Here is a 114,257-nt window from a genome sequence, read left to right as displayed (position 1 = left end):
ACCGGCGCGGCGAGAACGACACAAGAAGCTCGGAGACAACATGTACCTGACTCAAGGCCTGCATCGCTGCCTGCAACAGCGCCCGGCGGACATCGCGATCCGCTACGGCGAGCGCACGCGCACTTTCGCGGAACTGGGCGCACGCGTGGCGCGCCTCGCCGGCGCGCTCCAGTCGCTCGGCATGGGCGACGGCGACCGCGTGAGCATGCTCGCGCTCAATTCCGACCGCTACCTCGAATACATGCTCGGCGTGTGGTGGGGCGGCGGCGTGCTCAATCCGGTGAATATCCGCTGGAGCGTGCCCGAAATCGTCTATTCGCTCGACGATTGCGACACGCGCATTCTCCTTGTGGACGACCACTTCCTGCCGCTCGCCCAGGACATCGCCGCGAAGGCGGCCCACCGCCCGACGCTCGTCTACACGGGTGAGCGCGAAGCGCCGCAAGGCATGCTCGCCTACGAGGCGCTGATCGCCGAAGCCCAGCCCGTGGCCGACGCGTTTCGTGGCGGCAACGACCTCGCGTCCATCATGTATACGGGCGGCACGACCGGCCGTTCCAAGGGCGTGATGCAGTCGCACCTGAATCTGTGGTCTTCGGCCATCTCGCGCATGGCCGAATTCCGCAGCTACGAGCACGCCATCTCGCTGCACGCCGCGCCGCTCTTTCACACGGCGGCCATGGCGCGCGCGGTTGGGCACTTCGTCGCCGGCGACACGCACGTCGTGCTCCCCACCTTCGAGCCGCGCGCCGTGCTGGAGGCGATCGAGCGCGACCGCGTGGACGAGATCCTGCTCGTGCCGACCATGCTGCAAGCCGTGCTGGAGCACCCCGACTTCAAGCAGCGCGATCTCTCGTCGCTGCGGCGCATCTATTACGGCGCTTCGCCGATCGCGGCAGGCGTGCTCGACACCGCGCTCGCGGCGCTGCCCGGCATCGAATTCTTCCATGCGTACGGTCTGACCGAGGCCGCGCCCGTGGTGTCGGTCAATCCGCCCGCGAATCACGGCCCCGAAGGGCGCGCGAGCGGCCTCTACCGCTCGGCCGGGCGCGCGGGCTTCGGCGTGAGCGTGAAGGTGGTGGACGCCGACGGCGTGGAAGTGCCGCGCAATACGGTGGGCGAAATCGCCGTGCGTGGCGCGAACGTCATGCTCGGCTACTGGAACAAGCCTGAGGAGACGCGCCAGGCGCTGCGCGACGGCTGGCTCCACACGGGCGACGGCGCCTATATGGACGAGAACGGCTATCTCTTCATCGTCGATCGCATGAAGGACATGATCGTGACGGGCGGCGAGAACGTGTATTCGGCCGAAGTCGAGAACGTGCTCTCGCGCCACCCCGCGGTCGCGCAATGCGCCGTGATCGGCATACCCGATGCGCGCTGGGGCGAGGCCGTGCACGCCGTGGTCGTGGCGCGCGCCGGCGCCCGCGTGGACGAAGCCGCGTTGCGCGAGCATTGCCGCCAGTTCATTGCGGGCTACAAGTGCCCGAAAACCATCGAGTTTCGCGAGGCGCTGCCGCTCTCGGCCGCCGGCAAGATTCTCAAGCGCGACCTGCGCGCGCCGTACTGGCAGAACCAGACCCGTCAGGTGAGCTGATCCGCCCGGATCCGCACCGCATCGTTCCATTGCAATCACATTTAGTAAGGTATCCAGAATGACTAACAAGGTAGTGGTAGCCGGCGTCGGCATGATTCCGTTCACGAAGCCCGGCGCGAGCGACGATTACGCGACCATGGGCGCCAACGCCGCGAAGGCGGCGCTCGCCGATGCGCGCATTGACTACGCGCTCGTCGAGCAGGCCTACGTGGGCTATGTGTTCGGCGATTCGACCTCGGGCCAGGCCGCGATTTATGGCGTGGGCCTCACGGGCATTCCCGTCGTGAACGTGAACAACAACTGCGCGACGGGTTCAACCGCGCTGTTCCTTGCGCGTCAGGCCGTGGAAAGCGGGGCCGTGGAATGTGCCATCGCGCTGGGCTTCGAGCAGATGGTGCCGGGCGCGCTCAAGGGCGCGTACACGGACCGCCCCACGCCGATGGAGCGCTTCGTCAAGACCATGCTGGAAGTGCAGGGCTTCGACGAAACCGCGCCGCGCGCGGCGCAGTTCTTCGGCGGCGGCGGGCGCGCCTACATGAAGGAATACGACATCAAGCCGGAGACTTTCGGCCGTATTTCGGTGAAGGCGCGCCAGCATGCCGCGCGCAACCCGTTCGCCGTGTTCCGCAACACCGTGACGCTGGAAGAGGTGATGGCGTCGCCCGCCGTGTTCGATCCGCTCACGCGCTTGCAGTGCTGCCCGCCCACCTGCGGCGCGGCGGCGGCCATTGTGTGCTCGGAGGCGTTCGCGAAGAAGCACGGCCTCGACACGCGTGTGGTGATCAAGGCGCAGGCCATGACCACGGACCGCAACAGCACGTTCGACGAAGGCGACATGCGCAAGGTGGTGGGCTACGACATGACGCGCGCGGCCGCGCAACAGGTGTATGAAAAAGCGGGCGTGGGCCCCGAAGATATTCAGGTCGTCGAACTGCACGACTGCTTCACCGCGAACGAGCTCATCACCTATGAAGGCCTGGGCCTGACGCCCGAAGGCACGGCGGAGAAGTTCATTCTCGACGGCGACAACACCTATGGCGGGCGCGTCGTCACGAACCCCTCGGGCGGTCTGCTTTCGAAGGGGCATCCGCTGGGCGCGACGGGACTCGCGCAATGCACGGAACTCGTGTGGCAACTGCGCGGCCAGGCGCAGGACCGCCAGGTCGCGGGCGCGCGCTTCGGCCTTCAGCATAACCTCGGGCTCGGCGGCGCGTGCGTGGTCACGCTCTACGAGCGCCAATAACCGGGAGGCCCGACGATGATCGACAAAAGCCATATCGGCACGCTGATCTCGCGTCACACGGCCCTCGTCGAGGCGGGCCGCCTGCGCTTCTTCGCGAAGGCGACCGGCCAGACCGACAGCCGTTATATCGACGACGAAGCGGCGCGCGCGGCGGGCTATCCCGCGCTGCCCGTGCCGCCCACGTTCCTGTTCTGCCTCGAAATGGAGTCGCCCAATCCGCGCGCGACGGTCGAGCGCCTGAACATCGACATCGGCCGCGTGCTGCACGGCGAGCAGAACTTTCGCTATCACCGCATGGCGTACGCGGGCGAACGCCTGGCCTTCGAAACGCGCATTGCGGACATCTACGACAAGAAGGGCGGCGCGCTGGAGTTCGTCGTGCGCGAAACGCGCGTGACGAACGCGGAAAACGACGCGCCCGTTGCCGACCTGCGCAGCGTGATCGTCGTGCGCAACGGCTAAATGCCATGCATCACGAAACCACGCACGCAACAGAAGCAGGAGTCATCATGCAATCGATTCGTTTCGACGATCTGGCCGTAGGCAGCGCGTTGCCGCCGTTCGCCGCCGCGCCGCTCACGCGCCTCACGCTCGCGCTCTACGCGGGCGCCTCGGGCGACCACAACCCGATTCACGTCGATCTCGACTTCGCGCGCCGCGCGGGCATGCCCGACGTGTTCGCGCACGGCATGCTGTCCATGGCGTATCTCGGGCGGCTGCTCACGAACTGGGTGCCGCAGCAGGCTATCCGCGAGTTCTCGGTGCGCTTTGCCGCGATCACCCAGGTGGGCGACGCCATCACCTGTAGCGGCGTCGTTACCGAGCGCGACGAAGCCGCGCGCACCGTCAAGGTCGCGCTCACCACGCGCGACGCACAAGGCGAAATCAAGCTGTCGGGCGAAGCGCTGGTCGCGCTCGACGCCTGACGTAACCCCTATCCATGAACAAGGAGTAGACAAAACATGAGCAAACTGACTGGCAAGGTCGCTATCGTATCGGGTTCGGGCCGCGGCATTGGCCGCGAGATCGCGTTGAAGCTCGCGAGCGAGGGCGCGGCGATCGTGGTCAACGATCTGGACGCGGAACCCGCGCAAAGCGTGGTGGCCGAGATCGTCGCGGCGGGCGGCAAGGCGGTGGCCTGCGCGGGCAGCGTGACCGACGCCGATTTCGGCACGCGCTTCGTGGGCACGGCGCTCGAAGCGTTCGGGCGTCTGGACATCATCGTGAACAACGCGGGCTACACCTGGGACAACGTGATCCAGAAGATGAGCGACGACCAATGGAACGCCATCATGGACGTTCACGTGAGCGCGCCGTTCCGCATTCTGCGCGCAGCCGCCGACTACTTCCGCGAGAGCGCGAAGGCCGAGGCCGACGCGGGCCAGGAAGTGTTCCGCAAGGTCGTGAACATCTCGTCCGTTTCGGGCGTGATGGGCAACGCGGGCCAGGCGAACTACTCGGCCGCGAAGGCCGCGATCAACGGGCTTACCAAGGCGCTCGCGAAGGAGTGGGGCCGCTACAAGGTCAACGTCAATAGCGTGGCGTTCGGCCTCATCAAGACACGCCTGACCGAAGCCGTGGCGGGCGAGGGCAACAGTTCGACCATCGACATCGCGGGCCAGGAGATCAAGGTGGGCGTGAACGCGCAACTCATGAAGAACATCGAAGCGATGATTCCCGTGGGCCGTGGCGGCACGCCGGAAGAAGCCGCAGGCGCGGTGTATCTCATGTGCATTCCCGAATCGAACTACGTGTCGGGGCAGGTGCTGGTGGTCGGCGGCGGCCGTCCGTAATTTGCGCCCGCGCGCGCAGGCTTGACGAAGGAAACGAACATGGCTGAAAACCGCAGTCCGTGGATCACGGACGATCTCGTGCTGTTCCAGGATTCGATCCGCAAATTCATCGAGCGCGAACTCGCGCCCCATGAGGAACGCTGGTGGAAGCAGCAGCATGTGGACCGCGAGGTGTGGCGCAAGGCCGGCGAGTTCGGCATGCTCTGCGCGAGCATTCCCGAGGAGTACGGCGGCGGGGGCGGCACCTTCGCGCACGAAGCGATCATCGCGCTCGAACAGTCGCGCGCGATGGTGTCGAGCCTCGGCACGAACGTGCATAGCGGCATCGTCGCGCATTACATCCTGCGCTACGGCACCGAGGAGCAAAAGCGCAAGTGGCTGCCGAAGATGGCGAGCGGCGCAAGCGTGGCCGCCATCGCGATGTCCGAGCCGGGCGCGGGCTCGGACCTCAAGAGCATCAAGACGCGCGCGGTGCGCGACGGCGACCACTACGTCATCAACGGTTCGAAGACGTTCATCTCGAACGGGCTGCTCGCGGACCTGATTTGCGTGGTCGTCAAGACCGACCCGGCGCAGGGCGCGAGGGGCGTCTCGATCGTGGTGGTCGAAACCGACGATCTGCCCGGCTTCCGGCGCGGTCGCGTGCTCGAAAAGATGGGCCAGAAGGGCCAGGACACCGCGGAACTGTTCTTCGACGACGTGCGCGTGCCGTGCGCCAACCTGCTCGGCACGGAAGAGGGCAAGGGCTTCTACCAGTTGATGCAGCAGTTGCCGCAGGAGCGCATGATCATCGCGCTCGGCGCACTGAGCGCAATGGAAAAAGCGCTCGAAGTGACCACGGCATATGTGCGCGAGCGCAAGGTGTTCGGCGCGAGCCTGCTCGACATGCAGAACACGCGTTTCAAGCTGGCCGAATGCAAGACCCATGCGACCATCGCGCGCACGTTCATCGACGATTGCATGGCGAAGGTGCTGCGCGGGGAACTCGATGCGGAAACCGCGGCGATGGCGAAATGGTGGTGCACGCAACGAAGCTGCGAAATCATCGACGAATGTCTGCAACTGCATGGCGGCTACGGCTACATGATGGAGTACCCCATTGCGCGGCTTTACGTGAACGCTCGCGTGAGCAAGATTTTTGGCGGCTCCAACGAGATCATGAAGGAACTGATCGCCCGCACGCTGTAACGCAGCGCAGTCACGTCGTACCGAAAGGAGCACCAGATGGATTTGCGTTATACCGCAGCGGAACAGGCGTTCCGCGAAGAAGTTCGCGCTTTCATGCGGGAGAATCTGCCCGCCGATATCCGCGAGAAAGTGCTCGGGCACCAGCGCGTGGAGAAAGACGACTACGTGCGCTGGCATCGCATCCTCAACGCGCGCGGCTGGGGCGCGCCAACGTGGCCCAAGGCGCACGGCGGCACGGGCTGGAATGCGCTGGAGCGGCTGATCTTCGAGATCGAGACGCTCAGCGCGGGCGCGCCGCGCCTCCTGCCGTTCGGCCTCACGATGATCGGGCCGGTGCTCATGAAATACGCGAGCCCGTCCATGCAGGAGCGCTTCCTGCCGCGCATTCCGGATGTCGACGACTTCTGGTGCCAGGGCTACTCGGAGCCGGGCTCGGGATCGGATCTCGCCTCGCTGAAAACGCGCGCCGTGCGCAAGGGCGACAAGTACATCGTGAACGGGCAGAAAACCTGGACCACGATGGCGCATTTCGCCGACTGGATTTTCTGCCTCGTTAGAACGGACTCCGAAGCGAAGCCGCAGGAAGGCATTTCGATGCTGCTGATCGACATGAAGTCGCCGGGCGTCACGGTCCGGCCGATCGTCACGCTCGACGGCGGCCACGACGTGAACGAGACCTGGTTCGAAGACGTCGAGGTGCCCGTGGAGAATCTCGTGGGCGAGGAGAACCGCGGCTGGACCTATGCGAAGTATCTGCTGGGCCACGAGCGCACGAGCATTGCGGGCATTGGCCACTGCTATCGCGAACTGCGCCAGTTGAAGCACTACGCCGCGCAGGGCGCCGATGGCAAGGGCGGCCGCATGCTCGACGACGCGCGCATGCGCGACAAGATCGCGCGCCTGGAAATGGACCTCATGGCGCTGGAAATGCTATTGCTGCGCGTGGCGACGGCCGGCGGCGGGCGCGGGCCCGGCCCGGAAGCTTCGATCGTCAAGATTCGCGGCTCGGAACTGCAACAGGACATCGCCATGCTCCAGCAGGAAGTGGCCGGGCCGCACGGCTGGCCTTACGCGCCGCAATGGCTCGAGGCGGGCGCCCATGCGCCCGTTAGCGGGCCGCAATGGGCTCCGCCGGCGGCGTCCACCTACTTCGACATGCGCAAGACCTCGATTTACGGCGGCGCGACCGAGGTGCAAAAGAACATCATCGCGAAGATGATCATCGGCTTTTAGGACACGCATATGGACTTCACGTATAGCGAAGAGCAGCAAATGCTCGCAGACAGCCTGCGCCGCTTCGTCGAGAGCGAATATCCGTTCGCGCAGCGGCGCCGCCGGGCCCGCGAAGGCGCGAGCTTCGATCGCACGATCTGGTCGCAGCTTGCCGAAATGGGCGTGCTCGGCTTGACCACACCCGCGCAATATGGCGGCTTTGGCGAAGGCGCGGCGAGCCGGCTCGTGGTGCAGCGCGAACTGGGCCGCGCCCTCGTGCAGGAGCCGGTGGTCCCGTGCAGCGTGATGGCAACGGCGATACTCGCCGCCCATGGCAGCGCGGCGCAGCAGGACCGCGTGCTTGGCGCGATGGCAACGGGCGCGCAGATCGTCGTGCCCGCGTATGCCGAGGCCGCGTCGCGCTACCGCCTCGACGCAGTCGCCACGCGGGCCGCGCCGGTGGGGCGCGGCTACGTGCTCGACGGCGCGAAGGCGCTGGTGTGGCATGGCGAAATCGCTGACGCCTTTATCGTCAGCGCGCGCGTGGGCGACCCTGCCACGGGCGAAATCGCGCTGTTCCTCGTGCCGCGCGAAAGCCGTGGTGTGAGCGTGACGGGCTATCCGACCATGGACGGCCAGCGTGCGGCCGACGTGAAACTCGACGCCGTTGCGCTTGGCGCCGATGCGTTGATCGGCGCGCCGGGAGAGGGCGTGGCCGCGCTCGCGCATGGTGTGGACCACGGCATCGCCGCGCTGTGCGCCGAAGCGGCCGGTGCGATGGAGCGGCTCATCGAGATCACGGCCGAGTATCTGCGCACGCGCCGCCAGTTCGGCCAGCCGCTGGCCGCTTTCCAGGCGCTCCAGCACCGTATGGCGGACATGGTCGTGCAAAAGGAGCTTGCGCTCTCCATGGCCTACGTGGCCGCGCAGGCGCTGGACGAGCCCGATGCGCGCAAGCGCCGCCGCATGCTCGCGGCCGCGAAGGTCACGGTGGCAAAGGCCGGGCGCTTCGTCGGCCAGCAGGCGGTGCAACTGCACGGCGGCATGGGCATGACCGACGAGCTGGAAGTGGGCGACTATTTCAAGCGTCTCACGATGTTCGATCCGCTGCTCGGCGACAGCGACCATCACACGGCGAGCTACGCCGAGGCGATGGAAGACTGAAACACGCACGCCGCCCCGCCATGCGCGGGGCGGTTCTCCATCCGGACCGGACTTCCAAAGAATGATCAGGACTACCATTGAAAATGGCGTCGCTACGCTGACGCTCGACAATCCCGGCCGCAAGAACGCCCTGAGCGCCAGCGCGCTCGGCGAGCTTGCCGACGCCGTCGAATCGCTGAACCGCGACGCCACGGTGCGCGCGCTCGTGCTTTGCGGCGCGGGCGGCGACTTCTGTGCGGGCGGCGATGTAAGTGCGATGCAAGGTGGCGCGCAAGTGGACACGGCTTCGGTGCGCCGCCGCATGATCGAAAGCCAGCGCCCATGCGCGGCGCTCGCGGCCTTCGACAAGCCCGTGATCGCCGCAGTGGATGGCGTTGCCTACGGTGCGGGCTTCAGCCTCGCGTTGATGGCCGATTTCATCGTCGCGAGCGATCGGGCGTGCTTTTGCCTTGCCTTCGCGCGCATGGGCCTGTTGCCCGACCTCGGGGCGCTGCATACGCTGCCGCGTATGATCGGCGCGCAGCGCACGCGCGAACTCGTTTATTCGGCGCGCGAATTGCCCGCGCGCGAAGCGCAAGCGCTCGGCCTCGTGCTCGACGTGCTGCCCGCCGAGGCGCTGGGCGCCCGCGCACAGGAACTCGCGCTTGCCATGAGCACGCAATCGCCCGAAGCGTTCGCCATGACCAAGCGTCTGCTCGCGCAGACGTTCGAGCGCGACTTCGGCGCGCTGCTCGACGCCGAAGCGGGCGCACAGGCCATTGCGTTGACGTCGCCCTATCTGCGCGAGGCTGCGGCGCGTTTTGCCCGCAAGGAGCCGCCTGCATTCCGTTGGCCGCGCAACGACATCAAGGCTTGAGCCCCCGCCCGAAAGGAGGAGGCCGCGGGCAAACCCTTGCTCCGTTCGAAGGACCGCAAGGCGCATGCGTAGTTCCTGCGTTAGGACCACGACAGCGATTTGTGTCCGCCCTAAGGTAACACCATTGCAGGTCAATTAGATAAGGCGCGGGCCAGGCCCGCGCCATAACGGAGACACGACATGACGAATGCGATTGCGGCGCACGCCGCCACGCAGCCTTGCGCGCCCGCGCGCTTCACGCTCGAAGCCGTTTCGCCCGCGATCGGGGCGGAAGTGGCCGGCATCGATCTGCGCGAGACGCTCGACGAAGCGACCATCGCCGCGCTGCGCGCGGCGCTCGTGCAGCACAAGGTGCTGTTCTTCCGCGACCAGGACATCACGCCCGCCCAGCACGTGGCGCTGGCGCGCCGCTTCGGCGAACTCGAAGTGCACCCGGTGTTCCCGCATCACGCCGACCATCCCGAACTCGTGCTGCTGGGCGGCACGCAGGCTTCGAAGGCGCGCGAGAACATCTATCACTCGGACGTGTCCTGGCGCGAGATTCCCTCGATGGCGTCGATGCTGCGCTGCATGGAATGCCCGCGCAGCGGCGGCGACACGATCTGGGTGAACATGGCGAAGGCCTATGCGGAACTGCCCCAGGCGGTGAAGGATCAGCTTGCCGATCTCGAAGCGGTGCACGACATCATGCCGTCGTTCGGCTCGCGCATGTCGGCCGAAGAACGCGCGGCGAACCGCGCGAAGTTTCCCGCCGTTACGCACCCCGTCGTGCGCACGCACCCTGAAAGCGGCGAAAAGATCCTCTACGTGAACGAGGGCTTCACGACCCATCTCGCGAATTATCTGAGCAAGGGCACGTTCCGCGTGGGCTTCGACTACCGCTACGGCGAATTCGAACTGCTCCAGTACCTGTTCCGCCAGGCCGCCGTGCCGGAGTATCAGGTGCGCCTGCGCTGGGAGCCGAACACCATCGCGTTCTGGGACAACCGCTCGACCCAGCACTACGCCATTCAGGACTACTTCCCGGCCGTGCGGCGCATGATGCGCGCGACGATCATCGGCGACAAGCCGTTCTGACGCCCCGCGCGTTCCATTCGAAAGGAAACCTTTGCCGTGCACAAACTCGACACGTACTACATTGGCGGCCAGTGGGTCGCGCCCGCGCCAGGCGGGCAACTTCATGAGATGGTGTGCCCCGTTACCGAGACCGTGACGGGCACCGTGCACCTGGGCACGCAGGCCGACGTCGAGCGTGCCGTCGCCGCCGCGCGCGCGGCCTGGCCGGCGTGGTCGGCCACGAGCGTGGCGAGCCGCGTGGCGCTGCTCACACGGATCATCGAGTGCTATACCGCTCGCTACGAGGAACTGGCGGGCGCGGTGAGCACCGAAATCGGCGCGCCGGTCAAGCTGAGCCATGAATTGCAGGTGCGCGTGGGTCTCGCCCAGTTGCAAAGCGCGCGCGCCGCGCTCGAATCGTTCGAATTCGCCGAGCGGCGCGGCACGACCGAGATCGTGCGCGAAGCGGTGGGTGTGGTCGCGCTCATCACGCCGTGGAACTGGCCGCTCAACCAGATCGCGGCGAAAGTCGCGCCCGCGCTTGCGGCGGGCTGCACGATCGTGCTCAAGCCATCGGAAATCGCGCCGCTCGACGCACGCCTTTTCACTGAAATCCTGCACGAAGCCGGTGTGCCGCCGGGCGTGTTCAATCTGGTGTACGGCGACGGCGCGACCGTGGGCGCGGCGCTTTCCAGTCACCCGGACGTGGACATGGTGTCGATCACCGGTTCCACGCGCGCGGGCGCGCAGATCGCCACGAACGCGGCGGGCACGGTCAAGCGCGTGGCGCAGGAACTGGGCGGCAAGTCGCCCAACCTCGTGTTCGACGACGCCGATCTGCCCACGGCCGTGAAAGCGAGTGTGCTGGCCTGCATGCTCAATTCGGGGCAAACGTGCATCGCGCCCACGCGCCTGCTCGTGCAGCGCAAGCACTACGAAACTGCCGTGGAAGTTGCGTCTGCAACGGCCAATGCGCTGAAGGTGGGCGATCCCGCCGCGCCGGACACGATTCTCGGCCCCATTTCCAATCGTGCGCAGTACGAAAAGGTGCAGCACATGATCGCCGTCGGCGTGGAAGAGGGCGCGCGCCTCGTGGCCGGTGGACCGGGCCGCCCGGCGCATCTGTCGCGTGGCTTCTTCGCGCGGCCGACCGTGTTCGCCGACGTGCGCAATGACATGGCGATCGCGCGCGAGGAGATTTTCGGGCCGGTGCTCGCGATCCTGCCGTTCGACACGGAAGAGGAAGCCATCGCCATCGCCAACGACACCCCGTATGGCCTCGCCGCCTATGTCTGGTCGGGCGATGCGGCGCGTGCGCGCCGCGTGGCCGCACGGCTGCGCGCGGGCAGCGTGCAGATCAACGGCGCGAAGATGGATCTCGCCGCGCCGTTCGGCGGCATGAAGGCATCCGGCAACGGTCGCGAGCACGGTGCGTACGGGCTTGCGGAATTCCTCGAATACAAGCAGATCACCGGTTGCGCGCAATGAATCGAACGGCAGAGAAGGGGAACGCAACGCGCGTGGCGGAGCTGGAATTCGACTACGTGGTGATCGGCGCGGGCTCGGCGGGTTGCGCGATCGCCGCGCGCCTCGCGGACGCTTCGAACGCGAGCGTCGCGCTCGTCGAGGCGGGGCCGAGCGATCATCACTATTCGGTGTGGGCGCCGCTCGGCATTGCGGCCACGGTGCCGCGCGCGGGTCCGCGCAACTATGCGCTGCATACGGAGCCGCAGGCGGGGCTGCTCGGCCGCCGCTCGTATCAGCCGCGCGGGCGCGGGCTCGGCGGCAGTTCGTCGATCAACGGCATGGTTTATATACGCGGTCATCGCGTGGATTTCGATGCGTGGGCCAACGCGGGTTGCACGGGCTGGGCGTACGAAGACGTCCTCCCGTATTTCCGGCGCAGCGAAGCGAACGAGCGTTGCGCAGACGGTCACGAGAGCGCGTATCACGGCGCGGGCGGGCCACTGCATGTGAGCGAGTTGCGCTCGCCCAATCCGTTTTCGCGGCACTTCATCGACGCCGCCTTGCAGGCCGGGCTGAAGCCGAACCCCGACTTCAACGGCGCGGAGCAGGAGGGCGTCGGGCTCTACCAGGTCACGCAGCGCAACGGTGAGCGCTGGAACACAGCGCGCGCGTATCTGCATGGCGGCCATCGCGCCGACATCGCGCACAACGGCGGCCGCGAGCGGCTCGCGGTGCTGACCGAGGCACAGGCGCAACGCATCGTGTTCGAAGGCGCGCGCGCGGTAGCGGTCGAGATCGTGCGCGGCGGGCAGACGCAACGCGTGCGCGCACGCCGTGAAATCGTGCTGAGCGCGGGCGCGTTTCACTCGCCGCAATTGCTCATGGCCTCGGGCATCGGACCGGCCGCGCATCTGCGCGAATTCGGCATCGATGTCGTGCACGACGCGCCGCAGGTCGGCCAGAATCTGCAAGACCACCTGGACATCATCGTCAACAAGCAGGTCGCCTCGACGGAGTTGTTTGGCCGCTCGGTGCCGGGCCTGCTGCGCCTCGCGCGCGAGATTCACCGCTACCGGCGCACCCGCACGGGCATGGTCACCTCGAACCTGGCCGAGGCGGGTGCGTTCGTGCGCAGCGCGCCGGGACTCGCCGCCCCCGACCTGCAACTGCATTTCGTGCCCGCGATGCTCGGCAACCGCGGCGAAGGCAAGCCGCCGCGCGGGCACGGCTACTCGTGCCACGCCTGCGTGCTGCGGCCTCACAGCCGCGGCGAAGTGCGCTTGCGCTCGCCGCATATGCACGACGCGCCCGCGATCGACCCGCGCTTTCTCGCCGACGAGCGCGACCTGGACGGCATGGTCGCGGGCGTCAAGCTGGTGCGGCGCATCTTCGCGCAGGAGGCGCTGGCTCGCCACGGCGGCCGCGAGCTTTTCACCGCCGGGATCGCTAACGGCGCGGCGGGCGACGACGCAAGCGACGAGGCCGTCCGCACCTTCGTACGCCGCAACGCGGACACGGTCTATCACCCGGTGGGCACCTGCCGCATGGGCGCCGATGCGCAGTCCGTGGTCGATCCGCAACTGCGCGTGCGCGGCGTGACAGGGCTGCGCGTGGTCGACGCCTCGATCATGCCGACGCTCGTGGGCGGCAACACCAATGCCGCCGCGATCATGATCGCGGAGAAAGCGGCGGACCTGATGCGCCAAACCGCCTGACGCGCGACGCGCAATCACAAGCCGATAGCTTTCAATTCTATTCGGATAACGAATTAAATTGAAAGGTTAGTTAAAACCCAGGGGCACGACTCATGCTTCAGATCGAACAACCCGTAGCCGCCCAGCGTGCCGTCCGTGCGCGCAGCGGCTGGGCCACGGTGGCCGTGCTGTTTCTCTTCATGGCGCTCAATTTCGCGGACAAAGCCGTGATCGGCCTCGTCGCGGTGCCGATGATGCGCGAGATGGGGTTGAGCGCCTCCCAGCTCGGCATGGTCGGCAGCGCGTTCTTCCTGCTGTTCGCGGTGTCGGCCATCGGCGTGGGGGCGATCGCGGACCGGCTCGATCCCACGTGGCTCCTTGCCGGGCTCGCGCTCGTGTGGGTCGCCGCGCAGGTGCCGATGATCTGGCCGGCGAGCTTCGCGACGCTGCTGGCGTGCCGCATCCTGCTCGGCGCAGGCGAAGGCCCCGCGCTGCCGCTCGCGATGCACGTGACCTACGAGGCCTTCGACGACCGGCAACGCAGCTTGCCCACGCTGATCGTGCAGCTAGGCGCGACGGCGGGCCTCGTGCTGGCCGGGCCCGCGCTCACGTTCGTCGAGCAGCGTTGGCACTGGCGCGCGACTTTCCTCGCGCTTGGCGTGGCCGGCGTGGCGTGGGTGGCGCTCTGGCTCGCGTTGCGTCTCGCGGGCGGCGGCCGCGCGCAAGCGCAGGCCTCCGGCGGCGCGCGGCCGGCCGCCCCGACATGGCGCGTGCTGCGCGCGCACTTCGCCCGCCCCATGGTCCTTTGCGTGCTGCTCCAGTCGTTCGTCGGTTATGCGGTCGTGGCTTGCGGCATTACGTGGATGCCCGTGTATTTCCGTCTCGGGCTGGGCATGCCGGCCGCGCGCGCGGGCTGGCTGTTCGGCCTCCAGGTCCTGTTGCAGGTGCCCGTCGGCTTCGCGCTCGCCTCGCTCTCGCATGCGCTTCTCAAGCGCAACGTCTCCACGCGTCTCGCGCGGGGCGTGCTCGTGAGCGCGTGCTGCGTGGCCGGCGGCGTGCTGTTGTGCGCCTCGCTCGCGGCGTGGCCGCCGCTCGTCAAGGTGGCGCTGGTCGGCGTGGCTTGCGCGTTCGCCACGCAGGTGTTCGCGTTCGGCCCGCAACTCGTGGCCGAGGTCGTGCCGGGCGCGAGCCGCGCCGCGATGCTGTCGTGCGTGCATGCGCTCGCCACCACGGCCGGCGTGTTCGCCCCGGCGCTGATGGGCCGTTTCGTCGATGCGATGCCGGGCGCGCGCGGCTTCGAATCCGGCTTCGGCATCACGGGCGCACTGCTCGCGGTGGCGGGCCTTGCGGGTTTCGTGTGGCTACGGCCCGCAAAGGAGGGGCAGGGGACGCGCTGACGCTTGCGCTTCCGATTGACATAACAGGTTTTTCTGGCAATTCGCAGTGCGCAGTGCAATCCATACCGCCATCGAGCGGAGACTGAAAACAGAAGAGGAGACAATGCATGCGTTTGAAGCTGATCAGCCGGAGCGTGATGGGCGCGATGTTCGCGATGGCCGCGGGTAGCGCCTGCGCCCAGACGAGCGTCACGCTCTATGGCGTGGCCGACACGTTCTTCCAGTACCTCAACAACGGCGGCAGCGCGTCCGTCTCGCAGCGCAGCGGCGGCTCGACGGGCTCGATGTTCGGCCTCAAGGGCTCCGAGGATCTGGGCGGCGGACTCAAGGCCAATTTCGTGCTCGAAAGCGGCTACAACATCAACAACGGCTCCGCCTTCGCCGATACGACCACCTTGTTCTATCGCCAGGCCTGGGTGGGCGTCGCGCACGCCGACTACGGCTCGCTCACGTTCGGGCGGCAGTATCAGCCGAGCTTCCGGGCCGTGTACCCGACCGACCCGTTCCGCGCCAACGAAGTGCTCTCGCCGCTCTCGGCGGCCGTGCTGGCGACCGACCGCAACACGCTTTCCACGCAGTACGCGGCGGGCCGCACGAGCAACGCCATTCTCTACGTTTCGCCGAAGCTCGCCGGGTTCCAGCTCAACGCGATGTATGGCTTCGCCGCGACCGTCACCCAGCCCGTGCCCGCCACGACGGGCAATATTCTCGACGTTTCCGCGACCTATACCGGCTATGGCCTGTTCGTCGGGCTTGCGTACATGAACGAGCACTCGGGTGTCGAGACCGTGCCGAGCCTGCCGTCCGCGCTCACGCTCGTGGGCACGGAGCACTACACGGCGGCGCTCGCGTACCGCATCGGCATCGTCAATCTTCAGGCCAACTACTCGTACGCCAGCCCCAAGACGCCGGCCGCGCATTCGCTCGCCGCCCTGATTGGCAGCGCGCATCCGTATAACATCACGGAAGTGGGTGCGTCGATTCAGGCGAGTTCGTTCGACTCGTTCCAGATCGCGGGCATTCAGCGCAATATCCACGGCATCAACGACGAGACGTTCGGCGTGGAGCTGGGTTACGAGCATCAGGTCTCGAAGCGCACGAGTCTTTACGCGCGCGCGGGTTATCTGAAGAACCACGGCGAGGCGACCATGAGCTGGCCCGGCGTGTCGGTCACGGCGCCGCATACGTCGCAGACTCTGGCGGTGGTCGGCATGTCGCATCTCTTCTGACGCGACTCTTCGAGCAATCGATTCGGACTGCCATGTAAAAAGCGTGGCGCCGCTCAGGTGGCGTCACGCGGCTTTCGATATGCCTTCATTTCTGGCCGTGCGTGCGCCATCGCAAAGGGCAAAGCCGCATCAAAACGGGTATGCTGCCGGGATCCCGCGCGCACCGCGCGGGGCTCGAACGCGGAGTTCACGATGTCTGCCAATCCTGCCGAAGTGTCCCCCGGCGTGCGCGAAGTCTGGTTGATCCGTCACGGCGAAACACTATGGAGCCGCTCGGGGCAGCACACCGGCAGCACGGATATCGCGCTCACCGAGCATGGGCGCGAGCAGGCGCGCTCGCTGGCCGCCACGCTCGGCGCGCAGCGTTTCGACGCCGTGCTGTGCAGCCCGATGGCGCGCGCCATCGAAACCTGCCAGCTTGCGGGTCTGGGCGCTCAGATGACGATCACGGCAGACCTGCACGAGTGGGACTACGGGATCTACGAAGGGCGCACCACAGCGGAAATCCATCGCACCGATCCCGGCTGGAGCGTATGGCATTCGCCCATTCCGCAAGGCGAGGATCTCGCGCGCGTTCAGGCGCGCGCCGCGATGGTGGTCGAAAACCTGCTCGCCATGCGCGGGCGCGTGGCGCTCGTTTCGCACGCGCATTTCCTGCGTGCGCTCGCGGGCTGCTGGGTGTCCGGTTCGGCGGCGCTCGGCGCGCATCTGTATCTCGACACGGCCTCGGTGAGCATACTGGGCTTCGACCACGAATGCCGCGCCATTCGCCGCTGGAATGCGCTGGGAGAAAGCCGCGCGCTCACCTGAGGCCCCGCGCTCATCGCAATGAGCAGGACAGCCAGTGCGCGATGCGCACGCCGTCCAGGCGCGAGCCTTCAGGCGTCGCGCTGCCCAGCATCGTGACGATCACGGGCCGGCGGCCGTGCACCATCACGCGCATGACCATGTTGTGCCCGGACTCGTTGATAAAGCCGGTTTTCTGCACGCTCGCGTGCACCTGCCCGTAGCGCACGAGGCGGTTGCTGTTCACATACTGCAACTGGCCGTTGCCGGTCGGCACGCGCTCCTCATGATCGATCGAATAGCGGCGGATCAGCGGATAGCCGTTGGCCGCGCGCACGAGGCTCGCCAGTTCGCGCGCGGTCGAAACGTTCTGCGGCGAGAGCCCCGTGCCGTTCACGAAATGCGTGTGCGGCATGCCGAGCCGGTGCGCCTTCGCATTCATCGCCGCGACGAACGCGGGGCGGCCGCCCGGATAGTCGCGGCTGAGCGCCGCCGCCGCGCGATTCTCCGAAGACATGAGCGCGACGTGCAGCAGGTTCGCGCGCGTGAGGCTCGCCCCCACGTCGAGGCGCGAACCGGTGAACTTGAGCGTGTCGAGGTCGGCGGTCGTGATCGAGAGGTGGCGTTGCAGCGGCGCATGCGCGCTGTCGAGCCAGACCACGGCCGTCATCAGCTTCGACACCGAGGCAATGGGCGCGACAGCGTCGGCGTTGCGCGCGTAGAGCGGCGTGTGGGTGTTTTCGTCGACGACATAGACCGCATGCGAGAAGATCTTGCCGCGCGACGCAGGCGTGAAACCGCAGCGCGCGAGCAGGCGCGGCGCGTGTTCGCGCTTGCCGTGCGCGTGGGCCACGTGCTGCGGCGCTGTGGGCGGAGGGTGCTTCGGCTTCGCGCGTTTGGTGCGGCGCTTCGAGGTGGAGAGCTTGCTGGAGGGCGCGTCGGCGGGCGTGCTTCGATGCGCGGGCTTCTGCTTGTGCGCGACGCGCTTTTTCTTCTTCGGAGCGGCGTGGACCGTACGCGCCGAGGCGCTGTGGTGGGTGGCGGCGCTCGCCCCGGCGGGCACCGCCGCGGCAGCCAGGGCGGCAATGGCCAGGGAGAGGGCGAGCAGGCCGGGCAGCAATCGAGGTCGGGGCGCGAGGGTCATCGACGAAGAGACATGAGCATGGGGTCTGGAAGATGCGCGGGCGCGGCCGATACCAAAACCGCGCGTTGGACGCTGTGACGCTATTTTCGACGGTTTCGTTCGAGCCCGCGTGCGTGCCGAAGTTCCGCGCATGAGACCTTCGTCTTATTGAGCGCCCCATGCAGCGCTTCCTATACTCGCGGGATGCGGCGCAGCCTCGCGTCATCACGCGCCTGGCCGTCCCGAGGCGATCCGCCCACGGCGCTTGCGCCGTCGCACACAGGAAAACAGGGATGCTCACCCAACTCTCCGACACCTTCCTGCTCGTCTTCGCCGGCCTCTTTCCCGTCATCAATCCGCCCGCAGCAGGTTTCATCGTGCTCAGCCTCGTGCCTCAGGCGACGGCCAGCGAGCGCGCGTTTCTCGCGCGCATCATCGCGATCAACAGTCTCTTCATTCTGCTCGGTTCGCTGGTGATGGGCGCGTACGTGCTCTCGTTCTTCGGCATTTCGATCCCCGTGTTGCGGGTGGCGGGCGGCCTCGTGATCGCGTTCGCGGGCTGGAACCTGCTGCACAAATCAGCGGATGAAACGCGCAAGACGCCGGCCACGCCGACGCCCGACGCCGCGCGCAAGGCGTCGCTGCGCGCGATGGCCTTCTATCCCTTGACGCTGCCTGTCTCGGTCGGCCCCGGATCGATCGCGGTGGCGATCGCGCTGGGCACCGGGCGCCCGCGCGGCCATGTGCAGATCATCAACGCTGTCGGCGTGCTGCTGGCGTTGCTGGTTCTGTGCGGCTCGATTTACCTGTGCGTGCGCTTTGCGGGGCACATCGGCAAGCGGCTCGGGCCGGTGGGCACCGAGGTGCTCATGCGTCTGCTCGCGTTCGTACTGCTCTGCATCGGCATTCAGATTTTGTGGCTTGGGCTCGACGATCTGCTGGAGAGCGTGCCGCTCACCATCAGCATGAAACCATGACGATGGCCGCCGCCCGCGCAACCTGAGCGCCAGGAAAACGGGAGCGCGCTAGCGCGCGAGGCGCTCGCGCAGGAACTCGATGAAACGCTGCGTTTTCGCGGGCAGCAGACGCGTTTCCGTAATCGCGTAGATCGAGGTGGGCGCGCCGCGCCACCCTGGCAGGACCGGGCGCAGCGCCCCGCTCGCCAGTTCGTCGTCAACGACTTCGCGCGGCACCAGAAGAATGCCCATGTCGAGCGCGGCGAGCCGCCGGATCATGCCCACGCTGTTGAGCGCGAAGCGTCCGGACACCGGCACCGTGACCGTCCGCTTGCCGTCGTGCAAGGTCCAGGTGCCTGCTTTCAGGATGCTCAGGCATTCGTGCTGTTTGAGGTCGGCGGGTTTCCCCGGTTCGCCCGCCCGCTCGAGGTAGCCGGGCGACGCATAGAGGTGTGGCGTGAGGGAGGCCAGCGGGCGCGCGATCAGTTGCGAACTCTCCGACTCGCCCATGCGGATCGCCACGTCGAAGGGCTCGCTGACCAGATCGACGCGCCGGGGCGTGAGATCGAAATCGAACGCGATACCCGGATACAGGCCCGCGAACTCCACGATCAACGGCGCCAGGTAGGTCACGGCGAAATCCACCGGCAGCGAGACGCGCAATACGCCGCTCGGCTGGGCGAGCATCTCGCCAAGCTGTTCATGGGCGAGGCGCGCTTCGTCGACAATGCGCTTGCAGCGCTCGAAGTAGATCTGCCCCGCCTCGGTCAGCTCGATCTTGCGTGTCGTGCGATGCAGCAGCCGCAGCCCGATGGTTTTCTCCAGCGCGGTGATGCGCCGCGAGAGCGTCGAGTTCGGCATGCCGATCGCCTCGGCGGCGTGCCGAAAGCCGCGCGCCTTCACGACCTCCACGAAGAGGGCCATGTCGTTGAGGTAATCGTCCATGCGCATTGCTCCATCAGTGGATCAATGATATCCGAAATGCCGTATTTATCTCCCGCAGGAAGCGGACGATGATGTTCCTCATGGCAAGTGCACGGCGCGCCTGAAACACTCGCAGGCCGCCAGCGCCTGCATCCACCCATTCGAGGAATTCATCATGAGCCAACTGTTCGATCCGGTCCGCGTGGGCCGCCACACGCTGCAAAACCGCCTGGTGATGGCGCCGATGACGCGCTCGCGCGCGCAGTTCGACGGCACGCCGGGCGAGCTGGCCGCCCGCTATTACGCGCAGCGCGCAGGGGTCGGTCTGATCGTGACGGAGGGCACCCAGCCTTCGGACGACGGCCAGGGCTACTTGAGCACGCCGGGCATCTACACCGACGCGCATGTGGCGGGCTGGAAGCGCACGACCGACGCCGTGCACGCGAAGGGCGGCCACATTTTCATCCAGCTCATGCATGCCGGGCGCATGTCGCACCCGGACAACACGCCTCACCACCGGCCGGGTGTCGCGCCTTCCGCCATCGCGCCGGGCACGGGCATGTTCACCGTCAAGGGGATGCAGGACATTCCCGTGCCGCGCGCGTTGAGCACGGAGGAAGTGCGCCAGAGCGTTGCCGACTTCGCCTTCGCGGCGCGGCGCGCGGTCGAGGCGGGTGCGGACGGCGTCGAAATCCACGGCGCGAACGCGTACCTCATCCAGCAGTTCCTCGCGCCCAGCGCCAACACGCGCACCGACGAATACGGCGGCGCCATCGCGCATCGCGCCCGCTTCGCCATCGAAGTCGCGAGCGCCATCGCCGACGCAATCGGCGCGGATCGCACCGCCATTCGCCTCTCGCCCGGCACGACGCTGTGGGGCATCGACGAAGGCGTGGAGGGCCCGGATCTGTATCGCTATCTGGTCGCCGAACTCGACAAGCTCGGCCTTGCGTATCTGCACATCGCGCATCAGGGCGACGAGCCGTTGCTTGCCGACATCCGCAAACGCTGGCGCGGCAAGCTGATCCTGAATCGCCCTGGACGCCCGCGCGAGCAGGTGGGCGCGGACATCGCCGCGGGCGCGGCCGATCTGGAAGCCTATGGCTCGATGGTGCTCGCGAACCCGGATTTCGTCGAGCGCATCAAGGCCAACGCCCCGATGAACGAGCCGCGCCGCGAAGGCTTTTTTGGCGGCACGGAAAAGTTCTACACGGACTATCCGACGCTGGCCGAGGCCGAAGAGGCCTGAACGCGCGCGGGCAAAAGCCGCCTTTCACGCGAACACGGCTTTCGCCATCAGGCCCAGCGCCACGCACACCAGAATGGCCCCGAAGCCAAGCTGCACGTGATGCGCGGCGAGGCGATGGGAGGCAATGCGGCCGCTGAGCATGCCGGCGGCGGTGGCGATGCTGAACCACAACGCGACGTCGAACGGAAAGGCCGTGCCATGCAGGCTCGTTGCGAGCACGCCGCCGCTGCCCACCAGCGCGATCACCATGAGCGACGTTGCCACGATGCCGTGCATGGAGACGTCGGTGAGCTTGCGCATCATGGGGACGATGATGAAGCCGCCGCCCACGCCGAGCAGCCCCGTCATGAGGCCGGTGACCGAGCCGGTTGCCGCGAGCGCGAGCGCGGTGGGCCACGTCCAGTCGAAGCGTCCGGTGGCCGGATTGATATGCGCCACGCAAAGCGGCGAATGCTCCGGCGACGCCGTTTTGCGCTTGAGCGTTTGCCGCAGGAGCCTGAGCGCGACGAACAGCATCACGGCGGCGAACAGCACGAGCAAGAGCCGCTGGGGAAGGGCGCGCGCGAGGCGTGCGCCGAGCAACGTGGTCGGCACGCCCGCCGCTGCCATGAAAAACGCCGCGCGATAGCGCACGAGGCGCTTGCGGAACGCTTCGAGCGCGCCCACCGCCGCGCTGCCCGCCACCGCGACGAGCGCGACGGGCGTGGCCTGCTGCATGGGCCAGCCCATGCCGAACACCAGCGCGGGCACGGCGAGGATGCCCCCGCCCGCGCCCGTGAGGCCGAGAATGGCGCCCACCACGGCGCCGAGTAAAAGCGAGACCAGCATCGATCACCTCGAGGACGGCAAGCGGACCAGAATCAGTCGGTCACCTGGGGTTGCACGAACCACTCGCGGCCCTTGAGCATGCCTTTCCAGTAAAGCGGCGGCAGGATGCGCTCTTTCATCAGCCAGGCGAGCCGCGACGGATGCTTGCCGTCGATGAGCCAGGTGGGGAAGGTCGGCGCGACCTTGCCGCCGTAGAGGAATTCGGCCAGCACGATCTTGCCGCGCTCCACCGTGAGCGGGCACGAGCCGTAGCCGTCATAGGACGCCTCGCCACGCTTCACGCCCAGCGCGGCCAGCACGTTGTGCGCGACCACCGGGGCCTGCTTGCGCGCCGCCGCCGCCGTTTTGGCGTTCGACGTACTGGACACGTCGCCCAGCGCGTAGACGTTCTCGTAGGCCTTGTGGCGCAAGCTGCCCGGATCGACATCGACCCAGCCTGCCGCGTCGGCGAGCGGACTCACGCGGATGAAATCGGGCGCCTTCTGCGGCGGCACGACGTGGAGCATGTCGAAACCCGTCGTGAACGTTTCGCTGCCGCCGCCGGGCAGTGCGCGCGCGAAGGTGGCCTGCTTCGCTTCGCCGTCCACGGCCGTGAGGTTCATGCCGAAGTTCAGATCGATGCCGTACGACTCGACATACTTCATCAGGGCGGGCACATAGTCGGCCACACCGAAAAGCGCCGCGCCCGCGTTGAAAAATTCCACCTCGATCTGGTCGAGCCGGCTGCTGCGGCGCCAGTGATCGCACGAGAGATACATGGCCTTTTGCGGCGCGCCCGCGCATTTGATCGGCATGGGCGGCTGCGTGAAGAGGGCGCGGCCGCCCTTGAGCTGCTGCACCAGTTCCCACGTATAGGGCGCGAGGTCGTAACGATAGTTGGACGTCACGCCATTGCGCCCGAGCGTTTGCGCGAGGCCATCGATCGCGTTCCAGTCGAGCTTCAGGCCGGGGCAGACCACGAGCTGCCGGTAGGTCACGACGCGGCAGCCTTCCAGTATCACGGCGTTCGCGGCGGGTTCGAACGCGGCCACCGCCGCCTTGATCCAGCGTACGTTGCGCGGGAGCACGCCGCCCATGGGGCGCGCGGTTGTTTCCGGGTGGAACACGCCTGCGCCGACCATGGTCCAGCCGGGCTGGTAGTAATGCACGTCGGCGGGATCGATGATGGCGATGTCGAGATCGGGCGCGCGGGCGAGCAGGCTCGACGCCGTGGCGACACCCGCGGCCCCCGCGCCGATGATCACGACGTCATGCTGATCGTCGGCGCTCGCGCGCGGCGAACCGATGCGGCGCGTGAGTCCGCTGAGATCGACGCCGGCGCGCTTGCCCGCGGCGAGAATCTCGACGAGCGGCATGGCGGGCGCGCTGGCGAGCGCCCACAGCGTGGCCGAGCGCATGCCGCTGCGGCAGTAGGCGAGCAGGGGACGCGGCAGGGTTTCCAGATAGCCGCGAAACCGTTCGGCATCCTGATCGCTGACTTTGCCCGTTTCCACGGGAAGGTAATGCGCCTCGATGCCGAATTGACCGGCCGCCTGCTCGATTTCAGTGAAGGTGGGCTGGTCCGCGCCTTCGCCGTCGGGGCGATTGCAGATGATCGCGCGAATGCCCATCTCGCGCAGCGCGGGCAGATCGGCGACGTGGACCTGCGGGGAAACGGCGAAGGTGTCCGTGAGCTTCTTGAGTTCCATGCTTGCCTCTTGTGCTTTCTCTTGTACGTTCTCTTGTGCGTTCTTTAATGACTGACGACTGCCGCGCGGCTCAAAGGACATTGACCGGAATCTTGATGTACGCAATGCCGTTGCTCTCCGGCTCCGGCAGGTGGCCCGCGCGCATGTTGACCTGCACCGAGGGCAGGATGAGAACGGGCATGTCGAGCGTGGCGTCGCGCGCCGTGCGCATGGCGATGAACGACGCCTCGTCCACGCCGTCGTGCACGTGAACATTGGCTTCGCGCTCATCGGCCACGGTGGATTCGAACTTCACGGCGCGCCCGCCCGGCTGATAGTCGTGGCACATGTACAGGCGCGTTTCGGGCGGCAGGCTCAGCACACGGCGAATCGAGCGGTACAGTGTCGAGGCGTCGCCGCCGGGAAAGTCGCAGCGCGCGGTGCCGTAGTCGGGCATGAACAGCGTGTCGCCCACGAAGGCCGCCTGTTGAGCGCCTTCGCCGACCACATAGGTCACGCAGGCGGGCGTGTGGCCCGGCGTGTGCATTACGCGCACTTCGAGTTCGCCCACGCGGAACACGTCGCCATCGCCGAAAAGCTGATCGAACTGCGAGCCGTCGGTGCGGAACTCGGAGCCCGCGTGAAAGAGCTTGCCGAATACCGTCTGGACGCGCGTGACCGCTTCGCCGATCGCGGTTCGACCGCCCAGCCGCGCCTGGAGATAAGGCGCGGCCGAAAGATGATCGGCGTGCACGTGCGTTTCGAGCAGCCACTGCACGCGCGCGCCCAGTTCCTCGACGCGCGCGGCGAGCCGGTCGGCCGTGTCGGTGCGGGTGCGCCCCGACTTCGGGTCATAGTCGAGCACGGTGTCGATCAGCGCGCAGTGCTTCGTTGCGGGGTCCAGCAGCAGGTAGCTGACCGTCCAGGTGGCGGGGTCGAAAAGTCCTTCGACGACGAACTTGGCAAGACTCATCCCGTTATTCCTCACGTGTGGCGGAGCCTGGTTTTCGGCTCCTTGCGGGAATAACAGTCAAATATCGTGCCAGCGCAGGTCAGAGCGGCGGCTGGCAGGCTAACCGCTTAATTCCTAGGGGTATTTCCTGGCGAGCCGGGGCGGCCTGCTGTCAGTCGACGGGCGCGGCGGCGGGCGGTTGCGTCATGACGTCTGCCAAATGGCAGTGGCATGGCAGAAATGGCAGTCGAGGCGTATAGTGCGGCATCCCTGGAGTCACAGCCCGAATTGAAGCCCGGACCCAAGCCCATGATTTCGCCCGACCTGCCATCGCAAGATTCGACCTTGCCCGAACGTCACACCGACGGCACACCCGATCTGGGCGCGCTCGTGTCGTACCTGGAGTACGATCCGCAGCCTTCGATCGTCCTCGATCCGAACTACCAGATTCTCGCGGCCAATACGGCGTACCAGCGGCAGTTCGGCGTGAAAGGGCAGGCGCATGTCGGGCGCAAGTGCTACCAGGTGTCGCATCACTACGACGTGCCCTGCGACCAGGCGGGCGAGCACTGCCCGATGCGGCGCGCGGCGGAGGTGCGCAGCGCAGACCGCGTGCTGCACATTCATCACACGCCGCGCGGGCCCGAGCACGTCGACGTGGAGCTGCGGCCGATCTTCGATGCCAACGCCGAGATCGTCGCGTACGTCGAGCGTCTCGCGACGGTGCGCGGCGCGTCGGCCAAGCCGAGCGCCGCAGGGCTCGTCGGCCGCGCGCCGGCGTTCAACAAGGCGATCTCCGCGTTGCAGCGGGTCGCGCCCTCGATGCTGCCGGTCTTGCTGCTCGGCGAGTCGGGCACGGGCAAGGAGTTGTTCGCGCAAGCGCTGCACGAGGCGAGCGAGCGGGCGCAACGCCCGTTTGTCGTCGTCGATTGCTCTGGCATTACCGAAACGCTGTTCGAGAGCGAGTTGTTCGGCTTCGAGAAAGGCGCGTTCACGGGTGCCACGGGCCGCAAGCAGGGGCTGGTCGAAACCGCGCAGGGCGGCACGCTGTTTCTCGACGAGATCGGCGACGTGCCGCTGTCGATGCAGGTGAAGCTGCTGCGGCTGATCGAAACGGGCACGTTCCGGCGCGTGGGCAGCACCGAGACCCAGCGCGCCGACTTCCGGCTCGTGGCCGCCACGCACAAGCCGCTCGAAGCCATGATCGCGGCAGGGCAGTTCCGCTCCGATCTCTACTTTCGCATCAGCGCGTTTCCCATCCATTTGCCCGCGGTGCGCGAACGCGTTGAAGACGTCCCGCTGCTCGCGGACTCGATCCTGCAACGCATTGCGGCGGCAAAACACGGCGCCGCGCGCAAGGTCACGATTTCGCCGGACGCGCTCGAACGGCTGCGCGCCTGGCGCTGGCCCGGCAATATCCGCGAGCTGCGCAACGTGCTGGAGCGCGCGTGCCTGCTGGCAGACGACGGCGTGATCCGGCCCGCGCAACTGCCCGATGCGCTGAGCTACGCGACGCGCGCCGACGTGCCCTCGGACGTGCTCGAAGCCGCCGCAACGAACTACGCGTTGCCCCGCAAGCTCTCCGATGCGGACCTGGCGCGCGCCGCCGCGGGCTTTCGCGGCAAGCGCAGCGAACTGGCCGCGCAACTGGGGCTCAGCGAGCGCACGCTGTACCGCCGCCTCAAGGCGCTCGGCGGCGAAGGCGGGGCCTGAACGCCGCGCGCCCGCCGCGTTCGCGGCGACCGGCAAACGTTTTCGCGCCCGAAAATATTTCGTAAGGAGTCTGACGCTCAGCATTCATACCTCGATGCTCTAATCCTGTTGCCGTGTAGCCATAAGCATCCAGACGGCATCAGCATGATGATGCGACGCAGACCCTCTCTGCGCCTCGGCTCCGCGGTCATCCGGGCAATACGAATCCAACCAGGAGCCGAATATGCAATGGCGTCATATAGCAATTGGTTCGCTCACAGCCGCGGCATTCGCATCGACAGTTGCGTGGAGTGCCGACGATGACCACGACAAGGGCCGGCCGAACGAGGTTCACACTGCCACGCCCATCAAGCATCTGGTCGTGATCTATGGCGAGAACGTTTCGTTCGATCATTACTTCGCGACGTATCCGCACGCGACCAACCCGGCGGGCGAACCGGCTTTCAACGCCGTGCCTGGCACTCCTGAGGTTAATGGCCTCACGGGCGCGCTCCTCAACAACAACCCCAATTTCACGAACACGGCGAATGGCGCGGGCGCGGCCAATCCGTTCCGCCTCGATCGCACGCAGGCGGCCACCGCCGACCAGAACCACGCCTATACGGCCGAGCAGCAGGCGTACGACAACGGCGCGGCCGACCTTTTCCCGAAGTACACGGGTAAGGGCACGAGCGGCGGGGCCGGCGCGTTTGGCACGACCGGCCAGGTGATGGGCTATTACGACGGCAACACGGTCACCGCGCTGTGGAACTACGCGCAACGATTCGCGATGAGCGACAACGCGTATACGTCGACGTACGGCCCCTCGACGCCGGGCGCGCTCGAAGTCGTATCGGGACAGACCAACGGCATGAAGGTTGTGCTCACAACGAAACAGCCTTCGGTCGCCGGCTCGTACTACGTGAACGACGGCGAGGGCGGGTACACGATGATCAACGACGTCGACCCGGCCTACGATAGCTGCTCCAGCACGACCGATACCGCCTTGATGACCGGCAAGAATATCGGCGACCTGCTGAACGCGCGCAATGTCTCGTGGGGCGGCTTCATGGGCGGCTTCGACCTCGCGACGCAGAACAGCAACGGCACGACGGGATGCAAGCGCAGCACGCTCTCGACGGTCGTGGGCGCCGCCACGGCGGACTATATCCCGCACCACAACTGGTTCCAGTACTTCGCGTCGACGTCGAACCCGAAGCACCTGCGACCGAACTCGATCGCCGCGATCGGCCACAGCTTTGGCAAGGACGGAAACCCGGACCCGGCCAACCATCAGTACGATACCGACGACTTCTTTAACGCGGTGAAGTCGGGCAATTTCCCGGCGGTGAGCTTCCTCAAGGCCCCGGCTTACCAGGACGGTCACGCGGGGTATTCGGACCCGCTCGACGAGCAGGCGTTCGTCGCGAAGGTGGTCAACTTCCTCCAGGAACAGAAAGACTGGGACGAGACCGCCGTGATCGTGGCCTGGGACGACTCCGACGGCTGGTACGACCACGCCTATACGCTGCCGACCAGCGCGTCGTATGACACGGTGGCCGACCAGGTGACGGCGCCCGGCACCTGCGGCACGGGCTCGGCGCACGACGGCTTGAGCGGCAAGCCCGTGAACGGCCGCTGCGGTCCGGGCACGCGCATCCCGTTCGTCGTGATCTCGCCGTGGGCGAAGGAAAATTACGTCGACCACACGCTGATCGACCAGGCGTCCGTGGTGCGCTTCATCGAGGACAACTGGCTCGATGGCAAGCGGCTTGGCGGCGGGTCGTTCGATGCGAGGTCGGGCAGCATCATGGGCATGTTCAATTTCGACCGTCGCGGCAAGGGTCACGATGAGCGCAAGCTGTTCGTCGATCCGGCGACGGGCAGCCAGGTGGATAAGGCTCCGAAGGTTTGATACCGGGCTACGGGGTGTCGGGCGAAAACGGGCTTCGGCCCGTTTTCGCTTGAGGTTTGGGGTTTTTACTGATGTTTGAGAACATTTATAAAAATGCGCTAATTTGCATTATGTTAAGTTGAAGCGGCTAACGGCGGAATACCTACCAGTTTTGTCAGGTCGAAAGAATATTTCTGTAAGCATAGTTACAGATTCTTACGAAATTCCCCGCTTGCGATCCAATGAACTCCGCAGCATCCCGACACGGCGAGCTATGCGACTTCCTCGCACTGGTCGACGGACTGTCCGTCGACCGAATCGCCGAAATTCTACGCTGCTGCACCCGAAGCGTCCGGAACTACGCCGCCGGACGCTCGCCCATCCCTTGGCACCGTATCGAGCTGCTGCGCCTTCGCAAGCAGGAAGCCTCCGCGCCCGCACGTCAAGCTGACGCGAGCGCGGGACTCGACGACGTCGCCGTCAAAGCGAACATCGATCCGGACCCGAACGCTCCGGACGTCCCTCCGGCCGAAATGCTGGCGTGGGTCGGCGTGCACGCGCCGCACTTCCTGTCGAGCAGCCGCAGCTTTGCAAAGTACGTGCGCGGATGGAACGTAGTCGACAAAATTCGCCGCGCAAAACTCGATGGCTCGTTCGCCGTCGTGCTCGCGCGCTGGCGTCTGCTCGCCGTCGAATTGCCGAAATCATGGCGATCCGGGCGCATATGGTCCGAGATCGGGCCGCCCGCGTACCATCGCGACTGACGGCAACGGGTCTGGATATGCCTTTTGAATGATGCGCGCGTTGGCCGCGATCATCGTTCTTGATACGAACTCAGTGCGGCCATAATCGGCCGTGCAGACAATTGCCATAGCGGCCACACAAATGTCTGCTGTCGACAGTGCCATCAAAGTAAAGGACGGTGCAAGAATGTCCATGGTGCCGCGATCGCCTATCGTGCTTACAAGCCAAAACGCCGACGTAGAAGGTTAAGCATTTCAATCACCCACCCTCGCCTGTCTCGGAAAGTCATAGAACGCTGGCTAGGTAGTTCGAATTGGGTACCCCGATTTACTATATCCGAACTGGTCTGAGGCAATCAATTTCGCTTGTTCAATTTAAAGAGATATAAAATGGGAAATACGTATAAATCAGAAAAAATATTGAAGGTGAATGATCTTAATAATTCATTTTCGGAAACTTTAAATGCGACGCCTCTAACTAATACTCTGAAGCCAGAAGACTTTGGTGCAAAAGGAGATGGTGTGACCGACGATTCTGTGGCTATTCAGGATGCGATCGATAGCGTAAGCGCCACAGGAGGTGGCGTTATTAGGTTCGACAGTCCTATGTATCGAGCAACGGGGCTGATCCTGAAGACGGGGGTCACCTTAGAAGGCACTTATAAGGAGGCGGTTATACTTAAGGCCCCGGATGGCTGGAGCGGGGTTTCGGTTATCGATTCCTATAATTTTGACTTCTATAAGAAATCGTCCGGCAACCCGACTGATGCCAACACCCCAGATGCATTTGGTCTGCGTAACATCACTATCGACGCCAATGTAGAACACTTCTCTGGCACAGCTTCTGTGACGGCCGGGTATGGTATGCGATTAGGTGGCACTCGTATGGTGCTGGATAATGTGCGCCTCCAAGCTGCCCCGGGGACCGGATTACATACGTCCCTCGGCGCGATTACTCGCACGACGACAGATTGGTATCGCCACAATCTGGCGAATGGGTATATCCGTAATCTGTCTATCTATGCAAGTGGCAATGACAATTGGGTACATGATGGTCCGCAAGACTTGTATATCGAGTCTGCTGATATAGGACTAGGTGGCTACCCTGACACGGCTACGTTCGTGCCTAATACGACCAGTGGCGGCACTACGATTATCGGGTATCCCTCGTTCCTTGAGCCCCTTCGTCGCGTGTCGAACTATACGCAGAACTGTGCAGCAGAGATTGGTTGGATGCACTCATTCGGGTGCCGTCAAGGCTACGCCTTTATTGTCGGTGCAGCTACCAATGGTACGCAGAGTGCGGTTCGTCTGAAGTTCACCACCCTTATTCTTGAGTCGAGTAATGGCGGACTTTGGACGCGCCAAGGAGCCTACTATCAGGGCAGTGTTCTTGATATCCATAACTGCTACGGTGTAGATGGTCAGGCATACTGGCTTGATAGCGACACAGCGCAGGAAGGGCATATCGATAACGTGCGTATCTATGCGTCGGGTTCGAACAACGCTCAGGATCTAGTGCAGTTGTACGGGTATCAGAAGTCGATTGGCTTCCTCGGAGTAGAAGGGGCTAACCTTCCTTCGACAGCGGTAGCATTCGATGGTCAGCAGAATCGCGTACTTGCCGCAGACATTAACCAAGTCCGTAAGACCGCTGGCGCTGATGGAACAGTGACGGCGATCCGTATTAATTCGACTTGCGCAGAGTGGCAGTGCAAAGCGTACGTACGAAATTCAGACATAGTTGCGACGTACTTACCAACTAGTTCTTCGGCGCGACCAATAGATTCCACGATAATCTCGGCATTCGGTAATTTCATTCCATCGGGAGGTACACCGGCTGCCGGGTTTGTAGGATTCGGTGTGCTGTCAACGTCTTACCGACGCAACATTTTGCTGCAAAGTTTATCAAGCGACATGAAGTCGAGGAATTACGTAGCGGTTTCGAACACGCAGACGATTGCATCCGGTTCGTACACCCCCGGCGCAACTCTGGCAGTGTATCTGACCATCAACGGAATCATTGCCCCGAACCCAGAAGAGATAGAAGTAAGCATGATTTATCTGTCGGGTGCTATTCCGCAGGTTCAATATATGATGGTTCAGTCAAGTGCTATTAGCCCCTCGCAGATTGTGGTATTAGTCGCGTTTACGGCGGCTTCCTCCCTGAACTTCAAGATTAGTGCATCGGTAAGTTGACACTGTGTCTGCGAAAACTGCCTCACCAGAAAGTAATTTCCGTAACTTGGCAGATGCCTATCTTTTCTGGTGAGGTGCGATGAGCACCCCTTCCACTTCGTCGACAGTGCCGATAGTCATGACAGTCGATTCTTCTTCTGTCGGGGCAGACGGTACTCCGTAACTCGCTCTATCCTTTACGTCCACGTCTACTCATGAGATCACATACTCTTTCGGAAATGTGACCTGTGTCGGCTAGTCGTGGGATCGTCGCGCACTTCGAGGTCGAGTTGCGAGCCGAAACCGCCATCGGCGGAAATCGTGTGCGTGACGCACTTCACGAGCCACGGCGTCGCGTCGATTTCCGGCTTGAATCCGCTGACCACGACAGGCAGTTCCGGGAAAATCTCCGCGCGGCCGAGCGCGAGCGTGTACGTGAGCGTCGCCTGGCTGCGCTGCGTGCGCGCAAACTCGGCTTCGGCGGCCGCGCGCGCTTCGGCTTCGGTCGCATAATCTTCCGGCAGCACCTTCACGTTCTGGTTATTCTCGCCGCCGATCAGCACCGATTGGCGCTTGCCCTTCGCGTTCGAATGGTAGTGCGCGCGCACCGCCGCGTAGCTCTCGCGCTGCGATATGTGGTAGCGATGCTGGTCCCCGTTCTCGCGCGTAATCGTCAGCACGTCGAGCGATTTCCCGCTGGCTGTCGTACCTTTGCCGATCGGCATGAACAGGAGATTTAGCGCCTTGACGTTCATCACCGCATCGTAGCGGCGTGCCAGGCGCGTCAGGAACGACATGTCGCTTTCGTGGGTCTGGTCAATGTGCGCGATGCCAATCTGCGCGAGCGCCGCTGCGACGGCGGGCTTGAGCGAGTGGCGCGATGCGATGGTGCGCACGATCGACCCGATGGTTTGGCCGTGCCAGCTTTGTTCGCGCCGTTCGTGCATGGCGTTTGTCATCGAGGCCGATCGTGCACGGACCGTGATGATATCAGGCGCGCCGCTGTGCTCGACTTCGTCAACCGTGAACGTGCCTTTGTGCACGAGCGGTTCGCCCAGCCAGCCGATCGACGCTTCAATGTTCGCGCCACGCTTAGGAATCGAAAACGTATTGTCAGAGTCGTCAAGCACGAGGTCGAGCATGTCGGACTCGTCGGACCTGCATTCGCTGATGGACAGGCTGATGAGCTTCGGCGTGATGAGGCCGGACAGGTCTTTGCCGTCGAGCGTGACGCGGTAATCCGCCTGCGGCTGCATGCGCGACTTCGTGATTTCATCGGTTGCCATATCTAGCCCGCGTCCTTTTTCGCCGCAATCCTGCTGTCGTCAACGTGCTTGAGCGTGAGATTGAATTCGATCTTGCGCGGAATGCCCTCTTTTGTGTGGTACGTCGACGTCGTGTTCAGGCTCTCGATGATGAAGGCACCGTAGACAGTGCCGATACCGTCGACGAGCACATACGCGTCGCCGACGTCGCCCATTTTCGCGAGCTGGTCGAGCGACGCAATCGAGCCGATCGATTCGGGCGCGACCATGCCGTTTAGCGTGATGACATCGTCACCCGCTCCGGTGTACTGGCTTGCGTCGCGCGTGCCGACGCGCGAGCTGGTGCGGTGTTTCCAGTTGCGCTGGCGTTGCAGTTCCTTGTATGGCGCGGTTGCGAGGCTGAAAACAAACTGGTCGAGCGACATCATCATGGTTGTGCGTGCTCCCCTTTACGAGTCCGACAGGCTCGATGCTTTGCGTGCGCGATTTGACCGCTCGCGGCGGTCCAGCTCCAGCGCCACGGCGCGGCCGGCAGCGCGCGCGATTGCGTTTTCGTCGTCGCCCGCACGCGGATAGATGTTGATGATGATTTGCGCGGGACCGGTTTGCACGGCCGCTGCCCCCTGCGATGCCGTGACGGGCGGCCGCCGGTCGATCGGCACATTCGGGCGGATAAGCGGCACGGTCGCGCCCGCTGCGCCCTGCGCGAATGCCGGTGCGCCGAATGCGGTTGTCGCCACCGTCGCCATTGCAACCGCCGCGCGCGTGATACGCCCTTGCTCGCCTTCCATGCCGAGCGCAGCGCCCTGCGCGACAAAGCCGCCCAGCTCCGCGAATACCCGGCTCGGGCTGCGAATGCCGAGCTTTTCCTTGAACCATCCGACCGTGGAGCTTGCCACGTTGACGATTGCATCCTTGACCGAGCCCAGGCCGCTCGTGATGCCGTTCACAAGGCCCGCAATCATGTGTGCGCCGAACTCCGAGAACTTCGCGGGCATATCGACACCGAGCCACGCCATCGCGGCCGCGAACGGCTGATACAGCAACCCCAATACGCTCCAGTTCACGAGCAGCGCAGTCACCGACCCAATGCCGCCCGCAAAGGCTGCTCGAACCTCCTGCCACAAACCGCCGAAGAACCCCGTTACGGTTCCCCAGTTGTTGTAGAGCAGATACGCAGCGCCCGCGAGCGCTGCGACGCCGAGGGTGATCCATCCGATTGGCGTCGTAAGCAGCGCCCGACCGGCGAACATCGCAGCGCTTCCCATTAACCGGAACGCGCCCGCGCCGAGCCCGAGCGCGCGCGAAAGAATGCCGCCCTGCATGCCGAGCACCTGCATGCTGAATTTCACGAGCGCGAGCGGCCCGAGCACGCCCGCCAATGCGATCGTGAACGAGCCGCCGACGACGAGCATCGCAGCGAGCACAGCAAGCGCCGTGATGACGACTTTCGCGGCCGTGCCGTGCTCCTTCATGAACGAAACGACCTTCCCGGTTGCGCTCGCGGTGGCCTGCAATCCTGCGTTATAGAGTGGCGTTACCTTCTTACCGATCTCGTTTTTCAGGTCGCGCAGCTCGGCAAGCGCGGCGATTTCCTTGCCGCGAGTCTGTTCCTGTGCGATCGCATTCAATTCGGTAATGCCCGCGGCCCCCGTATTGAGTCGTTCGTTCTTCGCAATCTGACTGCGCTGCAAGTACATGGTCGCGAACAGGTTCGACGCTGACCGATTCGTGAAGATCGAACCAATCGTGCTCAACACTTCCTTTTCGCCTGTGATGCCTTGCTTTGCCAGCGTCGGAAGCAACGTCTTTTGCATCCATTCGTAGGGCGACGTTTTGAATTGCTCGGAGTTGAGCAACGCGCCATCCGAGAACGCCTTCACGTGACCGTTCTTGTCGTATTCGACCTTTTTGGAATCCAGCAGGCCGAAGCCCATCAGCTTGCGCGCCGCGCGCACGGTCGTGCGACCTTCGATCAGGTTTTGATAACCGGACATCACGGCGTTGCCCGCCGTGCTCCCACCCATCTCCTGAATGAGCGGTTCCATTTGATAGTAGAACGCATCTTTCGAAAGTGACTTCGCAGCAACACCGCCGCGCTGCACGAATTCCATCCACTGGTCGCCGCCCACTCGACCACCCGTGGCCGAAATCACTTTTTGCACCCGGTTTGCTTCGTCCCGAAACGTTGCTTCGTCCTTCGTGCCGCCGCGCAGCTCGATGACCTTGAGCATGTTCATGAACTTTTCTTCGTTCTCGTGGCCGCCCTCCTCGCCATACATCGCCTCATTGGCAAACTTCATTTTGGAAAGGGTCGGCGCGGCCATCTGTGCGTGATGCTCATCGGCAAAGATCGTCATCGAATCGCGCATCATCGTCAGATTGTCGGTAAAGCTCGCGCCATACACCTTCATGTCGCTTGCGAACTTCACTGCATCAATCGTCGCATGATCGCCCAGGCCGAGCGCCTTGATGCGCCCTTCCTCGTTTTGCGCCTTCTTTGCCTCATCAAGTGTTTCGCCCAGCCCGCCGAACATATGCATGCCGGTCGACCTGGCGGCGTAACCGGACACCGCCATATTGCCCGCGATGCCCTGCATTTTCTCCATGCTCCGGCGCGCAGTGGCCACGCGGCGCTCGCGGTCGCCGAGCGTGTCGAGCTTGCGCATTTGCTCAGCCATGGTCGCGGTTGTCGCGCTCATGTTCGCGCGCAGCTCGCGCTCATGCTGCGCGAGGTTGCGCGTGTCGATGCCTGCGCCAGCCAGCCGCGTGCGCATTTCCTGTAGCTGTGTGGTCTGCTGTTTTTGCTCGGCGCGCAGCAGTGAGGCCGCCTGTCGGGCCTTCGTCAGCTCACCTGTCATCTGTTGCGATGGCGGCCCGAATTCGCGCAGCGAGCCCGCGAGCAGCTTTACCCGATCTCGCGCCGCGTCGAGCTGCCTGGTCGTGTTCGACAGGCCGCCGTGCAGCTCGCGAAACGATCCGATCGCCTTTTGCGTCTTGCCCATTTCGGCCAGCTCGCGCCGCGTTTCCTTGAGCGAGCCAGCCAGCCCCTTGCTACCGGCGAGGATGTTTTTAAGGGGCTTCGTCATGTTGTCGATCATGTCGAACATGACGCGAAGTTTCAGGGCGTTATCCATCGTCACCGTTTCCGCATCTGAGGCGCGCGCGCTCACGCCAGTCCATCAATTCGGCCAGCGAAAACTCGCCCATCGTGGCCGGTGTCCAACCGCCGAACACCGTCGCGATGTCGGCCATTGCGTCTTCTACTCGGTCAGGGAGGCCAGTTTCGCTTTCACGGCCTTCGACATCAAAAAACCGGCAAAGATACCTCCGATTTGAACGAGGTCGGCGGGATCGATGCTCGACACGTCGTGCTCCGTGAGCGTGGGCGAGCTGATGCGCGGCAGCACCTTCGAGAGCGCGGAAACGTCGAGATTCACGAGGTCCGCGAGCGACACGCCACGCAATTCGCCCGAGCGCGGTTTGCGAAGCGTGATCTTGTCGATGGTCTGATTGCCGCGCACGATCGGGGTGTCGAGCGTGTGCGTGTTCGGATCGTCCTGTACGGCCGCCGCCGGAGCCGCTTCGGTCGAAACGCCGTGGCTGTGTGCCGGTGCTTCCTGAATGACGTGGACGTGCGCGCCTTCGACGGCGATCGTGTGCGAGTGAGCGCCGGTATGGTCAGCGGTAAGGACGTGTGCATGAGCGTCGGTGGAATGTTGATCGTGCGTTTGCATGGTGTGAGCCTATTGCGAGGAATGGAAGGGATTTCCGACCGCGACGCGGCCGGACGTGAGGGTTACAGGCCGATGGCGGTTCGCAGCGCCGCGAGCAGGTCGGTCCCGCCGACGTTCTCGATGGAGTTCACGAAATCGAATTCCATGACGGTCTCGCCGTTCCAGCTCAGTTTGAAATAGCTGGCCGCGCTCGTGATCTTGACCGCCGTGTCCTCCTTCGGCTTCGCCGTGCCGAGGTCGATCTCGGTATGGCGGCCCTTGATGATGATTTCGATCGAGTCGTAGCCGTCCGCATCTTCGGCCTTGTAGCCGCCCGCGAAGCGCAGCAGCACGCCATCATGCTTCGTGATGCCGTATTGCGTGAGCACCGATTTGATGAGGCCGCCGCACGTCCATTCGAGCTGGATTGCCTCCTGCCCGAAATCGACCTTGATCGGGCCGCTCATGCCGCCGCCCTGCCAGTCCTCCGCCTTGCGCGTGAGCTTCGGCAGCGTGATTTCTCCAATTTGACCAACGTAGTTTTCGCCGTTCTGGAACAGCATGAAGCCCTTGAGTTTGCGGGGCATACCCATCGTATTTTCTCCTGTTTTTAGGCGGTTTCGTTACGCGTTCACGCGCGACGCGAAATCGGCCAGATAGCGATCGGTAATGCGCTGGCGAAGCTTCAGATTCTCCAGCGGGGGAACCGGCGTGTAGTCGTAGTCGATGAAGGCTTGGCCCGACTTGAGCACATCGGTCGTGTTCGGGTCCGGGTCGTACCACGACGATCCGCCGATCAGTCGACCACCCGCGACCTGCTCGCGAAACCATCCGTTGATGCTCTCGATGATGTCGCGCGGCAGCGAGGGATTGAGCGGGCCGTCTACATTCGGCATCTGCGCATCGGCGATCGAATCGGCGATAACCTGCGCGCTGCGCGTGTAGTTCTCGAACGCGAACGTCGAATCGTCCGAGCACGTGCGCGAGCCCCAAAAGCGATAGCCGTTGCGGTTGATAAGCGTCGTCACTTCCTGCTCGTTCAGGTATCCCGCATCCGTCGACGGGTCCTGCAAATCCCACGATACGTCCGCACTAATGCCGACGACGCCGTTCACGGCCACGTTCGACAGGGTCTTGTGCCAGCCGGTATCGTTGTCGATCTTCGCGCGCAAGCCGAGCGCATAGGCCGTCGCCGGGACCACGGCGTTCGCGCTTGCCTTGTCATCCCACGCGATGAAGTCCGGCCAGATGACCATCACTTCACGCTGGCTGAATTGCTTGCGGTACGTGGTCGCTTCCTCCTTCGTTTTCGCGCCATACGCTGCGACATACGCGAAGCCCTTGAGCGCCTGCGCGGTTGTGGCGATCGCGGTGGCCACGGCCTGCGTATCGAGAAAGGGAGCGCCGATGATCCGCGGCTTCACGCCGAGTTTTGCCTGGGCGGTCAGCAGCGCTTTGAGGCCCGTGTATTTGCCGTCCGCCGTGACGGTGCCAACCACGTTGGTCGTGGTCGCGGCGGTGTCCAGGCCCTCCGCGACGCGCACCACCACGGTCATGGGCTTCGTCTGCTGGCCGATCGCGTTCAGCGTCGTGTACAGCGTGCCTTTCGTGCCAGCCTTGCCGAGCGCCGAAACGACGTTGGTGATGAGCACGGGCGTGTCGAGCGGGAACGTCGCCGCATCGGCATCTTCGGCCGTGCAGACCACGCCGATTACAGCGGTCGACACGCTGCGGATCGGGCGCGAGCCTTCGTTGATTTCGATGACGGATACGCCGTGCTGGTATGCGTCAGGCATGTTAGGACTCCTGTAAGGTGAGAATGTTCGGGAATGGTTGCGGCACTCGCCGCGCCTGCTACATGCCAATCAGCTTGGCGACATCGGGGTTGCCGGTCAGGAATTTGCGCAGTTTCGCCGTGGCCTGCGCGGCTTCATCGGCCGGATCGGGCTTGGTCACGAGATCCCACCCAGCGCCGTTCCATCTCGGCCACTTGTTCTCGGGCCACGACTGCGGCGGCGCGGGTTCAACTGCACGAGCTGGGAGGTGGTAAACACCCGGCTCAAGCGGACTTTCGTCGGCGTCGACCGGGCCTTGATACATGCCCGCGTGATCGGTCTGATGGACGGTTTTCATGGGCTTTCTCAGAATTTGATGCAGGCGAGCAGTGCCACGTTTCGGGGACGCGTTTCCGTGCCGCCTACGGCGCTCACCGTGACGCCGTGCGAGTGCACACCACCCGCGTTCACCGTCACGGTGTGTTCGTGCTGCCCCTGCGTGTCCGTGCCGAAGGTGTGATCGTGTGCGCCAGCGGCCTTGGTCGCGGCGGGTTGCTTGCTCGACACGGCATAGCCGTTCACGGCTGGCGAGGGCGAACCGCCGTTGTCCGTCCCGGACTGCACCGAACCGTTGTTCGGTTGCTCGTGCGCGTGGTCGCCTACCTGGCCCGTTTTGCCCGAGTGCTGGTGGCCGCCCGCCTGATTGGTCGACGCACTGTGCGCGTGACTGCCCTGCTGGTCCGCGCTCGCCGGGTGAGCATGGCTCGCGAAGGATTGCGCCTGCTGGCTGCCGAGCGAGCGACCGCCGTCCGCGCCCCGCCCGTCGTCCCAACCGCGCGGAAACTCGCCGCGCATGTCGGGCAGGTTGAACGTGTTGAAGCCGTCGCCGGTTCCGAAGGTCGTGCCAATCGCCGCGAAAAGGGCCGCGTAAGCCGTTCGGCTCACCGCCGCACCGTTGGCCTTCAGCCAGCCGCTCGGAGCCGTTGTGCGCGCAAAGAAGGCTATCAGCGAGGGTGGCGCTTTCGCATCCGTATCTTCCTTGCTGTAGACGCCGAGGTTTGCGCGCGCACTCGCGGCCGATTGCAGGTCGGAAAGGTTGCGGTCCTGCATGAGCGGCTTCGCCGCCCCCGGCTCGTTCTGCACGAAATCGGCCTTGGTTCCGGCGGGATATGCGGCCGCAAGGGTCAGCTTCGTGACATCGCCCGCGTCGGCCGTCCACTGGCTCGGCAACAGACGACTGCCGCCGACGTAGACGCTCAGTCCTGCGGTCGTGCATTCAGTCAGGATGACGGCCGTCTGTCCGTCCGCGAGTTCCTGCACTTCCTCCACGATCGCCACGACAGCTTCAGCAACGCCGGGGTCAGCCCATTCGGTGTCACCATTGGCGTTGGACTTCTTGCGCAACACCTGTCCCGTTACGCCGCCTGGTAGCAGGTAGGGAACCGTGATGGTGTTCGTGATCCAGTCCTGCGTTGCCACCGTAACGTTGGGGTCAACCTGGAGCGTGACGACGGTCGCATCGGTCGCCATGAATTGCATGCGCAATGCAGTGTCGGAAAACGATCCCTCGCTGCCGTCACCCTGCGGCTTGTACGACTCGGGGGTGTTCGCGAGTGCGAACATGCCGCCCTGATCGTCCCATGCAGCCATTTCCCGAATGGTGAACCCGCCGACCTTTGCCGGTACGACGAGTTCTACCGTGTAAATCGCCGGGTTTTTCGCATCCTGATAGACGCGGTTCGGCTTTTCGCGAAAGAGTTCGCGCACGAGTTGCGTTTGTTCAGCGTCGAGCGTCACGGGGTTTCCGCCGCCGTCCCCGACAGATACGGCCACTATATTGATAGCCGCTCCGGTAGTCTGCGACTGTGCGAGGCGCTTCAGGCCGTACAGCGTATGGATGGTGCGAAAATTTGCCATGCTGGCGTGTCCGGTTGCTGGCTCAGAAGTGGCATGCGAGTGCGAGCGCACCGCCGATGCACGTCGCGAGAACGTCCCATGCGGATACGTCGCCGCCCGTGAAGTGGTCGAGCACCTCCTTTGCGACGCCTGCGGCCGCAACCATTGCGAATCCGAACGCCCACGCAGGACCGAAGCTCTGCGGAACGGCGTGCATCACCGCAAACACCATTGCGCCCGCGATCACGTGCAGACACTTGTCCTGGGGGATCGCTTTCATGATCAGTGACTCAAGCTTTTGCATGGCGTTGGCCCTTATGCGTTGAATACGCGGATGTTCTTGATGTACACGTCACCAACAAAAGCGGAGACGGTGAAATAGACCTTCGCCGTCGTCGCAAATCGCGGCACTGTCTGGATGCCGGAATCCGAGCACATGGCGCGAACGCGTCCCAGCGACTGATTCGGAACGGCGGCGTCCGCGTAAGCGTCCGACATCTTGTAGGTCAGCCCCGCGTCGTCCCCCACCTGTGCGCCCGTGTAGTCATAGAACCGCAGGAACACACGCACGTTCAGATCACCCGTCGTACCGGCACCATAGACATCACTGCCGAGCCCATAGATTTCACCTGGCTTCACAGCAAGCGTGTCGGCACTGTGGAAAGTCGCCGTCGAATTCGTTGATGTGCCAACCAGGTGGAGCGATTGCCCGAGCGCATCTATCGACTGTATGTCCGTCGTGCTGACGTCCGTAATCGCGCCCTGGTCGCGAACCCAATGTGTCAGTGCGGTGCCGCTTGTGCCTATTGCATTGACGGTAAACGCACCATCGCGCAGCAGCAGACGAGAGCGCGACAACATGGCGTAGTTGCCTTCCTGTATGGTGCCGCTCAGTCCATGAATCAGTACGTTGTCGCCGATGAGAGGCGTATCTGGCAGGTACGGGCGCACCGTATAACGCAGGGCATTGTCGTCCCCCGTCAAACGCATGCGGTTTGACGCGTTGCCATCGATAATCGTGCGCACCGTCGCGCCCGAGGTCGCACTAACGTACCGCTTTGTGGTGAGGATTTCATGTCCGACGAGCGCGAGTTCCACACGTGCGCCGCTCGTTGTGGCATCGAACCACAATCCCTCAAAGGCTTCCGAATGACCGCCAACAAACAGGAAGCGCGTGTATCGACCCAACGCATCGATTTTGAACGGAATATCGTGATAGTCGATCGAGCAACCATCGAACTCATACATGAAGCCGTCGCAGTTGTGGTAGAGCGCATGGTAAGCAGCCGATAGCACACAATCACGAAAGAGCATTTTTTCGCCACTGTTGATGACTGGCGTGTCACTGCTCACATAGATGTTTTCTTCGCGGTTTTGCTCGAAGCGGCACTTCGTCCACGTCAGAAGGTACGTGTTGATCGGATCGTAGCGCAGCGCTCCGCGCCATCCTGAGACGATGACGCCCTCGCCACCCGTATCGCGGATATTGCCTGCATTGGTTGTGTCGCCAACACGGATGCCCCATCCTTGAGCAGTCGCCTTACCCGGCCCTTTCACAAAGATTGACCCATGCCCAGCGTTGAGAAATGGCACCATTGAAGCGCCCTTGGCGTCCCCCTCCGGGATCGCAGTCTGGTCATTGCGTAGGACGATGCCATCCTTGCCGAGGTCGAGCGCTTCAAAATTCAACTCGACGTTTCCCAGCGAGACGAACTTGTGCCAGGGAGCGAATGGGAGTGTATCGTCACACTTGTAAAGACCGGACGGCACTTCGATCGCAGGCACTCGGGTGACGCCCAGGTTTTGAGCAATCTGTGTGACCTTTGCGAGAGCTTTCTTGAACGCATCGGTGGAGAACCCATCGCCACTCGGATTGGCACCATAGCGTGTCACAGTGAAGTGCTCCTCGATCACCTGAATGAGGGGTTGCCTCACCGCATCCGGGTCCGTGTACGTCACCCCGACCATCGACGCACCATGATCCGACAGCACGCGATCGTCGACGGCGTGCGCTACCATCGAAACGCCTTTTGTGGGGTCGGCGAGTTCCGAGGCTTTTACTGCATCGAATAACGCGGCCTCCGACCTGTCTGCACTATCCGCACTCTCCTTCGCGTACTGCATCGCGGATTGTGACGATTCGACGGCTGCTGCCGCCGCCTGCTGCGCAAGCGTGAGCAAGCCCGCCGTTTCGTCCGTGATGGCGCGATCAAGGTCCGCAATCAGCTTCGCCGGTGAGCGAACCGGGCCGCCGCCGAAGTCCACGGAAGTGGTGGCGTCGCCCTTGGCCCACGTGTCGACGTTGGCTTCATTTTGCTCAAACCGCGCGACGCGGCTGTTCAGTGCGTCCGTCATTCTTCCTTCCAGGAATCATTGGGCATCGTCTGCCGCACGGTTTTGTCGATTCCGTCGAGTGCTTCGACAGTGCTCGGCTCTCCATGCTCCAGTGCGTCAAGCACGAGGTCATAGGCAAAAGAGCCATCGGAATACTTCGGACCATCAAACGGTATGGTGATTTGCTGACCCATTACGGTCGTTGCCGCTACGCAGAGCTGCGAACGGGTCGTAACCGAAAGCGTCGCCTTGCGCATGTGCAAGCGCAGGTTTTTGTACGCGTCGATGAGCTGGAGCACGGCCATCAGCCCCTCTTCATCGATGGCGACTTGCGAAGCATCGATCAGGGCATCAAACGTGTACGGTGCACCCAGGGGAATCTGGTTAAACCACTCCTGTATCTCGACGTCGTAGCCGAGCGCCGCAAGCGCGCGCTTGACCGCGCCAATCGTCCCCTTGTGCTTCTTCACAAAAAGGGAGTTCTTGATTGCAGCGCGCTTCTGTTCTTCGCTCCACTCGCTATCCCACAGCTCGACGCCAAAGCCCCACGCGAGCCACGGCAGCGCATTGGCCGGGAACGTGTCCGCATTCCACATCGAGCGCACGGGAACGGGAATTTCCTCGATTGCCGCGTTCACCTGCTCCAGTCGGCGCTCAAGTGTCGTCGCATTCGGCGGCACCAGTGACACGAAATCAGCCATTGCTGACCACCTTGACTGTGACGTTGATGCTCGTGCAGTACGTGGCCTGACCCGGCGAGACCGTGACGTTTTGTGCGGGCGAGTTCAGGTTGACCGTGTCAACGCCGGTTTGATGCAGTGCCTTGTAAATGCCCGACAGCGACGCGGTCAGGTTGAATCGATGTACCGATGCCGTGTAGGTCTGCACGGCGAGAAGCGCGAGCGCTTTCACGGTCGCGATGTCCGGTCCTTCGAACACCACAAGCTCCGCGTCGACGGAATATTCAATCACTGAGACCGACTGTGTATCGACCCAATCCGTCATTGGTCGCTTGATTTCGTCGGACAGCGCCGCCTTGACCGTGCGCAGCAGCGTTTCATCGGCTTCGCCGTTGCCGTCGCGCGACATCACATAGACCATCACCTGTCCGGCCGCTGGGCTCACGGGCAGAACGTCTTTCACGTTCCCGTCCGCCGAGAGCGCGTGGAAAACGTAGCTGCCCTTGCTGCCGGCCGTCGTATAGCCTTCAAAGGAGAGCTGGCAGCGCGCGCGCAAATCGTCGTCGCTTTCCATCACTGCGGCCGTTGGCGGCGTCGTGGTGTCGTCGGCGGGCGTGATCGTCAGGCGCTCGACGTTGAGGTTCGCCGCAACCTGGTCCAGATCGCCCTTTTCAGCATAGGCGAGCAGAACCGCATAGCACGCATCGTTGACGCGCGTGCGCAGCACCATTTCGCGATAGGCGTTCTCCTGTAGCGACTTGGTGAGCGGTTCCGATTCGAGTTCGAGCGTCGCGGCAATTTCGTCCTGCTCGTCGGCCGGATAGAGCGCGATGAATGCGGCCTTGCGCTCCGCATAGATCGTTTCGAACTCCAGCGTCTCGACGATGGCCGGTGCGGGCAATAGCGACAGGTCGATTGCGGTCGTTGTCATGCGGCCTCCGACGTCGACAGCGTCACGGTCGTTTCGACGGCGTCGCCCGTGTCGGTCGCGTAGCCCTCGATATCCATCACCTGAATGCCTGCGCCCAGCTCGTCCGTATCGCTCGCGAGCTGCACACGCGTGAGCGTGAGGCGCGGCTCCCAACGCATCAGCGCTGCGGCGGTGGCCGCGTAGAGCTGCACGCGGACCGTGCCGTTGTTCGGGGCGTCGACGAGGTCGGGCAGGTCAGAGCCGAACTCGCGGCGCGCGACGCACGAGCCGATTGGCGTCGTGAGAATGCGCGCGATCGATTGATACAGGTGAGACACGCCGCTCACGACGACGCCGGTTGAATGGTTCATGCCTTTCATGACGTCATCCCCCGATGTTCTGCGGCGAGCTGACAAGCTCGTTGTCGCCCTGCTCGCGGTGCGTGTGGAACGGCACACTGATGCCGCCCGAGCGCACTTCGCCGTCGAAATCGGCCGCGCCCTTGATGCGCATGACCTTTTCGCCGTCCCCGCCCTCGCCCGTCATACCGGATTCGAACGCGAGCGGCCCCTTGACCGTCAGGGATTTCGTCACGGTCGTGTCGCCGTCGAGCGTGATCGTCTCGGCCTGCACGTTTGCGGTATTGGTTTGTATTGTGACGTCACCCGGCGCGACGATAAGCACGGTTGCGGCGGCGGGCAGCACGACGGATAGCGCGTGCTGCGCGTGGTCGTATTCGATGGCCGCGCCGTCCGGATACACACGTAGGTGCTTGTCAGGGCTCGTGCTCGGCGGCGGTGTTTCTTCGCAGTAAAGGCCCGCAAGCGCGATACCCTGCGCCGGATCGCCCATCGGGCAAAGAATCGCGACCTTTTCGCCCTTCGTGACCGGGTTCCATTCGCGCGTCGAACCAGCGCGAAGCGCGAGGAACGGAATCCACCCCGTTACAAGCCCGGAATTGTCGGCGTCGTCGGGGTCGCCCACAGAAACCCGGCATGTCGGCGGGTTGCTCGTGAGGTCGACATCAAGCACGGCCCCCTTGCGGACCACGTTGATAAATTGGCGGCGGGATTCGTTGGCATCCATACGCCAATGGTGCCGCCCGCGCGTGCGCGACGCGAGCGCCCACGTGTGTGGCGCGTCTGGATACAAAAAAAGCCCGGTTTCAGGCCGCTTTTGTGATGTGTTTCAGGATCATGTCACGAACCAGCTCGCGATCTTCGGTCGTGAACCCGAGCAGCACGCGCGCCGGGTATTTGTACTGCGCACCGTGCGGCGCAACGAGGCCCGTTTCGCCAAACTGGTGGACGCGAGCCACGCGCGACACGCGATTGTCAAATCCGATTGCGAGGCCCGCCGAGTCCACTTCGGTTTTCAGATACTTCGTTGTTCGCAGCCGTACAAACATGGCGGCGCGACGCACGCGGCCGCGCTTGTCGCGCAGCTTGCCGCCCGGCTGTCGCCGCGGCTTGCGCGGGTCGTAGGCGGCACCGTCCGGGTTGCGCTGCGCCGCAATGCGCGATTGCTGGCTGCGGCGCAACACGCGGGCGAGTTCCAGCATCGCGGCGCGGCGGCCCTTGGGCGATAGCTGTTCGAGCAGCAGGCCCGCCCATCGGTCGATCGCTTCGAGTTCGTTCACGCTGGCGCGACCCACGTGTCAAGCGAGTCGTCGACATGCTGCACCGTGCGCGAGCCATCGGCCGCCGTTGTGACGGCAATGCTTTCTGACAGCTTCATCTTGATCGACAGATCGACGGTCGCATTGTTGAGCACGTCGCATTCGAACGTGATGCCGGTTTCGCGCTGGTCCCAGTTCGTCACGAGGTCGGGCTGGTTCGCACGCGCCCATTCGACGAGCGCGATCATCACATCGTCCGCTTCGCCGCCGAAATCGAGCAACAGGAGATTCAGCGTATAGCGATACTCGAATGACACGGTATGACCGCCTGTCGCGGCGATCGAGCCCGAGTCGATGAATACGGTCAGCTTGTCGGGCTCATCGACGAGCGACGGAATCGCCTTTTCCAGCGCGGCGCGCGCGCTACCCGGCTTATTCATGGGCGGCGCTTGCGGCTTCGGCGTCGATCTTCGCCTGTGCCTTTTCCTGACAATCGGCGATCATGTCCACCTTGGCCGCGCACATACCCCATGCGCCCTTGGCCGTGTCGAACGCCGAGTGCAACTCGCCGTTAGTGGTCGGCGCCATCGCGGGCAGCGTGCACCGCGTCACCCGCTGGCACTCCAGCACTGAAAGCGTTGGCGCCGGTTGCGGCGGGACTGCCTGACAGGCGGATAACGTCAGCAGGCAAAGGAGTATCGGCCCATGCACGTACGGTCGGGTTTTCATTGATCACCTTGCGGATATCCTCGCGCGCGAGCGATAGTTTTGCCATCACCTTGTCGGTCGACGCGTCGAGCTGCTGTTGTTGATTGACCTTCTCTTTCGCGTCGTCGCGCAGACCTTTGATTGTCTGGTCGCGGTTCGCAATCTGCTGGTTTGCATCGTCGAGCTGCCGCCCTTGTTCCGACAGCTTGACGCGCAGCACTTGCACGTAGAGCAGGCCGCCGATGAGCAGGCCGAGTGCAAGCGCGGCCGCAATGAGCCGGGTAGCGAGCGTATTCATGCGGCCGCCCTCACGTCGCCCGCGTACTTCTGGTATGCCTGCGCGAGCTTCGCGTCATACAGGTTGCGCGCGTAATCCGGGCCGTTGTAGCCCTTGGCGAACGCGGCCCACTTCCGGCCCTTGAGCGCCGCGAGCAACCCCGCATCGGCCGCGACAAAGCGCACGAAAAGGTCGAGCTGGTCGCCTTCACTGTTCTCCATGCGCGCGACGAGGTCATCAACGCCGGAATAGCCCAGGCGCTGCCAGTGGTAGCCCATGACCTGAAACGCGCCCCAGCTCGCCGATTCCCAGGCGGCATCCGGGTCGATCAGCTCGGCCGAAGCGAGCCGCGTATATTCGGCCGCGCCGCCCTGATAGCCGCCCGCCGTCTCGCCGACGATGTTCGGATACTTCGCCGCGATCGGGGCGGGGTCGATGCCGCGCGCCTTGAGCTGCCGCCAGAGAATGTGACGTTCGAACAGGATTTTCGGGCGGCCGTCCGACAGGAACCCGGAGCCGAGCGATTCGACCTCGTTCACAGCGCGCACACAGGCAACCTGCACGCCGAGCGTGTCGGCCGCCGCAATGAGGTCGGCATCCGTGAGGTGTTTCGGGTTGCGCTGGCCGGTCGCCAGTGCCGCGTACGTCTTTGGCCCGGCGATGCCGTCGACGACGAGGCCGGTTTTCTTCTGGAGCGCCATCACCGCGCTTTCGGTCGGCGCGTCATAGACGTGCGTGACCGCGAGCGCATAGCTGCCGCGCACAAAACGCCGCTGAAGCAGCGCGACATCGTCGCCGTGGTCGCCGAGGCGAAGTGTTCTCATTGCTGGTCACTCCGTAGCATATGCGCGACGTTGCCGCGCGAGGTAAAGACGAGCACCGCGAGCACTACGGCGCTCGCGGCATCAAAAAATCCCGCATGGCGCGCGCTCAACATGAACTCGATCGCCGAGCCGCCCGACACGGCAACGATCGCCCAGGCGAACCACGAAACGCGATGGCGGTGCCGCGCACCGTTCCTGCGGTACGTGAGCACGCGCAGCAGCACGGCGAGGTAAGCAGCGAGCGCGACGAGTGCGAACGAGAGGTGCATGGCCATCACTCGCCCCGCTTCAGGAACGACAGCAGGTCGGCCGTTTTCAGGCGGGCGATGAGCTGCAACGTGAGTGTGATCACGAGCGCGGCCGCGAAGAACGCCGCAACGCCCGTCGAGCGGATCGGCGTGGCGTTCACGATCTCGGGCGCGGCGAGATAGCCCATCACGAGCGAAATCAGCATGTACGCGATGCGCGTGAGCACGCCGATGTCTTTGGACGTCACGACGACGAGCGCCGCACCCGTGAACGCGCCGATCAGCGCATTGCCATCGATGCCAGGCGAGAGCCCAGCGAGGCCGATGGCGGTCGACAGCACGGCGGCGGTCGTAGTGTTCGGTTCTGCCATTACGCCAGCTCCAGAGTCAGTCAAACAGTTGCACCAACGGCGTGGTGTTGACGATGGTGTCGATTTCGGGCATTTCGACGGCGGTGCCGAGCGGCAGAATCACGCCGTAGTCACCGATGCCGGGATTCGCTTCGAGCACCGCTTCGACCGTGCCACTCGTGCGGCCGTAGTGACGCCAGCACATGGCGTCGACGGAATCGCCCTGGCGCGCCGTGACTTTCATCAGATCAGCTCGATGGTCGAGCGCGGAATGCCGCGCAGATCGTTTAGCGCCCAGCGCGCATTGCGGCGCGCCGTGCAGATGGTTTCCTCAAGGCGCTCGGCCTCCTGCCCGCCCGATTTCGTCGTGTCCAGATCGCGATAGCGTTCTGTCATGTCCGCATGCGCGAGGTTGTAGACCGCTCGACGATAGAGCGACACCAGTTCGCTCACGCCGCCGACCTTGTCGGCCGGCACGTCGGCGAGGGTCGCGAACCCGGCCGCCGACTGCGTGCGCCACGGCTTCAGCTCGGCGTTTACGCTGCGGATCGCATCGATGGTCGCCTCTCGCAAACGCTGGGGAGTCACGGTGCCGTCGAGCCGCGCGACGGCGCGCAGCTCCGCAAGCGAGATATCCGGGAAAAACCCGTTGTTCTCGATCTCATCGTCGGCGGGCGTCGGCGCTGCCGCGTTCGCGGGTGCAATGAAACTGCTCGGCATGCTCGTGACTCGGAATTAGACGGCGGTGGATCGGGGTCGGGATCGCGTAGCGTTCAGCCGTTGCGAACCGTCACCCGATGCCGCCGTTGCCAGGGGGGGCTCAGTTCGTGCCGCCGTTCTCGGCCGCACTCCTCAACTCGGCTTCGAGTCGAGTGATGTCCTTTTTCACGCCGACGCGGTCGTTCAACTCGACCGCGCGGCGCAACATTTCCAGCGCGCCGGATTTGTCCGACGCTTCCATTGCGTATCCAATCGCCTTGTGCAGCTTCGCGCGTATCGGGTCGTGCATGTCGTAGCCACGCGTGAGCGTTTCGACTTCCTGCAACATCGCGAGCGGAAACTGTTCACCCGCCGCGCGCGCTCGCGCGCCCGCCTCCGCGAATTCTTCAGCGATTGCCGCCGGTAGCGAGCGCTCATACTGCTCGGGCAGCGTCATGCGATGCTGGAGCGCGTAGCGCGCGATTTCGAGCGCGCCGACGTAGTCGCCGACGTCGACGCGCCAGATCATGACCGAGGTCATGACGTCATCCTGTACGCCCTTCCCGCCCTCCAGCACGCCGACGACATAGTCGTCGTAATCCGGCAGCAGCTCGCGCTTGACGTCGATCTTTCGCGCAACCGACTGGATTTCCTTCAGGCGGCGGCGATCGGTCGCGAGCTTGGCAAGCATGAGGTCGTATTGCCGGAGGCCTACCATCGAGTGGCCGGGGGTGGCGCTCGCGGCGGCTTGCGCCGCACGAACGCGCGCTTGATGTCGGCGGGCTGGGCTGCTCATGGTCAGGCGGCCGGAACGATTTCGATGTTCTCGACCACGGCGACGCAGCCATAGTCCTCGACCACATACGCTTCGTTGCTCGACTCGTAGTTCTCGATCCGGTCGCGCTTGGCGTTGTCGACGATCGTGCGGCGACGCCCGCCGTTCTGGAAGTACAGCGACAGATTGTCCAGACGCGTGATCATCAGCGAGTTGGTCGGGAAGTAAGGCGCTGTCACTGCCTGCTTGCCGCCCACGCGTTTCGCACTGACCACGAGGTCAACGGCGGCCGCTTCGGTCGCGACGTTCGCGCCGTTGATGAACGGGAAATACTTGTCGTGCAGAAGGCCACTACCGAGCACCACGACGACGGACGGGTCTTCGCGATACCACTCGTCGAGCAGTTGCAGCGCATCGAATACGAGCGCGTCGATGTTCTTGTAGGACGCGCTCGCGCCCGTACCGACCTTGACCGCGTTGGAGCCCTCAACCACTTCGGTCATGACGCGATCCGGCGCGTTCGCGCGGATCTTCTGGAGCCAGCCGATGTTGACATCCTGCAAGAGCGGATTGGCCGCACGGTCGCTCGACGCAGCGCGTGACGTACCGTTGAAACCGATGCAGATGCGATCGAGCGCCTGGCGCTTGACGATCGCGTCGCGAATGCGCGTCTGGAAGTCCTTGAACTTCGCCCACGCGTCCAGGCGTGCGTACGAAATCGCGGTATCGAAATTGGTCTGCGTGCAGTTATAGCCGGTTTCGTCGAGATTCGACGGGTCGAACGGCGCGCGGTCCTTGGCCGTCGTGTCGGTCGTGCTTGCGATCGGCTGGCCGACGCCAAGCCCGATCTTTGCGCCCTGCTGCTCGTCGACGCCGATCATGTTGACGCTTTGCAGGAACGCGCTCGATGCCTGAATCTTGTCTTCGAGCGTCTGCTGTACGGTCGGATCGACGCTGAATTTTCGCGTGGCATCCTGTACGCCGTTCAGTTGCGCGATGTTCGCGGTGTACGCGTCGAACGCGACACGGGTGTCGTTACGCATGGGGTGAATCTCCGAATCGTTGAATGGGTTGACCTACGCTCCGCCTGGCGTGAGGCGATCAGCAGTCCGTCTTCACGTCGCCCGCGCTGCCCGTCGCGGGCGGGCGCGCCGCGCCGCTAGGCTGCGACGACAACGTTTCCTTGAGCGATTTCAGCGCGGCCGCCGTCGCCGAGTGCGCTTCGCGCTCGGTCTTGAGGTCGCCGGTCAGCGTGTCGACGCGGCCGCTCAGGCTCGTGATGGTTTCGGCCTGTTGCTTGCCGAATGTGGCGAGCACGTCGACCGCTTGCGTCAGATCCGTAAAGCGCTTGTCGTCGGACTCGCCCTTGTTCTTCACGAACCCGAGCAGTTCGGCCACGCGTGCGAAAACGGACGGCGTTGCCGGTTCGAACTCGATCAGCGTTTCTTCGGCCGCCGTAAAGAGGTTGTCGCGGTGTTGCTTGCGACCTGCGAACGGGCTCTTGTCGCCCTGGCCCGCAGCGAATTGCAGGATTTCAGTGCCGAGGCTCGCCGGACTGTCGGTCACAGCGAGGCCGATCATGTACGCCTGTTTCGTGTCGGCGAACGACGGCGCGACCTCGATCGACGTGTAGATTTTCTGGCTTTTCTTCGTCAGGTCGATGAGGTCTTGCGTCGGTTGAATCTGTGCGAGCAGCGCATATTTGCCCTTGAGCGGACCGTCTGCAATCTGCTCGGCCCGCAGCGCCGTGACGTCGCCATACGAGCCGAACGGGCTCGGATTTGCGCCTGCCATCGGTGCATAACCGCGCATGTGCTCACAGTTCACACGTGCGCCGTAGAGGTCGCGGTTGTACGTTGCCGCCATCTGCGTGATCCAGTCGCGCTCGATCGTTCGGCCATCCGTCGTGGCTCCCTCGACAGCGACACGGAACCATTTCGACGTGGCCGCGTGATTGCCCGCACCCGCGATGCTGCCGATGCCAAGCGCCGCAACACTGATGCCGCCGATGATCGAACCGTGTGCCGTGATCGCGGAAAAGACGTCGGCGCGGTCGAGTAGCACACGGCCGTGCTCGACCACTACCGATGCCTGTGCAAGCGCCGGAGTGATCGCGGCGATGATGGCTGCGCCGAGCGCGCCCGCGCTCACAATCCTGATTCGCTTCATCGAAATCCTCTCAAGTTTGGTCGGGGGTTTCCCGTCTCACATCGCCCGCTAATGCAAGCGACGTTGTGTAACTGAATGTTGCCGCGATGCGTGGTCGAGAACAACATAAGGAATCCGTAATGCGTCTGGATACAAGGGGTCGCGCGCCGCGCGCGCGCGTGACGCCGTTACGCTTGCCGCATGATTGAGACTGTCGAAAATCTCCCTGCCGATATCGAGCCGCGACGCGTCGCGCGTGACCTTTACTGGAAAGGTTGGCGCGTGTCGTCAATCGCGCGCGTACTCAACGAGCCGCGTTCAACCATCGAATCGTGGAAGCAGCGCGATCAATGGGACAAGGCCAGCGTCGCGGAAAAGGTTGAGTCATCCATCGAATCGCGCATGATGACGCTCATCGCGAAGGAGGTAAAAGACCCGGTCGATTTCAAAGAGATCGATTTGCTCGGGCGCGAGCTGGAGCGCATGGCGCGCGTTCGCAAGTACAGCGACACGGGCAAGGAATCGGACCTCAACCCGGCCATCAAGGCGCGCAACGAGGGACCGAAAAAGCGCGCTCCGAAAAACAACATCACGCCCGAGCAACAGGCGAAGTTGCTCGATGCGTTCATTGAATCGCAATTCGACTACCAGAAAGTCTGGTATCGAAACGGGCACCATCGCACGCGCAACCTGCTTAAGTCTCGCCAGATTGGCGCGACCTTCTATTTCGCACGCGAAGCGCTTATCGACGCGCTCGAAACCGGCCGCAACCAAATCTTCCTGTCGGCCAGCAAGGCGCAGGTCCACGTGTTCCGGCAGTACATCTGTGCCTTCGCGCGCGAGGTCATTCAGGTCGAGCTGACTGGCGACACGATCCTGTTGCCGAACGGTGCCGAGTTGATCTTTCTGAGCACGAATTCGAAAACCGCGCAGAGCTACCACGGCAACTTCTATTTCGACGAGTATTTCTGGGTCCACGGCTTCAGGGAGTTGAACAAGGTCGCGCAGGCGATGGCCAGCCACAAGCACTGGCGCAAGACGTACTTTTCAACGCCGTCGAGCATCACGCACGAGGCGTATACGTTCTGGAACGGGGAGCACTTCAATCGCGGCCGCGCGAAGGCCGATCACATTCACCTTGACGTGTCGCACAGCGCGCTTTCGGGCGGCCTGCTCTGTGCTGACCAGCAGTGGCGGCAGATTGTGACCGTTGAGGATGCCGCCGCAGGCGGCTGCAATCTGTTCGACCTTGACGGGCTTCGGTTTGAAAACAGTGCCGACGAGTTCGCGAATCTGTACCTGTGCCAGTTCATCGACGACACCGCGTCCGTGTTCCCGTTCGCCGAGCTGCGGCGCTGCATGGTCGACATGTGGGAGGAATGGACCGATGTTGATTTCCTGCTGGAGCGCAAATACGGCTATCGGCCAGTATGGCTCGGCTATGACCCGTCACTGACCGGCGATTCCGCGGGCTGTGTCGTGCTCGCGCCGCCCACGGTTCCCGGCGGCAAGTTTCGCGTGCTTGAGGCGATCCAGTGGCACAAGAAGGATTTCGAGGCGCAGGCCGAAGGCATCCGCGAGCTGACGCAGCGCTACAACGTCACGTACATGGCGATCGACACAACCGGCATCGGCCAGGGCGTCTATCAGCTCGTGCGCCAGTTCTATCCGGCCGCCGTTGCGCTCAACTACTCGCCCGAAGTCAAAACCCGCTTGGTGCTCAAAGGTCAGTCCGTGATCAGTAAGGGACGGCTCGAATTCGACGCTGGCCGAACCGATATCGCGCAATCGTTCATGGCGATCCGCAAGACGATGACCGCGAGCGGCCGGCAAGTGACGTATTTCGCGGGCCGCAGCGAGGAAATCGGCCATGCCGACCTCGCGTGGGCCTGTCTGCACGCGCTCGGCAATGAGCCGCTGGAAGGCGTGAACCCCAATAACACCAGCTTCATGGAGCTTTCGTGATGAAAAAGAATCAACGCCCGCCGCGCGCGCCGTCCGCACCCATCGCCACGACGTCGAGCGCGTCGGTGGGCGAAGCGTTCACGTTCGGCGATCCGATGCCGGTGCTCTCGCGTGCCGATATCCTCGACTACTGCGAAGTGCTATCGAATGGTGAGTGGTATGAGCCGCCCGTGAGCTTCACGGGCCTTGCGAAATCGTTTCGCGCGGGCACGCATCACGCGTCCGCGATCTACTTCAAGCGCAATGTGCTGGCATCGACGTTCGTGCCGCATCCGAAGTTCTCACGTGAAGCGTTCCGGCGCTATGCGCTCGACTTCCTGACGTTCGGCAACAGCATTGTCGAGCGCAAGACGAACCGACTCGGGCAAGTCATGGAGTACGCGCCCGCGCCCGCGAAATATGTCCGGCGCAAGGTCGATATGGTCAACTACGTGCAAACGAACGGCTTCCAGACCAAATACGAGTTTCCCGGAGGCTCGGTGTTTCACATGCTCGAACCCGACATCAATCAGGAGGTGTACGGCCTGCCGGAATACCTGGGCGCGCTGCACGCGGCATGGCTCAATGAATCGTCGACACTGTTCCGCCGCCGCTACTACGAAAACGGCAGTCACGCCGGTTTCATTCTCTACATGACGGACGCGCAGTCAAATCAGGATGACGTCGACAGCCTTCGCGGTGCTCTCAAGAAGGCGAAGGGTCCGGGCAATTTCCGCAATCTGTTTGTGTACGCGCCTGGTGGAAAGAAGGATGGCCTTCAGGTGATACCCGTGTCCGAAGTCGCGGCGAAAGACGAGTTTTACAACATCAAGAACGTGACGCGCGATGACCTGCTGGCTGCGCACCGCGTGCCCCCGCAGTTGCTTGGCATCGTCCCGAGCAACACGGGCGGCTTCGGCGCGGCCGACACCGCGACGCGCGTGTTCGCGCGCAACGAAATCGAGCCGCTACAGGTGCAGTTTCTGGCGATCAACGATTGGGCCGGTGAGGAAATCGTGCGCTTCGACGAGTACACATTGCCCGCAGTCGAAACCCAGCCAAAATCGGCATGACAACCGGGGCGCGGCTACGTTTCGGCACGCCGAGCGCTTGCCTCGCACCAGTTATCAATCGACCGCGCCATCGATTCCGGCCGATTCGGCTAGCGTCTTGCCTCGAAGGCCGAAAGTGCCCGAATTGGAAGCCGCTACAACTCTGGTTCCGGACTGTTGTGCCACGTGTTTAACGAAGCTCAGTACACACAAAAATGCATCGAGCGCCGTGGCGCCATCACGGCACGGAATCTCCCGCATCTCGTGGCTGTCCAGAAGGCGCTCCTGGGGAAATGGCTTGCTGGCACGTGCCAGAAATGTTCCATCCCTTTTTATCGCAACGTGCGCGATCACGACTTCACCGGACGCGAGGCAAAATTTCACTTCCTGAAGTGACCACATATTGCATCCCATCTGCGAGAGAGATTGTCGGCTCTAAGCGGCCTCCGTTGTGCGACTGCACAACTGTTCTTGGGTGATCTTAGGGAGCACCCTTTACGGTTTGCCTACGGTTTCACACATTCACCCTCACGGTGCATCAATCGGTCGTTTTTTTGCGTCAAACCGCGTCATTTTTGCAACACACGTAAACGTCCGGACGCTCTACACGGCGGGCTTGCCCGGTTGCTCGGGCAGTGCGTCAAAAGTGGGGGGACAAGGAGCCCGCAGGCGGGGAGGGGGGACCGCGTTTCAGGAGGCGTGATCGTCGTACGAATCACATGATCCCGCCCCCGCGCCGGTGCCCTTCCCGTCCCGTGCCAGCCCCACCACGGGTCTGCGGCGCTCGCGGCAATGCCACGGCAACCCGCGACCGTGTAGGCGCTCCAGCGGCCTACCGCCGCCCGTATGCAGCCACCACCGGGCCAAAGAAAAAAGGGCCGCTCCGGTTAGACCGGGCGGCCCTGCTGGCTGGCATCGATGTTTCCTGAAATTCCGTGCCGGATGCTACAGGCTCATGAACTCCCGGATTGCGTGCTTGACCGCCGACATTTCATCCGGGGATACGACCTCCCCTTCGAACCGGCACTCTCTGGCCACGTAGCTCCAGCTTCTCAGCTGATCGACCAATGCGACACTTGGCCGGCTCAGGGCGGAAACCGGAATTTCGGTTGCCCATCCCCTGATGCGCGAGGTCACCGGCAAGCCGATAAATCGCCCCGTGACCTCGTTCATCAAATGGTCCGTCACGACCACGACCGGGCGGTGCCCGTCCTGCTCGTTTCCCTTCGACGGCCCTACATACAGGTAAACAATATCGCCAGCATCGGGAATGCCATCTTTCATGTGTAAGTTTTGCTCCAACTATCGGGTCGGATCGTCAGGGCCGCCCCATTCCGTGCCAACGGGATCACCGAAATCAATTTCATCGTGCCGCTTGAGTTTGCTGCTCCGATACTGCTCAATGAGCTTTTCGCGGGAAAAAAGCGGCACCGGCCGACGAGCTCGCACGACGATCGTTCCGTCCTGCACCTCAACGTCGACCTCCTGATCCTCGGCCAAATGCACCTGCTGTGCCAGATTGGCTGGAATGCGTACGGCGAGGCTATTGCCCCAACGCTTGACTACCTGGATTGTCATAAATACCTCCGGTTTTCTTACCCCACGGCATGGCACCGTCAAGCCACGACAGATCCTCGCGACTCCGCATATACGACTACCCCTAGCCGTATATACGCGCGTTGATACATGTAGCTTACGGTTCCCGGTTGAATGTGTCAACGGCTACGGCAGACCAAGGTCTGTCCGTGTCGACAAACCGCGACGCTGCAAGCGCGATTGCAGCATTGCGGCTGATCCCAAGGCGCGCGGCCGCCGCGTCGACGCGCGCGAGCAGCGCCGGATCGATGCCGACGCTTATCACCTGCTTTCGACGTCGTTCAGGCTCACGCGCCTGCTCGCCGTCCTGCTCGTGCGCGGCGTCAGGCGCACGCGAAATGAATTCATCGACATTGCTCGTCGGCTTGCTAGCCGCCGGTCGTTTCGTTATTGCCATTTTTCCCACCCATTTCGATATTGATTCGATATCGAATTGCCATCGATACGCCATCGAATCAATGTTTGCTCGATATGTTGAGCCGTTCGCGGATCTTACGGGCGCACGTCAGTGCGCCCTCGTAACGTTCCGTACTGCGCTCGGCGTTCAGATCCGATACATAGTCGTTTGCGATCGCTTCGCAGAGGTCGGCCGCCTCATATGCGGACAGCGTTGCGGGATGCGATGCCGCAGCGGGGGCGTCGGGCCCAGGAAAGCCACGCTCACGTGCAAGCAGCGCCAGGCTGACGGCGACGCCCGCCGCGAGTGGGTTGCCCTGCTCGATCGCGTTGTGGAGCGTTTCCGAGCACGTCGCGAGCGCGTGCGCTGAATTGGAAGGGAGTGCGGCGAGCACGGCGCGCGCACTTTCGATCGCCTGTGTAGTACGTGGTCCCGCGTCGCCGTGAAGGATGCACCAGTCGAGTTCGCAAACCAGCGATTGCACGAATGCCGGGTCGGTAAGTTGTTTCGTGTCCATAGTTTTCCCGTTGCTTGATTCGAATCTGTCGGTATGCGCTACGGCTTCCGTACGACTGTGGGAGCGCTACCGATCTTGATGCGCACCTCCATGCCGGTTCGTTGCGCGAGCAAACGTGCGAGCGCACCGACGAGGTTGTGCGTTAGTTGGGCGGTTGGCTGGATCGCTCGCAGGTACGCTTTCGTTGTGCCCAGGAGTTGCCGGTCAAGGGTGCCGTGCGTCAAAAGCTGGCTCTTTCGGTCGCCAATGACGTGTGAAAAATCGCATGCGTGAGCCGGTCAATTTCCGCGCACGCGATCGTGTCTCGACGCGGCATTTCCTCGACATGCAATCCAGTGCCGCTTGCGTTCGCGTATGCCTTGCGACGCCCCAAGCGATACGGCAGTAGCTCAATCTGGCGGAATTCGGCGATTGCGGCGGCCGCGTCGCGGTTGTCTGCGCCGCCCGTATCGGCCGCATTCAGAAAGGCGTACGCCTTGACGTCGTGCACGGCTCGCGCCTCATCGATAAGGGAAGCCATGTCCTCCAGCGCCCAAACGTCAAAGGTTCGCGGCAGGCACGGAATGACGATCGCGTCACAGACCGTCAACGCGGCGCGTAGCGCGCTCGAATCGCGGCCGCCCGCGTCGATGATCACGAAATCGTAGGCGGCGCGCTGCTGTAAGACCTGTGTGCGAAGCGTTGCTCCGTTCGCATATGCCGATGCCGCGATCGATGGCCGGCCGCTCTCAACGCGCATCGTGATCGCCGTGACGCTCGTCTCTTGCCGATCGCCGTCGACGAGCCATACCCGCGCGCCCCCGCGCGCGAGCCCAATCGAGAATTGCAGCGCGGTCGTGGATTTCCCCGTGCCACCCTTCGAGTTTCCGACACAAACAGTTTTCACGTGCTCCCCCGAGCGTTGAACTACATTGGAACCCCATTTATTCGATATCGAATTGATTTAAATCAAAATCGCGTCGATATCAGCTTGCGGACACAACCTTTTCTACCTCTCGACCTTCAATCTGTTCCAGCAAGACAAACGTGTGTATCAAGTAGGCCGCGCAATCGTGCGGCCGATCCGACCACACCTTTACCCTCGTGTCGGGATGCGAGAGTTCCCACATCGGATAGTTGCCGCCCTTTAGCCATTTGGCGCGGGCCTTCGTCGTTTGCATTACCTCTCCTTTCACCGGTCAAAATCGAATTCAGACGTCGCGCGCCGCGGCCGCTTTGGTATCGGCAATTCGGGTGGCTCCATCTGGACACGCGTGCGGTACGCGTGGCTGCATGTCACTTCGTCGCACTGGAAGTCGATCAGGTATTCGACGTCCGAGACCTTTTCCAGTGCACGAGCGATGCCGCGCGAGCCGCAATGGGGGCATGCCATCGTGAACCTCATGCCCTCACGTCCTGACGCGTCGTTGTGCGCGCATTGACTGAACCGCGCAGCGGCAGCGACGGCAACACGTCGAGCTGGACGCCAGCGCGCGGGCGGGCCGATGCCGACAATGAGAAAAGGATTTCGAAGCCCGCAGGCGTGCGATATCCGCAGCCCTCGCAGACGAAATACATGCGGCGCATCGTGTCGGACATACTTTCGGTGTGCCTGGCGTCGATATCACCACCGCAGCACGGGCATTCGATCTTCATGTCTGCCATTCCGGCCTCCATTCATGGTCAGAAACCGCATCTGAGGCCCCTTCCACCCCCGTGAAAGCCTCAGCAGGACCATACGCACCCTCTAACCCCGACATGTGCCCCGGCGCTGGCGCCGGTCGCGTACAGTTATTTACACAGGTCCAAGACGCACGCTCCGCGCGCTCTAAACCCGATACCCACTCCTGAGCGGCGTCGGGATGCTTCGCCGCCCACTTGTCGTATTCCTCGCCCGACAGCCACAGGTCGGGCAGCTCGATACCTTCGATATCGCGCATCGCGTCGCCGCTCACGAAAGGCACGTTGAACGTGCCTTGCACGTCTGCGCCTGCCGAGCGAGAGGCGCGCTTGATTTCCCACGTGTAGCGCTTCGATTCAACCGTTACCGTGCGCGGCAGCACGTCAATCCAGTTGCCGATCGCGTCGCGCACTTTTGCAAGCTCGAAATACTCGATGCCAACGGGTTTCGGCGCGGCCGGTTCGCCGTAGCAGTTGAGACCTTCCGACTCCGCCTTGGCGAGCCGCACACGATACGAGCGACCACAAGCGACACCGCCTTGCGCTTTGACATAGCGATCCCATGCGACCGAAGCGTTTTCGCGGCCCTCGTAAACCGCCGTCTTGTTGACCGCGTGATGCGCTTCGTGAACAAAGCGCGGCGCATCAGACGGGACGCTTTCCACGCGGCGTAGCTCGCGCCACACCGTAACGGGCGGCCCGCCAATCTGCTGAAATTGCCTGATTCGCCAGCGCGAGGCCCACGCCTCGACGCGCGCACTCGTTTCAAATGAGTCGTTCCCATAGAGATCCTTTTCCAGCCGATAGCCGTCGATGTTCTTTGCGACGTACTTGGCGATGTATCCGGCCGCCGTGCCTTTGGCCGGGTCCATGCTCTTGATGTCCACACGCTTCTCTTGCGCACCGGGCTCGTCGCCGTCCGACGCGAGCGCATAGCGACGGATCGTCGAGCGCACGACGGCATCGTGCTTCTGCTCGTAAAAGAACAAGCAGTGCCAGTGCGGCGTCCCATCGTGATTCGGCTCGGCAATACGGAAGCCGTAAATGCAGACCTCACGGCGCGCGAGTGCGGCGCGTATGCGCGCCCATACGGACGACAGGTAGGCTTGCGCCTCACGCGGCAGCGTGCCGTCCCATTTGCCGTTTTCGACAGTGCTTGTTGCACTCCGTGTCTTGCGGCGGTGCATCCGCGAAGGGCATGTGATCGTCGCGAACAAACCGGCGTGGCCAGCCGAGATCGCTACGCGCTCGAAGCCGTTAATGCGCGTCATCAGCTCCGCGCGGCGGATGGACTTGTTCGCTACGCCCTTCGCGGCGAGCTGTGCGAGCGTGAACTCCTGTTCCGTCTCAAGGTTCTTTGCAATCGTCGCTTCGAGCGTCGCTTCGTTGCGCTCGTTCTGTGCGCGGCGTGCTTCGACTGAAACGTTCGAAACGTAGCACTCCCGATCCCTTGCGACGACGCCGAGATTGATCGCGGCCGACTCGACTGCTCGTGCGTGGACCTTGCGCAATTGCGCGCGCCACCATTTAGCCGTCACCATGCGGCGCACGGCTGGCGCGTCGTCGTACTGGCCGTCAGGCGCATCGATTCCCTGTGCCGCACAAATGCGAGAAAGCACGAACCGTTGCTCGTAATCGTCGATCGCCGCCGCCTGCGCTTCGGTCAGACCTGCCGCGCGCAAGGCATTGGCGTCCACAGGGCCGCCGCGCTTCTGTTCTTCGGCCAGCATGAGCAGCCTTACCCGGCACCGCTCGGCCAATTCCCACGCTTGATTGCACACGTCGTAGTCAGACGCATGCAGTGGTAGACCCACCGATACCGGGCGCAACACAGCGACGTTCTCGCGCAGTTCCTCGTTAGCCCGGCGGCGCGCGATGCCTTCGGCTGTCGTCACGGCCGCGTTGAACGACGCACGACGGCGCTCCCACGCCGAAAGCAGACGCGCAGCCCACGGACGCGGGATGTCTGCGACGAGGGAGCGCGCCCATTCGCGATCGTTTCCGATTCCATTCATGCGAACGTGCCTCGCTACGACGCAATGCCGTTCAGCGAGACCAGCTCGCCGAGCGGCATGCGTAGCACGCAGCTATCCCCGCCCAGGTAGCACTCGACCGTGGCGATGTCGCCCTCTATTGCGGAGATTCGACCGCGCATGCCGTCAGCCGATTCTGTGTCAACCGACGTCGAGCACACCATGACCGCGCAGCCAATTCGGCATTGTCGATTCAGGCTCATTCGCAAAGCCCGTATGCAGACGAACACGCGCTCGCGGGTTCGGCGTCCGCAAGGAGGTCATATTGACGGCCACCGCGAGTCGTTTTCGACCATTCGACGACGGAATAAATGGTGCTGTCCTGGCCGCGATGCGCCTGCGTTCCCATGTGGAAAAATGAAACCGGCGACCGTGGGCGGCACACAGTAGAGACAAGCCGCTCCCATTCAGCAATGCGCTCGATATGCTCTGGAAAGCGACGGGATATTTCTCGGATCTCGACCTTTCGTGCGTTGATGCATGGCATGCACCCGACACGCGACATGTTCTCGCGATAGAGCGGATTCGGACGGATGCCGGCCGCAATATGGGCCTCAAAAACGTCGGCGACATTCCAGCGCAAGATTGGGCGATAAACGGCGTAGTGACCGCCACGTGCCTCGTATGACTGGAGCCACCGACGAGCCTCGCTTTCGTCAGCGCGAACTCCTTGCCATGACTCAACGAAATAGCCCTTGTCGACGCAGTCAAGCGCATATTCCGTCAGCGGATTGCGCTTCAAATACTCCGTGCAGAATTGACGCTTTCGTGAAGGAAAACCGCCACGGACCATGCACAGGTCCAGAAAGGGATTGCCGGTCGGCTTGAGAATTTCGAGCGCCCGTGCTGCTGCCTCAGGTGTCCAGTCATACATGAACTCGCGCTTTCCGTAGACGGCCGACTCCGGTTCGCCCGCAGCGATGCGTGCGAGATTCGCTCGCTTGGTCGCAAACTCGTCGTCGAACGACGCACGCACGACATCGACCTTGATCCCGAGTGCGCGAGGGAGATAGTCAAGCGCGTACTCGTACGTCGCCTCGTGCTCGTTTCCTGTGTCAGCGAATACCGCTTGCACCTCATCGTGTCCGTGCAACTCAAGGGCCACAAGCAACGTCGCTGTGCTGTCCTTCCCACCAGAAATGGACACAACGTGTTTCAAGGGGCGCGCGCTCAATTGAAACCTCGCACGACTCGACTGATAGCCGCCCAATAAGCCTCAGGCGTCACGCTCAAACGGCGCGGGGTCGTGCTTTGCCCCGCGCCGGTCGATGGCTTCGCGCCGGTAAGAATGCTTTTGATGCGGGACAGCTCCACGTCTCCGCGTTCGGTCGCGCGTACGTGCGCGGCGCTCGGCACCGCACGAGACTTGAACGACAGGTGCGTGTCGCCTGCATAGCCGATATCGCCATCGTCGACGCGATATCCGTCAGAGAACGCCTTCAAAGCGCTCATACGCGGATGCCCGTTACCGGGTTCCATTGGTTGATTGGTCCACGCACGCCGAGCGAATCCGGATCGCGTACGCCTGACTCCAGCATTTGGGCGGTCGCGACGCACGATCCACACGGACAGACTTCGCCGCCGCAGTCGCATGCGCATTCGCTGCCGTCGCCATTCAGGCCGCCGCCCTCCATGCCGGGCATCAGTTCCGGCAACCAACGAATCGAAAGGCAGTCTTGGCACAGGCACTTCATGAACGTAGGTGCGCTCATGTCAGACCCCAAGGGAATCGCGATATCGATCATCACCACTCTCCCGCCATGCCGTTGAGCCGGTCGAGCACCTTTTTGATGTCATCGAACAGCATGCATACGGCCCACCCGCAGAACTTCATCCGTGATCGAGGCTTCCTCAGATACCGGTATTCATCGATCTTTTCGAGCAAAATGCGCCGACGGACGGCCTCAATAGGTTCGTGGAGGTCCATGTCACGCCCCCGAGGAAGTGAGAAAAAGCACGCGCGCCATGACCGTGCCTTGGTCGTTCTCGCGCAGCACGGCGGCCGCGTCTTGCGCATGCCGCCGCGTGATGTTTTCCGCGTTGCTCGTGCGGATCAGTTTCCGAATAGCCTGAATTTCGGCCGCTTGACGATTAGGAATACGATAGATAGATGCCATAGCCACTCCGCTGAATTCGAAATCGCGTTAGCCGAAAACGACGGGACTGGCGCGGCGAGCGGCGACGTCCCCGAAGATACGTGCGGACTGCTCAAGGACGTCGATGAAGTTGACACGTGTGCGCGGCGCTGACTGATTGAGGTCTTCAATGTCGAGCGCGAAATGCCGAATCGCCGATCGAACGACAGGGCCGTCGATGGGCGTGTAGTAGACGAGGCAAACCAGATACGGCGTGCCGTCGCTGTGCAGCTTTTGCACGTAGGCACCGTAGATATCGACGCCGTTGCGCGCGATCGATGCGCGCGCACGGAACCAGACGCGGGAGAGATACCCGCTCGCGATGTGCGGCATCGTGCCGTTCCATTCCGGATTGGCCTGGTCTTGGCCGTCCACGGTTTTCAGGCGGTGCATGCGCGACGGGCACGTGATCGACACGAGCATGGCGGTATCGCCGCCGGATTGCGCGAGACGTTCAAGTTCGGCCATGCGCGTGATGAGGTTCGCGGCGCGGCCGGCCTTTTCCGCCCTGCCGCCTGCGGCGAGCGCCGCGAGCGTAAAGCTCTGGTCGCGGGAGGTAACACGGCCATGACGGCGGCCGAAGATGCTGATGCGACCCCGATTGCTGGCGTCAACCGGTTGCGAACCCGTGAAATCTGTAACGATTTGTTGCGGCGAAACCTGCATTTTGACTCCCCTTTCCCAACCCCTTGGGCGACGTTTTCGAGAAACATCGCCCCGGCGGCCGGGTAGCAAATCCAGCACTGGCGGGGTTGAGGACCAGTTGCCGGGGCGACAGGCGGATCATAGTTGATCTTTCTCGTACTAGTCAATTTATCTCGTACGTACGAGTTTGTCGGACGTTGCAGCTCGTCGAGCGTTCGACTAACCTTGACACCGGGTTGATTTGATTTGTAAGGGGTTTTTTATGAGAACCACGATTGATTGGCTTGACGCTGCGAAGGCGCGTCTTGACCTCCCCTCCGACTACGCCGCAGCCAAAGCACTCGGCGTGACGCGTTCGACGATCAGCGGCTATCGCACTGGCCGTTCGGTTTTCGACGAAAAGACCTGCATTCGGGTCGCCGAAATTCTTGGGATTGATCCGTTGGAAGTCATTGCTTCCGCGCGCGTTGAAAGCGCAAAAGATGCCGAAACGCGAGGCGTTTGGATGCACGCTTTGGAAATTTTTTCCAAGGGTTTTCGCCTGCTGGCGCTACCCGCTAACGCTTGTGGGGCCTTGATCCCACAGGTGTAACGTCAGCCAAAGTTAGCTGTTTCAACTACCAGTTTTTGCATTATGTAAAATTTAGTTTGAATAATATGGTTCGATACTGCGCGCGGGTGCTCATACGTAAAGTTGCCATGTAAGGCTACCCAATCGCGTCATCCAGGCCAACCATCCGCGGCGATATGCCCGAGCGTCAGCCAGAGCATGGTGAAGCCTCCGGTCGGTCTCATGGTAAGCCGCGACAGACCGGTCATATACCGTCGTATCGACTAGCGGGCGTAGATCGAAATACGTTGACGCCAGATTAGTGGGCCGCGGCGAACCGAGCAAGCTGAGTAAAAAATTGAAGTCTATCGCTGAATCGCACGCTACTTGCACCTTGCGAGGAGACTCTGCAAGCCACGCACGTAGTTCAGCACGGGCTCGTACAGTTGCACGGCACGGGCCGCCGAGCAGCGGCAGAACCTCTCGTTTTACGAATTCGGTGCAGTCCGCTGCGCGCCATGTATCAGCAATCTCCACATAAAACTCACGTTTTCCGTCCTCGGTCACGAGCGCAAGACTTATTAGTTGAGGGACGGCTTGCTCATATCCCGTGTACTCGGTGTCCAAAAAGAGCAGCATATTCAGCGAGGTTTTGCGTTTCCACGGCCCTGTGAGAGCATACGGCACGTCTTCCTGTCATCCGGATGTCCCCTTCCCGGCTCCAGATTCTGGCCGAACCAGCCACGCTCGCAAACACGATCAGCAATCCGCACATAACGAGCGCCTGGCAAGCGCGTCGCGGCATGACGCTTGCGTCCGCGCCTGTCCACGCGCGTGATGCGCACACCGCGCGCTTGCAGATGCAGCGAAACACTCACGCCGACGATGCCCGCGCCCAGCATGAACGCGTCCGTTCTCATTCCATTCCTTTGGAGTCCATATTGCTTATCCGTGTTTTGTGAATTTCGCACGGCAGTGTGCACTGCATGGGCCCGGCCGTCCAGACACGCGGCGCAGCATCCGGAAGGCCCCGCCCCGTGCTCACTGCATCGTTTGGCAAACAGCCGCCGTCGATTCGCGCGTTCCTGGACAATGACATTCCTGCTACCCACTTCGAGGCGGAAATGAGCGAGCGCCGAAATCCCATCACCTCCCATTCCGTCAGACGATTCCCCTCGTTGACCGGCCTGCTCCTCGCAAAAACGCGCCAGGCGTTGCAGCCGTGTCGGCGGCGACCGCCAACGACGTCCAGTTGCACCGTCGCCCTCGCGGCTGGCGTGGCGCTCGCGCTTGCCGCTTGCGCCCCGGCGACGCCCTCGCAGTCACAGTCCCTTGAACCCGAAGTCGCCAACCTCACGCCGCTCGCCAGCCAGCTATACACAGGCCACGATCAGGGCGGCGCGTACTATTCGCTGCACGTGAAGGCGACCTTCGCCATCGACGCGCCCGGCAAGCTGCGCCTGCTGGATCTGCGTTCGAGCGAGCCCGTTCCTGGCGCCGCCGATATGCAGGGCGAGACGATGTCGACCGCGTGCGAGCCCTTTGGCGCGGTGGTGAACCAGCGCACGACATGGTTTCCTTACACGGGCGTGTTCGTGCGCGGCGGCACGCTTGCCGCGGTCTCTTCCCGTGGCGGCAACATCGGCATCAAGTCGCTGTCGGCGCGCAACGATGGCGCGATGATATACACCGGCCACGACGCCGACGAAACCGAGTTCTTCTACGCGCCGTGCGTCGGTGCTCAACGCGTGACACGCGGCTGGCGAACCCAGCGCTACATTCCGGACGGAGCGCTACTGCGCGTGCGCGCGGACGCCGGCACGCGCGTCGACCTGCAACTGCCGCAACGTTTCGTTCCCTACGTGCTGCTGCGCTATCGCTCGGGGGCGGTCATCCCGGTGCCCACACGCATGGTGCTGGCCACCGTCGACTTGAGCAACCGGCGCGTCGTACTGCAATACCAGAGCACCTTTGCTGCGGCCGTGCCGATCCGCAAGATCGAAATGCGCCTGATTACGCCAGGCGGCTTGCCATCGCCGGGGGAAACCGCAGTGCGCTATCAGGAACGCACCCAGGCCATGCTGCAAGATCTGGCCGCGTGCCCGCCGCCGCACGCACACGCAATCGAAGCCTGCGCCACGCCGACGCGCATGCCGAATCCGCTGATTTACTATTCATCGGCGGAGCTTGCCAGCCAACGGCAGACAGCAGCAGCTAAAACTTCGCCGTAGGCAGCCACGGCGGGCACCGCCGGCTCCGAGAAAAGGCCGCCCTGCCGGGCTTCCCGTACGTGACGGTTGCCCGGATCGAGGCCCTATGCCTATTGGTTCGACGAGAACCACTTTCTGTAGATCTGCTCGTACGTGCCATCCTCGTACATGGAGAGCAAGGTCTCGTTGATGGCCTTTCTGAGCGGACTGCCGTTCGGCAAAGCGATTCCATACTTTTCCGGCCGGAAAACCGGCCCGACCACGGCAAGCACGCCTTTGCCGGTCCTCGCGGCCCAGTATTGCAACGTCGGCGCGTCATAGACGATGGCCTGCACGTCCCCGCGCATGAGCATGCGGAATCCGTCATCGGCGCTATGGATGTCGACGAACAGCAGGCCGCGCTGCCTGAGGTAATCGGCGGCGACCGTGCCGGGCACCGTGGCAATCAGCTTGCCCGGAAGGTCGTCCGGACCCTGGATGCTCGACTGAAGCCGCGCCACCGTCTGCGACGAAGTCACCGTCGCCGTCAACTGGGCGACCAGCACGACGCCGATCAGCCACATCGCCGGCACGAGCATGCGCCTCCAGACGCCCGGCGCATCGCGTTCGCCGTGCTCGCCGGTCGCAATGATCAGCATGGTCACCCACAGCCCCTCGCCAAGGGCGCGCCAATACGGCTTCTGAAAACTCTTGTCGCGTTTGCGCTCCATAAGCCAGACGAGATTGGCGAGCAGAAAAATAACGGCGGCAGTCATCGCCACGAACTGGCCGATGGCACGCCACGGAATCGACGAAACCGTCGTCATGAAGGAGTTGTCGTCGCGCGCCCTGACCATGATCTGCAAGCCGGAATCGAAGTACGGCATCGAGAAGTCCACCAGCCCTTCCCGTTGCGGTGTCATGGTGATTGCTGCAATCGCGAGATCCACATTGCCCTGCTGCACGGCGGCGAGCAATTCAGGCAGCGTCGCAACGGGACGCCACGTGAAGTCCCGACGCATGCGCCGCGCCACTTCGTTCCAGATATCGATGCTGAACCCTTGCGGCGGCGTCGATTGCGGCACCACGAAAGGTGCGATAGGTGCGATGGCGACGCGCAATGGACCATCGCGCGTTGCCGTCGCGTTACCGTTCGGGGGAACGACGGGAGCCGCAGCGCCGGCAGGCAACGCCGCCGCCTCGTCGGCCCTGGCGAACTGTGCCAGCAGAATCGAAAGAACGACAACGAAAATGGACAATGCCCAGCAAGGATTCGTCTTGTTCATTGCGCCGCCCGCACGCGGAGTTCGTCTATGAGATGTTCCCCGCCTAATCTAACGGTTGATTCGACAAAAACAAAGCGATCCCGCCAGGTTTGCCCTGACGCCCTATCGATGCTCGCTCGCGAGAGACCTCTGGGAATCGCCCATTCATGCGTTCGTAAGGGAGGAAAGACCAGAACGTGAATCTGCCAAAGCGGCAGAAGCGGCCAAAGCGGCAAGTACGCGCCCTTGCGTTCAGAACATGTGACGCAGGCCCACCATCATGCCGAGTTGCGTGGTGCTCGCCGCCGCGCTCATGCCGACGAAGCCCTGCAACTGCGCCCCGACGAGGCCCCCGCGATAGAGCGAGTAGTCCGCTTCCGCATAAACACTAGTCGCGCGAGAGAGGTCATAATCGGCGAGCAACTGGAACTGCGTGGCGTTGCCGTCGCCGCTCTGCGCCTTGCCGTCTTGCAGCGTGCGCCAGACGTTGGCCGAGAAATGCGTGTTGTCGCCGACCTGCTGCGAAACACCGCCAAAGAACATCTCGCGCGACGAGAACGTGTTGAACTTGAGCGCCGTGAGCTGCGCCGCCGTGAACGGACCGTTGGGGAAATTGCCCACGAAGCCCGCATCCTGCCGGTTCATCGCCCAGCCGAAGTTGACCGTCGTCTCGGCAAACGTGTAGGCGGCGCCGGCCGTCCACGCCTTGAAGTGCGCGGAGCCGTTGACGGCGTCGCGCGAATCCAGATAGCCGGCGGCGAGCCGCAAGGGCCATTGCGGAATATAGGTAATCGACGCGCCGATCTGGCTGCCCACGCCGAATGCGCCCGCCTGGCCGCCGAACGCGTACGAGAGTTCAACCGTCACGTCCTGCCAGCGCGCGATGTACTTGGCCATGTTGCTGGCCCATACCCCTTGGGCCATGGCGACTTCCGGGCGGAACTGGTAGACCGTAGGCAACCACGACGCGCTCACATAGGTCTTCAGCACGGCGTCGGCGAGCGGGTTGGTTTGCCGGCCCAGCGTGAGCCGGCCCAACGTGGACGACTGTAGACCGACATAGGCGGTATTGAAGAACGGATAGCCCGGGTCGCTCATGCCGGAGTTCGGAAAGAAGCGGCTTTCCAGTTGCAAGATCGCGCGATTGCCGCCGCCCAGATCCTCCGCTCCGAGCATCCCCCAGTTGCTTTCGCTCAAGCCGCCGTTGGCGAGTTGAAGCTTGTCGCCGCCGGCCGCATTAGCGTGCGTGGTGTAGCGTACGGCCGTGTCGATCAAGCCGTAGAGCGTCACCGACGACTGCGCGCGCACCGCCGTGCCAAAACCCGCTAACACCACGACGAAAGCCAATTGCGCCGCCCTGCGGAGCTTGAACTGCTTTGTATTGCTGGACTGCATCTAGTCTCCTTTCATGATTATTGAATATTCTGTATGACTTATTAATTCTGCGTGTATGGCACACACGGCGGAGGAAGCGGCGTGAAGCCGCCGTATCAGGCAGTCATGCGGCGCGTCAATCGCTCCAGCGAGCGCTCGGGGTTGAGCACAACGAAACCACCGAGTGCGAGCACTACGAGCAGCGCCCCGGTGAGCAGGAGGCCCTGCTCGAAGCCCACCGCCACGTTGTCGTGCGCGCCGCGAATGAGCCAGCCCACGACGGGCGGCGCGACGATGCCCGCGATCCACGCCACCGAATATTCGATCGCGAGCGCGGCGCCGCGTTGTGCGGGGGGCGCGATTTGCGCGACCATGGCGGGGCCGAGCGAATAGATGATCGGCGTGGTGGCGATGGCAAGCGCGATCAGCACGACCTTCGCGAGTGGCCCGAAATCGCAGACCGCCGTCACGACGAGCAGCACGCCGCCAACGGCGAGGCAAGCGCATACGAAAGCGCCGCGGGCAATGCGGGACGGCACGCCGCGCGTCATCATGCGTTGCGACCACGCGGAGAGCACGAGACCCACGGGCGCGCTCGCGACCAGCACGGCGGCGAACACCTGGCCCGCGCGCTGTGGCGCATACCCGAGCCCCTGATTCAGATACGCAGGCAACCACGTGAGCACGAGCGCGAGTGTCAGGAAAGCGGCAAAATGCAAGGCAATGATGCAGGCCACGGTGCGGTCGGCCAGCAGCGCGCGATAGCTGATACGTGGCGCATTGCCCTCCGTGCCCTTGCTGTCCGTAGCATTGGTTGTGTGCGCATCGAGCGGCCCTTCCCGTCCGACGACCAGCCACAGGATCGCCCAGGCAAACCCGAGCACGGCCAGCACGACGAAGTTGGTGCGCCAGCCCCATCGCACGTCGATCCAGGGTACGGCAATGCCCGCCACGACCATGCCGAGCACGGCGCCCTGCTGGAACACCGATACCGGCAGATTGCGTCGCTCATCCGGGAACCACTTGTAGCAAGCGTGAATCGCAACGGGCTGCGCCGGCCCTTCGCCCGCGCCCAGCAGCACCCGGCAGGCGATCAACGTGGCCAGCGACGAGCCGTACGCAATCGGCAGTTGCACGACGGCCCACAGCAGCGCCATGGCGAGGAGCAGCCAGCGCGTGGGCCAGCGGTTCGAGAGGAAGCCGCCCGCCACGCCAGTCACGGCGAACAGGAAGAAGAAGCTGCCGGCAAGCAGGCCATATTGCGCCGGCGAGAGGCCGAGTTCCGCCATGAGCGGCGTCGCGACGAGACCGAGCACCACCTTGTCGATGAAATTGATCGCGACGAGCAGAAACAGCATCGCCGCCATGAACCAGGCGCGTGCGGGTTGATACGTGGGTTGCATGCTTGTGTTTTCCCGAAGTGAGACGCGCGATGCTGCCGGGAACGGCAGCGTGCGTGGCGAGAGCGGCGCGGTTCAGGCGCGTTTGCCGAAATACCAGCGCAAGACCGCGCGCTGGACCGCGCGACCATAGGGCGGGTGGAACAGTTCGACCGGAAACCAGCGATGCTCGGCGAACACCGCCTTGGCATGCGAAAGCTCGCGAAAGCCCTCCTCGCCGTGGTAGTTGCCGATGCCCGACATGCCCGTGCCGCCAAAGGGCAGCGCGTGATTCATCGCGTGCCAGCCCCAGTCGTTGAGCGTCACGCCGCCGGAGTGCGTTTCGCGCATCACGCGCGCGCTTTCGCTCGCATCGGTGCCGAACCAGTACAGCGCGAGCGGGCGTTCGCCGCCGCGCACGTAGTCGAGCGCATCGTCGAATGTCACGTAATCGATCACGGGCAGCAGCGGCCCGAAAATCTCCTCGCGGGCAATGCGCATTTGCGGCCGCACGTGCGTGATGATATGCAGCGGCACCTGGCGCCCTTCCCTGCCGTACGACCCGCACACGGTCACCTTCGCGCCGAGCGCACGCGCGTCTTCGACGAGATCGTGCATGCGGCGGTGCGCGCGCGCGTCGATCATCGAGGTGTAGTGCGCGCCGTCGCCAACCCATCCTTCGAAGGCACGCGCTGCCGCTGCCGTAAATGCTTCGACCGATTCAGCCGGCACCAGTGCATAGTCGGGCGCCACGCAAATCTGGCCGGCATTCACCGTCTTGCCGTGCACGATGCGCCGCGCAGCGCGCGTGAGATCGGCCGAACGCGAGACGAGCGCCGGCGACTTGCCGCCCAGCTCCAGCGTGACGGGCGTGAGGTTGTCGGCGGCGGCGCGCATCACTTCGCGCCCCACCGCCGGCGACCCGGTAAACACGAGATGATCGAATGGCAGCGCGCAAAAACGCTTCGCGCACTGTGCGTCGCCCTCGACGACATCGACCTCATCCGTGCCGAGCGCGTCCGCAAGCAGCGCACGCAACGCGCGCGACGACGCGGGAGCATATTCCGATGTCTTGATCAGGCAGCGATTGCCCGCGGCGAGTGCGGTTGCGAGCGGCCCGAGCGCGAGATAGAACGGAAAGTTCCATGGCACGACAATCCCGACCACACCCTTAGGCTGGTACTGCACCGTCGCGCGATTGGTGCTGAACAGCAGTTCCGGCGAGCGCCGCGACGGCCGCATCCAGCGCCGCAAATGCCGCAACAGATGGTCGATGTGCAGCAGCGAGGGCAGCAGGTCGACGAGCATCGATTCGTCGGTTGCGCGCACACCGAAGTCCGCGGCGGCGGCCGCTGCGCAGTCGGCGGCATGGCGGCGCAGCGCGTCACGCAAGCGCCGCAGCGTGGCGCGCCGTTGCGTGTAGTCCGGATACGGCGCCGCGGAAAATGCCGCGCGCAGCGTCGCAAAGCGCGCGGCAACGGGATCTTCCGCACCTTTTGGCGTGCGCCATTCCTGATCGATCAGCTTCATTGGGTCTCCCAAGCTTTCCACCGTGTCGCGCTCAAACCGGCACGTCGCCAATAATCGTCGCGCGCAGCATGCTACGGCGAGCCGGGAAGTAGTCCTGAATAGCGTAGTGCTGCGTAGAACGGTTGTCCCAGAACGCGATCGTGTTGGGCCGCCACTTCAGCCGCACCTGATATTCGGGCGCGGCGGCCTGACGGTACAGGTATTGCAGCAGGTCCATTTCCGCAAGGCGGAAGTCGAAGCCGAAGCGCACTTCGTGCTTCTCGATGTAGTTCGCCAGATGGGTCGTGAATGCCTCGTTCACATACAGCACGCGCTCGCCCGTTTCCGGGTGCGTGCGCACGACCGGATGCATCGCGGGCGGAAAGGCGGCGCGGCGCGCTTCGCGCTCCTCAGGCGTCATGCGCGTGCCGAACGCGGGCAGCAGGTCGTGCACGGCAATGAGGCCATCCAGCGCAGTGCGAGTGGCCTCGGGCAGCCGCGCATACGCCTCGGCCATGTTGACCCAGATGGTGTCGCCGCCCACTTTCGGGCACTCGATACAGCGCAGCATCGAGCCCATCGAAGGCCGGGCGCGCCAGCTGACGTCCGAGTGATAGACGTTCTCGCGGCCCGGAATCTTGCTGTCGCCGCCCAGCATCACGAGTTCGGGATGCTCGGGATGATGCGGAAAGACCGGATGCACTTCCAGTTCGCCGAAGCGCCGCGCAAGCGCGACCTGCTGCGCCGCGCTGATGTCCTGGTCGCGGAACACGAGCAGCTTGTGCTTGAGCAGCGCGGCCCGCAGCGCGCCGTACTGGCCGTCGTCGAGCGGCCGCGTGAGGTCGATATCGCCGATTTCGGCGCCAATGGTCGGCGACATCGGCTCGATGCTGAACGATGCCTCGATGGCCGCCGAACCCGCCTGCGAAGGACTTTCGGTAATGGCTTGCATGACTCTCTCCATGAGTGATTCGAACCCGATCGACAAAAGATACTGACGGGTATCGTTTTAAGAGATACTATTGGGTATCATTTGGCCGGTCAACCGAGGGTTTTCCCATGCCACGTCACGTTGAAAAGCCATTGTCGGAGTCGCTGGAAAGCGGCGACGGCTTCGTCGCGCCGCGCTACCGCAGCGGCCAGCGTTCCGCCGACGCCTTGCTGGAGGCGGGCCGCGCGCTGCTCGCCGAAATCAGCTACGAGGCGCTCAGCATCAACGATCTTTGCAGCCAGGCCAACCTCACGAAGGGCGCCTTCTATCGCCGCTTCGAAAGCAAGGACGCGTTCTTTCTTGCGCTGCATCGGCTCGCGCTCGACGACGCGGCGCGCGCGCTGCAAACGATCACCACCGAAATGGACCGTCACGACAGCAGCCCGTTGAAGGCGGCCGACTACCTGCGCCTCGTGATCGACGCCGTGCGTGTCTGGCACCTCACGCACCGCGGCGTGATCCGCGCATCGCTTCAGCGCCGCGACCATACGACGGACGGGTGGCAACCCTTCAAGGAATATGGGCGCGGATTCGTCGACGAGGTCGCGACACGCCTCACGCGTCTACCCGAGCTGCGGCGCGACACGGAGGTGCCCGCGAAGCTGAGAATCGGCTTCCAGATGGCCATCGCGACGATGGTGAACGCGGCGCTGAATGACCCCGGACCCTTGCATCTCGCCGACACAGCCATGACCGACGCGCTCACGCAGATGGTCGCGCTCTATGTCGTTGGTCCCACAGCAGAAGCCGCAGCGGACGCCGTGCGCTGAGGGGCGCACGCGCGGGCTATTCTGAGCGCGCCTCCGAACGATTCGATGCTAGACTGAATTTCGCCGACTCCAGCTTCCGGGAGCCGCCTTCGCAGCGAGCCGCAGCTTCTGCGGGCTGCGCGATAACGTTTCGGATAACAAACCGTGAGGTGCGCAAATGGCGGAAATCCAGAGTCTGGAAACCCGGCAGGCGATCGGTCGCGAGGCACGCGAGCAGGCAAAGCGCTCGCTGCACGCGAAGACCGGCGACACCGAGCGCGACCCCGTGGCGCTGCTCAAGCAAAACAGCGCGGGCCGTGTCGAGTCGCTGGTTCCGCTTCGCTACGGGCGCATGGCGGTTTCGCCGTTCACCTTCTATCGCGGCAGCGCAATACTCCAGGCTCACGATCTGGCCGGAACCGTCAACACCGGCATTGTCTTTCCGATCTGCGGCGACGCTCACCTGATGAATTTCGGCGGCTTCGCCACGCCCGAGCGGCAGCTCGTCTTCGATCTCAACGACTTCGACGAAGTCGCCACCGGCCCATGGGAGTGGGACGTCAAGCGGCTCGCAGCGAGCTTCGCCATTGCGGGGCAGCACATGGGCGTCGGGCGCGGCACGATCGGCGACCTGGTCTCCACGTGCGTACTCGAATATCGCAACCGCATGCAGGAGTATTCGCGGTGCAGCACGCTGGAGCTTTGGCACGACATCGTCACCTTCGAACGCATGATCGACTCCGCCGCCAGTGAAGAAGGCAAGCGCCTGCTCATCAAGACGAAGGAGAAAGCGGCGGGCCGCACGAACGAAAGCATGCTCGCGAAAATGGCCGTCGAGGCCAACGGTCGCTGGACCATTCAGGACGCCCCGCCCGCGCTGTTTCATCCCGGCGGTCCGAATACGCTGCTCGGCAAAGAAGAAGCGTGGGCCAATACCGAGGCCTGGCAAGGCAAGCTCGCCGCGGCATTCGATGATTACCTCGGCACCCTCTCCTCCGAGCGGCGCGCGCTCATCAACGAGTTTCAGTTGCAGGACATCGCCTTCAAGGTGGTGGGTGTCGGCAGCGTGGGCACCTTCTGCCTCGTGCTGCTGTTGGTGGACGGCTACGGCAAGCCGCTGTTCCTCCAGGTGAAGGAGGCGCGTGAATCGGTCATTGCGCGCTATTTCAAGGCCGCGGGGCCGGAGCATCAGGGGCAGCGCGTGGTGACGGGCCAGCGCCTGTTGCAGGCCGCGAGCGACGCCTTTCTCGGCTGGACCACGGGTCCGGCCAAACGCCAATTCTATTTCCGGCAGTTGCGCGACATGAAGGTTTCGGCGGAAGTGGAACGCATGAGCAACGTGGTGCTCCAGGGCTATGCGCGCTTCTGCGGCTGGGCGCTCGCCCGCGCGCACGCGAAGGCCGGTGGCAAGGCGGTGGAAATTTCGGCCTATCTCGGCAACGGCGAGCGCTTCGCCGAGGCGCTGGTCGACTATGCGTTCGCCTATGCCGAGCAGAACGAAAAAGATTATGAAACGTTCATACGCGCGTGTCGCACGGGCAAGCTGGAAGCGCGCACCGACGAGGACATGGCGGCCGATTTCCGCGTGTGACGCCACGCGTTCGCTGGCGACCGCCGTGTCGCCAGTCCGGCTTCCGGCGCGGCGGGCTCATGCTCGAACGTGCGAGCCGTGGCTGTTGTTCAAAGGCCGCACTTCAATCTCCGCGTTGCATCGCCTCGTTCACCGCGCCGAGCAGCGCCGCGCCCAAAAACGGTTTGGTCAATAACGCGTGTACCCCGGAGCCCTCAACGGCCCGCCGGGTAGCGGGCTCGTCATACGCCGTGATGAACACCGCCGGCGGCCGTGGCAACTGCAACGTTCCATAAAATGCGGGACCGGAAGTGCCCGGAAGCTGCACATCGACGATCAGGCAGCGCGCCGACGACGCCCAGTCGGCGGCACCCGATTCCTCCGCACTGCGAAACGATCGCGTTTTGAATCCGGACAGGCGGAACAGGCGCTCGATGGCGCTGCGCAGACCACTGTCGTCCTCGAGAATCACGATCAGGTGGGGTTCTCCGTCCATGCGCCACCCAAAAGGTCTTTGACTGAGTGTTGACGTGACCCTTGCGATGCGGGTCATTGATGCATCGTTGTCCAGAATGCGCAGCGCAACCATAGGGACTTTGGGCAACGACGCTGCCCTTTCGGGCAATTTCGGGCAGAGCGCTTTTCTTTCGTCACGGTGGCCACTACATTAGGCACTGCGTACGCGCCATGCCTTCGTGCAACCCTTGGGGCGCGCCGCGACACTTCGACGTTATGCGACGGCTCACTCGCGCGCCGGGAGAACACGATGAAGAAAAGGGCTTTAAGCATTGCCATGCTGGCAGCTACATTGATCGCGCCGCATGTCGGCGCGCAAACCGCGTCCGCACCCGCGGCGAGCAGCGAAGCCGTTGCCGTCGACCCGGCCGCCGTCGACGCGCTGCATAAAATGGGAACCGCGCTCCAGTCGCTCAAGCGCTTCAGCGTCACCACCCAGCTAACCGGCGAGCGTGTGCTCGAAGACGGCCAGAAACTCCAGCACACGGCAACCGCCGTGCTCGACGTCGACCGGCCCAACCGCATCCGCGCGATCATGACGAGCGCGCGAAGCCATCGCGAGATCGTCTTCGACGGCAAGAACGTCACGCTTTATACGCCGGCGCAAAAGTACTACGCGACAGCGGCGTTCACCGGCAACATCCAGGCGCTGATCGATAAACTGAGCGAGCGCTACGGCGTGGAGGTCCCGCTTGCCGATCTGTTCGTCTGGGGTACGCCGCAAGCGCCGAACGATCAGTTCGAGTCCGCCATGTTCGCCGGTCAGGACTACGTGGGATACGACCTCTGCGACCACTACGCATTCCGGCAAAAGAACGTCGACTGGCAGATCTGGATCACGACCGGAGAGCAGCCGCTGCCGCGCAAGATCGTGATTACGCGCCGCGACGACGACGCTCGCCCGCAATCGGTCTCGGTCATCGACTGGACCCTTCACCCCGACTTCAAGGACACGATATTCACCTTCAAGCCGCCATCGGGCGCGAAGAAGATCGATTTCGTTCCTGTCGCCGCGAAGAAGGGGTAAGCCGATGAAAACCGCATTCAACCAGCATCGCACCGTACTCATTCCTACCCTTCTGGCCATCTGCCTCGCCGGCGCAGCACCGCTACCCGTGAGCGCGGCGGGGCGTGGTGGCGGCCACGTCGCACAACACGCCGGCGGCGGTCCGCGCGGGGGCGGTGGCGGCCCGCGTGGCGGCGGCGCGCAGGTGAACAGCGCACGCGCCGATGCACGCACGCGCAACGTGCGCAACACGAGCGTGAACAACGTCAACGTGAATCGCAATGTGAACGTCAACGCCAACGTCGACCGGCATGGCGGCGGTTGGGACGACGATTACCATCCGGTCGCAACGGCGGCCGCGGTTACCGCTGCCGTTGGCGTGACCTCGGCTGTCGTGGGGTCGATCGTGCACTCCGTGCCGTCGAATTGCGTGCCGGTCAACTACGGTGGCATGGTCTATCAGCAATGCGGTAGCACGTGGTATCAGCCCCAGGGCGCGCAATACGTGGTCGTGAACGCGCCGTACTGAGGCAGGGTGCCTGCCCGCCTCATGGACCGTTTCATCGCCAGCCGCGTTGTACGTTGTACGTGCACGGCATGGGGCAACGCAGGTTCAGGTCGAGGTACGCCGGGTCGCGCCTTCCGCTCGGCCCGGCGCACCCGCGGGTCGTTGGAGATGAGACGCGGCAACCTGTGCCATATCGGCGGTGGCAGCGTGTCCGCCTGGGGTCTCGCTTGCGGATCGATTCGAAGCACGATCTGGAGTGCGTATCTCGCAGGAGCATAAACGCCGGCGCCGGTACGCCCCACTTCATGGGAGCCGTCATGACGCAGCTTGTTCATCATCCCGCGTATCTCTTCATTACGCTGATCGTTCTTCTTTCCATTTCGGCCACGCTTGGCGCCATCGTCATGCAACGCGCCGTTCCGCTAACGGACGACGCACGCGACAACTACAACGTGGTTCAGGGCGCCACACTCACGCTGCTCGCGCTCCTGATCGGCTTTACGCTCTCGATGGCCGTGAGCCGCTACGACCAGCGCAAGAATTACGAGGAAGAAGAGGCCAACGCCATCGGCACCGAATACTTGCGCGCCGACCTGCTTGGCGCCCCGCAGTCGGCCAGGGCGAAAGCCCTGCTGGCTCAATACACCCAGTTGCGCATTGCGTTCTATAAGACCCGCAACGCGCATGAGCTTGACGTTCTCAACACCCAAACCTCGGATGTTCAAGCCCAGCTATGGGCGACCGTGCGCGAGTCCGCCGAGGCCCGGCCCACCCCGATCACGGCGCTCTCGGTGGCCGGCATGAACGATGTCATCAACACCCAGGGGTATACGCAAGCCGCGTGGCTCAACCGCATTCCCGTTTCCGCCTGGATCCTCATGATGGCCATCGCCTTCTTCAGCAACCTGATGCAGGGGTATGGCGTGCGGGGCAAGGCCGGGCGGCGCGTGTTGATCTTCGTGCTGCCCGTTACCATTTCGCTCTCGCTTTCGCTGATCGCCGATATCGACAGTCCGCGCGGCGGCCTGATTCGCGTCGTGCCGCAGAATCTCGTCAGCCTGCTGCAATCCATGCAGTCGAATTGACGCCTTGGAGAAATCGCCGGACGCGCCTCACGCGTCCCCGGCAACCCTCAGAAGCTGAGCGCGAGCCCAAGCGATGCGCCCGTAACGTCCTTGCCGAACGCATAGCGCGCGACGATCCGCAGCCGCGAAAACAGCTTCGTCACCGCGCCCGTGTCGATTTCGAGGCCCACGCCCAGCGACGTGAGCTGATTGAAGCCGAGGACGTCCGCCTGGCTCCCGAGATAGGTCGAATGCGAGAGTTCGAGCACGTACCGCAACGGCCGGTTCAACGCGAGCAAGCCGGTGGGCGCGCGCCAGCGCGCATAGAGGTTGGTCGACTGGGCATCAGCCGTGCCGCGCACGCCGCTCGATGAGCCGAAGCTCTGAAGGTAGATATTCGTGTAGCGCAACTCGAGATCGAACTCGTAGGGCTCCTGACGCGGATACCAGCCCAGCATCAGCGAGCCGCCAAGCCCGTATGCGTTGAGCGAGCCGTTCTCGATGAAAGCAACGTTCTTGTCGGTGCGGCGATTGATCAGAAACTGGGCCGCGGTCGCGTCGCTGAACACTTCGCCCAACGAAAAATTGAAGATCGGACGGATGACCAGATCCTTCTTCTCGTTGAGCGGAAAATCCCAGCCTATGCCGCCCGTTGCCGCGACGTTCGTCCAGCGCGTGGGCAACGCGCGCTGCTCCTGGCCGTCGCTGACGACGAAGGTGGGATCGTAGCGTGAACCGCCAATGGCCCCTTCCAGATAGAGCGGAAAACTCTGGCTCAACGTGAAGCCGCCGCCGAACTGGGTCATATTGAGCGAAGGGTCGCCGGTTGAGCCGTTGCGAATGCCCAGTGAACTGGCCGAGAGGTCTGGCGTCACGGTAAAGCTCAGCAACGCGAGCACGCCGTTGGCGCGCTTCTGCACATCGGGACCGGTGAAGGTCGGCAAGGATGGCGCGCTCTGCGCATGCGTCGTCGCCGTAAAGAAACAGACGCCGCTCAAAGCAACGGCGATTCCGGCGCTCAGGGTGGCGCGCAGGCGAGCACGTCGATCGCCGGCATGCCGAAAGTCGCGTCCCGACTTCGCAGACATGGTGGTCCTCACCCCAGAACACATCAACGGGAACTGACTGCCGTGCCGCCGCGGCGTGCGGACAAGCGAAATGAATTGCGGCATGGCCCTTGTGGATTCGAACTGGCCATTGGCGCCCGCGCCGTCAATCCGCCCGTTGCGCCGCCAACGTTCCTTGCATCGAAAGCACGGGCGGCGAAAGCACCATCCGCGAGTTTCGTCGAAGCGGCTGCGCCATGCCATAGGGGCACGGGGCAATCGCGTTGCCCGAAGGGGCAGCGCGGCTGCCCCAACTCCCGATGGCCACACTTGCGTCACGCTGGAACAATACGAGAGGGGTGATGTGCCCTGGAAGACTGAAGACCGCTTCGACGCTACGGCGCTCTTCGGGTTACGGGAACGGCCATGTCCTACCACCGCCTCGCCGAACGCATCAAACGAGCGCTGCGCGTTGCCGCTATCGGCGCCCTCCTGCCGGTTTGCAGCGCGTTGCCGGCCTGGTCAGCCGACCCCGGCTTCACGCGCGGTGTGCGGATCGAGGGGCTCGATCAGAACGACCTCGATGCGCTGGACAGCACGGTGCGGGCCGTGCTGAACACGAGAAACGACGGCGAATCGAGCCAGTGGACCAAAACCGTCCCTGGCGGACAGGCCGCGGTCAACGCGACACTGACGCCCGAAGGTACGTCGATCAAGCATCACAGGACCTGCCGATTCGTCGTTGTCGCCGTGCATGCGGCAAGCCAGTCGGTCACCTTGCGCCCCCAATACTGCAAGGCCGGTGACGGTTCGTGGAGCCTGCAAGATCCGGGGTGAAGCGCGGCCCTCATCCGTGGGATTGCGCGCCGCCACACTCTGGCGGTTTGCATACTTCGATCTTCGCCCCGGCTTTTTGTCACGCGCTTGCCATGTACAGGCCCCGGATTGCCCTTTAGGGCAATAGCGTTGCCCCTTGTCCCAATAGCGCAAGCACAGCACCGCTCCGATACTGACCATTGCTACGTTGCTCGTGAGGCACGCGGCGAACGGGCGGACACGCAAAGCACCCGTCCCGCCGTGGCCCGTCGTTTCCGCCGACACAGTCCAACGCCCTGCCCGATCATGCTCAATCCCGCATCTGAAGCGCTCAACGACACGTGTGACGCTGCCTCGCTGGCCGGGCCGCCAGGCATGGTCCGCATTCCTGGCGGCACCTTCGTCATGGGCTCGAATCACCACTACCCCGAGGAAGCGCCCGCGCACAAGGTGCGCATTGCGGGCTTCTGGATGGACAGCCGCGCGGTGACGAACGCCGACTTCAAGCGCTTCGTCGACGCCACCGGCTACGTGACGTCCGCCGAGCGTCCGGCGAACCCCGAGGACTATCCGGGCGCGCAGCCCGAGCTGCTGGAACCCTCCTCGGTGATGTTCGCCAAACCGCCGCATCGCGTGGACTTGCGCAATCACTACAACTGGTGGGTCTACACGCGCGGCGCGAACTGGCGGCATCCGCGCGGCCCGGCCAGTTCGCTCGAAGGGCTCTGGGACCATCCCGTGGTCCACGTCGCTTACGAGGACGCCGCCGCCTACGCGCACTGGGCAGGCAAGGACTTGCCCACCGAAGCCGAATGGGAATTCGCGGCGCGCGGCGGACTCGACGGCGCGGAATTCGTGTGGGGCGACGAGTTCGCCCCGCAAGGCAAGCCAATGGCCAACACGTGGCAAGGCGAATTTCCGTGGCAGAACCTGCTCGAGGACGGTTATGAATGGACCGCGCCCGTCGGCTCGTTTCCGCCCAACGGCTACGGACTCTACGAGATGGCCGGCAACGTGTGGGAGTGGACCAGCGACTGGTACCAGGACCACGGCAAGATCGTGAAGGCCTGCTGCACGCTCGACAATCCGCGCGGCGGGTCCGTCGAGGCGAGCGTCGACCCGCGCACGCCGCAAGTCAAGATCGCGCGCAAGGTGATGAAGGGCGGCTCGTACCTGTGCGCACCGAATTACTGCCGGCGTTACCGGCCCGCCGCCAGAATGGCGCAGCCTGTCGATACGTCCACCTGCCACGTGGGCTTTCGTTGCGTAGTCCGCGATAACGCTTCCGCTTGAGTCCGACAGGACAAGCGACCTCACGCAGCCCCGTCGACGACGGGGTCCGGAGAAGACTCGCTACCGTCTGCGGTAGCGCTACACAAAGGAGTGTTCCATGGCGGGCAAGAAGAAACCCAACTTCCTGATTCTCTGGGGCGACGACATCGGTCAATCCAATCTCAGCATCTTCACGAAAGGATTGATGGGGTACCGCACCCCCAACATCGACAGCATCGGCGAAGCCGGCGCGGTGTTCACCGACTACTACGGCGAACAAAGCTGCACGGCCGGCCGCGCGTCGTTCATCACGGGACAGTGCGGGCTGCGCACGGGGCTGACCAAGGTCGGCCTGCCAGGTGCGCCGCTCGGCATGCGCGCCGAGGATCCGAACATTCCCGAACTGCTCAAGGACCTCGGCTATACCACCGGACAGTTCGGCAAGAACCACTTCGGCGACCGCGACGAGCATCTGCCGACGATGCACGGCTTCGACGAATTCTTCGGCAACCTCTATCACCTGAACGCCGAAGAAGAACCCGAACTGGCCGATTATCCCGACGCCAAGGAGTTTCCCGACTTCCGCAAGAAGTACGGTCCGCGCGGCGTGCTGCACTGCTGGTCCGACGGCAAGGGCGGCCAGAAGATCGACAATACCGGGCCGCTGACCAAAAAACGGATGGAAACCATCGACACCGAATTTCTCGCGGCCGCGAAGGAATTCATCCAGAAAGCGCACAAGGAAGACAAGCCCTTCTTCCTCTGGTTCAACACCTCGCACATGCACTTCCGCACGCATATCGAGGACCGCATTCGCGGCCAGGCAGGTCGTTGGCAGTCCGAATATCACGACTGCATGGTCGAGCACGACAAGCATATCGGCGAGATGCTCGCGTTGCTCGACGAACTGGGCATTGAGAACGACACGATGGTCATGTACAGCACCGACAACGGTCCGCACATGAACTCGTGGCCCGACGCGGGCATGACGCCGTTCCGCAACGAGAAGAACTCGAACTGGGAAGGCGCGTACCGTGTGCCTTGCCTCGTGCGCTGGCCGGGCGTGATCGAGCCGGGCACCGTGTGCAACGAGATCGTGAGCCACCTCGACTGGCTGCCCACCATCGTGGAGGCAGCAGGCAATCCGGACGTCAAGGAAGAACTGAAGAAGGGCTTCAAGGCCAACGGCAAGGACTTCAAGGTCCATCTCGACGGCTTCAGCCTCTTGCCCTATTTCACCGGCAAAGCGAAGAAGCCGGAGCGCAAGGGCTTCTTCTATTTCACCGACGACGGCGACCTCGCGTGCCTGCGCTTCGACAACTGGAAGGTCGTGTTCATGGAGCAGCGCACGGCCGGCACATTGAGGATATGGGCCGAGCCGCTCGTGACCCTGCGCGTGCCGAAGATTTTCAACTTGCGCACCGACCCCTACGAGCGCGCCGACATCACGTCCAACACCTACTACGACTGGCTGCTCGATCACGTCTTCATTCTCGTGCCCGCGCAGGCGGGCGTGGCCGAATTCCTGCAAACGTTCAAGGAATTCCCGCCGCGCCAGAAAGCCGCCAGCTTCGGCGTGGACCAGGTGATCGAGAAGATGATGGACGCGGCCGGCGGCGGCCATCGCTAAGCGCCCCGGCGGCGCATGGTAACGGCACTCGGACGGCGTTCATACGGACGCCGCCCGAGGCTCGCGCCATTGCCACGTACTGCAAAGTATTGTTCAGGCACTCCCACGACTTGCCAGGATATCCATGGACGCGAAGGACCTGATTCTGCTCGCGCTCAAGTGCGCCATCGCGGCGACCGTATTCACCTACGGCCTTCAGGCAACGCGTGACGACCTGCTCTATATCGCGCACCGGCCCGGCCTCCTCCTGCGCTCGCTCATCGCCATGCTGGCAATCATGCCGCTGCTCGTGGTCGGCTGCGTGTACTACCTCGCGTTGCCGCAACCCACGGCGGTTGTGCTCACCGCGCTCGCCATCTCGCCGGTGCCGCCACTGTTGCCGAAGAAGCACAAGAAGGCGGGCGGCGTCGCGCCCTTTGGTCTGGGTCTGCTCGTGGTGCTCGCGCTGGTGTCGATCGTCACCGTGCCGCTTTCGGTGGCGCTTTTCAACTGGCTTTTCGCGCAGCCGCTGGCGGTCGGGCCGCTTTCGATCATGAAAACCGTGCTGACCATGATCCTCGTCCCCCTTGCGGCGGGCATGCTGGTCTCGAAGTTCGTGCCGCAAGTTGCGCGGCATCTGCTCACACCTGTACGACGGCTGGCCACGCTGCTGCTGTTCGCGAGCATTCTCGTGCTGCTGGCCGGCACCTGGCGCGGCATCTTTTCGGCCACCGGCCATTGGACGGTCGTAGCCATCGTCGCCTTCATACTCGCGGGTCTCGCTGTGGGGCACTTGCTCGGCGGCCCCGAACCCGAGCACGCGTCGGTTCTCGCGCTCTCCACGGCCTCGCGGCATCCGGCCATCGCGCTCGCCATCTCGGCAGCCAACTATCCCGGCGAGCAGTTCGCGCCCACACTCGTGCTCTATCTGGTGCTCTGCACGCTGCTGGCCATTCCTTACGTGAAGTGGCAACGCAGCCGTGCGGCTCTCTCCTCCGGCACGCCTTGAAGGTCACGCCATGCCCACTCCTCGCGACCGAGACCACGACATCGTACCGGACACGGATCCCTCAGCGCCCTTGAAGCCCGACGAGGGCACGTTGCAGACTCGCGCGCGCACCTCGCTCGCGGTCGAGCGTACTTTCCTCGCCGCCGAGCGCACGCTGATGGCGTGGCTACGCACCGCGCTCTCGATGATCAGCTTCGGCTTCACGCTGGCGAAATTCTTCGAATATGTGGCGGGACAGCGCGGCACGCCCATCGTCGGACGGTTCGGGGCGACCTGGTCGCCGCGCACGGTGGGCACGGCCATGGTCGTGATCGGCACCGCGGCCCTGCTCGTCGCGGTCGTGCAGCACAAGCGGCGCGTGAATGCGCTGCGGCGCGAAGGTCTGCTGCCGCAGTGGAATCTCGCTTACTGGGTCGGCATTGCCGTTGCCGCGCTAGGCGCCTTTGCGCTCGGCTCGCTCGTATTAGACTAATAGACCGTCGAACCGGGGACATTGGGCCCCGGTCATTCGATCACACTGCGTGACTGTCTTTCGTCATCCTTTCTTTCTAATGAAGCGAGCCGCTCTTCAGCGGCTCGCTTCGCTTCCTGCTTGAGTCCTTCAAGTCAGCCGTTCACTGCGGCCGTTAATTCCGCCCTGGCCAGCATCTGCTTCAGCGCTTCGGCATGAGCCTGCGGCGCGTCGATCATCGCGAGCGAATCGCCGAACGCCCTTTCCAGATCGAAACGCCCTTCCAGCCATCCACGCAGCGCCGCCTCCGAGGTGATCAGGATATTGCTGCGCCGCTCGTCCTCCGTTGCCGTGACGTCCGGCATCTCCGGAACGATGTCCGGGTCGAAGCCTTCGGTCGTCGCGTGAAAGAAGCCCCACGTGTCGTTCTCGATGAGCAGAACGTAGAAGTCCGGCAGCGCCAGCAGCGCCTCTTCGCCGTGAGCCTCCTCGATGCGAGCCTGAAGCAGATTGAGCGCCTCGATCGCCGAGATACGCATACGGGCTGCCGAGAGCGCGCCGCCGGTGGTATCGATCGGCTCGATCAGGCCGGCGTCGATCGCACTACGGGCCGCGACGGCAATGGTCAGGGCCGAAGGATGGCCCACGCCAAAGTCGAGTTTGAAGTTGCAGATTGCGCACATGGCAGCACCTCAGGGCGTGACGATGTTGAACCAGAAGTCGAAGGTATCGAGCCAGGAAACGAACTCGCCCAGTTTCTGGCTGTTGCCGTCGATCTTCGCGTTGCCGGCCATCACGAGCTTTTGCATGTTGGTCTTGCCCATCATGATGTCGTTGAGGTCCGCGCGCGTCATCGTGACCGTGGCATCGGCCAACTTCGAGGACTTGTCCTTCGTGTAGTGCAGCGCGCTGTTCTCCACCCCGAGCACGTAATTCTCTTTCGTGTCGGTCAGCACTAGGTTGAACGAGGCCGTTTTCCCGTTGGCACGATCACCGTTGAGCCGGATGCCGAGATAGTCGAGGAACATGTCGAGCGGCATGGCCTGGATGGTGTCCGGGCTCTGCGGCTGCGGCGCGGGAAGCTGCTTGATGCCGCCGCGAAGCTCCTGCGCGCCGGTCAGATAGAAGTTGCGCCATGAGGCCGACTCGGACTGATAGCCCAGTTGCTCGTAGGTATCGGCGAGGAGCTGTTTCGCGGCGGTGTTCTGTGGCTCCGCGAACACGACGTGATTGACGACTTCCGCGACCCAGCGGTAATCGCCCTTGCTGTAATACCCGTGCGCCTTGCTCAACACGGCGGCCGATCCGCCCATGAACTCGACGTAGCGCTTGCCCGCCTCGGTCGGCGGCAGGCGGTGCAGGTTCGCGGGCACGCCGTCGAAGAAGCCGAGACGCAGGTTGTACTGCGCAACGGCGTCGTGGTAGACCGTGCCGTAGTAGCCGCGGCAGAACCAGTGTTTCGCGAGACTGTCGGGCAGGCGCATGGCCTCGCCGATTTCCAGCGGCGTCATGCCCTTGTTGGCCATGCGCAGCACCTGGTCGTGCATGTAGCGGTACATGTCGCGTTGTGCGCGCAGGAATGCGACCACGCGATCGTTGCCCCATGTCGGCCAGTAGTGGGACGCGAAAACCACCTTCATGTCGTCGCCGAACATGTCGAGCGACGATTGCAGATACTTGGACCAGAGCAACGCGTCGCGAACCTTGGCGCCGCGCAGCGTGTACAGATTGTGGAGCGTGTGGGTCGCGTCTTCCGCTGCGCAGAATGCCTTGAACTTCGGCAGATAGAACATGAATTCGGCGGGCGCTTCCGACTCCGGCGCCATCAGCACCACGAGTTCCACGCCGTCGAGCGTAAGCTTCTGGCCGGTCTTTTCGGCGAACTGCGTGGGCACGGCGAGCGTGATGGTGCCCACCGAAGTCGTCTTGCCAAGGCCGCCGTCGACAATGCCCGTTGCGCTGCGCGGCAGCAGCGAGCCGTACATATAGCTGGCGCGGCGTCCCATCGCGTTGCCGGCGATGATGTTCTCGCCCACGGCCGCCTCGGTAAAGCCGGCCGGCGCCACGATCTGCACCTTGCCGGACTTCAGGTCGTCGTCGCTCACGAGCCCGCGTACGCCGCCGTAGTGATCCACGTGGCTGTGCGTATAGATCACATGCGTAATGGGATGGTCGCCCAGATGCGGAATGACGAGCTGCTTCCAGACCGCCGACGACACATCGGTCGTGATGAACGGATCGACGACGATATACCCCTTGTCGCCGCGAATGATGCTCATCACCGAGAGATCGTAGCCGCGCACCTGCCAGATCCCGTCGACCACCTTGAAGAGGCCGTGGTTCATGTTGAGCTTGGCGTTGCGCCAGAGGCTCGGGTTCACCGTGGAAGGTGAATTGTTCTCGGGGCCGCCGCTCACGAAGGCGAACTGCTGGAGGTCCCACGCGACATTCCCGTCGGGCCCCTTGATGACGACCGGCTCGGGCATCGTCGCAACGAGGCCGCGCTTGGCGTCCTCGAAGTCCTGCGCGTCCTCGAACGAGAGGAAGTCGGCGTACTGCTTGTTCACTGCAATCGTCGCGGGGGTCGCCGGCTTGGCCGCCGGGCCCGTCGCCGTTGCCGCGGTGGCGGCCTGCGCCAGCGTTTCACCCACCACGCCGGAAAGGCTCGTCGCCACGCCGGTGACCGCTACGTTCTTGAGGAATGCCCTGCGTCCGCCTGTCTTCGCTGCGTCGTCCGATTGGGACATGACTACCTCCGGTTATTCGGGGAGACAGCGGGCGCACCGCGCCCGCGCCGGTTGTTCGCGATCTTCACCTAAATATTTCGCACAAAGGCCGTGGCGAGACCATAGGGAGTTGGGGAAATGCGCTTGCCCGAAAGGGCAATGCGAATCGGGTGACACCGTGGCAGAACCGGTTCGCCGGCTGCTGCGCTTTGCATTGCCCGCCTGCTAGAACGCCTTGCGCAACTGCACCCAGCAGTGCACGGACGTGTTGGCGTTCGCGCTGAGGATCTCCGGCGTGCGCCCGAACGGAAACGCGACACTGGCGCTGAGCAGCAGCTTGTACGGGCCGTTCCACTGCACGCCCAAGCCGGCGCTGCTCAACTGGCCGGTGTTGGGTCCGGGCACGAACGTGTTCTTGTATTGCTGTATCCAGCCGGTATCGACGAAAACGGAGAACTGCCAGATGCCCGGAATGTTCTGGAAAGTCGAATCGTGCCGATACTCGATCGTCGCCAGATAGCCGCGCGAGCCGGACAGCACGCCGACGTCGTAGCCGCGTACGCTGTCGGGGCCGCCCAGGTAGAACTGCTCGGAGGTGTCGAGGTTCTTGCTCGACGTTTGCCCGGAGAAGCCGAAGTACAGCGCGTCCTGGCGTGTGAATTGCTGGAGGCGCGACAGCGATAGCGAGAGCTTGACGTAGTGGCCCGCGGTGTCGGCGCCAAGCTGGTCGATGATGTCGGTCTGCCAGTTGTTCGCCGAGAGCACGCCATAGGTCATGGCGAGTCGCGCGTTGGTCACGCCGCCCGCATCGAGCTGGTCGCCGGCGAGCGTGGTGATGAAGCTGTTCGTATGGCGATCGTTCTGGAGTCCGATGATATCGATGTTGTCGTTGAGCCTGCGGAAGTCATACTCGACCTGGCCGAAAAGATTGCCCCGCGTATTGCGGATAATCGGCTGCGCGAGCACCACGCCGCCCACGAAGGCCGAACCGTGCGACTGCAATTCGGATAGATCGTTGCCGAGGTGATAGTCGAGCCCCGACACCGTGGCCCCGAGCGTCGTGCCCTGCCCGTTGAGCAGATAGCGGTAGTCCATGCGCCCGTACGTCATGCCGTTGCCCGTCGTCAACGCGCTGAAATCGAGCAGATCGCCCTGATTGAACAAACCGTTGATGTACAGGCTGCCGCTGCCGCGCACGCGCCCGCTATACGGGTCGCCGAAGTTGTCCACGCCGGCGTCGCCGGTCACGCGCTGCTGGGGCGTCACGTCCACCAGCAGATCGGAGGTGCCCACCTGCTCCCCGGGGCGCAGCGTCGAACTCACCTCTGCGCCCGGAATGTCCTGGAGCAGCAGCAGCGTGCGCTCGAGCTCGAACTCGCTGACCGGCTGCCCCGATTGCAGTGCCGCGAGCGTATTGTTCAGCACGCGGTCCGCTACCGGGCTCTGGTTATTCAGCGAAACGGCGCCGTAACGCGCCTCGGCCACGTCGATGCGCACGACGCCGTTCTCGATCGTCTGCGCAGGCACATAGGCCGTGGCGAGCGGGAAGCCATGCTCGTGATAGACGTCGCTGATACGGTCGGCCAAGGCGTTCAGGTCGCTCAGCGTCAGGTCCTTGCCTTCGCTCGGCGCCACGACCGCGTGTAGCAGACTGGTGGGCAACTGCGTGTTGCCCGTGATCTCGATGGTGCGCACGGGAAACGTCTTCGTGTTGTCCGCCGGCGCGTTCTTCGGCTGCTGGATCGTGAGATCGAGGTTCGATGGCGGCTGCTGCATGGTGGGCTGCGGCACCTGTTGCAGCAACTGGCCGCTATTGGGCGGCGTCGGCAAGCGCACTTGCGCCGCGGCGCCGAAGGCCGTCGCAGCGAGCGTGACGGCGAGACAGATTCGTGTTTTGCGCAGGCGTTTCGAGCGAGTCTCGATCATGGTTGGAAGCTGTCGTGCCCGCGCTACTGCGCGCGCGTTATTTTTCTCCTCCACGCGGAGGCCTCAGTTCACACCCGGTTCACACTCAGTTCGCAGGCAGCCGGACCCCTCCATTGAGCACCGTGAGCGCGAGGCCCGGGTGGAAGTCCGAACGTGCCACATTGCGCTCGTTGGGATGATTCTCCTGCTTCTGGTTACCCGCATAGCTGCCCTGCGCGGAGTCGGAAGCGGTGCCGTACGGCGTGGTCGTGTCGTTCGGTCCGAGCGGCGCCTGAATGCTGGCGAGCGTGCCCGACGGCACCGGCGAAACGGGCGCGATGATGTCCGCGGTCAGGCCGGTTGGTTGCACGAGCACATAGTTGCCCGAATCCACGCCGTCGGCCGTCATGGCCGTGCTCACCGGCTTGTTGAAACCAACGGCGGGATTGTTGAAATAGCCCTGGTTGCCGTTGCCGAGCGTCACGCTGTCGTGGCCGAGCACGCCCGCAAGCGTCGCGCCCGAAAGCGTATCGAACACGGTGCCGTCGTAGGTCCGGTTGCTCGTGAGCGTGCCGACCACGATGAGCGGCGCGGGCGTGACCGTCACCCAGTCCACGCCGCCCGACAGCGTGTAGTTGCCGGCAAGCGTCGCGCCGTTGCCGGTCAGTGTGTAGCCGCCAAGTCCGCCGGACGCGAAGCCGATCTGGTTGCCGACGTTCTTCGAAGCCAGCGTGCCGCTGCCGGAGAGCGTGAGCGTCTCGCCATTCACGCCCTGGAGCACGCCGTTCGTCCCGAACAGGCTCGCCGCCGCGCCGCTGGTCGCGTCGTACACGCGGCCGCCCGTGAGGTCGAGCACGACCGGCGCGATGTTGGCGGACGTCGTCGCCACGGTGTTGAACGTGTAGTTGCCGGCGTCCGCGCCGCTGCCTGCAATGCCGGTCACCAGAATCGGAACGCCGTTGCCGGCATTCGGCGTGACGAAGTTGGCAGACTGCGCGCTGAAGCTCACGTTATCGCCGCTCAGAATGCCGTTGCTCGCGAGGCCCACCGAAGCCGTGCGCGTGCCGTCATAGACCTTGCCGCTGCCGGTTGCGCTCACCGTGACGGCAAGCGGCGTGACGGTGACCCAGTCGATGCCGCCCAGCAGCGTGTAATTGTTTGCGAGCGCCGAGCCGTTGCCGCTCAGCGTGTAGCCCTGAAGGCCGCCCGGTGCGAAGGGTTGCTGCGATCCCGCGTTGCGGCTGGCGAGCGTGCCCGTGCCGGACAGCGTCAAGGTCTGGCCCGCCACGCCCGTGAGCTGGCCGCCGTTGCCGAAGAGGCTCGCGCTCGCCTGGTTCGTGCCGTCGTACACGCGGCTGCCTGTGAGGTTCAGGATGTACGGGAAGATGTCCGCCGTCGTGATGGCCGTGGTGTTGTACGTGTAGTTGCCGAGCGTAGTGCCCGTGCCCGCGATGCCCGATACGGTGACGAGGATGTTGTTGCCCGCGTTCGCGGTGACGAAGTTCGCGCCCGTCGCCGTGAATTCGGTGGTTTCCCCGGACACGAGGCCGGCAATGCTCAGGCCGGTGAGCGTCGCCGTGGTGGTGCCGTCGTAGAACTTGTTGCGCACGTTGGCCGTGATCGTCAGCACACGCGGGGTGATGTCCGCGCTCGTCGTCACGACCTTGCTGCCGAACGAGTAGTTGCTGATGTCCGTGCCGTTGCCATATAGGCCAACCGTGATCGGAATGTTCCGGCCGACGTTGGCCGTGAGGAAGTCCGCCGAGTTGTAGCCAACCGAAGCGTTGTCGCCTGCCACGAGCCCGTTCACCGTGAAGCTGCCGAGTTGCGCGGTCGTCGTGCCGTCGTAGACCTTGTTCTCGCCGGTGGCCGTGATCGTCAGCGGCTTCGGCGTGATGTTGACCCAGTCGCCAACCCCAATGCCAAGGGTGTAGTTGCTGGCGAGCGCACTGCCGTTTCCTGCCAGCGTGAAGCCCGCCAGGCCGTTCGCGCCGAAGGGCTGCTTCGCATTCACGTTCTTGCCCGCGAGCGTGCCCGCGCCGGACAGCGTGAGCGTTTCGCCGTTCACGCCGGTGAGCACGCCGTTGTTGCCGAACAGGCTTGCCGCCGCGCCCGTGGTGCCGTCGTACACGCGTGCGCCCTGAAGCGCGATCACGTAAGGCCAGATATCGGCGGCGCTCGTCGCGCTGGTGTTGAACGCATAGTTGCCTGCGTCAGCGCCGCTCGCCGTAATGCCGTTCACGGTGACGGCAATGCCGTTGCCCGCGTTGCGCGACGCGAAGTTCGCGCTGCCGAAGCCGAAATTCACGCTGTCGCCCGCCAGCACGCCGCTGGGGGTGATCGTCGCCGTGGCCGCGGTCGTGCCGTTGTAATACCGGCTCTCGGCTGTCGCGCTCACCGTGACCGCAAGCGGGTTGATGCTCACCCAGTCCGTGCCGCCCAGGAGCGTGTAGTTGCCGGGCAGCGCGCCGTTGTTGCCTGTGAGCGTGAAGCCGGAAAGACCGTTGGCGGCGAACGGCACCTGCGAGCCCGCGTTCTTCGTCGAGAGCGTGCCGGTGCCCGAAAGCGTGAGCGTTTCGCTGTTCACGCCCGTCAGCACACCGGCGTTGCCGAACAGGCTCGCCGCCGCGCCTGTCGTGCCATCGTACGCGCGCGAGCCGGTGAGGTTCAGCACGACGGGCAGGATGTTGGCCGTGGTCGCCGCGGTGGTGTTGTACGCGTAGTTGCCGGCATCCGTGCCGCTCGCGGTAATGCCGGTGACCGTCACGGGAATGCCGTTGCCCGCGTTCGGTGAGGCAAAGTTCGCGCCGGCGAACGTGAGATTCACTACGTCGCCCGCCAGCACGCCGTTCGTGGCCACCGTCGCCGTGGCGGCCGTCGAGCCGTCGTAGGTCTTGTTCTGCGCCGTCGCGCCCACGACGATGGGCCGCGCCGTGATAGTGCCCGTGAGGCCCGTGGGCTGCGTCAGCACGTAATTGCCGGCGTCGTTGCCGCTAATGGTCATGGTCGATGCCGTCACGGACTTGCCGATGCCGACGTTCTTGTCCGAGAACGTGCCCGTGGTGTCGTTGCCGAGCGTGACGTTGTCGCCGCCCAGCACGCCGGCAAGCGCCGCGCCGCTCAGCGTGGCGTTCGTGGTGGCGTCGTAGACTTTCGTGTTCACCGTGGTGCCGGTCACGGTGAGCGAAGCGGGTCTGATGTCGACCCAGTCCGTGCCGCCCGCGAACGTGTAGTTGCCGGCCAGCGCGCCGTTGTTGCCGGTGAGCGTGAAGCCCGCAAGGCCGTTGGTCGCAAACGCCTGCCGCGAGTTCACGTTCTTGCTCGCGAGCGTGCCGGTGCCGGAGAGCGCGAGCGTTTCGCCGCCAGCGCCGGTCAGCGTGCCGTTGTCGCCGAACAGGCTCGCGTTCGCATTCGTCGTGGCGTCGTACACGCGCGTGCCCTGCAAGTTCAGCACGAACGGCGTAATGTTCGCCGTGGTGATGGCAGTCGTATTCGTGAACGTGTAATTGCTCGCGTCCGCGCCGGTTTCGTTGATGCCGGAAACCGTCACCGTCTTGCCCGTGCCGACGTCCTTCGTATCGAACGTGGCGGACTCGTCGCTGAACACCACCTGGTCGCCCGCCACGACGCCAGGGCTGCTGAGCTGGACGGTCGCCGTCGTGTTGGCGTCGTAGACCTTGTTGCTGGCCGACGCGACCACCGTCACGCCGAGCGGCGTGATGTTCGCGACAAGGCCGGTGGGCTGAGCGAGGTTGTAATTGCCCGCATCCGTGCCCGAAATCGTCATGCTCGTGGTGACCGGCTTGTTGGTGCCCACGTTCTTGTCGTTGAACTGGCCTTGCGTGTCGTTGCCGAGCGCCACGCTGTCGCTGCCCAGCACGCCGTTGAGCGTGGCGCCCACCAGCAGCGCATTGGTGTTGCCGTCATACACCTTGTTCTGGGCCGCCGTGCCGCTCACGTACAGTTGCGCGGGCGTGACGGTGACCCAGTCGGTGCCGCCCGCCAGCGTATAGTTGCTCGCTTTCGCCGTGCCGTTGCCGGTCAGCGTAAAGCCGCTCAGGCCGTTCGTGGCAAACGGCTTCTGGTTGCCCACGTTCTTGTCCGCCAGTTGCCCGGTTCCGCCGAGCGTGAGCGTCTCGCCGTTCTGGCCTTGCAGCACGCCGCCGGAGCCGAACAGCGTCGCGGCCGCATTGGTCGTGGTGTCGTACACGCGCGAGCCCTGGAGGTTCAGCACGCGCTGCGTGATGTTGGCCGTGGTGTCCGCCGTCGTGTTGGCGAACCGGTAGTTGGCCGCGTCGGCGCCGCTCGCCGAAATGCCGCTCACGTGCACCGCCAGATTGTTGCCCACGTCCGACTGGGAGAAGTTGGCCGCCGTATCGCTGAAGCTCACCTGGTCGCCCGCCACCACCGCCGTGCTGCTGAGATTGACGTTGGCCGCCGGCGTGCCGTCGTACTGCTTGTCGATGCCGCTGGCCGCGATCGTTGCCGCGAGCTGCGTGATATTGGCGGTAATGCCGGTTGGCTGGACCAGTGTGTAGTTCGCCGCGTCCGTGCCCGATATCGTCATGCTCGTGGACACCGGCTTGTTCGTGCCCACGTTCTTGTTGTTGAAGTTGCCCGTCGTGTCGTTGCCGAGCGCGACGCTGTCGCTGCCGATCACACCACTGAGCAGCGCATTCTGCAAGGTCGCCGCCGTCGTGCCGTCGTAGACCTTGTTGAGCGCGATGGTGTTGAGCACGGTCAGTTGCGCGGGCGTGATGGTCACCCAGTCGGTGCCGCCCAGCAACGTGTAGTTGCTGGCGAGACCGCCGTTGGAGCCATTGCCCAATGCCAGCGTACCGAGATTCGCGAACGGCACCTGCCTGCCCACGTTCTTGCTGGTCAGCGTGCCGCTGCCGCTCAGGCTCAGCGTCTCGCCATTCACGCCGTTGACCACGCCCGCGCTCGAGAACAGGTCCGCGTTGGCGCCGGTCGTCGCGTCGTACACGCGCGTGCCGGTGAGGTTGATGATCTTCGCCGTAATCTGGCCGAGCGTGCCCGTCGCCTGGGTCGGCAAATTGTAGTTGGACAGGTTCGTGCCGAACGCCGCCGAGTAGTCCGACGGTTCGAGTGTCGCGCTCAGGCCGACGTTGGTGCCGACATTCGGCGAGAGATAGCCGCTCGAAGCGGTCTGCGTGACCGTGGCGCTCTGGTTGCCCACAAAGCCTGCGATCGTGAAGTCCGAAGCGCCGAGCGTCACCGACTTCGTGCCGTCGTACTGCTTGACGGGGTTGCCCGTAATCGTGACGGTGAGCGGTGCCGGCGTGATGTCGGCGTACAGGTTCTGCGGCTGCTGCACCGTGTAGTTGCCCGCCTGCGTGCCGCTCAGCGTGAAACCGCTCGCGGTGACCGCCAGGTTCGTGCCCGCGTTCGCCGTGATGAACTGGCCGTTCGCACTGCCCGACGCCAGCGTGACATTGTCGTTGCCGAGCACGCCGGAAAGCGTCGCGTTGCTGCTGTTGATCGTGGCCGCCGTCGTGCTGTCGTACACCTTGTTGTTCGCCACGGCGCCGTTCACGATCAGTTGCGCGGGCGAGATGTTCGCGGTCAGCCCCGTGAGCGGTTGCAGCGTGTAGTTGCCCGCCGCGCTGCCCGAAATGCTGAAGCCGCTTGCCGTCACGGCGATGTTGTTGCCGACGTTGGACTGTGCGAACGTGCCCGCGGTGGAGGTGTTGAGCGTCACGTTGCCCGCATCGGATGGCACCACGCCTGAAAGCGACGCACTGCTCACGTTGAGCGTGTCGGCCGTCGTGGTGTCGTAGACCTTGTTGGTCGCATAGGCGTTCAGAATATAGAGCGGCGCCGGCGTGATCGTGCCAGGGCCCGATGCCGTGGTCGGCAACTGGTAGTTGGAGAGCAGCGTGCCGCTGCTGGCCGTGTAATTGCCCGGCACGAGCGACCCGCTCACGCTCCGGCTGCCCGCGTTCGCCTGGTCATAGGTGAACTGTGCGGTGGGCGTGATGCTCGCGCCCTCGCCGCTCACGAAACCGGTAATCAGGAAATTGGTGTCGCGCACGCGTGCGATCGCGTCGCCGTTGTAGACCTTGGTCGGATTGCCGATGATCGTGACGGTCAGCACGGCCGGAAGTATCGTGCCGGCGCCATAGGCGGCCACGGGAAACGAGTAATTGTTCAGATTCGTGCCGGCGCCGGCCGTGAGATCCGTCTGCGCGAGCGAAGCCGTGACCGCCTGCGACCCGGCGTTTTTCGTCGCGTACTGGCCGGTGATGGTATGCGAGACCGTCGCGCTGTCCGTGCCGACGAAGCCGCTGAACGTGAAGTCGCTGGCGGGGATCGTGGCGACCGTGTTGCCGTCGTAGGTCTTCGACGGGTTGTCGGTGATCGAGGCGCTCAGCCCGCCGCTGATCGGCCGCTTCACGATCGTGCCCATGCCCGTGGCCGTAGTCGGCAGCGCATAGTTGGAGAGCAGCGTGTTCGGGCCCGCCTGGAAATCGCCCGCGGGCAGCGTCGTGCTAACGCCCTGGTAGCCGACGTTGCGCGTCGCGTAGTCGCCGGTCGTCGGATACGGACTCAGCGTGATCGACTCGCCTGGGATTGCGCCGAGCACCTGATAATTGTCGGCGCCGAGCGAGGCTGTGGTCGTGCCGTCGAAAACCTTGGTCGGATTGTTGATGATATCGACTTCCACGGGCGCGGGCGTGATGATGCCGGTCGCGGAGATCACGGAGGACGGGAACGTGTAGTTCGACATCGACGTGCCGGCCGCCGGTACGAAATCCGAGGGACGTAGCGTCGCGCTGATGGTGATGCCGGTGCCCGCGTTGGGTGTCGCGTAGGAAGCCGAAGTCTGGCCGATGGTGGCGCTCTGCCCGCCCACGAAACCCGAGATCGTATAGTTCGCCTGGGTCAGCGTGGCATTGGCGCTGCCGTCGTAGACCTTGGTCGGCGAGCCGAGGAAAGTGACCGTGAGCGGCGCAGGCGTGATATTCGCGGCAAGGCCCGTGATTCCCGTGACCGAGTAATTGCCGGCCGCCGAGCCGCCCAGCGTGAGACCGCTCACCGAGACCGGCAGGTTGTTGCCCACGTCGGACTGGCTGAACGTGCCGGCGGCCCCGCTCGTGGAGAGCGTGACCTTGCCGGCGTCCGAGGTCACGAGGCCTGTGAGCGTCGCGCTGCCCAGATTGAGCGAGGCGGTGCTGGTAGCGTCGTACACCTTGTCATTCGCCGTCACACCCGTGATCGTCACGGACTTCGGCGTGATGTTGGCGGCGAGATAAAGCGGCGGAGAAATCGCGTAGTTGCCGGCCTTGGCGCCGGTGAGCGTGAAGCCCGAAGCGGCGACCGAAATATCGTTCCCCACATTGGGCGTCACGAACGTGCCGGTCGCGCCACTCGTGTTCAGCGCAACCTGTCCGTTATCCGAACTGATCAGCCCGAAGAGAGACGCGCCGCTCACATCGAGCGTATCGGCGCGCGTGCCGTCGTAGACCTTGTTGCTGGCAATGAGCCCGCTGATGAGCAGCGGCGCCGGCGTGATCGTGCCCGTTCCGGCGGCCGTGGTCGGCAGCGTGTAGTTCGCGAGATTCGTGCCGCTGTTCGCGACGAAATTGGTCGACGTGAAGGTTGCGTTCACCGGAATGCCCGTGCCCGCGTTGGCGCTCGCGTAGCTTACCGAGCTGGCCTGGTTCACGCTCGCGCCCTGCCCGGCCACGAACCCCGTGAAGCTGTAGTTGCTGGCCGTGAGCGGGGCCGAGGTCGTGCCGTCATACACCTTGGTCGGATCGTTCACGATGCTGACCGCGAGCGGCGCCTGCGTGATCGTGCCGATGCTGGCCGAAGCCGTGCCCCGCGCCTGGTAGCCGTAGGCGGGAATGCCCGCCGACGTGTTGATGACAACGCCGGCAAACGTCGTCGGCGAATTCACGGTGATGCCCGTGCCTGCGTTCGACGTCGCATACGTACCCGTTGCGCTCGCAACGACATCGCCATTCACGAGCCCCGTGGTCTGAAGATTCGCGTTCGTCAGGCTCGCGGTGGTTGTGCCGTCATAGACCTTGGTCACGCTGCCGGTGAGCCCGGTGAGCGTGATGATGGGCGCAAGGCGGTAGAGAAAGCCATTGCCGGCGGCTGCGGGCGTCGTGCCATAGGGCGCGTTGTACTGGATGTACGAAGGCGCGAGGCCGCCGGCCGTGTCGAGCCGCGGGTCGGTCGAATAGATCAGCCAGGGCGACGAGGTGCCGGTGCTCACGGCCGACCCGCCCGCGTTGTTCACGAAGTTGGCGTTGGTTGCGAGCACGACGCCCGCGCCACCGGTAATCGACGCGCCCGAAGCGATCGTGAGGTTGCCGGTGCCCGCCTGCATGTTCACCGCGCCCGCGCCGGTCACGGGTGCGTTCACGTAGATGGCGTTGAGCGCTTCGAGCGTCAGGCTCGCGGCGGAATTGGTCCAGCCGATGGCCGCGTTGACGTTGATGTCGCCCGCGCCGGGGCTCTGCACACCGGCGCCCGATGTGCCCGACGCCGTGGTCTGCTCGACGACGTTGGTGCCGCCGTTCAGCGTGTTCGAGATCTGCGTGGCCGCATTGGCGTCGATGGTCAGGTCGGTCGGGTCGACGAGCCACGTGCCCGCCCGCCCGAACGGCGCCGCCGCCGTGATGTGCGTGTCGGGCGCAATGCCGAAATGCGCCGCCGACGTTTCGATCGAGCCGCCGTTGCCGCCGTTCGGCGCACTCGCATCGAGCGTGCCGCCAACGTTCACCTGCCCCGCTTCCATACCGCCGAGCAGCACGATCTTGCCTTCGTGATCTTCCACCGTCTGCGCGCGGATCTTGCCCGTGTTGTTCACGGCGCTGGCAAGCAGCGCGTCCTTCGCGCCCGCAGTCATGATGACCTGGCCGCCGTCGGCCACGAGCAACTGGCGGTTTTCGGCCAGGTTGTCGAGCGTGCTCGCATCGACCTGAATATGAACGAGCCGCGAGCCATCGAACGTGAGCGTCGCCGCAGTGCCGCCTGCGAGCGCGATCGTGCCCAGGCGCGCACTGATGATGCCCTGATTGGAAACGCGATTACCAAGGAGTGCGACATAGCCGCCATCGGCTGCCGTAATCGTGCCCTGATTGACCACGCTACCTTGCCCGCTGCCGCTGAAGCGGCGCGTGTTGCTGCCGAGGCTGGCCGGGTCCAGGTCGAGCGTGGAGGCGACGATGCCGCCGACGTTCACCCGCGCGGAGGGACCGAACAGTACACCGTTGGGGTTGATGAGCCAGACCTGGCCGTTGGCGTTGAGTTTGCCGAGCACGGTGCTCGGCGTGCTGCCGAGAATGCGGTTGACCGCCAGCGCACTGCTGCCCGGCTGTACGAAATTGACGGTCTGACCCGCACCGACGTTGAAGCTCTGCCAGTTCAGTTGCAGTGTCGGGCTGACCTGCTGGATCGTTGTCGTCGCACCCGCCTGGCTGATGGAACCGGCACCCGAAACGATCTGGCCGCCGGTCGGTGCGCCCGCAGCATACGCCGTGCCCACCCACAGCAACTGTACGCCCGCAACGACGATCGTCACGATGCGGCGGGCGCTTTTTCCGCTACCGGAAGCCCCTCTGCCCGCGCGCCGCGTCGCGAGTTCCGACGCGACGACCCATTGCCTGAGAGACCGATTCCAGCACAGACGGTAGATGTGATTCATGGCCTCGTCCACGGTCGTCAGGATGACGAATAACTGGAAACGGTGCCCAATCCACCATGCCGACCGGTTGCCACCGGGCACATGCCACCTGGACCAGAACGACGCATTCGATCCACACAGCGCGCTGGTTCACTTCGGAATTCTTAGTCTTTTGGCAACACGCTACCATAGGGATTCGGGGCAATCCCCATTGCCCCTTCGGGCAATGAAAAGTGGCGGGCAGATCGATCCCATCGCCTGCCCGACACCAGACGTGCGTATCCATTCTCGAATGCGTCGAAACTCGTCGAGGACGGTAGCGACGCCGCGCTTGCCGGCGTTTCGCGCGGCGTATCCGAAGTGGATGTGATCCTGGGCTTGAGCGATCAGCAGGTCGATCTGAGTGTCGAGGGCGTCGATTCAGCGATGGACGTCCGCTGGACGAATGGAGCCGACGTTCCTGCCTGCAAAGGACAAGCGCTGAGGTTCGGTCGCTGGACGCTCTAACGGAGCGCTGCGGCCACCGCCTCGTCAATCTGCAACGCGAAGCGCGTTTCGACATCGGACACCGTGTAGCCAATAGACAGCTCCAGATACGCGTCGCCAAGCACCAACTGCACGAATGTCGCGGCGCGCATTGCAGCCGTCGCTTCGTCAAATCTCTTTCGCAGAATCTCCGCGGCGTAGACCCGCACGACCTTCGCTCCATTTTCATAAAACACCTGGCCGAGTTCCGGAAGACGCTCGGCCTCGGCAACGATGGCCCGGTAAAGCCGCAGATAATCCGGCTCGATCAGGGTTCGTGCCAACACCCATCCCAACTCGCGCAACTCGACTTCGGGTGAGCCATCGGATGGCGCGTCCAGAGCACTGGCAAGAAGTTCACCCACCTGGGCGCACATCGAACTCACCAGACCGACAAAGAGCGCCTCCTTCGACTTGAAGTGGCGGTAGACCGTCTGTTTGCCGACACCGGCGGCTGCGGCGACATCGTCCATCGTTGCGAGGCCAAAACCCTGCCTCAAAAAAACGGCTTTCGCACCGTCGAAGATGGCGGACCGCTTACGGCGTTGCAGCGGGCTCAGGGTGGGAAGAGAGAGCGCATTCATGACAAACAAATAACAGATCACCGCCTCGTTGACAAGACTGACTAGTCTCGTTTAGATTACCCACGAACGAGACTAATCAGTCTCGTTTTAGTGACACATCAACTCCGCAGGCAATTTCTCAAGGAAAACGCTATGGAACTGTTCATCACGGGTGGTACGGGATATATCGGGCAAGCGGTCGCGCGCAAGGCCATCGGCCGCGGCCACCAGGTGACGGCGCTGGTGCGCGCAGACACGTCGGCGGCCGCGCTGGCGCTGGCACGTCTCGGCGTGAAACTCCATGTCGGCGACTTGCGTGAGCCACAGTCTTTCGCTGCAACTGCCGGTGCCGCCGATGGCGTGATGCACATGGCGTCGACCAACGATGCTTCCGCCGCCGCGGCGGACGAGGCCGCGACTGTGGCGATGCTCGCGCATTTGCGTCCGGGTGCGGCGTTTGTTTATACGTCGGGCACCTGGGTCTATGGCAATACGCAGGGCGAGCCCGCGACCGAAGTGACAGCGCCAGGCCCGACTCCACTCGTTGCCTGGCGGCCCGCTGTGGAGCAACGCGTGCTGGCGCTGGCGGCAGGTCGCTCGATTGCCGCGGTGATCCTCAGACCGGCGATGGTGCACGGCTACGGCGGCGGCGTCTTCGGCATGCTAGCCGGCATGGTCCGCCAGACCGGCAGCGTGATCATCGTCGGTGACGGCCGCAACCACTGGCCGGCCGTGCATGTCGACGATCTCGCCACGGCTTATCTGAGCGCGGTGGAGCGGGCGTCAAACGGTGATTCAAGCGGAGACGATCGAGTCGCCGGACAGATTTTCAACGTGGTCGCCGAAGATGCCGTCGCCGTTGCCGACATCGGCGAAGCGATTCGAGCCTCGGTCGGCGCCGACCGCGTCGAAATCTGGCCGCTCGACGAGGCGCGCAAATCGCTCGGCCCATTCGCTGATGCGCTGGCGCTCGACCAGACAGTCAGTGGGCGGAAATGCCGGCAGGTTCTTGCGTGGGAACCCCAAGGCCCCGGTCTGATTGCGGACCTGTCTGGACAAAAGCACTTCCAGCAGCGCAACGGAGTATGACGATGTCGTTCAACACTGCATCGCTTGAATCGATTCTCGCGACGATCGTAGCGGTTCTATTCGCCGTTGCCGGGGTGGTCAATCTCGCCGGACGCGGCGCGGTGAAGCGCGACTTTGCACGTTGGGGTTACCCGGCATGGCTTCGTTTGCTCTGCGGCGCCCTGGAACTCCTCAGCGCAGCGCTCCTTGCTGGACAACCAACCCGAGTCCTGGGCCTGACGCTCGCCAGTGCGATCATGATCGGCGCGCTCTTTACGCTGCTGCGCAATCGGGAACCGTTGCGGCATCTCGCCCCAGCGCTGATCTTCTCGGCGCTCATTGTGGCGACTGTGGCGGTCCGCGCTTGAACCTGCCTTGCCATCCAGCGAGTGAGCCCTGTCACCGTAATCCATCCCCATATTCGCTGGAAGACAACCACCCCACGCGCTCGCAAGCCGCTCATCCTTCGGCACGCCATGTGCTCTGTGGCCTTTGCTGCCTGCTTGCGCAGGCCCACGTGAAGCAAGGGGAACGCCATGAAAAAGATCGATCGCCCGGATACAGGACTCGCCCTGGCGACCACAAGCACGCGCCGCAGCGGACACGGCGCGCAAAGCGAGCGCCGAAATCCAGTCATCATGCGCATCGCCCTGCTTTGGCACTGAACGCATGGTGCGAAGTGCTTACGACGACGATTCGCCCAGCGAGATCCGCTCATGCCGACGCTTGCCCTGATTCTCCTGACGGTTGCGATCACGCTTATCGTCGTGCTGGTGATCGCGAACCTCACGAGCGGCGAGAAGAAGATCGAGCACAAGATCGAGCGGCTGTACGCGAGCAGCAGTCCGCAGTTCATCCGCTCGATGGGGCTGCTGCTCGGGCCGCCCGTGGTCGGCGGCAATCGATTCGCAGTGCTTGTGAACGGCGACGAGATTTTTCCGTCCATGCTGGAGGCTATCCGCTCGGCGCAATCCACGCTCACCTTCGAAAGCTTCATTTACTGGTCCGGAGCGATCGGCGAGGCATTCGCGCGCGCACTGTCCGACAAGGCGCGTGAAGGCGTTGCGGTGCATGTGCTGGTCGACTGGGTCGGCTCGTCGAAGATGGACAGCCGCTATCTGCGGATGCTGCATGAGGCGGGCGCCGAAGTCATCAAGTATCACAAGCCGCACTGGACAGGTCTTGGCCGCATGAACGACCGCACGCACCGCAAGCTGCTCGTGATCGACGGACGCATCGGCTTCACGGGCGGCGTGGGCATTGCCGACGAGTGGACCGGGCACGCGCAGGACGAGAAGCACTGGCGCGATACGCACTTTCGTGTCGAAGGTCCGGCGGTCGGGCAAATGCAGGCGGTCTTCATGGACAACTGGGTCAAGTCGACGGGCAATGTGCTGCACGGCGCGCCGTACTTTCCGGAACTCGATGCGGCGGGCGACGGCCTCGCGCACATGTTCAGCAGTTCGCCCTCGGGCGGCAGCGACGACATGCAACTCATGTACCTCATGGCGATCACGGCCGCCACACACTGCATCGACTTGTCGAGCGCGTACTTCGTGCCGGACAAATTGACGATCAACGCGATCGTGGAGGCCGCCAGGCGCGGCGTGAGGGTGCGCATCATCACGCCCGGCAAGCGCATCGACACCCATACGGTGCGCGAAGCGTCGCGCGCGTGCTGGGGCGGCCTGCTCGCGGCGGGCGTCCAGATGTACGAGTATCAGCCGACGATGTTTCACTGCAAGCTGCTGGTCGTCGACGAGTTTCTGGTGTCGGTCGGCTCGACCAATTTCGACAACCGCTCGTTCAAGCTCAACGACGAAGCCAATCTCAACATCTACGACCGCGACTTCGCACGCCAGCAGACGGCGATTTTCGACGCCGACATGGCCCGCGCGCAGCGCATCACACTCGATGACTGGCGCAGACGTCCGCTAGCCGAAAAGCTGCTGGAGAGCGCGGCCGCCCTGCTCGATCCGCAACTTTGACGCGCACGCCATACCATCATCGGTAGCCGGGGCGCCGCACGCGGTGCGACGCCCCAACCCTCCATTACGCGTGATACGCCGACTCACCGTGCGAACTCACGTCGAGCCCTTCGCGCTCGCCCTCCTGATCGACACGCAGGCCGATCACCATGTCCACGAGCTTGAACGCCACGAACGACACCACGGCCGACCACACCAGCGACGTGCCCACGCCCCAGCACTGCGAGATCAACTGGCTTGCCATGTCGTAGTCGCCCACCTTGTTCGCGACATAGTCGTAGACACCCGTGCCGCCCAGTTTCGGCGATGCGAACACGCCCGTGAGCAGCGCGCCCGCGATGCCGCCGATGCAGTGCACGCCGAACACGTCGAGCGAATCGTCCACGCCGAGCATGCGCTTGAGGCCATTCACGCCCCAGTAGCACAGCGCGCCCGCGATGAAGCCCATCACGATCGCGCCCATCGGCCCGACAAAACCACATGCGGGCGTGATGACCACGAGCCCCGCAATCGCGCCGGACACCGCGCCGAGCATCGAGGGCTTGCCCTTGATCGTCCATTCGACGACGGTCCACGAGACGGTGGCCGCGCAGGTGGCGAGCAAGGTGGTGACGAAGGCCAGCGCCGCCGCACCGTTGGCTTCAAGGTTCGAGCCCACGTTGAAGCCGAACCAGCCCACCCACAGCAGCGAGCCGCCGATCATCGTCATCGTGAGGCTATGCGGCGCCATATGCTCGCGCCCGTAGCCCACGCGCTTGCCGATCATGACCGCGCCCACCAGCGCCGCAATACCCGCGTTGATATGCACGACGGTGCCGCCCGCGAAGTCGAGCGCGCCCTTCTGGAACAGGAAGCCCGCCGTGGCGTTGGCTTTTTCCGCGGCGGCAGCGCTCGTGTAGGCGTCCGGGCCGGCCCAGTACCACACCATGTGCGCGATGGGCAGATACGAAAACGTGAACCACAGCACCATGAAGGCCAGCACGGCCGAAAACTTCGCACGTTCGGCGATGCCGCCGATGATGAGCGCGGGCGTAATCGCCGCGAACGTGAGCTGGAACGACACGTAGATGTATTCGGGCACCACCACGCCCTTGCTGAACGTGCTGGCCGTGGTGTCGGGCGTCACGCCCGCGAGAAACAGTTTGCTGAAGCCGCCGAAGAACGCGTTGCCCTCGGTGAACGCGATGCTGTAGCCATACACGGCCCACAATACGCCAAGCAGGCAAAAGATCACGAGCGTTTGCATCAGCACGGACAGCATGTTTTTCGCGCGCACCATGCCGCCGTAAAAGAGACCGAGACCCGGCGCGGCCATCATCACGACGAGGAGCGTCGCGACGATCATCCAGGCGGTGTCGCCCTTGTTCGGCGTCGGCGCGGCCGCGCCCTGCGCGAGCGCGGGCAGCGAGAGCGCCAGGGCGCCGATCACCGCGAGTAGTTTGCCCAAGCTTTTCATTGCACGATCCTGTAGAAAGGCATCGCGTCAGGCGCGCGCAAGCGGCGCGGCCTTCACGACACGCGTGTGGGATAGAAGTTGGATAACAGTGCATGGCCTGCGCTGCCGGCTTGTCGTGCGCCCGCTTGCGCGTTTCGACGGTGCGCGCGGCAGTCTCCTCGCCCGCGCGCGCCCGGTGCTGCAAATACTGCTTGTTTTACGGCTCGATCAACGCAGGTTCATACCGGGAATCCACGACGTGCCCGCGAGCGGCACGCGCGCCATCGCCGCCGATTCGACCGTCAGCGCCACGAGGTCTTCCGGCTCCAGGTGGTGCACGTTCTGCTTGCCGCAAGCGCGCGCGATGGTCGTGAGCTCCATCGTGAGCGTCTTGAGGTAGTTCTTCACGCGGCGCGCGCCCTCTTCCGGCTCCAGCCGCTTTTCGAGCATGGCGTCCTGCGTCGTCACGCCCACCGGACATTTGCCCGTATGGCAGTGATGGCAGAAACCCGGCGACGTGTTCAGCGCCGCATAGTCGGCCAGCGCGGAATGCAGCGCGCCGTTCTGGTAGTACGTCTCGCTGTTGCAGCCCAGCGCCATCAGCACGCCCTGCCCGATCGCCACCGCGTCCGCGCCCAGCGCGAGCGCTTTCGCCACGTCGGCGCCCGTGCGGATGCCGCCCGAGACGATCAACTGCACCTTGCCCTTCATGTTGAGGTCTTCGAGCGCATCCACCGCCTGGCGCACCGCCGCGAGCGTCGGAATGCCCACGTTGTCGATGAAGCAGCTTTGCGTGGCCGCCGTGCCGCCCTGCATGCCGTCGATCACCACCACGTCGGCGCCCGCGTGCACGGCGAGCTTGACATCGTTGAAGGTGCGCGTGGCCGCGACTTTCACGTAGATGGGCTTTTCCCAGTCGGTGATCTCACGCAGTTCCTGAATCTTGATGGCGAGGTCATCGGGGCCGGTCCAGTCGGGGTGGCGGCTCGCCGAGCGCTGATCCACGCCCGCGGGCAGCGTACGCATCGAAGCCACGCGCGGGTTCACCTTCTGCCCGAGCAGCATGCCGCCGCCGCCCGGCTTCGCGCCCTGGCCGATCACGACTTCGATGGCGTCGGCGCGGCGCACGTCGTCCGGATTGAAGCCGTAGCGCGAAGGCAGGCATTGATAAACCAGCGTCTTCGACGACTGGCGCTCTTCCTGCGTCATGCCGCCGTCGCCGGTGGTGGTCGAGGTGCCCGCCGCCGTGGCCGCGCGCCCGAGCGCCTCTTTCACGTTGGCCGAGAGCGCGCCGAAGCTCATGCCCGCGATCGTCACGGGCGTATCGAGCACGATCGGCTTCTTGGCGAAGCGAGTGCCGAGCACCGTTTGCGAACTGCACTTCTCGCGATAGCCTTCGAGCGGATAGCGCGAAAGCGAAGCGCCGAGAAACAGCAGATCGTCGAAATGCGGCACGCTCTTTTTCGAGCCCAGACCGCGGATTTCGTACAGGCCGCGCTGCGCGGCGGTGTGAATGTAATCGATGGTCTTGCGGTCGAAGGTGCTGGACTCTTCCTGTTGCAGACGCGCGAAATGAACCGGTTTGGTTTCCATGGGGACCTTCTCGATCGTGTTGTTCAGTATTCCTGGTCCGCGTCGGCGTTCCAGTGATAAAGCGTGCGGGCCGAGGCAATGCGGCGGAACTTCGCCGGATCGTGATCGAGCCCCGCCGCTTCGAGCAGTTCGCGCACGGTGCCAATGTCGGCGTCGGTCATGGGCTCGTACTGCGCGTCGGCGCCGAGCGACTTCACTTCGCCGCGCACGTACAGCACCGCTTCGTAGAGCGAATCACCGAGCGCGTCGCCCGCGTCGCCGCAAATCACCATGCGGCCCGCCTGCGCCATGAAGGCGGAGAAGCTGCCCACCGAGCCGCCCACTACGATGTCGCCGCCCTTGAGCGAGATGCCGCAGCGCAGGCCCGCGTCGCCGTCGATCACGAGCAGGCCGCCGTGTGCCGAAGCGCCTGCGCCGTTCGAGGCGAAGCCGCGCACATGCACCTTGCCGCTCATCATGTTCTCGCCCACGCCCGTGCCGGCGCTGCCCTCGATCACGATGTCCGCATGCTGGTTCATGCCGCCCGCGTAGTAGCCCGCGTGGCCCTCGACGGTGATCCGCACGTTGGCGTTCACGCCCACAGCAATGTTGTGCGCGCCATTGGGCGAGGTCACGCTCACGCGCTGGCCATTCAGTGCCGCGGCGTCGCCGTGCAGGTACTGGTTCAGCTCCCGCACGCCCTTGTTTTCCAGATCGAAAATCACGCCTTCCATACGTACATCTCCTCGGGTGCGGGTTCGAAAACCTTCGCGTTGCGAATATCGGGCAGATGCGCGAGCGAGCGGAACTCGGAGGCGATCGCCACGTAGTCGTCGTTTTCGGCCACGACGGCGGGCTTGCAGGCGAACGGATCGCGAATCAGCGCAAGCTCGTTCGACGTGCCCATCAGGAACGTGTAGAAGCCGTCCAGCTCCTCGAAGCCCTTTTGCAGCGCATCGGGCAGCGAGTCGCCTTCGCGCAGGCGCCATTCGAGAAAGCGGCACGCGGCTTCGGTGTCGTTGTCGGTGTCGAAGTGAATGCCGAGCGGCTCCAGCTTGCGGCGCACGCCGTACGGGTTCGACAGCGAGCCGTTGTGCACGAGGCAAAAGTCCTCGCCTGCCGTGAACGGATGCGCGCGGTCAGGCGTGACCGCCGACTCCGTCGCCATGCGCGTGTGCCCCACGAGGTGCGAGCCCTTGAGTTTCGAGAAGTCGTAGCGCCCGGCCACTTCGGCGGGCGAGCCGATGTCCTTGTACAGATCGATCGAGCGGCCCGTGGAAAGCAGATAGAGCTTCGGATATTGCTCGCCCAGCCACGCCTTCACGGCTTGTGCGTTGCCTTGCAGCGTGAGCACGGCGTGGTTCGCTTTCGCGTCGATGCGCGCGGTGACGTCCATCGCGCGGTTGAGCTGGTCGAGCAGCGTGTGCCACGGAAACTCCGCGCCTTCCTGCGTAAAGCCCGAATAAAGGCTCAGCTTGCGCTGGCTTGCATCCAGTTCCTTGCCGAACACGGCGAGACCCGCCGAGTCCGGACCGCGCTCGGTCATGCCGATCAGCATCGGCACCATCAGTTCGCCGAGCTGCTCGCGTAGCGCCGGTGTTTTCACCAGCAAGCCTACGATTCCGCACATGTCGTTCTCCTTAGAAAAATTCGAGGTAGCTCTTGAGTTCCCAATCGGAAACGTGGCGCATGTATTCGAGCCACTCCATCCGCTTGAGCTTGATGAATTCCTGCGCGACGGGGCCGAGCGCCTCGCAGATGAGCGTGTCCGCTTCGAGCGCGTCGAGCGCCTGTTCGAGGTTTTGCGGCAGCACGGCAATGCCGTTTTCGGCAAGCTTCGCGGGCGACCACTCGTAAAGGTTCTCGTTGGCGGGCGCGCCCGGATCGAGTTCGTTGTCGATGCCGTCGAGCCCCGCCGCGAGCACGGCCGCCGTGGCGAGATACGGATTGCACGAGCCGTCGGGCAGGCGCAGTTCGATGCGCTCGCCGGGCATGCGCACCATGGTCGAGCGGTTGTTGTCGCCATAGCTCACATAGGCAGGCGCCCAGGTCGCACCGGTGAGCGAGCGGCCCACCACGAGGCGCTTGTACGAGTTCACGGTGGGGTTGCACAGCGCCGTGAGCGCGGGCGCGTGCTTGAGCAGACCCGCCGTGAACTGGTAGCCGAGCTTCGAGAGGCCCATGCCGAGCGCGTCGGTCGGGTCGGCAAACAGGTTGCGCTTGCCGTCGCCGATCGAAACGTGCATGTGCATGCCGTTGCCCGGACGGTTCGCGAACGGCTTGGCCATGAACGAGCAGATCATGCCGAGTTCGTTGGCGATTTCCGAGGCGGCCATCTTGAAGAACACGTAGTGATCGCACGAGGTCAGGCAATCGGCGTACGTGTAGTTGATTTCGAACTGGCCGTTGGCGTCTTCGTGGTCGATCTGATAGACGTCGATGCCCACTGCGCGCATGGAGTCGGTGAGGCGTTCGAGAAACACGCGCGTGCGCGACAGGCCCTTGTAGTCGTAGCAAGGCTTGGCGAGCGTGTCGCTCGGGTCGCACGGCTCCAGCGTGCCCGAGGCCGAGCGGCGCAGCAGCGAGAACTCCGGCTCGAGACCCGTGAAGAGCGTCCAGCCGCGCTCGGCCACGCGCGCCACCTGGCGCTTGAGCGTCACGCGCGAATCGTGGGCCCACGGTTCGCCTTCCACATGGCCGTCGCAGACGATGCGCGCGAGGCCCGGCTGCCAGGGCACCGGCGTGAGCGTCGAAAGATCGCCCACGGCCATGAAGTCCGGGCCGTTCGGCTCGATCCCCACGCCCCAGATCGCGAAGCCCGCGAACCCGGCGCCCGCCTTGAGCACGGTCTTCAGATGCGAGACCGGCACCGACTTGGCCTTCGCCACGCCGTGAATATCGACGAACTGCGCCAACACGTATTTCACGCCCTGCTGGCTGAGCCAGCTCTGCGCGTCGTCCGCCGAGCTGAAGCGCGGCACGCTTCCCAACTCATTGACGGGTAGCTTTGCATCATTGAGATTCATCGTCACTCCTTGCAACTCATCCGCGGTTGAAAGAGCGGTGCGCCCGACTTCACGTCGGTCATCGAGGCGTTTCGGCCCTTGCGGGAACGGGTGGCCGAACCGCGCGCTCGCGCTGCGCACGCGCATAGTCAGTTTTTAAAATTCTCCATGTGCAACTTTATTTCTTGATGTGAAACATCCAGCGCGCACGTAAGCGCCCCGCCTGCTACGCTTGCGCTTTTAAAACCGAGGCCAGCCATGCAAACCGGGGACGACAGCAAAGCACCACTCGAACGCTACCTGGGCGCGGCAATTCGCGAACTGCGCCAGCGTCACGGCCTGACCATTGCCCAGGTCGCCGACCAGGCCGGTATCAGCCGCGGCATGCTCTCGAAGATCGAGAATGCCCAGACTTCGACCGGACTCGACGTTCTGCACCGCATCGCCCAAACACTCGGCGTCTCACTGTCCACGCTCTTTCGCAACTTCGACGTGCCGCAGGGCGGCGCGCAACTCGTCAAGAAAGGCGCGGGCATGGAAGTCGTCCGCAAAGGCACCAAACGCGGCCACACCTACCATCTGCTCGCCTACGACCAGGGCCCGCGCAAAGCCTTCGAACCCTTCCTCATCACCCTCGAAGACGAAGCGGAGCGCTTTCCGACCTTCGAACATCCGGGCACCGAGTTCATCCACATGCTCAAGGGCGTGATCGAGTACCGCCACGGCCAGCAAACCTACATCCTCCATCCCGGCGACACCCTCACCTTCCAGGCCGACATTCCTCACGGCCCCGAGCGCCTCATCAAGACGCCCATCCAGTTCCTGTCGATCTTCATCTATCCGCCGGGCACCACCGAATGAGTCGCGGGTCCCTCGATCACCCCTGCGCTACTTCTTATGCAACGTCCGTGCCATGTTTATCGTCATGAATTAAAAATTCCTGCTGATAAACACCTGGCGCGCACGCCAGCCTTCTTCAACCTGCCTTTCCGTTCCGCCCGCTTCCCCGCTTGCCTGCTCACGGTGCGCGGCTTTCCTGCCTGCTGTGCGTGCCCGCACTGAAACGGAACGCCCGCTTACGCCCGAGTATCAGAAACGCTTATGAAAGCACGGGCGCGAGTTGCTTCAGCGCTGCCAGCGCCCCGCCGACCATGCGTTGCAGCGTGGGCTGCACGGCTTCGGCGCGCTCGACCCGGTACGCGAACGGTGCGTCCTCGCTCATATACGTCGATTGACACATTTCGAGCTGAATCGCGTGGATGCCGCGCTCGGGCGCGCCGTAGTGGCGCGTGATGTAGCCGCCTTTGAAACGGCCGTTCGCCACCGAGGTGAAAGGGCTCGCCTGCATCGCATCGACCGCGGCCTGCTGGACTGCGCCCGCGCAGGTGCGACCGTCCTGCGTGCCCAGGTTGAGGTCGGGCAGCTTGTTCTCGAACAGGCGCGGCAACACGCTCGCGATCGAATGCGCTTCCCACAGCAGCACGTTCGCGTGCAGCTCGCGCAGCCGCGCCAGCTCGGCCGCGAGCGTGTCGTGCCAGGGCTGCCAGTACTGCGCGACGCGTTCGGCGCGCCGCGCCGCATCCGGTGCGCAACCCGGCTTGTAAACAGGCTCGCCGCGAAAGGTTTCGGCGGGGCACAAGCCCGTGGTGGTCTGGCCCGGATAGAGGCTTTCGTCGTTGGGCGGCCGGTTCAGATCGATCACGTAGCGCGAAACGCGCGCGCCCAGCACCGTTGCGCCCATCTCGCGCGCGAACGCATAGAGGCGGTCTAGATGCCAGTCCGTGTCGGCCACCGTTAGCGCCGTGGGCGTATAGCGATCCTGCAATGCTTCGGGAATGCACGTGCCCAGATGCGGGATCGACACCAGCAAGGGCGCCGTGCCTCGCTCAATGAAAAACAGTTCGTTCATCTGATTGATCCTCCTTGAAGGCGTTGAATCGATCCGCGCCCTAGTGCAGCGCTTCATCAGGCAATTGCGGCAACGCTCGCACGAGCGCGGGACGGATCGATGCGTCGAGCACGCGCCGCGTGAGCGTGACGATTTCCTGCGCGAACATGTCCCACTCGCCCTGCCGGTGCAGCAGGAAAAAGTCGCGCCGCCCGAGCCGCCCGGAGGGCAGCGGCAGCACGGCGATGTCCGGCAAATACTGGCGCGCCTGCCAGAGGCACAGGGGCGTTGAGATGGCAAAACCCAGCCGTGCCGCCACGAGGCTCAGCAGCGGGTCGGTTGCGTCGAACTCGTAACGGCGCGGGCTGTTGATGCCCAGATGCCGCGCGTAGCGCTCGACCTGCTGCCCGATCACCGAGCGCGCGGTATAGCGGATCATCGGCATTTCCAGCGCGAGCGTGCGCCAGTCGGCGTTGCGGTGCTCGGCCAGCCAGGTGCGCGAGACCACGGCGACAAACGCTTCCGAAAAGAGCGGCACCTCGACGATGCGCGCGTCGTTGAGCGTCGTTTGCGTGCAGACCGCGAGGTCCAGTTCGCGGTCGTGCAATTGCTTGCTCAAGCCCGGCGTCAAGCCCGACCAGAGCGCGATCTGCCGCGCCGAGCCGGACACCGCGCGTATCAGTTCCGGCCCCACGGTCGCGGCAAACGAATCCACGCAGCCAAGGCGCACCGGCAAGGTGCCCGCGTTCGATGCGTCGCCAATGCGCGTGCTGACCATCTGCGCATGCTCCAGCAGCGGGCCGGCCAGTTCGAGCAGCGCACGGCCCGCGACGTTGGGGCGCGGCGGGCGGCTCTCGCGATCGAACAGCACCACGCCCTGATCGCGCTCGAGCGCCGCAATGGCTTGACTCACCGCGCTCTGGCTCACGCCGAGCTGTTTTGCCGCGCCCGTCATCGAGCCGGTCTCGCACACCGCGAGAAAGGCTTGCAAGGCGTTGAGGTCGATAGGTGCCTGGGTACGTCTCATGAAGGGCTCCGCGGATGTTTGCGCCATGACGCCGGCCGCCGTATGCCACGCGCGGCCGGTCTTGCGCACCGGTTTCGTGCTCGCCGCCACCGCGTCGTCTGCGCATGATGCCGCCCTGGGCGGCAAACACGCGGACGATGAGCGATCGCGTTCGTGAACCATAAGTTTGCCTAATACAAAAATACGGTGTGCACGGCAGACGCAGAATTGGCCCCATCGTTCACCACGGGGGCCCCATGAGCCACTTTGACTATGTCGTGATCGGCGCCGGCGTGATCGGCACGTCCGTCGCCCACCATCTCGCCGCGCTCGGCGCGACCAGCGTTCTCGTGCTCGACCAGGGCACGATCGGCGCGGGCACCACCTCGCAGTCCTCGGGGCTGCTGCGCACGCATTACTCGGTGCGCCAGAACGTCGAACTGGCCCGCGCTTCGTGGTGGGCGTTCAATAATTTCGCCGACTATCTCGGCGACGACGAAGCCTCGTGCGGCCTCGTCAAGTGCGGCTACATGATCAGCGCGCCCGAAGGCGACAAGCTCGATCCGCTCGCCGCCTCGTTGCGCGCGCAACAGGACATGGGCATCGAAGTGCAATTGCTCGACCGCCAGGCGGCGCAGGCGCGCCTGCCGATCGCCACCTTCGACGACGCCGCGCTGATCGGCTTCGAACCGGAAGCAGGCTTCGCCGACGCCTACCTGGTGGCGACGAGCTTCGCGCGCGCCGCGCGCCGCCGCGGCGTGAAGATCATGGAGGGCGTGCGCGTGACGGGCCTGATCCGCGAAGGCCGCCGCGTGACGGGGGTGGAAACGACGGCAGGCCGCTTCGGCTGCGGCGCGCTCATCAGCACACAGAACATCTGGACGCCGGAACTCGCGCAATGGATCGGCGTGCCGCTGCCCGTGAAGCCCGAGCGCCACACCGTGCTCGCGCTGGAATGCGAAGCGGCGCCCTACACCTTCGCGATGCCCGCGTTCAAGGATCTCGGCTCGGCGGGCATGCTGTATTTCCGCAGCTACGGCGGCAGCCAGATGCTCGTGTCCGAAGGCGTGGTGGGCGACACGCTCAACGCGCCGGAAACCGAACAAGGCGACATCTCGCTCGACTATGTGGCCGAAGTGGGCGCGCAGGTGGCCGAGCACTTCCCCGCCTACGAAACCGCGGGCCTCGCCTCCTCGTGGACCGGCGTGTACGACGTCACGCCCGACTGGAACCCCGTGCTCGGCAAGGTCGCCGACGTGGAAGGGCTCACGGTGGGCTTCGGCTTCTCGGGCCACGGCTTCAAGCTTTCGCCGGGCATCGGCAAGCTGCTCGCGCAACACGCGCTCGGCCTGCCCACCGACGTTTCCCTCGAACCCTACGCGCTCGAACGCTTCGCGAGCGGCGCGCTGCTCACCGGCAAATACGGCCTGGGCGCGGTGTCCTGAGGCCGGCGCGTGAAGCGCTTTCTCATGCGAAAAGGAGAAAATTGATGACTTTCCGAAATCTGGCGCCCGTCGCGCGCGTGGCCGGCATGATCGAAGCGCGCACGCCCGCTGCGGGGCAACGCGCATGAACGCCCGCCTGCCCGCTCTTTGCGACGACGCCGCCGAGCTTTACGCCGTGCGTCTCATCGACGGCGCGCGCGTGCCCGCCGAGCCTTGGGCCAACGGCGGCGGCACGACGCGCACGCTCGCTCGCGGACGCGAGCACAATGGCGCCGCGCCGTGGCGCGTGAGCGTCGCGACGCTCGACGGCCCGGCGAAGTTCTCGCAGTTTCCGGGCTACGATCGCACGCTGCTGCCCATCGACGACGGCGCAATCGATCTGCATTCGCAAGACGGCCAGTTGCTCGCGCGCGCGGGCCAGCCGGTGCATTTCTCGGGCGACCTGCATGTGTGGGTGAACCTGCCCGCGCGGCCCGTGAACGTGCTCAACGTCATGTGCAAGCGCGGCGCGTTTCGCGCGCGGGTGAGCGTCGCGGCGCACTCGCTGCGCGTGACGCCCGCCACCACGCATCTGCTCGTGAGTCTTGCCGGGCAGTGGAATGTGGAAAGCGCGCTGCTGCGCGGCGTGACGTTGCCGCCGCTCAACGCGTTGTGGATCAGCGGCCGGCCCGAGGAGCTCGCACTGCGCCCTTCCGGGCCCGGCGCGCAGTTGGCCTCGATCGCCATCGAGGCGGTTGCGGGCGAGGCGACAGCGGGGCATCGTCGATGACGCAGCAGAGCGAGGCGCTCGTCGCGCAGTACGGTCCACGCGAGTCGATGGAATACGACGTGGTGATCGTGGGCGGCGGCCCGGCCGGGCTTTCCGCCGCAATCCGCCTGAAACAGCTGGCCGCAGAGAAAGGCGCCGAAATTGGCGTGTGCGTGCTGGAAAAAGGCTCGGAGATCGGGGCGCATATCCTCTCGGGCGCGGTCATGGATCCGCGCGCCTTGAACGAGTTGATTCCTGACTGGAAAGAACAGGGCGCGCCGCTGAATGTGCCCGTGACCGAAGACAAGTTCCTTTTCCTCACGGAAACGGGCGCGAAGGGCGTGCCGAACTGGGCACTCCCCGACAACTTCAAGAACCACGGCAACTACGTCATCAGTCTCGCGAACGTTACGCGCTGGCTGGGCCAGCAGGCCGAAGCGCTGGGCGTGGAGATTTTCCCTGGCTTCCCGGCCGCCGAAATTCTCTACAACGAAGACGGCTCGGTAAGAGGTGTCGCCACCGGCAACATGGGCGTGGGCAAGGACGGCGAGCCGACCGAGAACTTCCAGCTCGGCATGGAGTTGCATGCCAAGTACACGCTGTTCTGCGAAGGCTGCCGCGGGCATCTGGGCCGTCAGCTCAACGAGAAGTTCAAGCTCGGCCGTGACTCGGACCCGCAGGTCTACGGCATCGGCATCAAGGAACTGTGGGAGATCGATCCCTCCAAGCACAAGCCCGGCCTCGTGATCCACACGGCCGG

General features: G+C 64.0%; 112 protein-coding genes. 43 read left to right on the top strand and 69 right to left on the bottom strand.

The window, feature by feature from the left end:
• The first annotated feature begins 40 nt into the window (after window positions 1–40).
• From C7401_RS32770 to C7401_RS32700, 15 genes are all read left to right on the top strand, one after another.
• Window positions 41–1,597, top strand: a complete 1,557-nt coding sequence (locus tag C7401_RS32770) for a long-chain-fatty-acid--CoA ligase (protein WP_112175782.1) — start codon at window positions 41–43, stop codon at window positions 1,595–1,597.
• A gap of 58 nt (window positions 1,598–1,655) precedes the next feature.
• Window positions 1,656–2,840, top strand: coding sequence for a lipid-transfer protein (locus C7401_RS32765; RefSeq protein WP_112175780.1), 1,185 nt, complete (start codon window positions 1,656–1,658; stop codon window positions 2,838–2,840).
• Window positions 2,841–2,855: 15 nt separating this feature from the next.
• Entirely contained in the window at window positions 2,856–3,302 is a 447-nt protein-coding gene (locus C7401_RS32760) for a MaoC family dehydratase N-terminal domain-containing protein (RefSeq protein ID WP_112175778.1), read from the top strand.
• Between the two features lie 47 nt (window positions 3,303–3,349).
• The gene (locus tag C7401_RS32755) at window positions 3,350–3,766 is read left to right on the top strand and encodes a MaoC family dehydratase (RefSeq protein ID WP_112175776.1); all 417 of its coding nucleotides are present in this window, start codon (window positions 3,350–3,352) and stop codon (window positions 3,764–3,766) included.
• 36 nt (window positions 3,767–3,802) lie between these two features.
• Window positions 3,803–4,633, top strand: a complete 831-nt coding sequence (locus C7401_RS32750; protein ID WP_112175774.1) for an SDR family NAD(P)-dependent oxidoreductase — start codon at window positions 3,803–3,805, stop codon at window positions 4,631–4,633.
• A 39-nt stretch (window positions 4,634–4,672) separates the two neighbouring features.
• Window positions 4,673–5,821 carry an acyl-CoA dehydrogenase family protein gene (locus C7401_RS32745; RefSeq protein ID WP_112175772.1) on the top strand — a complete coding sequence of 383 codons (1,149 nt, stop codon included), beginning with the start codon at window positions 4,673–4,675 and terminating at the stop codon, window positions 5,819–5,821.
• A gap of 36 nt (window positions 5,822–5,857) precedes the next feature.
• Window positions 5,858–7,054, top strand: coding sequence for an acyl-CoA dehydrogenase family protein (locus tag C7401_RS32740; protein WP_112175771.1), 1,197 nt, complete (start codon window positions 5,858–5,860; stop codon window positions 7,052–7,054).
• Between the two features lie 9 nt (window positions 7,055–7,063).
• On the top strand, window positions 7,064–8,197 hold the full coding sequence (locus C7401_RS32735; protein WP_112175769.1) for an acyl-CoA dehydrogenase family protein: 1,134 nt from the start codon (window positions 7,064–7,066) through the stop codon (window positions 8,195–8,197).
• Between the two features lie 61 nt (window positions 8,198–8,258).
• On the top strand, window positions 8,259–9,053 hold the full coding sequence (locus tag C7401_RS32730) for an enoyl-CoA hydratase/isomerase family protein (RefSeq protein WP_112175767.1): 795 nt from the start codon (window positions 8,259–8,261) through the stop codon (window positions 9,051–9,053).
• Window positions 9,054–9,233: 180 nt separating this feature from the next.
• A complete protein-coding gene (locus tag C7401_RS32725) occupies window positions 9,234–10,130 on the top strand; it encodes a TauD/TfdA dioxygenase family protein (protein ID WP_112175765.1) in 897 nt (298 codons plus the stop codon).
• Between the two features lie 36 nt (window positions 10,131–10,166).
• The gene (locus C7401_RS32720) at window positions 10,167–11,597 is read left to right on the top strand and encodes an aldehyde dehydrogenase family protein (RefSeq protein ID WP_112175763.1); all 1,431 of its coding nucleotides are present in this window, start codon (window positions 10,167–10,169) and stop codon (window positions 11,595–11,597) included.
• On the top strand, window positions 11,594–13,291 hold the full coding sequence (locus C7401_RS32715; RefSeq protein ID WP_112175761.1) for a GMC family oxidoreductase: 1,698 nt from the start codon (window positions 11,594–11,596) through the stop codon (window positions 13,289–13,291). The genes C7401_RS32720 and C7401_RS32715 overlap by 4 nt, the downstream gene beginning before the upstream one ends.
• A 92-nt stretch (window positions 13,292–13,383) precedes the next feature.
• Window positions 13,384–14,667, top strand: coding sequence for an MFS transporter (locus C7401_RS32710; protein ID WP_112175759.1), 1,284 nt, complete (start codon window positions 13,384–13,386; stop codon window positions 14,665–14,667).
• Window positions 14,668–14,780: 113 nt separating this feature from the next.
• A complete protein-coding gene (locus C7401_RS32705; protein ID WP_112175824.1) occupies window positions 14,781–15,896 on the top strand; it encodes a porin in 1,116 nt (371 codons plus the stop codon).
• A 192-nt stretch (window positions 15,897–16,088) separates the two neighbouring features.
• Entirely contained in the window at window positions 16,089–16,706 is a 618-nt protein-coding gene (locus C7401_RS32700; RefSeq protein ID WP_112175757.1) for a histidine phosphatase family protein, read from the top strand.
• 10 nt (window positions 16,707–16,716) lie between these two features.
• On the opposite strand, the gene C7401_RS32695 is transcribed toward C7401_RS32700, so the two are convergent.
• Window positions 16,717–17,826, bottom strand: coding sequence for a serine hydrolase (locus tag C7401_RS32695; protein ID WP_112175755.1), 1,110 nt, complete (start codon window positions 17,824–17,826; stop codon window positions 16,717–16,719).
• A gap of 272 nt (window positions 17,827–18,098) precedes the next feature.
• Between C7401_RS32695 and C7401_RS32690 the strand changes: the two genes are divergently transcribed.
• Window positions 18,099–18,782 carry a MarC family protein gene (locus C7401_RS32690; RefSeq protein WP_112175753.1) on the top strand — a complete coding sequence of 228 codons (684 nt, stop codon included), beginning with the start codon at window positions 18,099–18,101 and terminating at the stop codon, window positions 18,780–18,782.
• 48 nt (window positions 18,783–18,830) lie between these two features.
• On the opposite strand, the gene C7401_RS32685 is transcribed toward C7401_RS32690, so the two are convergent.
• Window positions 18,831–19,706, bottom strand: a complete 876-nt coding sequence (locus tag C7401_RS32685) for a LysR family transcriptional regulator (RefSeq protein WP_112175751.1) — start codon at window positions 19,704–19,706, stop codon at window positions 18,831–18,833.
• Between the two features lie 154 nt (window positions 19,707–19,860).
• Between C7401_RS32685 and C7401_RS32680 the strand changes: the two genes are divergently transcribed.
• Window positions 19,861–20,934, top strand: coding sequence for an alkene reductase (locus C7401_RS32680; RefSeq protein ID WP_112175750.1), 1,074 nt, complete (start codon window positions 19,861–19,863; stop codon window positions 20,932–20,934).
• 24 nt (window positions 20,935–20,958) lie between these two features.
• Here the strand turns inward: C7401_RS32680 and C7401_RS32675 are convergent, their stop codons facing one another.
• The 3 genes from C7401_RS32675 to C7401_RS32665 all read right to left on the bottom strand — a co-directional run bounded on the left by C7401_RS32675 (window position 20,959) and on the right by C7401_RS32665 (window position 24,402).
• Window positions 20,959–21,762, bottom strand: coding sequence for a sulfite exporter TauE/SafE family protein (locus C7401_RS32675; RefSeq protein ID WP_112175748.1), 804 nt, complete (start codon window positions 21,760–21,762; stop codon window positions 20,959–20,961).
• A gap of 32 nt (window positions 21,763–21,794) precedes the next feature.
• Entirely contained in the window at window positions 21,795–23,450 is a 1,656-nt protein-coding gene (locus C7401_RS32670; protein WP_112175746.1) for a bifunctional protein tyrosine phosphatase family protein/NAD(P)/FAD-dependent oxidoreductase, read from the bottom strand.
• Between the two features lie 70 nt (window positions 23,451–23,520).
• A complete protein-coding gene (locus C7401_RS32665; RefSeq protein ID WP_112175744.1) occupies window positions 23,521–24,402 on the bottom strand; it encodes an MBL fold metallo-hydrolase in 882 nt (293 codons plus the stop codon).
• Between the two features lie 288 nt (window positions 24,403–24,690).
• Here C7401_RS32665 and C7401_RS32660 point away from each other — a divergent pair, with 288 nt between their 5' ends.
• From C7401_RS32660 to C7401_RS32645, 4 genes are all read left to right on the top strand, one after another.
• Window positions 24,691–26,094 (top strand): sigma-54 interaction domain-containing protein, encoded by a 1,404-nt coding sequence (locus tag C7401_RS32660; protein WP_112175743.1) that lies wholly within the window; start codon window positions 24,691–24,693, stop codon window positions 26,092–26,094.
• A 223-nt stretch (window positions 26,095–26,317) separates the two neighbouring features.
• Window positions 26,318–27,988, top strand: coding sequence for a phospholipase C (locus C7401_RS32655; protein ID WP_112175741.1), 1,671 nt, complete (start codon window positions 26,318–26,320; stop codon window positions 27,986–27,988).
• A gap of 221 nt (window positions 27,989–28,209) precedes the next feature.
• Complete coding sequence (locus tag C7401_RS32650; RefSeq protein WP_112175740.1) at window positions 28,210–28,731, top strand: IS21 family transposase; 522 nt, start codon at window positions 28,210–28,212, stop codon at window positions 28,729–28,731.
• A 369-nt stretch (window positions 28,732–29,100) separates the two neighbouring features.
• Complete coding sequence (locus C7401_RS32645; protein ID WP_112175738.1) at window positions 29,101–30,909, top strand: glycosyl hydrolase family 28-related protein; 1,809 nt, start codon at window positions 29,101–29,103, stop codon at window positions 30,907–30,909.
• Between the two features lie 200 nt (window positions 30,910–31,109).
• Here the strand turns inward: C7401_RS32645 and C7401_RS32640 are convergent, their stop codons facing one another.
• The 27 genes from C7401_RS32640 to C7401_RS32510 form a co-directional block, all read right to left on the bottom strand.
• On the bottom strand, window positions 31,110–32,174 hold the full coding sequence (locus tag C7401_RS32640; protein ID WP_112175736.1) for a phage late control D family protein: 1,065 nt from the start codon (window positions 32,172–32,174) through the stop codon (window positions 31,110–31,112).
• 2 nt (window positions 32,175–32,176) lie between these two features.
• Window positions 32,177–32,584, bottom strand: a complete 408-nt coding sequence (locus C7401_RS32635; protein ID WP_112175734.1) for a phage tail protein — start codon at window positions 32,582–32,584, stop codon at window positions 32,177–32,179.
• Between the two features lie 18 nt (window positions 32,585–32,602).
• A complete protein-coding gene (locus C7401_RS32630; RefSeq protein WP_112175732.1) occupies window positions 32,603–35,290 on the bottom strand; it encodes a phage tail tape measure protein in 2,688 nt (895 codons plus the stop codon).
• Complete coding sequence (locus C7401_RS32625; protein ID WP_112175730.1) at window positions 35,283–35,408, bottom strand: GpE family phage tail protein; 126 nt, start codon at window positions 35,406–35,408, stop codon at window positions 35,283–35,285. Before C7401_RS32625 ends, C7401_RS32630 begins: the two co-directional genes overlap by 8 nt.
• Before the next feature lie 8 nt (window positions 35,409–35,416).
• Complete coding sequence (locus C7401_RS32620; protein WP_258397327.1) at window positions 35,417–35,779, bottom strand: phage tail assembly protein; 363 nt, start codon at window positions 35,777–35,779, stop codon at window positions 35,417–35,419.
• Between the two features lie 173 nt (window positions 35,780–35,952).
• Window positions 35,953–36,462, bottom strand: a complete 510-nt coding sequence (locus C7401_RS32615) for a phage major tail tube protein (protein ID WP_112175726.1) — start codon at window positions 36,460–36,462, stop codon at window positions 35,953–35,955.
• Window positions 36,463–36,492: 30 nt separating this feature from the next.
• Entirely contained in the window at window positions 36,493–37,665 is a 1,173-nt protein-coding gene (locus C7401_RS32610) for a phage tail sheath protein (RefSeq protein WP_112175724.1), read from the bottom strand.
• Between the two features lie 58 nt (window positions 37,666–37,723).
• A complete protein-coding gene (locus C7401_RS32605) occupies window positions 37,724–38,002 on the bottom strand; it encodes a phage tail protein (protein ID WP_112175722.1) in 279 nt (92 codons plus the stop codon).
• A gap of 8 nt (window positions 38,003–38,010) precedes the next feature.
• Window positions 38,011–39,561 (bottom strand): phage tail-collar fiber domain-containing protein, encoded by a 1,551-nt coding sequence (locus tag C7401_RS32600; protein WP_112175720.1) that lies wholly within the window; start codon window positions 39,559–39,561, stop codon window positions 38,011–38,013.
• A gap of 22 nt (window positions 39,562–39,583) precedes the next feature.
• Window positions 39,584–39,820, bottom strand: a complete 237-nt coding sequence (locus C7401_RS32595; protein ID WP_146758042.1) for a hypothetical protein — start codon at window positions 39,818–39,820, stop codon at window positions 39,584–39,586.
• Window positions 39,821–39,855: 35 nt separating this feature from the next.
• Entirely contained in the window at window positions 39,856–41,895 is a 2,040-nt protein-coding gene (locus tag C7401_RS32590; RefSeq protein WP_112175716.1) for a hypothetical protein, read from the bottom strand.
• Window positions 41,892–42,575: a phage tail protein I gene (locus C7401_RS32585; protein WP_112175713.1), complete on the bottom strand. Its 684-nt coding sequence runs from the start codon at window positions 42,573–42,575 to the stop codon at window positions 41,892–41,894. Before C7401_RS32585 ends, C7401_RS32590 begins: the two co-directional genes overlap by 4 nt.
• Window positions 42,568–43,485 (bottom strand): baseplate assembly protein, encoded by a 918-nt coding sequence (locus tag C7401_RS32580; protein ID WP_112175711.1) that lies wholly within the window; start codon window positions 43,483–43,485, stop codon window positions 42,568–42,570. Before C7401_RS32580 ends, C7401_RS32585 begins: the two co-directional genes overlap by 8 nt.
• Window positions 43,482–43,844: a GPW/gp25 family protein gene (locus C7401_RS32575; protein WP_112175709.1), complete on the bottom strand. Its 363-nt coding sequence runs from the start codon at window positions 43,842–43,844 to the stop codon at window positions 43,482–43,484. Before C7401_RS32575 ends, C7401_RS32580 begins: the two co-directional genes overlap by 4 nt.
• 4 nt (window positions 43,845–43,848) lie before the next feature.
• Window positions 43,849–44,550, bottom strand: coding sequence for a phage baseplate assembly protein V (locus C7401_RS32570; RefSeq protein ID WP_112175707.1), 702 nt, complete (start codon window positions 44,548–44,550; stop codon window positions 43,849–43,851).
• Between the two features lie 79 nt (window positions 44,551–44,629).
• Window positions 44,630–45,103, bottom strand: coding sequence for a phage virion morphogenesis protein (locus C7401_RS32565; protein WP_112175822.1), 474 nt, complete (start codon window positions 45,101–45,103; stop codon window positions 44,630–44,632).
• Entirely contained in the window at window positions 45,100–45,522 is a 423-nt protein-coding gene (locus C7401_RS32560) for a phage tail protein (protein ID WP_112175705.1), read from the bottom strand. The genes C7401_RS32565 and C7401_RS32560 overlap by 4 nt, the downstream gene beginning before the upstream one ends.
• Window positions 45,515–45,766, bottom strand: coding sequence for an Rz1-like lysis system protein LysC (gene lysC / locus C7401_RS45385; protein WP_258397326.1), 252 nt, complete (start codon window positions 45,764–45,766; stop codon window positions 45,515–45,517). The genes C7401_RS32560 and lysC overlap by 8 nt, the downstream gene beginning before the upstream one ends.
• Window positions 45,654–46,088 carry an Rz-like lysis system protein LysB gene (gene lysB / locus C7401_RS45755; RefSeq protein ID WP_112175701.1) on the bottom strand — a complete coding sequence of 145 codons (435 nt, stop codon included), beginning with the start codon at window positions 46,086–46,088 and terminating at the stop codon, window positions 45,654–45,656. The genes lysC and lysB overlap by 113 nt, the downstream gene beginning before the upstream one ends.
• Complete coding sequence (locus C7401_RS32545) at window positions 46,085–46,891, bottom strand: N-acetylmuramidase domain-containing protein (RefSeq protein ID WP_112175698.1); 807 nt, start codon at window positions 46,889–46,891, stop codon at window positions 46,085–46,087. The genes lysB and C7401_RS32545 overlap by 4 nt, the downstream gene beginning before the upstream one ends.
• The gene (locus C7401_RS32540) at window positions 46,888–47,160 is read right to left on the bottom strand and encodes a phage holin family protein (protein ID WP_112175820.1); all 273 of its coding nucleotides are present in this window, start codon (window positions 47,158–47,160) and stop codon (window positions 46,888–46,890) included. The genes C7401_RS32545 and C7401_RS32540 overlap by 4 nt, the downstream gene beginning before the upstream one ends.
• A gap of 5 nt (window positions 47,161–47,165) precedes the next feature.
• Window positions 47,166–47,510 carry a putative holin gene (locus C7401_RS32535; RefSeq protein ID WP_112175696.1) on the bottom strand — a complete coding sequence of 115 codons (345 nt, stop codon included), beginning with the start codon at window positions 47,508–47,510 and terminating at the stop codon, window positions 47,166–47,168.
• Between the two features lie 16 nt (window positions 47,511–47,526).
• Window positions 47,527–47,733: a tail protein X gene (locus C7401_RS32530; protein ID WP_112175694.1), complete on the bottom strand. Its 207-nt coding sequence runs from the start codon at window positions 47,731–47,733 to the stop codon at window positions 47,527–47,529.
• A complete protein-coding gene (locus C7401_RS32525) occupies window positions 47,733–48,209 on the bottom strand; it encodes a head completion/stabilization protein (RefSeq protein ID WP_112175692.1) in 477 nt (158 codons plus the stop codon). The genes C7401_RS32530 and C7401_RS32525 overlap by 1 nt, the downstream gene beginning before the upstream one ends.
• Before the next feature lie 100 nt (window positions 48,210–48,309).
• On the bottom strand, window positions 48,310–48,990 hold the full coding sequence (gene gpM, locus C7401_RS32520; RefSeq protein WP_181565755.1) for a phage terminase small subunit: 681 nt from the start codon (window positions 48,988–48,990) through the stop codon (window positions 48,310–48,312).
• On the bottom strand, window positions 48,987–50,006 hold the full coding sequence (locus C7401_RS32515; RefSeq protein WP_112175688.1) for a phage major capsid protein, P2 family: 1,020 nt from the start codon (window positions 50,004–50,006) through the stop codon (window positions 48,987–48,989). The genes gpM and C7401_RS32515 overlap by 4 nt, the downstream gene beginning before the upstream one ends.
• Window positions 50,007–50,064: 58 nt before the next feature.
• On the bottom strand, window positions 50,065–51,132 hold the full coding sequence (locus C7401_RS32510) for a GPO family capsid scaffolding protein (protein WP_112175686.1): 1,068 nt from the start codon (window positions 51,130–51,132) through the stop codon (window positions 50,065–50,067).
• Between the two features lie 180 nt (window positions 51,133–51,312).
• On the opposite strand from C7401_RS32510, the gene C7401_RS32505 reads away from it, so the two are divergent.
• Together C7401_RS32505 and C7401_RS32500 are read left to right on the top strand one after the other, a co-directional pair.
• On the top strand, window positions 51,313–53,076 hold the full coding sequence (locus C7401_RS32505; RefSeq protein WP_112175684.1) for a terminase ATPase subunit family protein: 1,764 nt from the start codon (window positions 51,313–51,315) through the stop codon (window positions 53,074–53,076).
• Entirely contained in the window at window positions 53,076–54,128 is a 1,053-nt protein-coding gene (locus C7401_RS32500; protein WP_112175682.1) for a phage portal protein, read from the top strand. The genes C7401_RS32505 and C7401_RS32500 overlap by 1 nt, the downstream gene beginning before the upstream one ends.
• Window positions 54,129–54,182: 54 nt before the next feature.
• Here the strand turns inward: C7401_RS32500 and C7401_RS44615 are convergent, their stop codons facing one another.
• The 17 genes from C7401_RS44615 to C7401_RS32425 form a co-directional block, all read right to left on the bottom strand.
• Window positions 54,183–54,509, bottom strand: coding sequence for a hypothetical protein (locus tag C7401_RS44615; RefSeq protein ID WP_146758041.1), 327 nt, complete (start codon window positions 54,507–54,509; stop codon window positions 54,183–54,185).
• 543 nt (window positions 54,510–55,052) lie between these two features.
• Window positions 55,053–55,391, bottom strand: a complete 339-nt coding sequence (locus C7401_RS32495; RefSeq protein ID WP_112175818.1) for a type II toxin-antitoxin system PemK/MazF family toxin — start codon at window positions 55,389–55,391, stop codon at window positions 55,053–55,055.
• 18 nt (window positions 55,392–55,409) lie between these two features.
• A complete protein-coding gene (locus tag C7401_RS32490; protein WP_112175680.1) occupies window positions 55,410–55,685 on the bottom strand; it encodes an AbrB/MazE/SpoVT family DNA-binding domain-containing protein in 276 nt (91 codons plus the stop codon).
• A gap of 115 nt (window positions 55,686–55,800) precedes the next feature.
• Window positions 55,801–56,154 carry a hypothetical protein gene (locus C7401_RS45750; protein ID WP_258397323.1) on the bottom strand — a complete coding sequence of 118 codons (354 nt, stop codon included), beginning with the start codon at window positions 56,152–56,154 and terminating at the stop codon, window positions 55,801–55,803.
• Window positions 56,155–56,158: 4 nt separating this feature from the next.
• Window positions 56,159–56,584: a hypothetical protein gene (locus C7401_RS32480; protein ID WP_146758040.1), complete on the bottom strand. Its 426-nt coding sequence runs from the start codon at window positions 56,582–56,584 to the stop codon at window positions 56,159–56,161.
• Between the two features lie 253 nt (window positions 56,585–56,837).
• Window positions 56,838–57,503 carry an AAA family ATPase gene (locus C7401_RS32475; RefSeq protein WP_112175674.1) on the bottom strand — a complete coding sequence of 222 codons (666 nt, stop codon included), beginning with the start codon at window positions 57,501–57,503 and terminating at the stop codon, window positions 56,838–56,840.
• 79 nt (window positions 57,504–57,582) lie between these two features.
• A complete protein-coding gene (locus C7401_RS32470) occupies window positions 57,583–57,777 on the bottom strand; it encodes a hypothetical protein (protein WP_112175672.1) in 195 nt (64 codons plus the stop codon).
• Between the two features lie 11 nt (window positions 57,778–57,788).
• A complete protein-coding gene (locus C7401_RS32465) occupies window positions 57,789–57,989 on the bottom strand; it encodes an ogr/Delta-like zinc finger family protein (RefSeq protein ID WP_258397322.1) in 201 nt (66 codons plus the stop codon).
• A gap of 8 nt (window positions 57,990–57,997) precedes the next feature.
• Window positions 57,998–58,261 (bottom strand): ogr/Delta-like zinc finger family protein, encoded by a 264-nt coding sequence (locus tag C7401_RS32460; RefSeq protein ID WP_181565754.1) that lies wholly within the window; start codon window positions 58,259–58,261, stop codon window positions 57,998–58,000.
• Window positions 58,249–60,171 carry a replication endonuclease gene (locus C7401_RS32455; protein WP_258397321.1) on the bottom strand — a complete coding sequence of 641 codons (1,923 nt, stop codon included), beginning with the start codon at window positions 60,169–60,171 and terminating at the stop codon, window positions 58,249–58,251. Before C7401_RS32455 ends, C7401_RS32460 begins: the two co-directional genes overlap by 13 nt.
• Before the next feature lie 134 nt (window positions 60,172–60,305).
• Complete coding sequence (locus C7401_RS45745; protein ID WP_258397320.1) at window positions 60,306–60,431, bottom strand: hypothetical protein; 126 nt, start codon at window positions 60,429–60,431, stop codon at window positions 60,306–60,308.
• 77 nt (window positions 60,432–60,508) lie between these two features.
• Window positions 60,509–61,483: a phosphoadenosine phosphosulfate reductase domain-containing protein gene (locus C7401_RS32450; protein ID WP_112175666.1), complete on the bottom strand. Its 975-nt coding sequence runs from the start codon at window positions 61,481–61,483 to the stop codon at window positions 60,509–60,511.
• Complete coding sequence (locus C7401_RS32445; protein ID WP_112175664.1) at window positions 61,480–61,761, bottom strand: hypothetical protein; 282 nt, start codon at window positions 61,759–61,761, stop codon at window positions 61,480–61,482. The genes C7401_RS32450 and C7401_RS32445 overlap by 4 nt, the downstream gene beginning before the upstream one ends.
• Complete coding sequence (locus C7401_RS32440; protein WP_112175662.1) at window positions 61,758–62,054, bottom strand: hypothetical protein; 297 nt, start codon at window positions 62,052–62,054, stop codon at window positions 61,758–61,760. The genes C7401_RS32445 and C7401_RS32440 overlap by 4 nt, the downstream gene beginning before the upstream one ends.
• On the bottom strand, window positions 62,054–62,236 hold the full coding sequence (locus tag C7401_RS32435) for a hypothetical protein (RefSeq protein ID WP_112175660.1): 183 nt from the start codon (window positions 62,234–62,236) through the stop codon (window positions 62,054–62,056). Before C7401_RS32435 ends, C7401_RS32440 begins: the two co-directional genes overlap by 1 nt.
• A gap of 1 nt (window position 62,237) precedes the next feature.
• Window positions 62,238–62,426 (bottom strand): hypothetical protein, encoded by a 189-nt coding sequence (locus C7401_RS32430; protein WP_112175658.1) that lies wholly within the window; start codon window positions 62,424–62,426, stop codon window positions 62,238–62,240.
• 27 nt (window positions 62,427–62,453) lie between these two features.
• Window positions 62,454–63,188: a replication endonuclease gene (locus C7401_RS32425; RefSeq protein WP_146758039.1), complete on the bottom strand. Its 735-nt coding sequence runs from the start codon at window positions 63,186–63,188 to the stop codon at window positions 62,454–62,456.
• 163 nt (window positions 63,189–63,351) lie between these two features.
• Between C7401_RS32425 and C7401_RS32420 the strand changes: the two genes are divergently transcribed.
• Window positions 63,352–63,681, top strand: a complete 330-nt coding sequence (locus tag C7401_RS32420; protein ID WP_112175654.1) for a helix-turn-helix domain-containing protein — start codon at window positions 63,352–63,354, stop codon at window positions 63,679–63,681.
• Window positions 63,682–64,280: 599 nt separating this feature from the next.
• On the opposite strand, the gene C7401_RS45145 is transcribed toward C7401_RS32420, so the two are convergent.
• Window positions 64,281–64,559 (bottom strand): FAD-dependent oxidoreductase, encoded by a 279-nt coding sequence (locus C7401_RS45145; protein ID WP_181565756.1) that lies wholly within the window; start codon window positions 64,557–64,559, stop codon window positions 64,281–64,283.
• Window positions 64,560–64,817: 258 nt separating this feature from the next.
• Between C7401_RS45145 and C7401_RS32410 the strand changes: the two genes are divergently transcribed.
• Window positions 64,818–65,870, top strand: a complete 1,053-nt coding sequence (locus tag C7401_RS32410; protein WP_258397319.1) for a hypothetical protein — start codon at window positions 64,818–64,820, stop codon at window positions 65,868–65,870.
• Between the two features lie 89 nt (window positions 65,871–65,959).
• Here C7401_RS32410 and C7401_RS32405 read toward each other — a convergent pair whose 3' ends face one another.
• From C7401_RS32405 to C7401_RS32385, 5 genes are all read right to left on the bottom strand, one after another.
• Window positions 65,960–67,114: a transporter substrate-binding domain-containing protein gene (locus C7401_RS32405; protein WP_112175650.1), complete on the bottom strand. Its 1,155-nt coding sequence runs from the start codon at window positions 67,112–67,114 to the stop codon at window positions 65,960–65,962.
• Between the two features lie 231 nt (window positions 67,115–67,345).
• The gene (locus C7401_RS32400; protein ID WP_112175648.1) at window positions 67,346–68,488 is read right to left on the bottom strand and encodes a porin; all 1,143 of its coding nucleotides are present in this window, start codon (window positions 68,486–68,488) and stop codon (window positions 67,346–67,348) included.
• Between the two features lie 95 nt (window positions 68,489–68,583).
• Entirely contained in the window at window positions 68,584–69,870 is a 1,287-nt protein-coding gene (locus C7401_RS32395; protein ID WP_112175646.1) for an MFS transporter, read from the bottom strand.
• A gap of 72 nt (window positions 69,871–69,942) precedes the next feature.
• Entirely contained in the window at window positions 69,943–71,376 is a 1,434-nt protein-coding gene (locus tag C7401_RS32390; protein WP_112175644.1) for an aldehyde dehydrogenase family protein, read from the bottom strand.
• A 31-nt stretch (window positions 71,377–71,407) separates the two neighbouring features.
• Window positions 71,408–72,307: a TauD/TfdA dioxygenase family protein gene (locus C7401_RS32385; RefSeq protein WP_244315116.1), complete on the bottom strand. Its 900-nt coding sequence runs from the start codon at window positions 72,305–72,307 to the stop codon at window positions 71,408–71,410.
• A gap of 107 nt (window positions 72,308–72,414) precedes the next feature.
• Between C7401_RS32385 and C7401_RS32380 the strand changes: the two genes are divergently transcribed.
• Together C7401_RS32380 and C7401_RS32375 are read left to right on the top strand one after the other, a co-directional pair.
• Entirely contained in the window at window positions 72,415–73,116 is a 702-nt protein-coding gene (locus C7401_RS32380; RefSeq protein WP_112175640.1) for a TetR/AcrR family transcriptional regulator, read from the top strand.
• Window positions 73,117–73,273: 157 nt separating this feature from the next.
• A complete protein-coding gene (locus tag C7401_RS32375) occupies window positions 73,274–74,686 on the top strand; it encodes a DUF2252 domain-containing protein (protein ID WP_112175638.1) in 1,413 nt (470 codons plus the stop codon).
• A 103-nt stretch (window positions 74,687–74,789) separates the two neighbouring features.
• Here C7401_RS32375 and C7401_RS32370 read toward each other — a convergent pair whose 3' ends face one another.
• Complete coding sequence (locus tag C7401_RS32370; protein WP_112175636.1) at window positions 74,790–75,254, bottom strand: response regulator; 465 nt, start codon at window positions 75,252–75,254, stop codon at window positions 74,790–74,792.
• A 177-nt stretch (window positions 75,255–75,431) separates the two neighbouring features.
• Between C7401_RS32370 and C7401_RS32365 the strand changes: the two genes are divergently transcribed.
• From C7401_RS32365 to C7401_RS32355, 3 genes are all read left to right on the top strand, one after another.
• Window positions 75,432–76,208: a DUF2092 domain-containing protein gene (locus C7401_RS32365; RefSeq protein ID WP_112175634.1), complete on the top strand. Its 777-nt coding sequence runs from the start codon at window positions 75,432–75,434 to the stop codon at window positions 76,206–76,208.
• Between the two features lie 4 nt (window positions 76,209–76,212).
• Window positions 76,213–76,716 (top strand): hypothetical protein, encoded by a 504-nt coding sequence (locus tag C7401_RS32360; protein WP_112175632.1) that lies wholly within the window; start codon window positions 76,213–76,215, stop codon window positions 76,714–76,716.
• 296 nt (window positions 76,717–77,012) lie between these two features.
• Entirely contained in the window at window positions 77,013–77,780 is a 768-nt protein-coding gene (locus C7401_RS32355) for a bestrophin-like domain (protein ID WP_112175813.1), read from the top strand.
• 47 nt (window positions 77,781–77,827) lie between these two features.
• Here C7401_RS32355 and C7401_RS32350 read toward each other — a convergent pair whose 3' ends face one another.
• Window positions 77,828–78,703, bottom strand: a complete 876-nt coding sequence (locus C7401_RS32350) for a hypothetical protein (protein ID WP_308012644.1) — start codon at window positions 78,701–78,703, stop codon at window positions 77,828–77,830.
• A gap of 528 nt (window positions 78,704–79,231) precedes the next feature.
• Between C7401_RS32350 and C7401_RS32345 the strand changes: the two genes are divergently transcribed.
• From C7401_RS32345 to C7401_RS32325, 5 genes are all read left to right on the top strand, one after another.
• Window positions 79,232–79,642 carry a hypothetical protein gene (locus tag C7401_RS32345; protein ID WP_112175628.1) on the top strand — a complete coding sequence of 137 codons (411 nt, stop codon included), beginning with the start codon at window positions 79,232–79,234 and terminating at the stop codon, window positions 79,640–79,642.
• A gap of 285 nt (window positions 79,643–79,927) precedes the next feature.
• Window positions 79,928–80,914 (top strand): formylglycine-generating enzyme family protein, encoded by a 987-nt coding sequence (locus C7401_RS32340; RefSeq protein ID WP_244315115.1) that lies wholly within the window; start codon window positions 79,928–79,930, stop codon window positions 80,912–80,914.
• A gap of 97 nt (window positions 80,915–81,011) precedes the next feature.
• Window positions 81,012–82,523, top strand: coding sequence for an arylsulfatase (locus C7401_RS32335; RefSeq protein ID WP_112175626.1), 1,512 nt, complete (start codon window positions 81,012–81,014; stop codon window positions 82,521–82,523).
• A 124-nt stretch (window positions 82,524–82,647) separates the two neighbouring features.
• Window positions 82,648–83,511 (top strand): bile acid:sodium symporter family protein, encoded by an 864-nt coding sequence (locus tag C7401_RS32330; RefSeq protein ID WP_112175624.1) that lies wholly within the window; start codon window positions 82,648–82,650, stop codon window positions 83,509–83,511.
• Window positions 83,512–83,581: 70 nt separating this feature from the next.
• A complete protein-coding gene (locus C7401_RS32325) occupies window positions 83,582–83,983 on the top strand; it encodes a YidH family protein (RefSeq protein ID WP_181565752.1) in 402 nt (133 codons plus the stop codon).
• Between the two features lie 134 nt (window positions 83,984–84,117).
• Here the strand turns inward: C7401_RS32325 and C7401_RS32320 are convergent, their stop codons facing one another.
• The 5 genes from C7401_RS32320 to C7401_RS32300 form a co-directional block, all read right to left on the bottom strand.
• Window positions 84,118–84,609 carry a hypothetical protein gene (locus tag C7401_RS32320; protein WP_258397318.1) on the bottom strand — a complete coding sequence of 164 codons (492 nt, stop codon included), beginning with the start codon at window positions 84,607–84,609 and terminating at the stop codon, window positions 84,118–84,120.
• A gap of 45 nt (window positions 84,610–84,654) precedes the next feature.
• On the bottom strand, window positions 84,655–86,709 hold the full coding sequence (locus tag C7401_RS32315) for an alkyl/aryl-sulfatase (protein ID WP_112175618.1): 2,055 nt from the start codon (window positions 86,707–86,709) through the stop codon (window positions 84,655–84,657).
• A 204-nt stretch (window positions 86,710–86,913) separates the two neighbouring features.
• A complete protein-coding gene (locus C7401_RS32310) occupies window positions 86,914–88,614 on the bottom strand; it encodes a ShlB/FhaC/HecB family hemolysin secretion/activation protein (protein WP_112175617.1) in 1,701 nt (566 codons plus the stop codon).
• A gap of 85 nt (window positions 88,615–88,699) precedes the next feature.
• Window positions 88,700–98,275 carry a YDG domain-containing protein gene (locus C7401_RS32305; RefSeq protein WP_112175809.1) on the bottom strand — a complete coding sequence of 3,192 codons (9,576 nt, stop codon included), beginning with the start codon at window positions 98,273–98,275 and terminating at the stop codon, window positions 88,700–88,702.
• A gap of 482 nt (window positions 98,276–98,757) precedes the next feature.
• Window positions 98,758–99,384 carry a TetR/AcrR family transcriptional regulator gene (locus C7401_RS32300; RefSeq protein ID WP_258397317.1) on the bottom strand — a complete coding sequence of 209 codons (627 nt, stop codon included), beginning with the start codon at window positions 99,382–99,384 and terminating at the stop codon, window positions 98,758–98,760.
• 111 nt (window positions 99,385–99,495) lie between these two features.
• Here C7401_RS32300 and C7401_RS32295 point away from each other — a divergent pair, with 111 nt between their 5' ends.
• From C7401_RS32295 to cls, 4 genes are all read left to right on the top strand, one after another.
• A complete protein-coding gene (locus C7401_RS32295) occupies window positions 99,496–100,431 on the top strand; it encodes an NAD-dependent epimerase/dehydratase family protein (RefSeq protein WP_112175613.1) in 936 nt (311 codons plus the stop codon).
• A 2-nt stretch (window positions 100,432–100,433) separates the two neighbouring features.
• A complete protein-coding gene (locus C7401_RS32290) occupies window positions 100,434–100,778 on the top strand; it encodes a DoxX family protein (protein WP_258397316.1) in 345 nt (114 codons plus the stop codon).
• 168 nt (window positions 100,779–100,946) lie between these two features.
• Window positions 100,947–101,075, top strand: a complete 129-nt coding sequence (locus C7401_RS45740) for a hypothetical protein (RefSeq protein ID WP_258397315.1) — start codon at window positions 100,947–100,949, stop codon at window positions 101,073–101,075.
• A 51-nt stretch (window positions 101,076–101,126) separates the two neighbouring features.
• On the top strand, window positions 101,127–102,398 hold the full coding sequence (gene cls / locus C7401_RS32285; protein ID WP_112175609.1) for a cardiolipin synthase: 1,272 nt from the start codon (window positions 101,127–101,129) through the stop codon (window positions 102,396–102,398).
• A gap of 64 nt (window positions 102,399–102,462) precedes the next feature.
• Here cls and C7401_RS32280 read toward each other — a convergent pair whose 3' ends face one another.
• From C7401_RS32280 to glnT, 5 genes are all read right to left on the bottom strand, one after another.
• Window positions 102,463–103,854, bottom strand: coding sequence for an ammonium transporter (locus tag C7401_RS32280; RefSeq protein WP_112175607.1), 1,392 nt, complete (start codon window positions 103,852–103,854; stop codon window positions 102,463–102,465).
• Between the two features lie 207 nt (window positions 103,855–104,061).
• Window positions 104,062–105,426 carry an FMN-binding glutamate synthase family protein gene (locus C7401_RS32275; protein ID WP_112175605.1) on the bottom strand — a complete coding sequence of 455 codons (1,365 nt, stop codon included), beginning with the start codon at window positions 105,424–105,426 and terminating at the stop codon, window positions 104,062–104,064.
• A gap of 23 nt (window positions 105,427–105,449) precedes the next feature.
• Window positions 105,450–106,139, bottom strand: coding sequence for a GltB/FmdC/FwdC-like GXGXG domain-containing protein (locus tag C7401_RS32270; RefSeq protein WP_112175603.1), 690 nt, complete (start codon window positions 106,137–106,139; stop codon window positions 105,450–105,452).
• Window positions 106,127–107,035 carry a class II glutamine amidotransferase gene (locus tag C7401_RS32265; RefSeq protein ID WP_112175601.1) on the bottom strand — a complete coding sequence of 303 codons (909 nt, stop codon included), beginning with the start codon at window positions 107,033–107,035 and terminating at the stop codon, window positions 106,127–106,129. The genes C7401_RS32270 and C7401_RS32265 overlap by 13 nt, the downstream gene beginning before the upstream one ends.
• 10 nt (window positions 107,036–107,045) lie before the next feature.
• A complete protein-coding gene (gene glnT, locus C7401_RS32260) occupies window positions 107,046–108,431 on the bottom strand; it encodes a type III glutamate--ammonia ligase (protein WP_112175599.1) in 1,386 nt (461 codons plus the stop codon).
• 237 nt (window positions 108,432–108,668) lie between these two features.
• Here glnT and C7401_RS32255 point away from each other — a divergent pair, with 237 nt between their 5' ends.
• Window positions 108,669–109,271 carry a helix-turn-helix domain-containing protein gene (locus C7401_RS32255; RefSeq protein WP_112175597.1) on the top strand — a complete coding sequence of 201 codons (603 nt, stop codon included), beginning with the start codon at window positions 108,669–108,671 and terminating at the stop codon, window positions 109,269–109,271.
• Between the two features lie 238 nt (window positions 109,272–109,509).
• Here C7401_RS32255 and hutG read toward each other — a convergent pair whose 3' ends face one another.
• Entirely contained in the window at window positions 109,510–110,319 is an 810-nt protein-coding gene (gene hutG, locus C7401_RS32250) for an N-formylglutamate deformylase (protein ID WP_112175595.1), read from the bottom strand.
• Window positions 110,320–110,359: 40 nt separating this feature from the next.
• A complete protein-coding gene (locus tag C7401_RS32245; RefSeq protein WP_112175807.1) occupies window positions 110,360–111,325 on the bottom strand; it encodes a LysR family transcriptional regulator in 966 nt (321 codons plus the stop codon).
• 236 nt (window positions 111,326–111,561) lie between these two features.
• Here C7401_RS32245 and C7401_RS32240 point away from each other — a divergent pair, with 236 nt between their 5' ends.
• The 3 genes from C7401_RS32240 to C7401_RS32230 all read left to right on the top strand — a co-directional run.
• Complete coding sequence (locus tag C7401_RS32240; RefSeq protein WP_112175593.1) at window positions 111,562–112,749, top strand: NAD(P)/FAD-dependent oxidoreductase; 1,188 nt, start codon at window positions 111,562–111,564, stop codon at window positions 112,747–112,749.
• A gap of 124 nt (window positions 112,750–112,873) precedes the next feature.
• Window positions 112,874–113,518, top strand: coding sequence for a HutD/Ves family protein (locus C7401_RS32235; protein ID WP_112175591.1), 645 nt, complete (start codon window positions 112,874–112,876; stop codon window positions 113,516–113,518).
• On the top strand, window positions 113,515–114,257 hold a 743-nt coding region (locus C7401_RS32230; protein ID WP_146758037.1), incomplete at its 3' end, for an NAD(P)/FAD-dependent oxidoreductase. The genes C7401_RS32235 and C7401_RS32230, both read left to right, overlap by 4 nt.

This window comes from Paraburkholderia unamae (assembly GCF_003268775.1).
In the GTDB taxonomy this organism is placed as follows: domain Bacteria; phylum Pseudomonadota; class Gammaproteobacteria; order Burkholderiales; family Burkholderiaceae; genus Paraburkholderia; species Paraburkholderia unamae.
Note: the sequence above shows the minus strand (reverse complement) of the source record. Positions and strands in the feature narration are given on the sequence as shown.

Coding starts and splice junctions, on each gene's coding strand:
- C7401_RS32770 (WP_112175782.1), top strand. CDS start 41: ATGTACCTGACTCAAGGCCTGCATCGCTGCCTGCAACAGCGCCCGGCG.
- C7401_RS32765 (WP_112175780.1), top strand. CDS start 1,656: ATGACTAACAAGGTAGTGGTAGCCGGCGTCGGCATGATTCCGTTCACG.
- C7401_RS32760 (WP_112175778.1), top strand. CDS start 2,856: ATGATCGACAAAAGCCATATCGGCACGCTGATCTCGCGTCACACGGCC.
- C7401_RS32755 (WP_112175776.1), top strand. CDS start 3,350: ATGCAATCGATTCGTTTCGACGATCTGGCCGTAGGCAGCGCGTTGCCG.
- C7401_RS32750 (WP_112175774.1), top strand. CDS start 3,803: ATGAGCAAACTGACTGGCAAGGTCGCTATCGTATCGGGTTCGGGCCGC.
- C7401_RS32745 (WP_112175772.1), top strand. CDS start 4,673: ATGGCTGAAAACCGCAGTCCGTGGATCACGGACGATCTCGTGCTGTTC.
- C7401_RS32740 (WP_112175771.1), top strand. CDS start 5,858: ATGGATTTGCGTTATACCGCAGCGGAACAGGCGTTCCGCGAAGAAGTT.
- C7401_RS32735 (WP_112175769.1), top strand. CDS start 7,064: ATGGACTTCACGTATAGCGAAGAGCAGCAAATGCTCGCAGACAGCCTG.
- C7401_RS32730 (WP_112175767.1), top strand. CDS start 8,259: ATGATCAGGACTACCATTGAAAATGGCGTCGCTACGCTGACGCTCGAC.
- C7401_RS32725 (WP_112175765.1), top strand. CDS start 9,234: ATGACGAATGCGATTGCGGCGCACGCCGCCACGCAGCCTTGCGCGCCC.
- C7401_RS32715 (WP_112175761.1), top strand. CDS start 11,594: ATGAATCGAACGGCAGAGAAGGGGAACGCAACGCGCGTGGCGGAGCTG.
- C7401_RS32710 (WP_112175759.1), top strand. CDS start 13,384: ATGCTTCAGATCGAACAACCCGTAGCCGCCCAGCGTGCCGTCCGTGCG.
- C7401_RS32700 (WP_112175757.1), top strand. CDS start 16,089: ATGTCTGCCAATCCTGCCGAAGTGTCCCCCGGCGTGCGCGAAGTCTGG.
- C7401_RS32695 (WP_112175755.1), bottom strand. CDS start 17,826: ATGACCCTCGCGCCCCGACCTCGATTGCTGCCCGGCCTGCTCGCCCTC.
- C7401_RS32690 (WP_112175753.1), top strand. CDS start 18,099: ATGCTCACCCAACTCTCCGACACCTTCCTGCTCGTCTTCGCCGGCCTC.
- C7401_RS32685 (WP_112175751.1), bottom strand. CDS start 19,706: ATGGACGATTACCTCAACGACATGGCCCTCTTCGTGGAGGTCGTGAAG.
- C7401_RS32680 (WP_112175750.1), top strand. CDS start 19,861: ATGAGCCAACTGTTCGATCCGGTCCGCGTGGGCCGCCACACGCTGCAA.
- C7401_RS32675 (WP_112175748.1), bottom strand. CDS start 21,762: ATGCTGGTCTCGCTTTTACTCGGCGCCGTGGTGGGCGCCATTCTCGGC.
- C7401_RS32670 (WP_112175746.1), bottom strand. CDS start 23,450: ATGGAACTCAAGAAGCTCACGGACACCTTCGCCGTTTCCCCGCAGGTC.
- C7401_RS32665 (WP_112175744.1), bottom strand. CDS start 24,402: ATGAGTCTTGCCAAGTTCGTCGTCGAAGGACTTTTCGACCCCGCCACC.
- C7401_RS32660 (WP_112175743.1), top strand. CDS start 24,691: ATGATTTCGCCCGACCTGCCATCGCAAGATTCGACCTTGCCCGAACGT.
- C7401_RS32655 (WP_112175741.1), top strand. CDS start 26,318: ATGCAATGGCGTCATATAGCAATTGGTTCGCTCACAGCCGCGGCATTC.
- C7401_RS32650 (WP_112175740.1), top strand. CDS start 28,210: ATGAACTCCGCAGCATCCCGACACGGCGAGCTATGCGACTTCCTCGCA.
- C7401_RS32645 (WP_112175738.1), top strand. CDS start 29,101: ATGGGAAATACGTATAAATCAGAAAAAATATTGAAGGTGAATGATCTT.
- C7401_RS32640 (WP_112175736.1), bottom strand. CDS start 32,174: ATGGCAACCGATGAAATCACGAAGTCGCGCATGCAGCCGCAGGCGGAT.
- C7401_RS32635 (WP_112175734.1), bottom strand. CDS start 32,584: ATGATGATGTCGCTCGACCAGTTTGTTTTCAGCCTCGCAACCGCGCCA.
- C7401_RS32630 (WP_112175732.1), bottom strand. CDS start 35,290: ATGGATAACGCCCTGAAACTTCGCGTCATGTTCGACATGATCGACAAC.
- C7401_RS32625 (WP_112175730.1), bottom strand. CDS start 35,408: ATGGCCGACATCGCGACGGTGTTCGGCGGTTGGACACCGGCCACGATG.
- C7401_RS32615 (WP_112175726.1), bottom strand. CDS start 36,462: ATGGGTATGCCCCGCAAACTCAAGGGCTTCATGCTGTTCCAGAACGGC.
- C7401_RS32610 (WP_112175724.1), bottom strand. CDS start 37,665: ATGCCTGACGCATACCAGCACGGCGTATCCGTCATCGAAATCAACGAA.
- C7401_RS32605 (WP_112175722.1), bottom strand. CDS start 38,002: ATGAAAACCGTCCATCAGACCGATCACGCGGGCATGTATCAAGGCCCG.
- C7401_RS32600 (WP_112175720.1), bottom strand. CDS start 39,561: ATGGCAAATTTTCGCACCATCCATACGCTGTACGGCCTGAAGCGCCTC.
- C7401_RS32595 (WP_146758042.1), bottom strand. CDS start 39,820: ATGAAAGCGATCCCCCAGGACAAGTGTCTGCACGTGATCGCGGGCGCA.
- C7401_RS32590 (WP_112175716.1), bottom strand. CDS start 41,895: ATGACGGACGCACTGAACAGCCGCGTCGCGCGGTTTGAGCAAAATGAA.
- C7401_RS32585 (WP_112175713.1), bottom strand. CDS start 42,575: ATGGCTGATTTCGTGTCACTGGTGCCGCCGAATGCGACGACACTTGAG.
- C7401_RS32580 (WP_112175711.1), bottom strand. CDS start 43,485: ATGACAACGACCGCAATCGACCTGTCGCTATTGCCCGCACCGGCCATC.
- C7401_RS32575 (WP_112175709.1), bottom strand. CDS start 43,844: ATGAAAGGCATGAACCATTCAACCGGCGTCGTCGTGAGCGGCGTGTCT.
- C7401_RS32570 (WP_112175707.1), bottom strand. CDS start 44,550: ATGGATGCCAACGAATCCCGCCGCCAATTTATCAACGTGGTCCGCAAG.
- C7401_RS32560 (WP_112175705.1), bottom strand. CDS start 45,522: ATGAATAAGCCGGGTAGCGCGCGCGCCGCGCTGGAAAAGGCGATTCCG.
- lysB (WP_112175701.1), bottom strand. CDS start 46,088: ATGAATACGCTCGCTACCCGGCTCATTGCGGCCGCGCTTGCACTCGGC.
- C7401_RS32545 (WP_112175698.1), bottom strand. CDS start 46,891: ATGAGAACACTTCGCCTCGGCGACCACGGCGACGATGTCGCGCTGCTT.
- C7401_RS32540 (WP_112175820.1), bottom strand. CDS start 47,160: ATGCACCTCTCGTTCGCACTCGTCGCGCTCGCTGCTTACCTCGCCGTG.
- C7401_RS32535 (WP_112175696.1), bottom strand. CDS start 47,510: ATGGCAGAACCGAACACTACGACCGCCGCCGTGCTGTCGACCGCCATC.
- C7401_RS32530 (WP_112175694.1), bottom strand. CDS start 47,733: ATGAAAGTCACGGCGCGCCAGGGCGATTCCGTCGACGCCATGTGCTGG.
- C7401_RS32525 (WP_112175692.1), bottom strand. CDS start 48,209: ATGCCGAGCAGTTTCATTGCACCCGCGAACGCGGCAGCGCCGACGCCC.
- C7401_RS32515 (WP_112175688.1), bottom strand. CDS start 50,006: ATGCGTAACGACACCCGTGTCGCGTTCGACGCGTACACCGCGAACATC.
- C7401_RS32510 (WP_112175686.1), bottom strand. CDS start 51,132: ATGAAGCGAATCAGGATTGTGAGCGCGGGCGCGCTCGGCGCAGCCATC.
- C7401_RS32505 (WP_112175684.1), top strand. CDS start 51,313: ATGATTGAGACTGTCGAAAATCTCCCTGCCGATATCGAGCCGCGACGC.
- C7401_RS32500 (WP_112175682.1), top strand. CDS start 53,076: ATGAAAAAGAATCAACGCCCGCCGCGCGCGCCGTCCGCACCCATCGCC.
- C7401_RS44615 (WP_146758041.1), bottom strand. CDS start 54,509: ATGTGGTCACTTCAGGAAGTGAAATTTTGCCTCGCGTCCGGTGAAGTC.
- C7401_RS32495 (WP_112175818.1), bottom strand. CDS start 55,391: ATGAAAGATGGCATTCCCGATGCTGGCGATATTGTTTACCTGTATGTA.
- C7401_RS32490 (WP_112175680.1), bottom strand. CDS start 55,685: ATGACAATCCAGGTAGTCAAGCGTTGGGGCAATAGCCTCGCCGTACGC.
- C7401_RS45750 (WP_258397323.1), bottom strand. CDS start 56,154: ATGGCGTATCGATGGCAATTCGATATCGAATCAATATCGAAATGGGTG.
- C7401_RS32470 (WP_112175672.1), bottom strand. CDS start 57,777: ATGCAAACGACGAAGGCCCGCGCCAAATGGCTAAAGGGCGGCAACTAT.
- C7401_RS32465 (WP_258397322.1), bottom strand. CDS start 57,989: ATGGCATGCCCCCATTGCGGCTCGCGCGGCATCGCTCGTGCACTGGAA.
- C7401_RS32460 (WP_181565754.1), bottom strand. CDS start 58,261: ATGGCAGACATGAAGATCGAATGCCCGTGCTGCGGTGGTGATATCGAC.
- C7401_RS45745 (WP_258397320.1), bottom strand. CDS start 60,431: ATGCGCGGTCGAATCTCCGCAATAGAGGGCGACATCGCCACGGTCGAG.
- C7401_RS32445 (WP_112175664.1), bottom strand. CDS start 61,761: ATGAGCGCTTTGAAGGCGTTCTCTGACGGATATCGCGTCGACGATGGC.
- C7401_RS32440 (WP_112175662.1), bottom strand. CDS start 62,054: ATGATCGATATCGCGATTCCCTTGGGGTCTGACATGAGCGCACCTACG.
- C7401_RS32435 (WP_112175660.1), bottom strand. CDS start 62,236: ATGGACCTCCACGAACCTATTGAGGCCGTCCGTCGGCGCATTTTGCTC.
- C7401_RS32430 (WP_112175658.1), bottom strand. CDS start 62,426: ATGGCATCTATCTATCGTATTCCTAATCGTCAAGCGGCCGAAATTCAG.
- C7401_RS32420 (WP_112175654.1), top strand. CDS start 63,352: ATGAGAACCACGATTGATTGGCTTGACGCTGCGAAGGCGCGTCTTGAC.
- C7401_RS45145 (WP_181565756.1), bottom strand. CDS start 64,559: ATGAGAACGGACGCGTTCATGCTGGGCGCGGGCATCGTCGGCGTGAGT.
- C7401_RS32405 (WP_112175650.1), bottom strand. CDS start 67,114: ATGAACAAGACGAATCCTTGCTGGGCATTGTCCATTTTCGTTGTCGTT.
- C7401_RS32400 (WP_112175648.1), bottom strand. CDS start 68,488: ATGCAGTCCAGCAATACAAAGCAGTTCAAGCTCCGCAGGGCGGCGCAA.
- C7401_RS32395 (WP_112175646.1), bottom strand. CDS start 69,870: ATGCAACCCACGTATCAACCCGCACGCGCCTGGTTCATGGCGGCGATG.
- C7401_RS32390 (WP_112175644.1), bottom strand. CDS start 71,376: ATGAAGCTGATCGATCAGGAATGGCGCACGCCAAAAGGTGCGGAAGAT.
- C7401_RS32385 (WP_244315116.1), bottom strand. CDS start 72,307: ATGCAAGCCATTACCGAAAGTCCTTCGCAGGCGGGTTCGGCGGCCATC.
- C7401_RS32380 (WP_112175640.1), top strand. CDS start 72,415: ATGCCACGTCACGTTGAAAAGCCATTGTCGGAGTCGCTGGAAAGCGGC.
- C7401_RS32375 (WP_112175638.1), top strand. CDS start 73,274: ATGGCGGAAATCCAGAGTCTGGAAACCCGGCAGGCGATCGGTCGCGAG.
- C7401_RS32370 (WP_112175636.1), bottom strand. CDS start 75,254: ATGGTTGCGCTGCGCATTCTGGACAACGATGCATCAATGACCCGCATC.
- C7401_RS32365 (WP_112175634.1), top strand. CDS start 75,432: ATGAAGAAAAGGGCTTTAAGCATTGCCATGCTGGCAGCTACATTGATC.
- C7401_RS32360 (WP_112175632.1), top strand. CDS start 76,213: ATGAAAACCGCATTCAACCAGCATCGCACCGTACTCATTCCTACCCTT.
- C7401_RS32355 (WP_112175813.1), top strand. CDS start 77,013: ATGACGCAGCTTGTTCATCATCCCGCGTATCTCTTCATTACGCTGATC.
- C7401_RS32345 (WP_112175628.1), top strand. CDS start 79,232: ATGTCCTACCACCGCCTCGCCGAACGCATCAAACGAGCGCTGCGCGTT.
- C7401_RS32340 (WP_244315115.1), top strand. CDS start 79,928: ATGCTCAATCCCGCATCTGAAGCGCTCAACGACACGTGTGACGCTGCC.
- C7401_RS32335 (WP_112175626.1), top strand. CDS start 81,012: ATGGCGGGCAAGAAGAAACCCAACTTCCTGATTCTCTGGGGCGACGAC.
- C7401_RS32330 (WP_112175624.1), top strand. CDS start 82,648: ATGGACGCGAAGGACCTGATTCTGCTCGCGCTCAAGTGCGCCATCGCG.
- C7401_RS32315 (WP_112175618.1), bottom strand. CDS start 86,709: ATGTCCCAATCGGACGACGCAGCGAAGACAGGCGGACGCAGGGCATTC.
- C7401_RS32310 (WP_112175617.1), bottom strand. CDS start 88,614: ATGATCGAGACTCGCTCGAAACGCCTGCGCAAAACACGAATCTGTCTC.
- C7401_RS32305 (WP_112175809.1), bottom strand. CDS start 98,275: ATGAATCACATCTACCGTCTGTGCTGGAATCGGTCTCTCAGGCAATGG.
- C7401_RS32295 (WP_112175613.1), top strand. CDS start 99,496: ATGGAACTGTTCATCACGGGTGGTACGGGATATATCGGGCAAGCGGTC.
- C7401_RS32290 (WP_258397316.1), top strand. CDS start 100,434: ATGTCGTTCAACACTGCATCGCTTGAATCGATTCTCGCGACGATCGTA.
- C7401_RS45740 (WP_258397315.1), top strand. CDS start 100,947: ATGAAAAAGATCGATCGCCCGGATACAGGACTCGCCCTGGCGACCACA.
- cls (WP_112175609.1), top strand. CDS start 101,127: ATGCCGACGCTTGCCCTGATTCTCCTGACGGTTGCGATCACGCTTATC.
- C7401_RS32280 (WP_112175607.1), bottom strand. CDS start 103,854: ATGAAAAGCTTGGGCAAACTACTCGCGGTGATCGGCGCCCTGGCGCTC.
- C7401_RS32275 (WP_112175605.1), bottom strand. CDS start 105,426: ATGGAAACCAAACCGGTTCATTTCGCGCGTCTGCAACAGGAAGAGTCC.
- C7401_RS32270 (WP_112175603.1), bottom strand. CDS start 106,139: ATGGAAGGCGTGATTTTCGATCTGGAAAACAAGGGCGTGCGGGAGCTG.
- C7401_RS32265 (WP_112175601.1), bottom strand. CDS start 107,035: ATGTGCGGAATCGTAGGCTTGCTGGTGAAAACACCGGCGCTACGCGAG.
- glnT (WP_112175599.1), bottom strand. CDS start 108,431: ATGAATCTCAATGATGCAAAGCTACCCGTCAATGAGTTGGGAAGCGTG.
- C7401_RS32255 (WP_112175597.1), top strand. CDS start 108,669: ATGCAAACCGGGGACGACAGCAAAGCACCACTCGAACGCTACCTGGGC.
- hutG (WP_112175595.1), bottom strand. CDS start 110,319: ATGAACGAACTGTTTTTCATTGAGCGAGGCACGGCGCCCTTGCTGGTG.
- C7401_RS32245 (WP_112175807.1), bottom strand. CDS start 111,325: ATGAGACGTACCCAGGCACCTATCGACCTCAACGCCTTGCAAGCCTTT.
- C7401_RS32240 (WP_112175593.1), top strand. CDS start 111,562: ATGAGCCACTTTGACTATGTCGTGATCGGCGCCGGCGTGATCGGCACG.
- C7401_RS32235 (WP_112175591.1), top strand. CDS start 112,874: ATGAACGCCCGCCTGCCCGCTCTTTGCGACGACGCCGCCGAGCTTTAC.